Source organism: Erwinia aphidicola (assembly GCF_014773485.1).
GTDB lineage: Bacteria > Pseudomonadota > Gammaproteobacteria > Enterobacterales > Enterobacteriaceae > Erwinia > Erwinia aphidicola.
On sequence record NZ_JACXBP010000006.1, the window covers coordinates 1 to 115,019 of the forward strand.

Genomic DNA, 115,019 nt, shown 5'->3' on the forward strand with positions numbered 1-115,019 from the left:
CGGTGCCGTCAAAGAACAGGCTGATATGCAGGGTTTTGCAGCACGGCGGTTCAACAATGCGGTTGGCGGCAACGCACAGTTCATCGTGGTACTTCTGCTCCTCACTGTCCTGCTTGCGGCAGTTTTCTCCGACCAGCGCAGCCTGCGTCGGCATTCTTTCCAGGCCGGGAAACTCTGGTGGGTACCAGGCCAGATCGGTGATTATTTCGGACATACTTTCGGCTCCTTCATCCTTAAAGGCTCTTTAATCGGGTGACGCGGATTACCATAATCAGCGCAGCTGGTGGTAACCTTCACCTGATCACAGGGCAGAAAATGCACGGTAATCCCACAGGTTTTCTGGCCGGTATAGTCAGGTACCAGCACGTGTCGTGAATGGGTTTGACTAAGTGTTTTTATTTTTTTATACCATTCACGGAGTGCTTCAGTATATTGGCTAGCTTTTAAATCTGCCGTTTTAGCATCGAGATTATTCAGACTGGGACGTTTGGGTTTAGGTATATTGGGTACATCACTGGCATATGCTACACCTGTTGTCCAGTCTACTGTTACCGTCATTCCCGGCTGCCACTGTTTCGGCACGCCGAAGCAGCAACCGCCCCCCCCACCCTGATAGGGCCCAATGACATCGAGACCAGACTGCCCGTTAACACTAAATTGATTGATCGCCCATTTGGTATGGTTGATGGCCTCAATGGTGCCACCACCGCCGCCCTGATATTCCGCCTGGACACTCTGCTGGCCGCATCCTGCCAGTAGCAATATGCCGCACAGCACGCTGGATATTCTTAATCTCATTACGCTCTTCATTTTGTTTAGGCTTCCGGTTTTACTGCCTGAAATCATTCAACCCTGCCCACCTGCGATGGACATGGCTGAATCATCTTTTTTATTTGGCTATTACAGAAAAATAAATGTTCAACATTCCATTTATCTATGCGGAAATTATTTAGTTCGTTAGATATCGAAATTGCGGTTATTGCCGGTGCCGTCAAAAAACAGGCTGATATGCAGCGATTTACAGCACGGCGGCTCCACGCGCTGCCCGGCAGCCATGCACAGCTCCTGGCGGTAATTACGTTCGCTGCTGTTCTGCTGATGGCAGTGCTGCCCGACCAGCAGCGGCTGGCTGGGCAGGCGCCCCTGCGCCGGAAACGGTGGCGGGCTCCACGCCAGGTCGGTGATTATTTCGGACATACTTTCGGCTCCTTCATCCTTAAAGGCTCTTTTATCGGGTAGGCCGGACTGCCGTAGGTGTAGCAGCTGGTCGTCACCTTCACTTCATCGCAGGGCAGAAAATGCACCGTGATTCCGCAGGTATCCTGACCGTTGTAGTCGGGGAGAGGCACGGTTTTGCTGTGCTGTCGTTTTTGAGCATCAATTTTTTTCTTCCAGGCTAGATATTTTTCTTCATCTGCAAAACCGGGAAAACCAGCTCACGAACCTTGCCCCGTTTCCCAGTCAATACGCACCATCATTCCCGGCTTCCACTGAGCTGGGACGCTGTAGCAGCAGCCGCCACCACCGCCCTGATACGGCCCGATGATATCGATGCCCGACTGGCCGTTGGCGCTAAAGTGATTGACCGCCCAGTGGGTGTGGTTGATGGCGTCAATGGTGCCACCGCCGCCGCCCCGAGCCTGAGCGGCGGGCTGCGAGCAGCCGGATAACAGCAAGAGTCCCGCCAGCAGCGGGCTTAACAACGTGAGTTTCATCTGACCTTCCTTTTGTTTTGGCTTCCGGTTTTACTGCCTGAAATCAATTAACCCTGCCCACCTGCGATGAACATGGCTAAATCATTTTTTTACTCTCCCTGTTGAAAATAAGAATGACTGAATACTCCGGCGGTATATTTAATGATGATTTAATCCGACAGGCATCGGGAATAAGGTTATTGCCGGTGCCGTCAAAAAACAGGCTGATATGCACGTTTAAAAGCACGGCGGCAGACTCCACGCCAGATCGGTATCGGTTACTTCGGACATATTTTCGGCTCCTTCATCCTGATGGGCTCTTTTATCGGGTAGGCCGGGCTGCCGTAGGTGTAGCAGCTGGTAGTCACCTTCACTTCATCGCAGGGCAGAAAATGCACCGTGATTCCGCAGGTGTCCTGACCGTTGTAATCGGGGAGCGGCACGGTTTTACTGTGCTGTCGTTTTTGAGCATCAATTTCTTTCCTCCAAGCTTTGTATTTAGCTCTGTCTGCAAATCCGGGGAACCCTTTGGACCCCCCAACTCCCGTTTCCCAGTCAATACGCACCATCATTCCCGGCTTCCACTGAGCCGGGACGCTGTAGCAGCAGCCCCCGCCACCACCCTGATACGGGCCAATAATATCGATGCCCGACTGGCCGTTGACGCTAAAATTATTGACCGCCCAGTGGGTGTGGTTGATGGCGTCAATGGTGCCACCACCGCCGCCACGGGCCTGAGCGACGGGCTGCGAGCAACCGGATAACAGCAGCAGTCCCGCAGCTAAAACGCAGAATGTGATATGTATCAGACCGTTTCTCCGCCGGTATGCCATTTTTTTACCACCCAGGCCTCGCGTGCATCATCCAGAACAATGCCCAGTTCCGTGGCTTCTACCATGCCCTGATAACAGTGTGAGAACAGTGCCTGCTGTGATTCATAAACCCCTGCCGGCGGTGCACAGTGTTCCAGCAAAACCATGACATCACAGACGCACATCAGGCGATCCAGCTGGCGGTCGCTAAGATCCGTTTTCTGGCTTTTCTCACCGCGTAGCGGAGGTTGACCGATTCCATTGATAGCGCATGAGCTGCCATCCATATCCTGCCATGCCCAGAACAGTACGGGTCGCAGTAAAGCGTGCTGCTGCTCAACGGTGAGCACGTGGGAAAAAAGCAGCGGGAAGATGCGCGTATCGTAAAAGCGTAATATCCCGCCCCTGCCTTCCTGAGTAATATCGATGCACTGCGTTAGCCAGCCTGCCAGGGAGGCAAAGGGCCACGCTGAGCACAGCAGCAACAGCGGGGCCTGAGCGGCGGCCTGCTGGCTGATCTCCTGCAGCCACTGCATCTGTTGAGCATCATCAACGGTAACGCGCGCAATTAGCGGCGCTTCATCGACAATAAATCCTTCCGGCAGCCCGTGATATAGCGACTGCCATTCTACTGAAAGTGCATTCAGCGCAGGGATAACGCCAAAGTCCAGCCCGGCCTGATCGACGATGATATCCAGATGATCGTTGCCCGATGCACGACAGGTCGCGGCCACTTCTTCAATCCACCTCGTGGTCATTTTATCTCCCTTGGCACGAAGCCCTGCGCAAGCTCCTGCGCTCTTTTCAGGCACTCTTTACACACCGATGTCGGTAATTCCGGCAGCGGGAAGTCCTCGCTGGCCGGGCCTTGCAGATCGTGCTGGCCTTTCAGGCTAATGAGTCCCGGCCCGTGGATATTCACTTCGCCCTGCGGCGTGATGCGTATGTAAGCCCCGCCGCAGCCCAGCGTGATGCCGTTTTTGGCCGTCAGCTGCAGGTGCCCCTGGGTTGACTGAACGGTAACGTCTTTCAGCGAAGTCAGTGACAGCACATCGCCGTGCGACTCAATCTCCAGCGGACCTTTGCCAGACACCAGGCGCATACCTTCGTTTTGAGCCAGTAGAGAGAGGGTCTGGCTGGCGTTCGCCGAGAGATGCTGCGCACTGGCAATGCTGACCTCGCCGATGCTCTGCAAATGCATGCCGTTGCCGCTGTGCAGCAGCATGGTCTCCGGGGTGACGGCACCCAGACCTTTTGGTGCGCTCATTAACATCATTGGTGCTTTGAGTTTGTCTGCACTGCTAACCAGTTGTTTCAGGCCGCTGGTGTCCGGGCTGTGGTTGTGGTGGGTCTGAGTAATGCTGCCCCATTCAGTTATCTGATTCAGCGCACCTTTCAGCAGGCTGATAGCCGGCGCCATCTCCAGCTGCTGGCCCTGTGCCTTCTGCTGGCCGTCGGCGGTGATAAACAGCCCTTTCTCCGCACGGAGGCTGCCCCAGCTGTCGCTGCGCAGCTCGAACCCTTCGCCGCGCTTCTGCTTCTCGCTGTCCACCAGGTGGCCGAGATTAAGCTGGCTTTTGCCGCCGTACTCGGTGCTGAGCTTGATATGCTCCTGGCCCGCCGTATCGTCGAGGCGCAGCTTATTGTTCTTCGGCGTGCGCAGCACGTTGCGCTTGTAGTTGCGGATGGTGACGTGGTCGCCGTGCGCCGAGTCGTGCAGCACCCCGGCAATGTACGGGCGGTCCGGGTTGCCGTGCTCAAAGGCTATCGCCACCTCAGTACCTGCCAGCAGCGGCAGGTGCAGGCCGTAGGTGTCGCCCGCATAGGGGCGCGCCTGGCGTACCCACAGGCTTTCAAAGCCGGTTTCCCAGCCCGCGCGGTCAAACAGCATGTTGACGCGATAGCGCCCGTCGCGGTCAATATGGCCGTAGGCGTCGTTCACCGTGGTACTGGTGACGCGCGCCGGCAGGGTTCCCGCCATCACCGGGTGCGGCAGCGGCACCGGGCGGAAGCCGTAGCGGCTGTTAAGCGGGATGCCGTCAAAGGCGGTTTCAAAGCTGCGGTCGCGCCGCGCGGTGCTGACGATGGCGGTGACCAGCACGCCGCTCTGGAATACCTCACTGACGTCCTCCCCGCCGCTGACCTTCAGCTCACTGCCGGGGGCCAGCGCCGGGCAGCTGGTCACTGCCGCCACCCGCGTCTGGCCGTTCAGGTAGCGTTCGTGGCGCAGGCGGGCGTAGAACGCGCCGCTCTCCGGGGCCGGGTTATGGCTGTAGCCGTCGCCCGGCGTCAGGTAGTTGTCCGCCCAGCGATAGGACTCACCGTAGGTGGTGTCGTCGCCGCCGGTGACGTCGGCCTGCACGTTCATATCTTCGAGGGCGTTGCGGTAGTTGTAGTCGCGCCCGCTGACGCTTTTCTCCACCACCGCAAAGCGGCTGGCGAGGTCCCACACCGAGTCGCTGGCCGCGTCGTGCATGCCGGAAGGCGGCACGGCGGGCAGCGTCAGCCCCTGTACATGGCCCTGCCTGCCGTCGTAAAACTCCACCACGTCGATGTGCAGGCGGGTGTCGGTGGTGAAGCGAAACCAGATGCCGACCTCGCCCAGCAGGCGGGTAATAAACGCCAGGTCGTCCTCGCCGTACTGCATCACCTGCTCGCGGCGCGGGTACGCGTTGTTGAGGGTGAAAACAAAGTCCTGGCCGCGCATCCCGTGGCGCTCGCGCAGGATTTTTTCCACAATCTGCGGCACCGACATATCCTGATAGATGGCGTTCTGACGGCTGCGCGACAGCAGCGCCAGGCGCGGCTGCAGGGTGACGGCGTAGTGGGTCTGGTCGGCGCTGGTGCTCAGGCGCTCAAAGCCGGTCACCACGCCCTGCACCACGCGCACCGGCTGCTGGATCTTAATGCCCCAGCCCTGGTCAACCGGGGCCTGCAGGGTCAGCGAAGCCGCTTTCATCAGCATCGCCTCGCGGGTGATGGCATGGTCGGCGCTGGTGAACTCAATGCGCCAGCGGAACGGCTCGCTCAGGCGATCCTCCCCCTTAAACGCCAGCACGTCGGGCTGGGACTGACAATCACGCACCGCCAGCAGGTGGTGACTATGGCTGAAAAAAGAGATCGGGTTTTTGCTCATGATTCACTTTCCTCTGTGTTAGCAAATTCCAGCACGATGCCTTCCTCGTCGTGCCAGTCGAACGTCAGCCGCTGCGGCTTCTGTTTTGCCGCCATCTGCAGCAGCAGCTGCTGGCTCAGCACCGGCAGGATCTGCTGGTTCAGCAGGCTGTCGACGTTGCGCGCCCCGGTGTCCGGCAGCAGGCACGCGGCGGTCAGCGCCGCTGACAGGCCGTCGCCCACGGTGGTTTTCAGGCCGTAGTGGCGCGCCAGGCGCTGGCTCACCTGGTTGAGCTTCATGCCAACGATGGTGCGCATCGCTTCTTCGGTCAGCGGGCGGTAAATCACCGTCTGAAAGCGCGCCAGCAGCGCGGGCTGGAAGTGGTCGCGCAGCGTCGGGCGCAGCAACTCCTGCAGGTCCGCTTCCGTGGCTTGCGGCTGCTGCTCCAGCAGCTGCATGATGGCGTCGCTGCCGAGGTTGGAGGTCATCAGGATCACGGTGTTGCGAAAATCGATTTCGCGCCCCTCGCCGTCGCGCATAAAACCGCGGTCAAACACCTGGTAGAACAGGTTCAGCACATCGCGGTGCGCCTTCTCGACCTCGTCGAGCAGCACCACGCTGTACGGGCGCTTGCGCACCGCCTCGGTGAGGATGCCGCCCTGGCCGTAGCCGACGTAGCCCGGCGGCGAGCCCTTCAGCTGCGAGACGGTGTGCGCCTCCTGGTATTCGGAGAGGTTAATAGTTATCAGCGACCTCTCACCGCCGTACAGCACGTCCGCCAGCGCCAGCGCGCTCTCGGTTTTGCCGGTGCCGCTCGGACCGACCAGCAGGAACACCCCCTGCGGCCCGTTCTCAGCGGTCAGACCGGTTTTGGCGGCGCGCAGGCGCCGGGCGATGGCGCTGAGCGCGGCGTCCTGGCCGACCACGCGCCTGCCGATTTCCTCCTCAAGGCTCAGCAGCTCGCTCTGCTGGTCCTTCATCAGTGAGGAGAGCGGCACCCCGGTCCAGTCGGCAATCACGTTGGCAACGGTGCGGGCATCGACGTCGACCTGAATCAGCGCGTCCTGCTGCTGCAGCGCCGCAAGCTGCTGCTGAACGGCGGCAATCTGCGCCTGCGGCTGCTGGTTCTGGCGGCTGCTTATCAGCTGCTGCGCCACTTCCTGCTGCGCGGCAAAATGTGCTTCCTGCTGCGCGCGCTGGCCTTCCAGCCCGCTGCGGATAGTGGCGATGGCGGCAAGGCGCTCGTCGTGCTTATCGCTGCCCGCGGCCATGTCATCGCGCAGGGCCTGCTCCTCCAGAGTCAGCGCGGTAACGCGCGCGTTCAGCAGGGTGATGGCCTCCGGCACGGTGTCGAGGCTCATGCGCACGCGCGCGGCGGCGGTATCCAGCAGGTCGACCGCTTTGTCCGGCAGCTGGCGGCCCGTCAGGTAGCGGCGCGACAGGGTCACCGCCGCTTTTACGGCGTCGTCGCTGATGTGTACGCCGTGGTGCTGCGCGTAGCGCGACTTCAGGCCGCGCAGCATCAGACAGGCAGTCTCATCGTCCGGCTCGTCGACTTTCACCATCTGGAAGCGGCGCTCCAGCGCGGCGTCCTTCTCGAAGTACTGCTTGTACTCGCTCCAGGTGGTGGCGGCGATGGTGCGCAGTTCGCCGCGCGCCAGCGCCGGTTTCAGCAGGTTGGCGGCGTCGGCCCCGCCCGCCTGGTTGCCCGCGCCGATAATGGTGTGCGCCTCGTCGATAAACAGCAGCACCGGGGTCGGCGACTGCTGCACCGCCTCAATCACGTTTTTCAGGCGCTGCTCGAACTCGCCCTTCACGCCCGCCCCGGCCTGCAAAAGACCGAGGTCGAGGGTGCGTAGCGAAACGGTTTTCAGGCTGTCCGGCACGTTACCCTGCGCAATGCGCAGCGCCAGCCCCTCGACCAGCGCGGTTTTGCCGACGCCCGGCTCGCCGACCAGAATCGGATTGTTCTTGCGGCGGCGCGAGAGGATATCGACCATCTGGCGGATTTCGCTGTCGCGGCCAAACACCGGGTCGATGCTTCCCGCCTGCGCTTTGGCGGTGACGTCGAGGGTGAATTTGTCCAGTGCGGCCTGCAGCGCCTCGCTCAGCGCGCTGCCGTCATCCGGGGTGACCTGCGCATCCACCTCGCCCAGGGTTGATGGCGCCTGGCTCAGGCTCTCCTGCTGCTGCACTTCCGGGCGCTCGTCGGACTGCGCGTCCAGCAGCGGGCGCAGGCGCTCCAGCTGGGGGCGCGTCAGGCTCAGCAGTGGCCACAGCCCTTCGCAGCCGACCAGCGACGGCTTGTCGGTCAGTGCCGCCAGCAGGTGATGGCTGCGGATGTGGGCATCGTCATCCTCCAGCGAGGCAATCAGCCAGGCCTGCTTAATCAGCGCCAGCAGGGAGTCGGCGAGCTGCGGGCGGGTGCGCACCGAGCGCGGCACGTTGTCCAGCCAGCACAGCAACGCCTGCCAGATGCCGTCCATGTCCCACTCGTAGCGGCGCGCCAGTACGGTGATGTCGCCCTCACCCTGCTCCAGCAGCTTGAGTAGCCAGTGCTCAATGCGGATTTCACTGTGGGCGCGGGTCTGGCACAGCGAGGCGGCGGCCTCCAGCGCGCGGGCGCAGAACGGGTTTAAGCGACGTAGCAGGACGGCTGACTGGTTTTCCATATCGGGTTCTCTCTTCCGTAGTTAATCAGGTTCGGACACGCTACCGCCCGTCGCTGTTCCTTTCAGTCAGGAACCCGAAGCGCATCAGGTCAAAAGGCAGCAGGTTGTCGGGTTGTTTGCTGAGCCGCCACGCGGGTAGCGGCTCAGCAAACAAAACGGCAGGCGGCGAACCGCCTGCCGTGAGTCATCAAGCGGTGGTGCGTTCATTCCATGAATCGGAATGAATGATGTTGCCGTCTTTGTAGGTCCAGGTGATTTTTTCGTAGCGCAGCTCAATCTCTTCCAGATGGTTGTGCTTCTCTTTGGACGGATCCTTGATGTCGTGCATTTTCGGCGCGACCTTCACCAGCTTGACGTTCTCAAGTTTGGTGTTGAAGTACTCCACTTCCTGACCGGCGTCGTTGATTTTGTACCACTTGAACTCGGCAGATTTCAGGGTCTGACCGGTGGTCACCGCCTTGTAGAGATACGGGCTGGAAGAGTCGATCTCCTTGGTGAACATGAACGGCGTGTGCACGCGGGTACCGGTCAGCTTGCCGGTGTTGTTATCGGTCGGGATGTACAGGTTATGTTCCTGTGCCACCACTTCGATGCTGCCTTCACGATCTTTCACATCCACGGAACCTTTGATGTCCGCACCGCCGTCGTCTTTCAGCCACAGATATACTGGTATTGCCATGTGTTACTTCTCCTTTTAATCCCGTCATAATTCGCGCTGCCTCTTTGTTGGCTGCCTTCGTTCACCCCGGTCACATAGTGAACTATGCTCCCGGGGATTCCCTCAGTTGCCGCCGCGATGCAACAGGAATTATTTAGGGCTTACTGTTGTGTCATCATCCTGTGATGACGTTCGGGTTGCTGCTGCCAGACAGGCATCCGCCTGCGGCACCAGACTGATTTCGACCCGGCGGTTTAACGCACGACCTTCCGGGGTATCGTTAGTCGCCATCGGGCGGCTTGCGCCAAAGCCCTGTACCGCAAAGCAGGTCGGCGAGACGTCGCTGGTTGAAAGCATCCAGTCGCGCAGCGCTTCAGCGCGCTTCAGCGACAGCTGCTGATTGGCCTGCGCATTGCCGGTGCTGTCGGTGTGGCCGGCGACCACTATCAGCCAGCCCGGCCGGGCCTTAATATCTACCAGCGCGTTAACCAGCATCTTTAGCGAGCCCGGTTTGAGCACCGATTTACCGGTGTCAAACAGCGACAGGCTGTCGAGGCGCACGGTTTTTGGCGCTTCCTTCACCACCGGAGGAGGGGGCGGCGGTGGCGGAATATACGAACCTATCGCATCCAGCAGCGGCAGGCGCAGATGCCCCCCCTGATACAGGCCTAAACCAAGCTGCAGAGGTGCGCCGTTGCGGGCATACTCATCCAGCTCGCGGGCATCGCGACGCAGTACATTGACCGCTGCCGCTTTCACGGCGTAATCATTCATGGCGATACGCGCGTAATGAGCAATATCAAAAGAGACCCGCTGAAGCAGCCGATGGTTATTCCAGGCGCTGCAGCACAGTGCGACAATTCCAACCGTCAACGCCAGCCATAGCGCACCACGCCAGGTGCGCTGGCGCGGCGTCAGGCCATGTCCTGCGGGCAGCAGTGGCAGAACAAACTCCGGCAGCATTGACGGCAGCGGAGACTCCGCAACCTCTGGCGCAAACCATCCTGCTACCTGTACCAGCGCCGTGTGCTGCTGCAGCCAGCGCGTCCAGAGAGAAGTGGCTAATGCCCCGTCAAGTGAAGCACTCAGCCCCCAGACCATGCCTGCGGGGGTGGCGGCAGGCATATCCGGGTGACTGTCGGTTAACACGCGAATCACTTCCTGCTGAAACCACTCCGTCAGGCTGTTGATCATCACCTGCTGCTGTAATGCGATGCCGCCGCCCGCGGCCAGCCAGCACTCAGGAGGGGTGGGTTTTGCGCTATCGGACCATACGCTGACGGGTTCACCGGCCAGCCGCACCTGCCAGAGAGACTCGCTGACCAGCGCACTGCCCACCTGAGCATTGAGTACCAGCGGCAGTGAATAGCCGGTTTCACGCCGCAGCTGGCCAATCTGCCAGCGCAGTGCCAGCAGGCGGCTGGCCAGCGTGTCACTGTCCTGATGCTGCTGAGGACAGACGCCGATCATCACCGACAGCTGATGTCCCCACTCCGGGCGCAGCGACAGCAGCTGGCGCGCTACCACGTCCAGCCCCTGATGATCGGCCACCCGCACCCAGCAGCCGTGCGGCACGGTCAGTACCGTCGATCCTTCCGGCCAGGCATGCGCGCTGTCGCCGCAGACCAGCACCACCGGCTGACGGTAAGCGACATCCGGCAGGTCATCCGCACATAGCCCGGCTTCAGGCCCGGCGGGACGGCGGGTAACGGCCATCACAACGGCCAGCAGCACCAGAGCGGCCAGCAGTATGAGCACGGTAGCTAAATGAGGCAGCGGCAGCAGCAGCACGGCGACCAGCAGGACAACCCACAGCGCCAGCGCGCGCTGTAACGCAGGGCTCACTGAACCACTCCCGGCAGCAGCGAAGCCACCAGGCTGCTCAACCAGTGATTCAGCCCCCACCAGACGGCGGCAAGTAACAGCACGGAGAAGCCGATTCGCAACGGCCAGCTGGATAGCCAGCCGCTGAAGCCCAATCCCGCGTTGTTTTCGGCCAGTACGGCCTGCGCCTGCGGCGCGCTAAAGGGTGAAACCTGCGCATTTAACGCGGCGACCAGCTTTTCCCGCTGCGGATCGTTGACTGAGCGATAGCCGCCGAGGAAGCCCAGCAACATCACCCGCTGGAAGCAGGTCACAACGAGCGGTTCCGGCGCTGGCTCGCGCAGCACCTCACGCATGCGCTCGCAGAGCATGTCACCGGCATCAACGGTGCCGAGGAAATGCCCCTGCAGAGGCAGGTGAAGCCACTGGACGTAAGCGTCATCCTGCTCGCCGCGCCCCTTAACCACTTCATCGATCAGCGCGCACTGGGCATAGAGAACATCCTTACTCTGTTGTGCATCGTAGCCCGCGTCTTTTAGCGCCTGCTGAACCTTCTCCACTTCTGCGACGCAGCGCTGCCATAACTGCTGACCTTCTCCATCCTTGATCTTTGCGCCGTGGCGCAGGCTGATCACCTGCAGCCAGCTGTTTTGCAGCAGCGCGTCAATATCACACTCGTTTTTCTGGCTCATGTTCTCAGCACCGCAAACAGTTCAAGTTCAGGTTCACCGAGCATGCCCGGCACGTAAAACATGCAGCTGCCGGATTCCAGCATCTCGCGGGCTGCCGGATGCGACAGGTCGAGGGCAAAATACTGATTTTCCAGCCGCAGCGGGATCGCGGCGGGTACGTGGCGTAGCGACTTCAGCGGTATCCCCTGCTGCGACGAATTCACCAGGCCCGTGACGTAATCCGGGCTGCCGACTTTGCACTGGCGCGGGAATTGCTCCTGCAGCTGTACCACCGGCAGCGGGGAGCGGACCGAAAGGTAGAAATCGGCATCTTCGCGCAGGCGCGGCTCCTGCAGACGAGCCAGCCACTGATGCAGACGCTTGTCGTGCTCAAGTGCTATCGACACCACGCGTGACGGCAGGCTGGCTTCCAGCAGATCGCTGAGCAGATCGAACAGCGCCGGGAATACATGGTTAAGTTCAGCATGCTGATACGCAGGGATCGCGCTGACCTGATGCTCCAGTGAGAAGGTCAGCAGGCTGCCAGCCAGACGGGCAAGCTCCGGATATAACCGCTCCGGCGCACTTTGCGGAAAACGCAGGAACTGGCCCAGTACCGGCTCCGCGCTGTTCAGCGCATTGAGCAGCCAGAACAACGACACATCCGCCACGGCAAAATCGGCCATGCGTTCGTTGCTCTCGCGCCGCATCGCCATCAGGCGGCTGAGGCGCGCGCGCAGCTGCGTCATCAGCTGTTCAAGCTGGGTCAGCAGCCACTGGCTGCTCTGCACGCTCAGCAACGGCGGCAGAAAAGTTTCATCCTGCGTCCAGCTACCCTGACTGTCCTGCCTGAGACGCGCCACCGGGCATACCAAGTAGTCGCCATTGTTCTGATGTGCAAAACGCAGCGTCAGCTCGGGTTTGATCACCGCAATCTGGCGCGTATCGTCGCCAAACTGGTTGCGGATGTCGCGCCAGCGCTGGCGATAGCGCACCGGGCGCTCGGCAATCTCGTCCGGCTGCAGGCAGTTGCCGCCGTTGGCCCTCAGCAGCGGCAGTGCCAGCACCACCACCACGTCCTGCCCTTCAGGCATCATCACCGGCGGCAGATCGTCACCGTTATTGGTGTCGATCAGCGTGCCGTCCTGAAAGCGCACGTGCAGATGACGCGCCTGCAAACGCCCCAGCTTCAGGGCATCCGCTTCGAACTCGGCACGGATCACGCCCCAGGGATGATTCAGCCCCATTTGTGCAATGCATTCCGTTGACCAGGCCGCATACGCGGCCTGCTGCTGGAAGTGCTGTGGCGAGACCATCACGCCCCGACCCCACAGCGGTTGTTCCGTTTTCATCCAGCCTCCGCCTTATGCTTTCGCTTTCGGCATCTGGGAAACCAGAGAGAGGTTGACGTCCATCCCTTCCACCTGGAAGTGCGGGACGGCGAACAGCCTGACGCGGAAGAAGCCCGGGTTGTCCTCGATATCTTCGACAATCACTTTGGCATCGCGCAGCGGGTGCGAAGCCTGCAGCTCGTCGCCCGGATCGGTCATTTCGGTGACCAGGCCGCGCACCCAGGTATTCAGCTCCAGCTCCAGCAGGCGGCGGTCCTTGGTGGTGCCGATATTTTCACGCTGGATAAGCTTCAGGTAGTGCGCAATGCGCGACAGCAGGAAGATGTAAGGCAGGCGCGAGTTGATGCGGCTATTCGCCGTTGCATCGGCGGTGTCGTACAGCGCTGGCTTCTGCGTCGAGTTGGCGGAGAAGAAGCACGAGTAATCGCGGTTTTTATAGTACGACAGCGGGATAAAGCCGAGGTTGGCGAACTCAAATTCGCGGGTCTCCGGGATCATCACCTCAGACGGGATCTTCACCTGGTTACCGGTGCCGAGGTCGTACAGGTGGATCGGCAGATCCTGCACCGCACCGCCGGCCTGCGGGCCGCGGATCTGCACGCACCAGCCGTTGTTGATAAAGCTTTTCACCATGTTGGCAGCGAAGGCAAACGAGGCGTTGGTCCACAGATATTTGTCGTGGTCCGGGCCTTTTACCTCTTCAATGTAGTTGAAGCTGCGCACCGGCACGGTATCCGGGCCGTACGGCAAGCGGCCGAGTACGCGCGGCATCACCAGGCCGATATAGCGCGAGTCGTCGGTTTCGCGGAATGACTTCCACTTGATGTACTCGGCGCGGTCGAAGTAGTTGCCGATATCTTTGATTGCCGCCACCTCTTCCATGTTGTCCTTCAGGAAGAACTGCGGGCCGGCGGAGCCGATAAACGGCATATGCGCCGAGGCCGCCACTTTGGAGATGTTGCGCAGCAGCGCCACGTCCTGCGCCGAGGCGTCGAACTCATAAGAGGAGATCAGCGCGCCAATCGGCTCGCCGCCCGGGGTGTCGTATTCGGCGATGTAGGTGTGCGCGTACAGGCCGCTCTGAATGATTTCCGGCGAGTCTTCGAAGTCCTGGCGCAGATCCTCTTTCGACAGGTCCAGCACTTCGATTTTCACGTTCTGGCGGAAGTCGGTTTTGTCCACCAGCGACTTCAGGCCGCGCCACAGGGATTCTACCTGCTGGAACGCATCGTGGTGCATCACCGCATCGAGCTGGCGGCTGATCTGCTCGTCCAGCTGCGCGATATGGTGGTCCAGCAGGGTTTTATCCAGCTTCTCCACTTTCGAACCGGACTGGTTCAGACACTCGACCAGCACCTTCATCGCCGCGGTCACGCGCTCGTCGACGCTGGCGTCGGACATCGCCTGGCTGTCCTGCCAGATATCCAGGTCGCTGAGGTGCGACACCGGGCTGAGGTTGATTTTTTCAAACAGTGAAGCGTAAACGCCGCCCGTAGCCGGGCGATCCAGCACGGTGCTTGCACCGGCAGAGGAGGTTTCATTTTGCACAGACATCAGCATTCTCTCTATATCGTTCCGTGAAGGGGGGATCAGGCTTTTTCAGGCGCCAGAGCGGACAGTTCGCTACGCAGCTCATCACTGAGTGCCGGGTTTTTCAGGATGGTTTCCAGCTCTTTGCGGAAGGTGACGTTATCCAGGAGGTTGGCTTTTAGGTCGCGCAGCAGGTTGCGCATTGCCAGCATGGCTTTAAGCTGAGGGATCTGGCGGGCGACCTGCTCCGGCGTGAAGTCCTTCATGTTGCTGAAGGTGAGTTTGACGTTCTCTTCGCTGCCGTCACCGGCCAGGGTGTTTTCAACCGAGATGTTTAACGATGGGGAGAACTCCGCCAGCACGCTGTCGAAGTTGTTTTTGTTAACGTTGACTTTCTCACGCTCGGACAGCACGCGCTGCTCCTGACCGTTGCTGAAATCGCCGGTGATCAGCAGCTTCAGCGGCAGCTCCATTTTCTTACTGGCATTACCCGTGTGCAGGTCAAGCTTGATATTTACACGCGCTTTAGGGATTTCATTCTGATAAGAGTTGCTCATATTAGTTCCTTTAAACATGCCGTGGAAAGCGCAGGTAAGCACACTTTCCATGTGTGAACAAAAGCGACTATATAGCACTCATCTGAGAAAGGGCAATATGCTAACCCTGTTTTTGTGATCTGATTTATATAGGAATTTTCTTGTTATTTTAGTTAAGTCACTGATTGAAATCGTGAATGACAATTCGGAGCATTCCTAATGAAAACTCAGAAAAACATGAAAAAAGCTTATACCCCCCTTTTTACCCCACCTCAAAATGATTCGTTTATATTAACTGTTCCAATAAAAAACTGTTAGATACCTCACTAACCCCTCGGCCGTATTTCTACCGCTGGAAATGGATGAAAAATCTGTAGGATACCTGCCGCGTGACGTCAGCAGATCCAGGATTACACTTAGGCCGTCTGATGCTAAAATGGATGTCGGGCTAACAGCCCGGTATACCTTGCTTTAGACCTGTCTTTTATCCTCATTATGCGACCGGCTTCACCTGCTATCCGGCCATGATCCAGAATAGAGAGTTCGCTATGCAGCACATCATTGAAGGTTTTTTAAACTTCCAGAAAGAGGTTTTCCCGCAGCAGAAAGAGTTATTTCGCACTCTTGCCTCCAGCCAGAATCCCAAAGCGTTGTTTATTTCCTGCTCCGATAGCCGTCTGGTACCGGAACTGGTCACTCAGCAGGACCCAGGACAGCTCTTCGTGATCCGTAATGCCGGAAATATCGTTCCGTCATTTGGCCCAGAGCCAGGCGGGGTTTCCGCGACTATTGAGTACGCGGTCGTTGCACTGGGCGTAACGGATATTGTGATCTGTGGCCACTCTAACTGCGGCGCCATGAAGGCTATCGCTTCCTGCCAGTGTCTGGACCCGATGCCTGCGGTCGCGCACTGGTTGCGATACGCTGATGCAGCAAAAGCGGTGGTTGAGAAAAAGAGTTACAGCAGCGAAGAAGAAAAATTGAATGCCATGGTGCAGGAGAACGTGATTGCGCAGCTGAACAATATGAAAACGCACCCTTCCGTGGCGGTGGGCCTGCGTAATAATGCACTGCGCCTGCATGGCTGGGTGTATGACATTGAGAGCGGTGTGATCCGCGCGCTGGATAAAGACAGCAAGAAGTTTGTGTTGTTGTCGGAAAACCCGGGCGTCTGTTTCGAGTAAGCGCGAACAGGGCCGATCGGCCCTGTAGACGTAGGGGCGGACCGCTTTTCTGGTCCGCCCTTTTTTTACGATTGCGCGGGCCGATCGAAAAAGATGATCGGCCCCGACATCAAGGCTAGCGGGTCAGCTTATAATACTCCGCCGTTGACAGCGGCAGTGGTGCTTTGCCGCGAATGGCATCGGAGATTTTCTCGGCAATCATCACCGTCGGCGCATTCAGGTTGCCGGTGGTAATCTGCGGCATAATTGACGCATCCACCACGCGCAGCTGGTTCATACCGTGTACGCGCCCTTCTGCATCCACCACCGCCATCTCGTCGTTACCCATCGCGCAACTTCCGCAAGGGTGGTAGGCCGTTTCCGCATGTTCGCGGATAAAGGCATCAATTTCTTCGTCGCTCTGCACGTTAATACCCGGCTGTAACTCTTCACCGCAGTATTCTGCCAGTGCCGGCTGGCGCATGATTTCCCGCGTCAGGCGAACCGCATTGCGGAACTCCACCCAGTCGCGCTCTTCGGACATATAGTTGAAGAAGATCGACGGTGCGGCATAGGGGTGCTTAGAGGTCAGCTTGATGCGACCACGGCTCATGGAGCGCATTGGGCCGACGTGCGCCTGGAAACCGTGCTGCTTCACCGGGCTGCTGCCGTTGTAATTGATCGCCACCGGCAGGAAGTGATACTGCAGATCCGGCCAGTCAGGCTGGTCATCGCTGCGGATAAATCCGCCCGCTTCAAACTGGTTGCTGGCGCCGGTGCCGGTGCCGTTAAACAGCCACTCTGCGCCGATAGCCGGCTGGTTCCACCACTGCAGCGCCGGATAGAGGCTGACCGGCTTTTTGCAGCTGTACTGCATATAGACTTCCAGGTGGTCCTGCAGGTTGCGACCTACGCCCGGCAGGGCATGCACCACATCAATATCCAGCTCGCGCAGCCACTCTTCCGGGCCAACGCCGGAGCGCTGCAGGATCTGCGGTGAGTTAATTGCCCCGGCGCACAGCAGCACTTCACGCGCCGCTTCGGCCTGTTCCTGTTTACCGTTACGCAACCAGGTGACGCCAGTGGCGGTTTTACCACTAAACAGAATGCGGTCGGTCTGTGCATGGGTAATGATGGTCAGGTTCGGGCGCTGTTTCGCGACATCGAGGTAGCCGCGCGCGGTGCTGGAGCGGCGGCCCTGCGGCGTGACGGTACGATCCATCGGGCCAAAGCCGTCCTGGCGGTAGCCGTTAAGGTCATCGGTCTCAGCATGCCCTGCCTGCTGCGCGGCATCAATAAAGGCGCGGAACAGCGGGTTATTGCCCTTTTTCGGCGTGGTGACGCTGAGGTAGCCTTCACCACCGTGCCAGTCATTTTCACCAATGTCGCGCTTCTCAGCACGGCGGAAATAGGGCAGACAGTTGAGATAGGACCAGTTTTCCAGCCCGGGCTTGCTCGCCCAGTTGTCATAGTCCATCGCATTGCCGCGAATGTAGCACATGCCGTTGATCAGCGATGAGCCGCCCAGGCCTTTGCCGCGGCCACACTCCATGCGGCGGTTGCCCATATGCGGCTCGGGATCGGTCTCGAACGCCCAGTTATAGCGTTTACCCTGCAGCGGGTAAGCCAAAGCGGCTGGCATTTGGGTACGGAAGTCCCAGCGGTGGTCTTTGCCGCCTGCTTCCAGTAACAGTACCGATACGTCAGCATCCTCAGTCAGTCGCGTTGCCAGCACGTTGCCCGCTGAACCTGCACCAATAATGATATAGTCAAATTTCTGCATTAAACCTCCGGTAAGAGTGCCGCGACGCGTACGCCGCGGCGAAAAATCAGAATGCGGATGGATAGTCGCCCATCTCAATCAGAATCGATTTAGTACGCGTGTAGTGGTGCAGCGTTTCCAGGCCGTTCTCACGCCCAACGCCCGACTGCTTGTAACCCCCCACCGGCATCGGCGCAGGTGATTCACCCCAGCTGTTTACCCAGCAGATGCCGGCTTCCAGCTGGTGGATCACGCGGTGTGCCCGGTTCAGTGAGGTGGTGAACACCCCTGCGGCCAGACCGTACTCGGTATTGTTGGCGCGGGCGATAACTTCGTCTTCGCTGTCGAAGGCGAGAATGCTCATCACCGGCCCGAAGATCTCTTCACGCACAATACGCATCTCATCGCTACAGTCGGTAAACACCGTTGGCTGCACGTAGCACCCTTTCGCCAGTGGGCCTTCGCTGATACGCGAGCCGCCCGCCAGCAGGCGTGCACCCTCTTGCTTGCCAATCTCGAGGTAGGAGACCACTTTCTGGCAGTGCTCTTCGCTGACCAGTGGACCGAAGTTCACCGCCGGATCGGTTGGATCGCCGCAGTGAATTCCGGCCATTTTCTCTTTGAGGCGCTGCTCGAACGCTGGCAGCAGTGAACGCTGCACGAAAACGCGGGTGCCGTTAGTGCACACCTGGCCGCTGCTGTAGAAGTTGGCCATCATCGCACCGTCGACGGCACGTTCCAGATCGGCATCTTCAAACACCACCAGCGGTGACTTGCCGCCCAGCTCCATAGTGACGGATTTCAGGTTGGCTAAGGCCGCATCCGCCATCACGCGCTTGCCGGTATTGACTTCCCCGGTGAAAGAGACTTTGGCGATCTGCGGATGCTGGCTCAGACCCTGACCGACGGTTCCCGCGCCCTGCACCACGTTGAACACGCCATCCGGCAGACCGGCTTCGGTGAAGATTTTTGCCAGTTCCAGTGCGCTCAGCGGGGTCACTTCGCTGGGTTTGAATACCATTGCGTTACCGGTGGCGAGCGCCGGGGCGCTTTTCCACATGGCAATTTGAATCGGGTAGTTCCACGCGCCGATACCGGCGCAGACGCCGAGGGGTTCGCGGCGGGTGTAAACCAGTGCAGTGTCACGCAGCGGGATTGACTGGCCTTCAACGGCCACCGCCAGCCCGGCGTAATACTCCAGCACGTCTGCCCCGGTAACGATGTCGACCGCGGCCGTTTCGCTGATTGGCTTGCCGGTATCGGCGGTTTCCAGCTCGGCCAGCGACTGATTGCGCTCGCGCAGGATTTCAACCGCTTTCAGCAGCACGCGGCTGCGTTCCACCGGAGTGTAGCTGCGCCAGATTTTTTGCCCGGCGTGCGCAGAGGCAACGGCAGCATCGATATCCTGCTGGCTGGCGCCTGAAATTTCTGCCAGCACTTCACCGTTGGCAGGATTGATGGTGGTGAATGTTTCGCCCGTTCCGGACACTTCGCGTCCGTTGATGTATAAACCACGGCGTTGCAACTCGGCCATGTCTCCTCCTTTTAAGGGGTGGGTGCGCTGGTTAACCACAGCGCTAAATTTTGATAGCAGAGTGAACGAGCCTGCTCCAGGCCCTGTTCCATCGGCTGAGAAGTCAGCGTCATCCGTAACCATGTACCGTCAATAAGTGCGGCCATGCTGGCTCCGGCGGCACGCGCCTGCTCTTTCGGCAGCACGCGACTGAAATGTGCCGTCAGGTTGGAATAAAGACGGCGGTCGTTAATGCGTTGCAGACGATGCAGATTGGGCTGATGTAAACTGTTAGTCCAGAACACCAGCCAGGTTTTCAGCACCGGTGAGGTGATATCTGCTACGTCAAAATTGCCGTTGATGATAGCCGTAATTTGCGCCTGAGGGTCCGCCTGTGCATCAGCCCGGTGGCGCTCCAGCGCCTTGTACAGGTCTGACATTATCTGGCGCATACAGGCATATAACAGACCGTTTTTGTCACCAAAGTAGTGGCTGACAATGCCGGTTGATACCCCAGCCTCTTTCGCTATTAGCGCCAGGCTGGCATCTGCCAGCCCAACCCGGTCTATCACTGTCAGAGTGGCATTAATTAACTGCGCCTGACGGATCGCCTTCATTCCTATTTTTGGCATCGGCTTCATCGGTTTTGGCTATTGAATGAGAGTAATTGTAGACGTTTTATATTGAACGTTCAATCAATAAAAACCTTTAATGTGGTTGAGGCGTTTTTTTAGATCAAAAATTATCGCTATTTTTGTGACCTACATCACTCAAAGTGGGTTTAGCATGAATTCCGCCTGCTTGATCTTGCTAGCACTATGAATAACCACTGTTTTTAGATCTTCAGTTAGCATAAATACCCATCGATAAACCTTTGTGTAGCAGATGTCGCCATACACGAAGGCGCTAGCGAAATTATCTGCACAATGAACAAATTTCACGCCACCCACCCTCACTTAGGTTGGTTACTTGTTGTAAAACAGCATATTTAACTATTGAATAACAAAAACCACTCAGTTATCGCTATAAAAATGCGCGATGACGGTGATGAAAAAAAACTTGCCTCTGTGGGTTCGATCGGCGAAATTATCCGGCGTTTTTCAACTTCTATAACTATAAGACGAGCGTACGTCCCGCGTTGCGTCGACTTAATTCCTGCCACAAAACAGGTCAAGAATTCAGAGGTACAAGTGTCAACTGCAAACAAACAACCCGAGGCACCAAGCCTCAACGCTTTCAAACAACCTAAAGCGTTTTATCTGATCTTCTCTATCGAATTATGGGAACGTTTCGGCTATTACGGACTACAGGGGATCATGGCGGTCTACCTGGTGAAACAGCTGGGCATGTCCGAAGCACAGTCGATCACCCTGTTCGCTTCCTTCAGTGCGCTGGTCTATGGCCTGGTGGCCGTGGGCGGCTGGCTGGGAGATAAAGTGCTGGGGACCAAGCGCGTTATCGTACTGGGTACGCTGGTACTGGCGCTGGGCTATGCGCTGGTCGCGTGGTCGGGCCATGACGAGGCGATGGTGTACATCGGGATGGCGACTATCGCCGTCGGTAACGGCCTGTTTAAAGCTAACCCCTCTTCACTGCTCTCGACCTGCTACGAAAAAGATGACCCGCGTCTCGATGGCGCGTTCACCATGTACTATATGGCGATCAACATCGGTTCCTTCTTCTCTATGCTGGCCACTCCGTGGCTGGCCGATAAATATGGCTGGAGCACCGCCTTCGCGCTGTCATTTGTCGGGATGCTGATCACCCTGGTGAACTTTATGTTCTTCCGTAAGTGGGTGAAAAACTACGGCTCCAAAGCAGACTTTGCCCCGCTGAACGTCGGTAAACTGCTGGCGACGCTGGTCGGTATTGCCGTAATGATCGCCGTGGCGACCTGGCTGCTGCACAACCAGGAGATTGCCCGCCTGGTGCTGGCGGTGATTGCGGTTGGTATCGTACTGGTGTTCGCTAAAGAGGCCTTTGCTCTGCAGGGTGCCGCGCGCCGTAAGATGATTGTTGCTTTCTTACTGATGGTGCAGGCGATTGTCTTCTTCGTGTTGTATATGCAGATGCCAACCTCGCTGAACTTCTTTGCGATTCGCAACGTTGAGCACAGCATTCTGGGTATCACTTTCCAGCCGGAGCAGTTCCAGGCGCTTAACCCGTTCTGGATTATGATTTTCAGCCCGCTGCTGGCCGCAATCTATAACAAGATGGGTGACCGCCTGCCGATGCCGCACAAGTTTGCGCTTGGCATGGTGCTCTGTTCTGCCGCCTTCCTGGTGCTGCCGCTGGGGGCGTCATTTGCTAGCCAGCTCGGTATCGTGTCGGTTAACTGGCTGATCCTCAGCTATGCCCTGCAGAGCGTGGGCGAGCTGATGATTTCAGGTCTCGGCCTGGCGATGGTGGCACAGCTGGTGCCGCAGCGCCTGATGGGCTTCATCATGGGCTCGTGGTTCCTGACTACCGCTGGCGCAGCGATGGTGGCCGGTAAAGTGGCGAACCTGATGGCGGTACCGGAAAATATTACCGATCCGCTGCTATCGCTGCACGTGTACGGCGATGTGTTCCTGAAGATTGGGATCACTACCGGCGTGATTGCCGTACTGATGATTCTGGTTGCTCCGCTGCTGAATCGTATGACGCAGGATGAACAGCCGGTTCCTGAGAAAGTCAAAGCCTGACGGCTGACGCGGTAATGATCGGGGCGGCAGCAATGTCGCCCTTTTTTATTGCTCGTCGCCCGCTGCAAGCGAAGAATCCGCATACTCCACGCTCAACCCTGCCGCGGGCAGCAGCTGACGCAGGCGCAGGATGCGCTGCGGTGCCAGCGTCCAGAAGCGTTCTACCCGCCCCTCTCCCGGCCGCTGCCACAACACTTCCGCCCGCCCCTGAATATGCAGCGCCGCTCCCTGCTGAAAGTCCATAACCAGTAGCGCCACGCGCGGCTCCAGCAGTATGTTACCCAGCGTATTCATATAGCGATTGCCGCTGTAGTCCGGGATCAGCAGCTTACCTCCGCTGAGGGTTATGAATCCCGGCACTCCTCCACGATGGGAAATATCCGCGCCGCCCACCCCTCCTGCGCGCCTGGCGTGGCTGGCGACAAAAAAGGTGTCGGCAGCGGCGATCAGATAGCGTGCATCGGCATCCAGCGCGGCAAGAGGCTCCACCCCTGGCTGACGCCTGCTGTCAGGGGGTGGCAGCACCCGTCGCTGAATATACTGCGGGCAGTTACCAAAGCTCTCCTGCACGCGAATGCGCATGCTGTGCTGGTCAATACGCTCAACCACCCCGTTGACGCGATTTCGCCGCCGGTTAGACAGGTCGATGCCCAGCCCGCCAAACGGCATGCCGGGCTGGATAGCGGGCAGATACGGCAAGTTATGCAGCGCGCTGCGCGAAATATCCAGATGCTGTTCATCCGGGGTGGCAATAAACCCCTGCGCCCCCTGAATCAGCGCGGCAACCGGATAACCGTCAGCACCCGCAAAGGTGAGGTAAAAGGTCTGCAGCCCCTGATAAAACAGGCGATGTTGCTCCGGCATCGTCGGGTAGATCGCCGCTTTCACCCGCTGATACCCGGCCTTTTCCTGCGCCTGCTGCTCCCCCCGATGGAACATATTCACTCCTCCGCCGGCAGCGGCAGTGCCGGGAGTGCGACAAAGCCCGGCAGCGCCTCAATACGCTGAAGCCAGCGCTGGATTGCGGGATAGTGACGCAGCGAAATGCCCCCTTCTGGCGCACGGGCGACATAGGCATAGCAGGCAAGATCGGCAATGGTTGCACGCTCGGCGACCAGCCATTGCCTGCTGCTCAGGTGCGCTTCCAGCTGGGGTAAGAATTTTGCCGCCACCGCCCGCGCTGAGTCGTAGTTTTCCGCCACGCCAAACTGCTTAATCAGGCGAGCCGACGCCACGCCGTAGCGGATCTCGCCAGCCGCTTTTGCCAGCCACTGATGCACCGCCACCTCCTGCGACAACTCCTGCGGCAGCCAGCCGCTTGCGGGGGCATAGCGTTTTACCAGCCAGATCATAATGGCATTACTGTCGGTAATCACCGTCTCACCCTCCACCAGCACCGGGATCTGGCCCAGCGGGTTAAGCGCGAGGAACTGCGCGCTTTGCCTGTAGCCAGCATCGGCTTCTACCCAGTCCGCAGAGAGGTTCAGCATACTCAGCAGCAGTTTGACGCGATGAACGTGCCCGGATAGCTCGGTGCCATATAAAGTTAAGCCTGTCATTGTCATCTCCTCGGTTTGAATTGATTAAGCTTACTCTTGCTGAAATCGGCGTAAACGGGCAAAAATAACAATTCATAATTACAAAAAGTGGAACAGTGATGGATAAACTGGACGAGCTGGCGGTGTTTGTTGCCGTGGTGCAGCAGGGCAGCCTGGCCGCCGCCGCACGCAAATTACAGCGCTCTGCTCCGGCGATTACGCGCACGCTGGCGGCGCTGGAGAGCCGTTTTGCCCTCAGCCTGATAGAACGCTCCACCCGGCGTCTGTCGCCGACTCCAGCCGGGATAGCCCTGTATGAGCGTGCAACCGTGCTGCTGGAGGATTATCAGCAGGTCTTAGAAAGCACCACCCGCAATCAGCTGAGCGGTAAGCTGCGTTTAACCGCGCCCGTGATGTTTGGCCGTAAGCATATTGCGCCGCTGCTGCTGGATTTTATGGCGATCTATCCCGATATCCAGATTGAGCTGATGCTGAGTGACAGTTACCAGGACCTGATTGAGCAGGGGCTGGATATGGCCGTCAGAATTGGACAGCTGCGCGACTCCTCGCTGGTGGCGACTGAGGTCGGCCACGTGCAGCGCGTGCTGGTCGCCAGCCCGCACTATATTGCGACCCGCGGTGCGCCTGAAATACCCGGACAGCTGGCAGATCACCCGCTTATTGCAGGGACGATCCCTGCTCAGCAAAGAGAGTGGCGTTTTCGCGCCGAGGCCCAGCAGGAACGCGTGCGCATCACCCCCAGGGTGACGGTCAACGACGTGGAAACCCAGCTTGTCGCTTGCCGCGCAGGTAAAGGCATTGCGCGTCTGTTCTCCTACCAGGTTTATGACGACCTGCAAACGGGTGTACTGAGCGAGGTGCTGGCGCAATATCGCCCGCCGGCGGTTCCGGTCCAGCTGGTGGCGCAAAATGTGAAATATATGCCGGCGCGGGTGCGCGCATTCTGGGATCTGGCCCGCACCAGGCTGCCGGAGATTGAGAGCTTGCGCTGGGTTAAATAATCAGCAATTAATTTGCCTGGCCACTCAAGGTTGTGCTGGCTTTTTGACCAGCCAGGGTTAAGCTGAAGGGATCTGCGCCACTGACGATAAGGAGCAAGTGATGAAACTGTACTGCAAATCCGGAGCCTGTTCGCTGTCACCTCACATTGTACTGCGGGAAACCGGGCTGGATTTTACGCTGGTGAATGTCGATCTGAAGGCTAAAACCACCGAGCAGGGGGAAGATTACCTGCTGATCAACCCGAAGGGTCAGGTCCCGGCGCTGGAGCTGAATGACGGGTCGGTACTGACCGAGGGCGTGGCGATTGTGCAGTATCTGGCGGACCTGAAATCCGACCGCCAGCTGCTGGCACCGGCAGGCAGCCTGACCCGTTACCACACGCTGGAGTGGCTCAACTTTATCGCGACCGAGCTACATAAAGGCTTCAGCCCGCTGTTTCGCCCCACCACGCCTGAAGAGGTAAAAACCCTGGCGCGGGAACAGCTGTTGCAGAAGTTCCAGTACGTGAATAATGAGCTGAAGGAGAAGCAGTGGCTGTTGGGGCTGCGTTTCACCGTCGCCGATGCCTATCTGTTTACCGTGACGCGCTGGGCTCATGCCATCAAGCTGGATCTGAGCGGGTTATCTGCACTTAACGAGTGGTTTGAACGGGTTGCGGCGCGGCCTGCGGTGGCGGCGGCCCTGAAAGCGGAAGGCTTGAATTAACAAAACGGGCAGGCGCATTTCTGCCCTGCCCGTTTCTCTTAGAGTTTTACCGCGGCAAAGTGCTGCTGCGGTTCGGCAATCGCCTGCTGCGCCGCAACCAGCTGCAGTTCATACTCGCCCATCTGATGCGTTTTCAGCATCACCTCATACACCGCTGCCGTCACGTGCTCCAGCGCCTGCTGGAGAGACAGGCCGTGCAGCAGATCGACCAGCAGCAGCCCGCTGGTGAGGTCGCCCACGCCAACCGGCTGGCGCACGCCGAAATCGATCAGCGGGCGGGCAATGTGCCAGGCTTCATCGACCGTCACCAGCAGCATTTCAAAGCGATCGCTGCGATAGCCGGCTCGCGCCAGATGCTTAATTAGCACGACTTTTGGCCCACGGGCAATGAGTTCGCGTGCAGCTGCTACCGCTTCTGCCACGTCCGCCACCTGACGGCCGCTGAGCATTTCCAGCTCCAGCAGGTTTGGCGCAATGATGTCGCTGGCTGGCAGTGAGGCATGAGTATGAAACTCCGCCACGCCCGGCGCCACAATACAGCCTTTCTCCGGATGCCCCATCACCGGGTCACAGAAATACCAGGCGTCCGGATTGGCGGCTTTCACCATGCGCACGATCTCAAGGATAGCTTCGCCCTGCTCGGCAGAGCCAAGATAGCCGCTAAGCACGGCATTGCAGGTTTTCAGGCGGTCAATATCGCCAATCCCGCGCGCGATGTCCGTCAGGTGGCTGGCCGGCATCACGGAACCGGTCCAGTGGCCGTACTGAGTATGGTTGGAGAACTGTACGGTATTCAGCGGCCAAACGTTTGCGCCAAGGCGACGCATGGGGAATTCTGCTGCGCTGTTACCCGCATGACCAAAGACCGTATGAGACTGGATGGAGAGAATGTTTTTCATCGCGCTAACCTGACCTTTCTTGCCATTAAAAAAGCCGGCGTTAACCGGCTTAGGGACGGAGCAAAACCCCGACCGATTTTATTATTTCCAGCTGATTAAGCTGTAGTTCTTTTTACCGCGGCGCAGCAGCGTGTACTTATCGAACAGGCGGTCATCAGCGCTAAACGCATACTCGGCGTTAGTCTGCAGCGTGCCGTTAATGCTGACGGATTTGGCATCAATCAGTTTGCGCGCCTGCCCGCGGGAGGGGGCCAGTTCAGAATCAACCAGCGCCTGCTGCAGATCCTGACCGGACTCCAGCTCCACGCCCGGCATACCGTCCTGCGCCAGCTGCGCCAGATCCTGCTCTGTCAGCTCGCTCAGTGCGCCGGAGAACAGGCTTTGGGTGATGCGTTTAGCCGCCACCAGGCCCTCTTCGCCGTGCACCAGTCTGGTGACCTGCTCGGCCAGGACATACTGGGCGCGGGGTGCTTTGCCGCTGTTTTTGTCTTCTTCTTCCAGCGCATTGATCTCGTCAATGCTCATAAAGGTGAAGAACTTCAGGAAGCGATAAACGTCAGCGTCAGCGGTGTTGATCCAGAACTGATAGAACTTATACGGGCTGGTTTTCTTCGCGTCCAGCCACACTGCGCCACCTTCGGTCTTGCCAAATTTGGTGCCGTCTGACTTGGTGATCAGCGGAACGGTCAGGCCAAAGACCTGATTCTGATGCAGGCGGCGCGTCAGATCGATGCCGGAGGTAATGTTGCCCCACTGGTCGGAACCCCCAATCTGCAGCGCCACGCCGTGACGCTCGTTCAGGCAGGCAAAGTCATAGCCCTGCAGCAGGTTGTAAGAGAATTCGGTGAAGGAGATCCCCTGGTCATCGCGGTTCAGGCGCTGCTTAACGGCTTCCTTGTTGATCATCTGATTCACAGAGAAATGCTTGCCGATATCACGCAGGAAGGTCAGCACGTTCATGCCGCCAAACCAGTCATAGTTATTGGCCGCAATGGCGCTGTTGTCACCGCAGTTAAAATCGAGGAACGGTGCTACCTGGTGGCGGATTTTTTCCACCCACTCATTCACGGTATCGCTGGTGTTCAGCTTGCGCTCGGCCGCTTTAAAACTCGGGTCACCGATCAGACCGGTAGCCCCACCGACCAGTGCCACAGGCTTGTGTCCGGCATCCTGAAAACGCTTCAGGCAGAGCAACGGCACCAGATGCCCCAAATGCAAGCTGTCGGCAGTCGGATCGAAACCGCAATAGAGAGCGATTGGCCCCTGTGCCAGTCGTTCTGCTAACGCTTCCTCGTCCGTTACCTGGGCAACAAGGCCCCGCTCTTGCAATTGTTTGATCAGGTTACTGCTGGCCATCTAAGACTCCATGTAAAAAAAGTCTGCACCTGGGCTGGTACACAGCTTTCCGCTGAAACGCGGAGAAAAAATAAGGGGTATAGAATAAAGCGCGGGATCGGGCTGGTCCAGCGCTTAGCGGCATTATTTCGTGTTTACGGTGCCAGGCGGTCAATTTTCCACGCATCGCCTTCGCGCTGGTAGAAAAATCGGTCATGCAGGCGGTGAGCCCCCCCCTGCCAGAACTCCATTGAGTCGATTTTGATGCGGTAGCCACCCCAGAAACTCGGCAAGGGGATCTCGCCCTGCTGAAACTTCTGCTTCAGCTCGAGGAACTTGCCTTCCAGCACGCCACGCGCCGAAATACGGCTCGACTGCTTTGACACCCAGGCACCGAGCTGGCTGTCGCGCGGGCGGCTGTGGAAATACTTCACCACTTCCAGCGTCGACAGGCGTTCCACGCTGCCCAGCACCATCACCTGGCGCTCCAGCATATGCCATGGGAACAGCAGGCTGATGCGCGGATTGGTTTCCAGCTGCTTCGCTTTGCGGCTCCCCAGATTGGTATAAAACACCATACCCTGAGCATCGAAATGCTTGAGCAGCACGATACGTTGATAGGGCTGGCCCTGCTCGTCTACGGTCGCGACGCTCATGGCCGTCGGATCCGGCAGCTGAGCCTCAACCGCCTGGTTAAGCCAGTGTTCAAACAGGCTCAACGGGTCTTCAGGAAGATCCTTGCGGCGCAGGCCACCGCGCGTATATTCACGGCGCAGATGGGCTATTTGTTGCAGGTGATCGCTGTCGGTCATCATTGCGGCTTCTGAGTAGTGAGGGATACGGCATTGTGCGCCGCACCCTGCAATATTTCAATCAGTTAACGGGCTGGAACCTGCTGACAGTCGTTAATAATTATTCGGTCGTTGCGCTCAACAAAGGCACTCTCGCCCTTTGACCAGAAGGTATAATGACCGTCACTGTAGCGGGTGCCGGAAGCCGCAACCTGCTGCTTCAGAACCAGCTGTTCACCGTCCAGAATCAGGCTCACTTCCTCTTTGCTGTTATCCAGCTTCACCGTCAGCGGCAGGGTGCCACAGGTATAATGCAGTGTTTGCACCTGCTCTTGATCCTCTGGCTGGAAATAGCTACAGCCGGACAGGGCAACCAGTAAGCCTGCGAGATACCACTTTTTCATCATTCACTCCTTGTTAGTTCTCCACTCTGCAGTCAGGGTAGAGTGCCGTTTCAGACGATGCAATCAGCGAATTGGACGGTTTGCCGGGAATATTGCCCCGATAACAGAGGCTTCGCGCGCGCCGGTAACGGAGGGCAGATTGCCCGGCAGGCCGCTCAGCGTGCGCCAGGCTAGCCAGGCAAATGCCAGCGCCTCCATATCGTCTCCGCCGATCCCTGCCTCGTCCGTGCTGCTGACTTCGGTTCCCGCCAGCTGCGCCGCAATGCGCGCCATCAGCAGTGGATTACGCCCGCCGCCGCCACACACCAGCAGACGGTCACAACCGCCGCTCAGCAATACCTGCTCGCAAATCGTGGTGGCGGTCAGTTCCACCAGCGTCGCCTGCACATCCTGCGCTGCCAGCCCCGGGAAGGTGGAGAGTTGCTGTTCCAGCCAGCTGAGGTTGAAGTATTCTCGTCCGGTGCTTTTCGGTGCGGCCAGGGCGAAGTACGGGTCGCTCAGCATCTGCTGCAACAGCGGCCAGACTACGCTGCCCGATGCTCCCCATGCGCCATCCTTATCGTATGGCAGCCCCTGCTGACGCCAGACCCAGGCGTCCATCAGCATATTGCCGGGACCGGTGTCAAAACCGCGCAGCGTTTTGCCCGGCAGTAACAGGGAAAGATTGGCGATGCCACCGATATTCAGCACCATTCGCCGCTCGGTGGGATGGCTGAGCACTGCGTGATGAAACGCCGGGACCAGCGGCGCACCCTGCCCGCCAAGGGCCATATCGCGGCGGCGGAAATCGCCCACTACCGTAATCCCCGTCGCGGCAGCAATCTGGTTGTTGTCACCGATCTGCAGAGTGTTTGGCGCATCCCCCAGCGGCTCATGCCACACCGTCTGCCCGTGGCAACCTATGGCGACAATCTCCTCGCTGGCGATCCCCTGCTGTTTCAGCAACGCCTGCACGGCCTCGGCGAACAGTCGTCCCAGGCGGGTATCCAACTGGCCTAATTGTGAAAGCGTTAGCGACTGTCCCTGACATATCGCAAGGATCTGCAAGCGCAGTTCCTGAGGGATAGGATGACTGTAGCTTGCCTGCTGTGCCACCATCTGACCATCAATGGCGGCCAGTACCACATCAATACCATCAAGACTGGTACCGGACATCACGCCAATGTAGCGCCCTGAATTCATGCTTTACCCCTACCCGGGTGTGAGTTTCATGCTCCCAGCCTGGCAAAATTAACGCCGCAATTCTATGATTTAGGCATCTTTAATTGGCGATGAAATTTATCTGGCATTTTATGTTGTGATTGAAGCGACGTTTAATCGCGTTGCATTATGTTTCTGCGGTGCTTTTACAAACTATTAGTGAGTAACGTGCCGGTTGTGCCATATAATAATGCTATTGACCGCTGCTATGGTTGGCAGCACCTGTAACAGATAGGAGTTCTATTATGATGAAGCGTTTAGTCGTGGTGGCGCTTGCCGGGATGACGCTAGCTGGCTGTGTGAATGACAACACCCTTTCCGGTGATGTTTACAGTGCCTCTGAAGCGAAACAGGTGCAGAGAGTGACCTATGGCACGCTGGTTTCTGTGCGTCCGGTACAGATCCAGGGTGGCGATGATAGCAATATTATCGGGGCGATTGGTGGTGCAGTGCTGGGTGGTTTCCTTGGTAACACCGTCGGTGGCGGTACCGGGCGCAGCCTTGCCACGGCAGCCGGTGCCGTGGCGGGTGGTGTAGCAGGCCAGGGCGTGCAGGGCTCTCTGAACAAGAGCCAGGGTGTAGAGCTGGAAATCCGTCAGGATGATGGCAACACCATCATGGTGGTACAGAAACAGGCAGCCAGCCGTTATGCCGTTGGCCAGCGTGTTTCCATGGCGTCAAACGGCAGCCAGGTCACCGTTTCCCCACGCTAATCCGCAATCCGCTCGTATGATAAAAAAACCGGCCTGAGAGCCGGTTTTTTTATTCGTCTTTTCCCTGAAGTTCAAGGATATTTTTTTCCAACCTGGCGATCAGCGTCACCATCTTGTCGATCTCCGCCTGCGAAATGCCCGCGAGGATATCATCGCGAGTGGCGTCAATAACGTGCTCAACCTGAGTGATAATCGGCTCGGCCTGTTGTGTCAGCTTGATGCGTTTCGCCCTGCGGTCACTGGCGCAGGTGCTGCGCGTAATCAAACCTTTCTCTTCAAGCTGGTCCAGCGTGCGTACCAGAGAAGGCTGTTCGATACCAATGGCTTTTGCTAACTGAATCTGCGACTGCTCAGGCGGAAGCTGATGGATATTATGCAACGTAACCCAGTGGGTTTGCGTCAGCTCCAACGGCTTGAGTCGCTGATCGATCAGAGCACGCCAGATGCGTACTAATCTTGCAAGGTCGGTTCCCAAGGGGGTATCCAATTTCAACTCCTTATAATTAGCTTGCTAGCTATCACGCCTCATTCTAGACTATTCTGCGAGTTTACAGGACAAAATACAAATCCATCCTTAGAGATGTCGTATTAAGTTGTCGGTCGCCTGCAACGCACCGGGAAGAAGGATTCAGCGTTTGATAACATCACTTTTGCCCTCAGCAAGTCCCTTCACCGACCTGGTGTTGGGTGCTTCGCTCTATTTTCCACCGCTGTTTAAAGCCGTTTTACTCGGTTTTTTCATCTGGCTGCTGCTTCACCCCCTGCTGCGAGACTGGATGTATTCAGGTGAAATCTGGCACCCCACGCTACTGGATCTCTCGCTGTTCATTCTCTGCGTAGCAGCTTCGCTGTGGCTATTCATCACCGGGTAAGACTATGAAACTGAGTTCACTGAAGTACTTTTCAACCCTGATTTTTTTCACTGCTGCGATCGCGGCGGGCTGGTGGATGTGGAACTACTACATGCAGTCGCCGTGGACGCGTGATGGCAAAGTTCGTGCTGAACTGGTGAGCATCACGCCGCAGGTTTCCGGACGAATTGAGAAGCTGGACGTTGAGGACAACCAGTTTGTTCACAAAGGGGAGCGGCTGTTCACGCTGGATGATGAACCTTTCCGGATTGCCGTGCTCAATGCAGAGGCAAAGCTGGCGCAGGCGCAGTCTGACCTCGTCAAAGCAGAGCATGAAGCCCGCCGCCGCCAGAACCTGCCGCGTAATGTGATTTCCGCAGAAGATCTCGATGCGGCCAACCTGCAGGCAAAATCGATGGATTCAGCCGCGAAAGCTGCGCAGGCGGAGCTGGATCAGGCTAAGTGGAATCTGTCACAAACGGTGGTTTATGCGCCCACCGATGGCTGGATTAATAATCTGGCTACGCGTATCGGCGATTACGCCACCACCGGAACGCCCCTGTTTGTGCTGGTCGATAGCCACTCTTTCTATGTTGTCGGCTATTTTGAAGAGACCAAGCTGCGCCACATCAAACCCGGTGCGCAGGCCAATATTCGTCTCTACAGCGACGACCGTCAACTCGCGGGAACCGTGCAAAGCATTGGCCGGGCTATCTACGATCAAAGTGTAGAAACTGACAGCGGGCTGACGCCGGATATCAAACCGAATGTTCCCTGGGTCAGGCTGGCACAGCGTGTTCCCGTGCGAATAAAGCTTGCGAACGTCCCTCCGGACGCATCGCTGGTTGCCGGAACAACCTGTACCATTTCGATCCAGCACTGAGGCCCTGATGAATTTTAGCTGGCTGGAATGGCAGCAACTTCCGTGGATCAAAGCCACGAGTGGCCAATGGCGCTATGCCCTGCGCAACGCGATTGCCATGTGTCTGGCGCTGAGCATCGCTTACGGATTACAGCTGGATGAACCCTACTGGGCAATGACCTCCGCTGCCGTAGTCAGTTTCCCTACCCTGGGCGGCGTAATCAGTAAAAGCCTGGGCCGTATTGTCGGCAGCATGCTAGGGGCCGCTGCCGCGCTGATTATTGCCGGGCATACCCTGAACGACCCATGGCTTTTTGCTGTGGCCATTGCTGGCTGGCTGGCGCTCTGCACCTGGGTGTCGAATCATTATCAAAATAACGTCGCTTATGCTTTTTCTTTGGCGGGTTATACTGCAGCAATTATCGCGTTTACCAGCGTCAACGTGGTTGAAATCGATGATATCTGGACTATCGCTCAGGCGCGCGTCTGCGAGGTTATCTCCGGGATCCTCTGCGGCGGCCTGATGATGATGATATTGCCCAGCACCTCAGATGGTGATTCGCTGATTCGCTCGCTGAAAGAGATGCACGGCAAGCTGCTGGATCACGCTACCCTGCTGTTGCAGCGTGAAAGCACCGACAATATCCGCCAAGCCCATGAGAACGTTATCGGCCAGATCCTGACGATGAACCTGTTACGTATTCAGGCATTCTGGAGCCATTATCGTTTTCGGCGGCAAAACAATGTACTCAACTATATCCTCCACCAGCAGCTGCGCCTGACCAGCGTCATCTCCAGCCTGCGGCGAATGCTGCTACTGTGGGAAAATCCGCCCGAGGTGCTGTTTAGCGCTATGCATCAGATGCTGGCCGAGTTAGCCCGTGGGGATGCTGACAAATACCGGCTGGCACAAATTCTGCGCTCTGCGGCTCCGCAGGACCGCACGGATTATCGGCATCGTGCTTTCTGGAATCGTTTACGCTATTTCTGCTGGCTGTATCTGAATATCTCGCGCTGGTTACGACAGTTTGAACGCGCAGATAGCCAGGCCTGGCTTTCGCCTCCCCCCTCACCGCCACTGGCGCGCCAGGCCGATGGCGCCGAAGCGGGGTGGAATGCCTTACGCACTTTCTGCGTTATTTTACTGGGATGTAGTTTTTCTATCGCCACTCAGTGGGAGTCGGGACCGTCAGCCCTGACGCTGGCAGCCATTAGCTGCGTGCTTTACTCATCATCCCCTTCCCCTACCAGCAGCGTTTCGCTGTTGTTAAAAACCCTTGGCCTGCTGTCGATATTCAGCTTTGTCATGAAGTTTGGCCTGATGGTGCAGGTTAACGTTCTGTGGCAATTCCTTATTGTGCTATTTCCACTGCTGCTAACTTTACAACTGTTCAAACTTCAGCAAAAAAAACGGGCGGCACTCTGGGGTCAGCTGATCGTCTTTATGGGCTCTTTCCTCGCCGTAACTAATCCACCCACCTATGATTATCAAAGCTTTATCAATGATAACCTGGCCAAAGTCTGCGGCGTGATGCTGGTTTGGATAGCCTTTCATATTCTTCGCCCCAGCTCGGACAAACGCCGCAGTCGGCGCCACATCCGTTCGCTACGCCGGGAGTTCGTTGACCAGTTAGGCAGGCACCCACGGCTCAATCAGGACAGTTTTGAGTCACTGATCTACCACCGCATTGACCAGCTCAATAACAGCCGTGACGATCAGGCCCGTTTGTGGCTGTTGCGCTGGGGAGTGGTACTACTGAACTGTTCGCATATCGCCTGGCAGCTGCGCGAATGGCGCCCTCGAACGCCTGAACTGGCGCAAATCCGCGATGCGGTTCTGAAGGATCTGCAAACCATCATCAGCGAGCGCGGTGTTCATCACGTTTCACTCAATGACACGCTCAACACGCTGCAGCAGCGCATTGATATGTTGAGCCGTGCTCAGGAAGAACAGGAAACGGAACTGGCGGGCATTATCTGGCGCTTACTCTGTTCGTTGTCACAGCTCAGACAGGGCTAAACCCAGTTTTTGCGCAGTCGCTCTGAAAATTAATAACAGGCGGTATTATTTTTACGCAGACAGGTTTAATCTCCTCGCCAGTGAGCATAAAATAGCCGACGGAGAACGACACCGTGTTCAGGGAGGATGAGATGCATACTGGGATGAAAAACAGACACTCGCACGATGATTTAACGGTTATCAGGCTTTCACAGCAAGAAATGCAGCGATCTCAACAGGTGATGGCGTCATCTCTGCATGAGCTGAAACAGGCGCAGCAGGCCTCTGATTTATCACTGCAGGACGTGAAGCAAACGCAACAGGCGATGGCATCATCACTGCACGAGCTGAAACAGGCGCAGCAGGCAACTGATTTATCGCTGCAGGACGTGAAGCAAACGCAACAGGTGATGGCGTCATCACTGCACGAGCTGAAACAGGCGCAGCAGGCGACTGATTTATCGCTGCAGGACGTGAAGCAAACGCAACAGGTGATGGCGTCTTCAATGCACGAGCTGAAACAGGCGCAGCAGGCGACTGATTTTTCGGTGCAGGAGCTGAAAATTTCATTTCAGAAAATGGATGTTTCACAGCAGGAAATGAAGCAGTCGCAGCAGGAAATGAAACTCGATATTCGCGCGCTGCAGCAGGGCCAGTTGGGTCTGGTGAAAGACATTTCGGGGCTGGTTAAACGCCAGGAGCTGGAAGAACTGCGTGCGGAAACCCAGGAAGAGTTTCGCCTGGTGCGTTGTGAAATGCGCAGTATGCGCACCGAACTTAAAGCAGAAATCGGCATCCTAAGAAACGATGCGCGTGCCGATTTCAGGCTGCTGTTCGGAGCGTTAATTACCCTCGCCATTGGCATGACAGGCCTGCTGGCGAAGGCATTTCACTGGATATAAGAGTTTAAGGTACGTCGTATCCCAGTGCAGCTTTACGGATGCGGAACCACTGCTGGCGGTTCAGCGTTATCTGTGTTGAAGCAGCTGAACTGCGCACGCGCTCAATTTTCCCACTGCCGATAATCGGTAATGGTTGCGAAGGAAGTTGCAGTATCCACGCATAAATCAGCTGCTCGATCGTTTCGGCTCCGGTTTCCTGCTGAATGAGCTTGAGCTCATCGCGCAACGGCTGATATTCCGCGCCGGTAAACATTTTACCACCCGCCAGGCATGACCACGCCATGGGTTTAATGCGCAGCTGCTGACACTGGTCGAGAGTACCGTCCAACAGAAGGGGCTGATAAACCGGGGAAATCTCCACCTGATTGGTGACCAGCGTAAACGGTAGTCGCGACTGCAGCAGGGAAAACTGCGTGGGAGTAAAGTTGGAGACGCCAAAGTGCTTAACCTTGCCGCTTTGATGCAACTGCAGGAAGGCACTGGCCACCTCGTCCGCATCCATCAGCGGATCGGGGCGGTGGATCAACAACAAATCGAGATAATCAGTATTAAAGTGACGCAGGGAGTTGTCGGCGCTCTGAATAATATGCGCAGCATCGGTGATGTAGTGGCCAAGCTTGTGGTCTGGGTTCGCCGTAGTGGCAATACCGCATTTGGTCACCAGCTCCAGACGCTCGCGCAGCTGAGGCTGCAAACGTAGCGCTTTACCGAATTCAGCTTCACACAGATAGCCGCCATAGATATCGGCATGATCGACAGTAGTTATGCCGCACTCAAGGTGCTGTTCGATAAAACTGACCAGCTGCTGCGAGGTCATTTCCCACTCCATCAGCCGCCAGTAGCCCATCACCATGCGGGAAAAAACCGGGCCCTGTGGGGCGATCTGCACGCGTTGTAACATCTGTACTCTCCGTTAGCGAAATGACTAAACGCATGATACACCATCACTCCGCACCGGAAGCACGTTGCCGTCAAGCTTACCGTCAAAACAGCGTTGGCTGTTCCGGTTCGTCAGGTGCAGCTGCCGCGCCCACTCTCTGCAGCCGCAGAAAGCGCTGGCGACACAGGCGTAGTACCTCGCGCTTTTGCGCATCACTGAATTTCATCCAGTTAAACCGCTCGTCGCGGCTGCGCAGACAGCCCCGGCAGTATCCGCGATCGTCCGCCTGGCAGATCCCGCGGCAGGGACTGGGTACCGGGAAAAACTCAAGTTGTTCAGCCACCCTAACTCCTGATTGCTCTACCTGATATTTATTGAAGACGGCTCAGTCGATGTCTGCAAGCGTGACGCGGTGGTTTTTACTGAAATAATCGCGCAATGCGCGTATTGCCTGGCGGCTTTTTTCCGGTAAAACCCGTTCGAGCGTCAGCGCCGTTAATTTTAGCGGCGCCGCACGCCACTCCGGTAACAGCAGCATTAGTTGACCACTACGCAGCTCTTCCTGAATTTCCTGCAGCGGCTGAAGCGATAGCCCCATTCCCGCCACGGTAAAAGCGCGCATCACGTGCATACTGTCGCTAACCACCTGCCCTTCGGCAAGACGCAGGGTCAGCTCGCCTTCACGCGGATGATGGAAGTCGATGTGGCGATGAGAGTGGTGTCCGTGGATCCAGCGATGCGCTGACAGTGCCTGCGGCGTCTCCGGTACGCCATAACGGGTAAGGTAAGCCGGTGCCGCACAGATCACCATCGGCCACTCAGCCAGCGGGTGAGCAATGATGTTGGCATCGCTCAACTGGCGGCTAAAACGCAGCGCAATATCAATGCGATGTTCAATCATATCCAGCACGTTATCGGTGGCAATAATACGCAGACGAAGGCCGGGATGCTGCTGCAGTAACGGTGATAGCGCACTGCACAGTGGCTGGCCACCGATCCCCGGCGTAGAACTGATGCGCAGCTCCCCGGTCAAGGTATCACGCATCTCAGCCAGCCTTTGCTCCGCCTCCTGGGCATTTTTAAGCATCGCCTCACAGCCCGGATAGAATGCTGCACCGGCCTCGGATAGCGTCAGCTTACGGGTCGAACGGTGCAGCAACGGCACGCCGACCGCCTGCTCAAGCGCGCGCAAATGCTGACTGACTGCAGAGGGTGACATAGCCAGGCAGCGTGCTGCCGCCGCAAGAGAACCTTCCCTGACCACGGTGGCAAACACCGCCATACGGTTGAGTTTTTCCATGATTAGTAAGTATTACTTCATTATAAAAGCATAAATATGCCACTTATCGCTCTGCTTGTTAAGCTGTAGAGTGCAATACACACTTACAGAGGAGCATTGCTATGAAAATTACCATCATTGGCGCAAGCGGTTTTGTCGGGCCGGACATCGTTAAAGAAGCACTGGCACGCGGCCACCAGGTGGTCGCCGTTTCCCGCTCCGGCAAAAATTTGCCTGTGGATAGCCATCTGACTCAGGCACTGGGTGATATCCACGACAGCGAGTGGTTGAGCGGCGTACTTAACGGTCAGGATGCGGTTATCAGCGCCTATAATCCCGGCTGGGCAGAGAGCGACCTGTTTGAAAAATTCACGCGCGGCAGCAATCAGATTCTGACAGCGGTGAAAAGCAGTGGCGTGCAGCGTTTGCTGGTGGTTGGCGGTGCGGGCAGTCTTGAGGTCGCTCCGGGGGTTGAACTGGTCGATACTGAGGCATTCCCGGCGAATATCAAGCCCGGAGCGCTGGGAGCGCGGGCATTACGTAATCAGCTACAGGCAGAAGAGGGCCAGCTGGAGTGGACCTATCTCTCGCCTGCGGCATTTCTTGAACCCGGGCCGCGCACCGCACAATTCCGGGTTGGCAACACCTCGCTACTGATGAATGGTGATAAGCCCGCTTCAATCAGCGTCGCCGACCTGGCGGTGGCAATCCTTGATGAGATCGAAAAGCCACAGCATATCCGCCAGCAATTTACCGTTGCTTACTAATTTACCCAGCCCGCTGCGGTGGGCTAATCACACGATGGTTAAAAGGTTAAGGTTTACCTAAGGTTTTCTGGCTATGATACGCTAAGATTATTCTGCATTTGGAATGCCATGAAACCCTTGTTTACTAAGTTACGTTGTAACGAAATTACGTTTAATCTTATCGCTGCGCTTTTCTTTACCCTGGTTTTAAACAGTGTCTTTATTGTCCGGGCCTGGGAAACCATCCCTTACCTCCATTTTCCTGACTACCTGTTTGCCGCCTCTATCCCACTGGTGCTGTTCTGCGCGTTCACCCTGATTTTTAGCGTGCTGGCTTTACCGTGGCTGCGTAAACCGCTGCTGGCTGTGCTGATTCTGGCGGGCGCAGCGGCCAACTATTTTATCTACAGTTTCGGTACCGTGATCGATACCAATATGATCCAGAACGTATTTGAAACGGATGTGCAGGAAGCGACCGCACTGTTCAACCTGCGCTATCTGGTGTGGATGCTGCTGCTTGCAGCTTTACCTGTTGCCCTGCTCTGCCTGACAAAAATTGAGAACAATCGTCCGTGGTGGATGGCCATTGCATGGCGCGCCGTGACCTCTCTTGCTGCCGTGGTGCTAATACTGTTGGCCGCGGCGCTCTTCTATAAAGACTACGCCTCAATGATCCGCAATAACAAAGGGCTGGTAAAAATGGTCACCCCGGCGAATGTGGTCAGCGGCATCGGCCACTATGTGGATAATCGCTGGTTTGCTGGCGATCAGACGCTGGTCAAAATTGGCGAAGATGCCAAAAAAGGTCCTGTTATTCTCGGGGCAAAGAAAAAGACCCTGGTTATTTTCGTGCTGGGTGAAACTGCGCGGGCAGAAAACTTCTCACTTGGCGGCTATGCCCGCGAGACGAATCCAAAACTCAAGCGTGATAATGTCATCTATTATCAGCATGCCACCTCGTGCGGCACGGAAACTGCCATCTCTGTACCCTGCATGTTTTCTAATATGCCGCGTGAAAATTATGATGCCAGCCTCGCCCGCCATCAGGAAGGCCTGCTCGATGTGATGGCCCATGCGGGCGTTACCGTAATGTGGCGTGAAAATGATGGCGGCTGCAAAGGCGCCTGCAATCGCGTACCGCATACCGATATGACCAAATGGAACGTCACCGCACTGTGTAAAAGCGATTACTGCCTTGATGATGTTCTGCTGCACCGACTGAATAACTACATTGACAGCGTGAAGGATGACGCAGTAATTGTTCTGCATCAGATGGGCAGCCACGGCCCGGCGTACTATCTGCGTTATCCCGCTGAAATGCGCCAGTTCACGCCAACCTGCGACAGCAATCAGATTCAGGATTGCGACCATCAGGCACTGGTCAACACCTATGACAACTCGATCCTCTATACCGACTCGATGCTGGACAGCACCATTAGCCTGCTAAAGTCATACAGCGATAAATTCAACGTGGCGATGGTCTATCTTTCCGATCATGGTGAATCACTTGGCGAGCGTGGCATGTATCTGCACGGCGCGCCGTATCTCTTTGCGCCCAGTCAGCAAACGCATATTCCCTTGCTGCTGTGGATGTCGCCGGACTATGCCAGTACGTTTGGCATTAATCAGCAGTGTCTGAAACAGCAGGCTGAGCAGGATGATGTCTCGCAGGACAATATTTTTCATACCCTGCTGGGGATGCTTAACATAGAAACTAAAGAGTATCAGCCGAAGCTGGACATGATCCGTTCGTGCCGGCAAGGGGTATAAAGGGTTGAATGCGACCGTTCGGTCTAGTACCCTGCTGCGATGAATAAAACGACCCGCTTTGACACAAGAGAGCATCTGCTCAATACCGGCGAACAGCTCTGCCTGCAGTGCGGCTTCAACGGTATGGGCCTGATCGCGCTGCTGAAACAGGCAGAAGTGCCTAAAGGGTCGTTCTATCACTATTTTCCTTCTAAGGAAGCGTTCGGCGTGGCGATGCTTGAGCGTTACTTCGCCCGCTATCATCAGCGCCTGTCTGACTATCTCAATGATCATCAGATAAGCTATCGTCAGCGCGTACTGGATTACTATCAGCAGTCGCTTTCGTTCTGCCAGGAGAGCAGCTTCGCCGGGTGCCTGTCGGTTAAGCTGTCGGCCGAAGTCTGCGATCTCTCTGAAGCGATGCGCAGCGCGCTGCATGCCGGGTCTGAAGCATTGATGGCCACGCTGGTCAAGGCGCTGATGAAAGCGCAGCAGCAGGGTACGCTGTCAGCCGAAATCAACTGCTCCCAGTGCGCAGTAACGTTATACACTTTGTGGCTGGGAGCCAGCCTGCAAAGTAAAATCTGCCGTGACAATGCGCCGTTGCTCAACGCATGGCAGGAAATGACACGCATTCTACGCGAAGCGTAAAAAAACCACCTTTTCTAGTCGACCGGTCTACCAGGAGTAAGTTATGGAACTGAAAAAACTGTTCACCCCTCTCAAAACCGGCGCAATCACCGTGCCGAACCGCATTTTTATGGCACCGCTGACGCGTCTGCGCAGTATTGAACCCGGTGATATCCCGACTCCGCTGATGGGCGAATATTACCGTCAGCGCGCCAGCGCAGGATTAATTATTACCGAAGCCACACAGATCAGTGCGCAGGCGAAAGGCTATGCCGGTGCGCCAGGCTTACATTCGGCTGAACAGATCGGCATGTGGAAAGCCATCAATGAAGGTATTCATCAGGATGGCGGTCACAGTGCCGTTCAGCTGTGGCACACCGGACGTATCTCGCACACTAGCGTGCAGCCTGAGGGCGCGGCGCCGGTATCGGCTTCCGCCATTAATGCTGAAACGCGCACTTCACTGCGTGATGACGCGGGTAACGCCATGCGCGAAGCCACCTCGACGCCACGCGCCCTGACAACCGAAGAAGTGGCCGGTGTGGTCAATGATTTCCGTCAGGCAGTCAGCAACGCTCGCGAAGCTGATTTTGACCTGGTTGAGCTGCACAGCGCTCACGGTTACCTGATCCATCAGTTCCTGTCCCCTGCCTCAAACCAGCGTGACGACCAGTACGGCGGCAGCATCGAAAATCGCACGCGTTTCGCGCTGGAAGTGGTTGATGCCGCGATCGCCGCCTGGAGCGCAGACCGCATCGCTATCCGTATTTCACCTCTGGGCCCGTTTAATGGACTGGACAATGGTGAAGATCAGGAAGAAGCCGCACTGTATTACATTGCTGAGCTGGCAAAACGCCAACTTGCCTATCTGCATATTTCTGAACCAGACTGGGCGGGCGGGAAGCCATACAGCGAGAGCTTCCGTAAGGCTATCCGTGCCGTTTACCCTGGCGTGATTGTCGGAGCCGGCGGTTACACCGCAGAAAAAGCGGAAACGCTGATTGAACAGGGCCTGATCGACGCCGTTGCTTTTGGCCGCAGCTACATTGCCAACCCGGACTTGGTCGAGCGCCTGAAAAAGAACGCTGAACTGAATGAACCACAGCCGGAAACCTTCTACGGTGGCGGTGCAAAAGGCTATACCGATTACCCGGTTCTGGGCTAAGGGTTCGCAGCGGTTGCTATAACCGCTATACTGGATTTTTTACGTCATCCACCGATGGCGCCGATACATGAGGATGTTATGCGTTTACTTCACACCATGCTGCGCGTTGGCGATCTGCAACGCTCCGTTGATTTTTACACTAAGGTGCTGGGCATGAAGCTGCTGCGCACCAGTGAAAACACCGAATATAAGTACACCCTCGCGTTTGTCGGCTATACCGAAGAGAGTGAAGGTGCCGTTATCGAGCTGACCTATAACTGGGGCGTAGATAAGTATGACCTCGGCAATGCTTATGGTCATATCGCACTGGGCGTAGACGATTGTGCCGCCACCTGCGACCGCATTCGTAATGATGGTGGCAATGTCACCCGTGAAGCCGGCCCGGTAAAAGGCGGCAGTACCATTATTGCTTTTGTTGAAGATCCGGACGGTTATAAAATCGAACTGATCGAAAACAAACATGCTGGTCACGGTCTGGGCAATTAATTGTTTAGGGTGCCTTTTTGGCACCCTCTCCCTTCCTGTTTGCTGCATCCTGCAGTGAAATTTGCCATAATGTGCGCTGCCTTTTTTCCGCCTATGAGATGCCGATGTCTGAATCGAATGAACTGAACACCCTGAGCAGCCGTTTTCGCGGTTTTTATCCAGTGGTGATTGACGTTGAAACCGCCGGTTTTGATGCCAAAACTAACGCTTTACTGGAAATCGCTGCGGTCACGCTTAAGATGGACGACAATGGCTGGCTGGAAAAAGATGAGACGCTGCACTTCCATGTCGAACCCTTTGTCGGCTCAGTTCTGCAACCCGAAGCGCTGGCGTTCAACGGCATCGACCCGAACAACCCTTTGCGCGGCGCAGTGAGCGAGTACGAAGCGCTGCATGCGATTTTCAAACTGGTGCGTAAAGGCGTGAAGGATCAGGGCTGTAACCGGGCGATCATGGTGGCACACAACGCAACTTTCGACCTGAACTTTATGAACGCCGCCGCCGAGCGCGCCAGCCTGAAGCGCAACCCTTTCCATCCGTTTGTCACCTTTGATACGGCGGCATTGAGTGGTCTGGTGCTGGGGCAAACCGTTCTGGCTAAAGCCTGCACCACTGCCGGCATCGCTTTTGATAATACCCAGGCACACTCCGCACTGTATGACACGCTGCAGACCGCGGATCTGTTCTGTGAACTGGTTAATCGCTGGAAACGTCTGGGCGGCTGGCCGTTGCCCGCCAGCGCCGATGATCAACAGCAGGCTTAAACGCGCTGATTGAAAGATAAAAAAAACCGGAGCCATTTGGCTCCGGTTTTTATTTTGGGTGCACTCTCAAGCTTTAACGCTTATTCAGACGCTTCGCTCGGATATTTTGCCGCAGTTTCTTTAATCAGACTCTGCAGTTCGCCGCGCTGGTACATTTCAATGATGATATCGCAGCCGCCGACCAGCTCACCGTCAACCCACAGCTGTGGGAAGGTCGGCCAGTTGGCATACTTCGGCATTTCAGCACGGATGTCCGGGTTCAGCAGAATATCAACATAGGCGAAACGCTCGCCGCAAGCTGAAAGCGCCTGAACAGCCTGCGCGGAGAAGCCGCAGCTTGGCAGTTTCGGGGAGCCTTTCATATACAGCAGGATCGGGTTTTCTGCGATCTGGCGCTGAATTTTTTCAACAGTACTCATAAATGCCTTCCTCAATACGATACTTCGTGTTTAGTTATTGTAGCGATTCTGTCCAGGCGATGAAAATGACATTTTCAGCAACAGCGTCAGCTTGTGCGCTGTCGTGGAACAGGTGATGGTGACAAAATAACATTTTCTTATCATCAATTCTCCCTCTGTCATGCGCGAAAGTGCAGTAACCGCTGACTTAACCACCTGATTGTGCTCAATTTCAAAGCGTTTACTTGATCTGTATTATTGAAACAAAAAAGACCTTACCTTTTGTTAAGAAGTTAGATTAGAATCGGGTCAACCTTCTGCTTTAGCGCAGAAATCACTTTTTCTGGCTGTGTTGCAGTGTTTTGCAGCGCACAAACTGTTAATGAGAACAATGCGTTCACTCATCACACTCATTCTGCTGGCCTTTGCTCAGCTATTTTTTAACCTGGCGCACGCATCGCCACATGCTCCTATTAATGCAAATCAACATAAAGTTGATAGCAGCGCTGCCAGTAAGGATGACCGGCGTAAACGCCGCCCGGTCAAAGCCGCCTCAACCAAAAAAGTCAAAGAACCCCTCAGCAAAAAAAGTAAACAACCAGCCAAAACCACGCGTACAACCGTTGCGCAGAAACTTAAGCTGAAAAAGAAACCTGCTGCTGAGCCGGTAAATAAGATTAACGTCGCAAAAAACAAAACCACGGCTAAAAAGCTGGCTAAGAACGAAGGCAAAAAACGCTACGGTCGCCAGCGCGCAGATAAAAAACTCGAATCGCGCGTAGCAGAGAGTACCAATGCGCCGCTCAAGCTGAGCAAAGCTCACCGCGCGCGCTATCAGAAAGCTCGTGAGACAGCGATGAATAAACTGATGGGTCAGCTAGGGAAACCCTACCAGTGGGGCGGAACCTCGCCAAAAACCGGCTTCGACTGCAGTGGGCTGGTTTGGTATGCCTATAAAGATTTAGTGAAATTCAAGATCCCACGTACCGCGAATGAGATGTATCACCTGCGTGACGCGGCCTCGATCAAACGCGATGAGTTGGAAAAAGGCGATTTGGTATTTTTCCGCATTAATGGTCGCGGCACTGCCGACCATGTGGGCGTCTATCTGGGCGGTGGGAAATTTATCCAGTCACCACGCACCGGCAAAGATATCCAGGTGAGCGCGCTGACGGAAGACTACTGGCAGGAGCACTACATTGGTGCCCGGCGCATGATGACACCGAAAACCATTCGTTAAACGCTAAAGAGAACGGGAGGAGCGACCTCCTCCCGGTGAAACTTAGTGCATTACTGCCGTGATGCTAAACGCAATAATCATCAGCAGTGAACCCACAACCGTCAGCAGTGTCATTTTCATATCGGTATTCATTTCCCCCCCCTTAATAACCCTGTTTAAAGTAAGCCAATAGATTTTCCCACAGTAGCCCGTAAAAATCTCGTTTTCTTTGCGCAGCCTTGCTAGAATTCCTCTTTTCCGTTGCGCAACAAGCACGGAAGTGATTTTACTCAGCACCGCATGTCACTCTACGGACGATTTAACCCCATCCTGACCCTTTGAGACAGCATCCATCATTATTCTGGGCGGCCAGAAATGGCGGTGTTTAGGCAAACGTTTAACCAATTAGTTATCAGAGTGTTACGATAACGCCAGGAGTACGAGTTTAATGGCAACAATTAAGGATGTGGCAAAGCGCGCCGGTGTTTCCACCACCACCGTTTCCCATGTAATCAATAAAACGCGCTTTGTAGCTGAAGAGACGCGTGAAGCGGTATGGACGGCAATCAAAGAATTGCACTATTCTCCCAGCGCCGTTGCACGTAGTCTGAAGGTTAACCACACCAAAACTATTGGCCTGCTGGCAACGTCCAGCGAAGCCCCCTATTTTGCCGAGATTATCGAAGCCATTGAAAACCGTTGCTTTGCTAAAGGTTATACGCTGATCCTCGGCAATGCGCACAACGACATCCAGAAGCAGCAGGCTTATCTGTCGATGATGGCGCAAAAGCGCGTTGATGGCCTGTTGGTGATGTGCTCAGAATACCCCGATGAGCTGATTTCCATGCTGGAAGACAATCGTAATATCCCCATGGTGGTGATGGACTGGGGTGAATCGCGCGGCGACTTCACTGATACCGTACTGGATAACGCTTTCGAAGGTGGCTACCTTGCCGGGCGCTATTTGATTGAACGTGGGCATCGTGATATTGGCGCGATCCCGGGGCAGTTGGAGCGCAACACCGGCGGCGGCCGCCATGCTGGCTTTATCAAGGCTCTTAACGAAGCCGGCATCAGCCTGCGCGATGAGTGGCTGGTGCAGGGTGACTTCGAACCGGAATCCGGCTACCGCGCCATGCAGCAGATTTTGTCACAGAAGCAGCGCCCGACGGCGATCTTCTGCGGTGGCGATATCATGGCAATGGGGGCTATCTGTGCCGCTGATGAGATGGGCCTGCGTGTGCCACAGGATATTTCGGTGATCGGTTATGACAACGTGCGCAACGCGCGCTACTTCACGCCGGCGCTTACCACCGTCCACCAGCCAAAAGAGCGTCTGGGTGAAACTGCCTTTGATATGCTGCTCGACAGAATTACCAGCAAGCGTGAAGAGCCTCAGACCATTGAGGTGCACCCTTCGCTGATTGAGCGCCGTTCAGTGGCCGATGGCCCATTCCGCGATTATCGTCGTTAATCCTCAGGGTGATGTTGCGCAACGTCACCCTGGTACGGTTTCACTTAGCCACTCGGCGTTAAGCGTTTCGGTACTGCCCAGATGTTCCAGCAGCCAGCTTAACGCCGGGGAGACGCTCTGCTCTGACCAACTCAGGCAGCACGGGCTATCGGGAAAAGGGGCGGCAAGCGGCAGCTCGCACAACACCCCCTGCTCCAGCCACGGCTGAGCAAAGTGCCCTGGTACCATACCCACGCATAATCCGGCGCGCAGGCAGTCAAACGCGCTATCCCAGTCCGGCACCACCAGCCGCCGCTGGTTATTCAGCGTCCAGGTGGTGCGCTTTGGCAAGGCTCTGGAGGTATCCTCCAGCACCAGCGATGGCCACTCGCGTATCAACTCTTCATTTAACGGGCTGCTGTGGCCAAGCAGCGGATGCCCGGCCAGCACGACACAGCGCCAGTTCAAACTTCCCATATCGCGAAAAGCAAAACGCCCGCCGACAGGAATAGCCTGCGTCGCGCCAATCGCCACGTCGACGCGCCCGTCCGCCAGCGCATCCCAAACGCCGTTGAAAACCTCTGGCGTAATATGCAGCTCCATATCCGGGAAGTGGCGGTAAAAATCCACCACCAGCTGCCGGGTACGCGCCGGACGGACAATACGATCGACCGCGATATTAATCTGCCCACGCCAGCCGTTAGCCACCTGTTGACAGCGCCGACGCGTGGCGAGCATTTTTTTGATGACAACTCTGCCCTCTTCGCTGAATACGCGCCCGGCTTCGGTCAGCACCACGTCGCGGTGCCGCCGCTCAAACAGGCTAACGGCTAGCCACTCCTCCATCTGACGTACGGTATAGCTGACGGCAGAGGGCACGCGATGCAGTTCTGCCGCAGCAGCGGTAAAACTGCCGGTTCTGGCAACCGCATCAATAACTTCCAGAGAATGTTCAGACCACATAGCTTTGCCTTCAATTTTTTTCAACGCGACTGACGAATATTAGCGTTTCACAAGCCAGTCGGCACTCTATTACACTGCGTCGGTGAAAAATTTGTCTGATAAGAGTTAAAACAATGCGATCCAAAGGCTTTATGATTTACCTGGCACTGCTCAGCATGCTGGGTTTCCTTGCTACCGATATGTACCTGCCCGCATTTGGCGTGATGCAGCAAGACCTGGGCAGTGAAGCGGGTGCCATCAGCGCCAGCTTGAGTATATTTCTCGCCGGTTTCGCCTGCGCACAGCTTATCTGGGGGCCACTCTCCGACCGCATTGGCCGTAAACCCGTGCTGCTGATGGGCCTGAGCCTGTTTGCCATTGGCTGCGCGGCAATGCTGTGGGTGAACTCTGCCCCATGGCTGCTGGCGATGCGCTTTGTTCAGGCCGTTGGCGTCTGTGCTGCGGCGGTAAGCTGGCAGGCACTGGTGGTAGACCGCTACAGTGGAGCGCGTGCCAATCGCGTTTTTGCCACTATCATGCCGCTGGTTGCTCTTTCGCCCGCGCTGGCGCCGCTGCTGGGGGCGTGGCTACTGCAGCACTTTTCCTGGCGATCGATCTTCGTCGCGCTGCTGGTGATTAGCATCGGTTTGATCATCCCCACCCTGCGCCTGCCTGCACGCCCGGTAACCGACCATCGCGCACCTAAAACCGTCACTCCGGGCTTCTTCACTCTGCTGAAGTCACCCATTTACAGCGGCAATGTGGCAATTTATGCCGCCTGTTCAGCGAGTTTTTTTGCGTGGCTGACCGGCTCACCGTTTATTCTGGGAAAATTAGGCCTGTCACCCGCGGATATCGGTCTGAGCTACGTGCCGCAAACTGCCGCCTTCCTGATCGGTGGGTTTAGCTGTCGTTCACTGCTGAATCACTTTGCCGGCCGTCAGCTGTTGCCCTGGCTGCTGGCGTTTTACAGCCTGAGTATTGCCGGGCTTTATCTGGTTGCTCAGCAGGCCGAACCTTCTCTGTTTGCGCTGCTGCTGCCGTTCTGCGGCATGGCGATGGCTAACGGTGCGATTTATCCGATTGTTGTCTCTAATGCCCTGCTGCCCTTCCCGCAGGCAACCGGCAAAGCAGCAGCATTACAGAATATGTTGCAGCTGGGTTTGTGCTTCCTGGCTAGCCTGGCGGTATCGACCTGGATTGAGACGGCACTCCACACCACCGCGTTAGTGATGTTGCTGACTATTTTACTGGCAATTTTCGGCTATATTTTACAACGCTCCGCTGATAAAAAACGCCAGTGGGAAAATGCCTCCCAACAGGGCTAAGTGGTAGCAAATCATTTAGTTAGCACCCTAACAATAATGAATTGAATATTGCCTCACGTGAGCATATACTCCGTGAGGCACCATAAAATAATAAGTTAACAACATTTTAAGCGGGGAACGCCTACGGCGCTTTCCTGGTATTGAGATCCTGACAAGGCTGTCATGATGTTCTTCCGCGTGACATTCGTTACGGCCTCTACAGGTTTCAAATCAATCCTCTTTTTTACGTCGGATATCAGGCCACGGTTTTTGCCGTGCGTTTTCTCACAGATCTGTAGAAATTGACTATTCTATTTCTCAGGTTTCAATCACACAGGGTGATGGAGAAGCTATGAGTTCATCGTGTATAGAAGAAGTGAGCCTGGGGGACAACCAGTGGTATCGAATCGTCCAGGAAATGTTAAGCAAAGCAGACATTCAAATTAACGGTTCCCATCCCTGGGACATCCAGGTCCTCAACCCTGAGTTCTTCAAGCGCGTGATGCAGGAAGGATCGCTGGGGCTGGGCGAAAGCTACATGGATGGCTGGTGGGAATGTGAAAGGCTGGATATCTTTTTCCAGCGCGTTTTGAAGGCTCACCTCGATCAACAACTTCCTCATCATTTTCGCGATACTTTGCGTGTCGCCGCCGCACGTCTGACCAATCTGCAATCGCGTAAGCGGGCATGGATAGTGGGTAAAGAGCATTATGATTTGGGGAACGATCTGTTCACCCGCATGCTGGACCCCTTCATGCAATACTCCTGCGGTTACTGGAAAGAAGCGGAAACGCTGGAACAGGCACAGCAGGCTAAGCTGCAGATGATTTGCGAAAAGCTCCAGCTCGAACCGGGTATGTCGCTGCTGGACATCGGCTGTGGCTGGGGAGGCCTGGCTGAATACGCCGCGCGCAACTTTGGGGTAAAGGTGTTCGGCGTGACGATTTCAGCCGAACAGCAGAAGCTGGCTCAACAGCGCTGTGAGGGGCTGGACGTCACTATTTTGCTGCAGGATTATCGCGATCTGAACCAACAGTTTGACCGCATTGTTTCGGTAGGGATGTTTGAACACGTTGGCCCCAAAAATTACGCCACCTATTTTGAAGTCGTGGATCGTAATTTAAAACCTGACGGTCTGTTCCTGCTGCATACCATCGGTGCAAATCGCACCAACGACAATGTCGATGCCTGGATCAATAAATATATCTTCCCCAACGGGTGCCTGCCGTCGGTGCTGCATATTGCACAAGCCAGCGAGCCTCACTTCGTTATGGAAGACTGGCATAATATCGGGGCGGATTACGATCTTACGCTGATGGCGTGGTATCAGCGATTTCTCGCAGCATGGCCGGAACTGGCGGAAAAATACGGTGAGCGCTTTAAACGGATGTTTACCTACTACCTTAACTGCTGTGCCGGGGCGTTTCGCGCCAGGGATATTCAGCTTTGGCAGGTGGTATTTACTCACGGAGCGGAAGGCGGATTACGCGTAGCGCGCTAAAAGTGTCTAAGGGCGACAATCAGTCGCCCTTTATAATGGCTTTAAATCTCTTCCTGCTGTTCAGCTACTGCCGCAGCCAGCAGCGCGGCCTCGCGCTGCGCCAGAACACGTTCTACGGTTTCAACAATCGCCTGCGTATGGGGGTCGATCTCAATATTGACCTTATGGCCCAGACGCTTATTGCCCAGCGTGGTGCGCGCCAGCGTTTCCGGGATCAAATGCACACAGAATTTGGTGCGCGTGACTTCGCCCACGGTCAGACTAATACCGTCGATGCCAATAAATCCTTTATGCAGAATGTATTTCATCTGGCTGGCATCCTGCGGTTTAAACCAGATTTCACGATTGTTCTCTGAGGTGAGAATTTTACTGATTTCAGCCGTCGTCATGATATGACCCGACATCAGGTGGCCGCCGATTTCATCGCTGAATTTCGCCGCGCGTTCAACGTTCACCGTATCACCCACCTGCAGATCGCCGAGGTTAGTGATGCGCAGGGTTTCTTTGACCAGATCAAAGCTGACACGATCGCCATCAACGTCGGTCACCGTCAGGCAGCAGCCGTTATGGGAAACCGATGCACCCAGCTCCAGCCCTGGCAACAATGCCTCCGGCATTTTAATCACATGGGTACGAAAATTGGGTTTCTCTTCAATTGCCAGCACCTCTGCGGTGCCCTGCACAATACCGGTAAACATAACTGTTGCCTCAATCAATGTGTTTTCTCTGCGCTTAGTTTGCCCTGGCATCGTAGCAAAGCCAAATAAACTCCCGCACAATTGCGTGACACAAAGAGCTATTTTTTATGCATAAGATTGGCTATTTCTACTATCAACATTAAACTGGACCACCTGCTCTACTGACATTGCAAAAATGTGTCGACTTTTTCATCAGCAGTGGCTCCCCTCCCGATAATATATAAGGTGTATGCGTGCAGAAGTACCTCTCAGAGGCGCGTCAGTTATTGGCCCTGGCTATTCCGGTGATCCTTGCGCAAGTTGCGCAAACCGCCATGGGCTTCGTTGATACAGTAATGGCCGGTGCCGTCAGCGCCACGGATATGGCCGCCGTTGCCGTGGGAACCTCAATCTGGTTACCCTCTATTCTCTTTGGTCACGGCCTGTTGCTGTCGCTAACGCCGGTTATCGCACAGCTGAATGGCTCTGGCCGCCGCGATCGTATTGGCCATCAGGTGCGCCAGGGTTACTGGCTGGCCGGGATGGTCTCGGTGCTGATCATGCTGGTGCTGTATAACGCCGGTTATCTGATTGGCGCGATGCACAACGTTGATCCGCTGCTCGCCGAAAAGGCGATTGGTTACCTGCATGCTTTATTGTGGGGCGCCCCTGGCTACCTGTTTTTCCAGGTCGCGCGTAATCAGTGTGAAGGTCTGTCTAAAACCAAGCCGGGTATGGTGATGGGCTTCCTCGGCCTGCTGGTGAACATTCCGGTTAACTACATCTTTATCTATGGTCATTTCGGCATGCCCGCCCTGGGCGGCGTCGGCTGCGGCGTTGCCACGGCTTCCGTTTACTGGGTGATGTTTATTGCCATGAAGGCGTGGGTGAACCGCGCTAAGTCAATGCGCGATATTCGCAAGCCAGTCAGCCATACCGGTCCCGACTGGAAAGTGATACGCCGCCTGGCTGGCCTCGGCCTGCCCGTGGCGCTGGCGCTGTTCTTTGAGGTCACCCTGTTCGCCGTGGTCGCCCTGCTGGTCTCGCCGATGGGGATTGTTAAAGTCGCCGGGCACCAGATCGCGCTGAACTTCAGTTCCCTGATGTTTGTACTGCCGCTGTCGCTGGCGGCAGCCACCACCATCCGTATTGGTTTCAAACTGGGTCAGGGCTCTGTCGAGCAGGCGCGCGTGGCAGCCTGGACCGGCCAGGCGGTGGGTATTGGCATGGCCTGCCTGACCGCGCTGTTTACCGTCACCTTCCGCGAACAGATCGCCCTGCTGTATACCGATAACCCGGAGGTGGTTACGCTGGCTGCGCAGCTGATGTTCCTCGCTGCGGTGTATCAGTTCTCGGACTCTATTCAAGTGATCGGTAGCGGTATTCTGCGCGGGTATAAAGATACGCGCGCTATCTTCTTTATCACGTTTACCGCCTATTGGATCCTCGGCCTGCCGAGTGGTTACATTCTGGCGATGACCGACCTGGTGGTGCCCGCGATGGGTCCTGCCGGATTCTGGACCGGCTTTATTATCGGTCTGACCTCATCGGCGGTGCTGATGATTTGGCGCATCTTGCGTATGCAGAGTCAACCTGCTGAGCGCATTCTGCGACGCGCAGCGCGCTAATTTTTAGGCATATTTCGCGCCTGAATGATTAAAATTGCTGCGCTTCGCACAGATGCGCAGCAATCAGCAGGAAAAAACCTTTTTTCTCCTTGCCAGGCGTGCGCAGTGCCGTTAATATTCGTCCCCGCTGTCACCCAGACAGCACAGTGCGTCTGTAGCTCAGTTGGTTAGAGCACCACCTTGACATGGTGGGGGTCGATGGTTCGAGTCCATTCAGACGCACCACTATCTTTTGTTTAAGCAGGACACTGTCTTTGCAAAAGATTTTCGTCAGCACAATGCAGTGATGGCGTAAAAGATAAATAAAAGCGTTCTTAGCTCAGTTGGTTAGAGCACCACCTTGACATGGTGGGGGTCGGAGGTTCGAGTCCTCTAGAACGCACCAATTTCTCCTCCCCTCTGTAGTACACCCGCTAAACAACTACCAAATTCCTGACCAGTGACCGTTTGCGCAACGAAATTGATGCGTATCATCCTGTCAGCGGATTTAACGCTTTTTAATTGGTTTTCGCACACTTAGCGACTATAATACGGAACGTTGTTTCACTTGAATGGTTTCAGCGTATGGTTGCCCCTCATTTTATAACAAGTACCTGTTGCGCAACGTCCTGCTGCGCCTGCGCCGAAACCGCGTCTCAACTTACCCTGCACGCTTTAATTCTGTCACCTATCCTTACTCAGTATTGCCGTTCGCCTGAAGCGCCAAATTTCTCTTCCGGTGGAGACACCGCCGGGATCCCTCTTTATCATCCATCACAACTTAATAGATAAATCGTCATGAAAAAGACTAAGATCGTTTGTACTATCGGTCCAAAAACCGAATCTGAAGAGATGCTGACTAACCTGCTTGATGCCGGCATGAACGTGATGCGTCTGAACTTTTCCCACGGGAATTATGAAGAGCATGGTCAGCGCATTACCAACCTGCGTAATGTTATGAGCAAAAGCGGTCATCAGGCCGCTATTCTGTTAGACACCAAGGGCCCTGAAATCCGCACCATGAAACTGGAAGGCGGCAATGACGCTTCCCTGAAAGCGGGCCAGACCTTCACCTTCACCACCGACCAGTCTGTTATTGGTAACACCAATACCGTTGCAGTAACCTATCCGGGCTTTGCTGCCGACCTGAAAATCGGTAACACCGTGCTGGTGGACGATGGTCTGATCGGTATGGAAGTGACAGAAGTCACCGAAAGCACCGTCGTGTGTAAAGTGCTGAACAATGGCGACCTGGGCGAAAATAAAGGCGTTAACCTGCCGGGCGTTTCAATTCAGCTGCCAGCGCTGGCTGAAAAAGATAAGCGTGACCTGATCTTCGGCTGCGAGCAGGGTGTCGACTTCGTCGCTGCCTCCTTTATCCGTAAGCGTTCAGACGTAATCGAAATCCGTGAGCACCTGAAAGCCCACGGCGGCGAGCACATTCAGATCATCTCCAAAATCGAAAACCAGGAAGGCCTGAACAACTTCGACGAGATCCTTGATGCTTCTGACGGCATCATGGTGGCCCGCGGTGACCTCGGCGTTGAGATCCCGGTTGAAGAAGTGATCTTCGCGCAGAAGATGATGATCAAAAAATGTAATCGTGCTCGTAAAGTGGTGATCACCGCGACCCAGATGCTCGATTCGATGATCAAAAACCCACGCCCTACCCGCGCTGAAGCGGGCGACGTGGCGAACGCCATTCTCGACGGCACTGACGCCGTAATGCTGTCTGGTGAGAGCGCCAAAGGGAAATACCCGCTGGAGTCCGTCACTATCATGGCGACCATCTGTGAGCGTACTGACCGCGTGATGAAGAGCCGTATCGACTCTCAGCACGACAACCGCAAAATGCGTATCACTGAAGCGGTTTGCCGTGGTGCCGTTGAAACCGCAGAGAAACTCGAGTCACCGCTGATTGTCGTGGCGACAGAGGGCGGCAAGTCAGCGAAATCCATTCGTAAATACTTCCCGAATGCGACTATCCTGGCGCTGACGACTAACCCTCAGACTGCCCGTCAGCTGCTGCTGAGCAAAGGCATTGTCACTTCTGTGGTGAACGAAATTGCTTCAACAGACGATTTCTACCGCCTCGGGAAAGAAGCCGCTATCGCCAGCGGCTATGCGCTGAAAGGCGAAGTGGTGGTCATGGTTTCTGGTGCCCTGGTGCCAAGCGGAACCACTAACACTGCGTCCGTGCACGTTCTGTAATATAAATTTACGACTTGCATTAAAAAAGCGCCCTGAGTGGCGCTTTTTTTACAACTTGCGTAGGCTAATTTCACAAAGTCTCCAATCGAAATTAACGATTTAATCACCGCTAAATCTAAGAGCAGTCCGATTAAAATTGCCTGTTTTCGCGGCGTTTTTTGCCAAAACGCCAAAAGAAGATGCTTCTTTGAGCGAACGATCAAATTTAAGCACGTTCTCATCAAAAAATTATTCTCATTAGAAAATACTTTGTGTAATACTTGTAACGCTACATGGAGATTAACTTAATCTAGAGGGTATTAATAATGAATCGTACTAAACTGGTACTGGGCGCGGTAATCCTGGGTTCAACTCTGCTGGCTGGTTGCTCAAGCAACGCTAAAATCGACCAGCTGTCTACCGACGTTCAGACTCTGAACGCTAAAGTTGACCAGCTGAGCAACGACGTGAACGCAATCCGTTCTGACGTTCAGGCTGCTAAAGATGACGCAGCACGCGCTAACCAGCGTCTGGACAACCAGGCTCACTCTTACCGTAAGTAAGAGTTCTGGTTTAAAAATGGCGCACTTAGTGCGCCATTTTTTTTGCCTGCGTTTCGGGGCCTTCCACGGCTTGCTTCCAGCCCCTGCTGCTAAACGCAATCTCAGCCACGCTAAGCGATTTATTCCCCGACCTGAGACACAGTCGCAGGTGCACTGGAGGACGTAGCAGAAGGCGTCTGCTGCGCTACAGCAGGCACAGTATCCTCCGTTCCGGCTTTCTCCCCTTTGTTGACCAGCACCGGCATACCTGAGCGGCGCGTCATGGCAGTTTTGATCATCGCCCTGTCAGCGTCAGCATTCTGCATGAACTTCTTCGCCGCTGCGGTCAGCGTAATCGGCATGGTTTGCGGATCGTCTTTTTCACTGTGCGACAGCGGTTGATGCACCTCCAGATAGCGTTTGCCGTCCGGTTCCACCGCATATTTCACCGGCTGGTTGATAATCTGCACGCGCGTACCTTTCGGGACGCTATTAAACAGCGCCTCAATATCATCTGGCCGCAGGCGGATGCAGCCGGAGCTGACGCGCATCCCGATGCCAAAATCAGCGTTGGTGCCGTGGATCAGGTAGTGCTGCTGGCCGTAGGCCAGACGCAGCGCATACAGCCCCATTGGATTATCCGGCCCGGCAGGCACGGTCACCGGCAGGCTCTTGCCTTCGGCCGCGTAGCGCTTACGGATGTTTGGCGTGGGTGTCCAGGTCGGATTGGGGATTTTCTGGCTGATGCTGGTGACCATCGCCGGCGTGTTCGCCCCCAGCTGGCCGATACCGATCGGATAGACGATCACGCGGTTTTCATCTTTCGGGTAATAGTAGAGGCGCAGTTCCGCAACGTTCACCACAATGCCTTCACGCTTAGTGTCCGGCAGCAGCATCTGGGTAGGGATGGTCAGTTCGCTGCCCGCTTTGGGTAGCCACGGGTCGGTACCCGGGTTGGCTTCCAGCATGCCGAGCAGCCCGATTTTATATTTCGCCGCCACGGCTTCCAGCGGCTGGCCGTCGTTGGGGACGACGTAAGTGGTGTTCTCACCAATCAGGCGGCTGTCGGCAGGGGGTAAAGGGTATTCAGTTGCGCTGGCGTTGTGCGCCCCGGCAAGGAAGGTGAGCGTAAAAGCTGCAGCAAAGCGAGACAGAGGTTTCATGCGCGTTTCCCGGTTATAGGTAGAGAGAGCACCCCGTTCGTGGGGTGCTTACCGGGTAGTGTAGCAACTCAGCCCTGAGTTAAAATCAGCGCTTTCTGACGTATGGCACGAATCATGGCTTCCAGCCCCTGCGAGCGGGATGGGGTGAGCTGCTGCGTCAGGGAGAGATCGGCGAACCACGGGCGCACGTCGAAGTCGACAATCTCCTGCGGCGTCATCTTCTGATAGAGAGCAAAAACGATAGCAATGAGGCCCTTAACCAGCGCGGCATCGCTGTCGCCCTGCAGGCGCACACAGCCACTTGCATCGGTATCAACCACTATCCACACCTGGCTCTGACAGCCGGGTACGATATTTTCCGGCTGCTGCAGGGAATCAGACGATTCTGGCAGGCGTGCGCCTAATTCAATGATGTAGAGATACTTTTCTTCCTGGTTGGCGCAGCGGTTAAAGTTGCGCACCAGCTTGTCTTTATCTGGCAGAGTTGCCATTGCTTCCTCACTTAAAAACGAAGGGGCGAGGCATGCCTCGCCCCTGCGGGTCGGTGCGGGTTGAAACTTAACCCAGCAAACGGTGAATACGTATTAAACCTGCGACCAGACGGTCGACCTCATCTTCGCTATTATACAGCACAAACGAGGCGCGACACATTGCCGGCACCTGATAGTGGTGCATCAGCGGCATGGCGCAGTGGTGGCCGGTACGAATAGCGATGCCGTACTGATCGAGGAAGCTGCCAACGTCAAAAGCGTGATGCTTGCCGAGGTTAAAGGCAATGACGCCGGAACGCTGACGTGGACCATAGATCACCAGATCCGGCACCGTGGCCAGTTTTTCCAGTGCATAGTGCATCAGCTGCTGCTCGCGCTCGGCAATGACCTCCAGCCCCAGTTCACTCACCCACTTCAGCGCAGCACCCAGACCAATGATAGCGCCGGTGTTCGGTGAGCCAGCTTCGAAGCGCCACGGCGCGGCGGCGTAAGTGGTGCCTTTCGTCAGGCTGACGGTGGCGATCATCGATCCGCCCCCTTCCCACGGTGGCATCTGGTCCAGCAGGGCTTTGCGGCCATACAGAATACCAATACCGGTCGGGCCGTAAATTTTATGCCCGGAGAAGACATAGAAATCACAGTCCAGATCCTGCACGTCGACCTGCTGATGCATAATCGCCTGTGCGCCGTCGATCAGAGTCGCAACACCCGCCGCCCTGGCCTGAGCCACCAGCGTTTTTACCGGGTTTTCAGTGCCCAACACGTTGGAGACGTGAGTCACGGCCAGCATGCGCGTACGGCTGTCCATCAGCGCAGGGAGCTGCGCAACGTCCAGCTCGCCATTGGCGGTCAGCGGGATAAAACGCACTTCCGCGCCGGTACGCTCAGCCACCATCTGCCACGGTACGATGTTGGCGTGATGCTCCATCTCCGTGATGATGATGTTGTCGCCTGGCTGCAGCTGACTGCCGCCCCAGCTGCTGGCTACCAGATTAATCGCTTCGGTGGTGCCTTTAACAAACACAATCTCTTCCGCTGAGGCAGCGTTGAGAAACTGTGCTGCCTGTACGCGCACGTTTTCCATCTCGGTGGTCGCTTCCGCGCTCAGCGTATGGATACCACGATGCACAGCGGCATAGCCGTGCTCGTAGAAACGACTTTCGGCGTCAATGACGACCTGCGGCTTCTGCGCGCTGGCGGCACTGTCGAGATAGGCCAGCGGTTGCCCGTTGACCTCGCGCGTCAGTAACGGGAATGCCGCCCGCACACGGGCCAGGTCAAAACTCATTGCAGGCCTCCAGGAAAACGCTGTGCAATGCGCTGCATCACAGCCTCTTTCAGCGTTTCATCATTGATGGCTTCGGTCAGCTCAGCGGCAAAGGCGTAAATGATCATGCGCTGCGCTGCGGCTTCGTCGATACCGCGCGAGCGCAGATAGAACATCTGCTCTTCGTCGATACGACCGATGGTCGCGCCGTGTCCGCACTTCACGTCATCCGCGTAGATTTCCAGCTGCGGTTTGGTGTCCACTTCCGCCAGACGACCTAACAGCAGGTTGTTGTTGCTCATCTGCCCGTCGGTCTTCAGCGCGTACTTCGCCACTTTGATATGACCGTTGAATACGGCACGCGCACGGTCACGCACGATAGTTTTGTGCAGCTGACGGCTCTGACAATACCCTTTGTTGTGCTCAAGATAGGTACGGCTGTCGCACACTTCTTTATCCAGCGGCAGCATCAGGCTGTTAATCACCAGATCGCTGCCCTCGCCTTCCAGCTTGCTGCTGGTGTTGTGACGGGTCAGACCGGCACCCAACAGGAAGCTGTGGCTCTGCACGCGCACATCACGGCCCAGGGTCAGATCGTTGTGTGAGAAGTGGTAGCTGCTCTGATCTTCAAAGCACAGGTTGTAGTGCGTCAGCGCCGCGTTATTGCCCACGTTGGCGGTAAAACGCGCCCCGGTGAAGTGGGTGCTGGCGTTCAGGCTGAGGTAGTGCTCAATCACCGTCGCTTCAGCCGCTTCATCCAGCTGCAAATGGTGGCGATAGTGCGAAGTGTTCATCTCACCTTGCGCGCTGCCGCTGCTGATATGCAGCAGGTAGAGCGGACGGGCAGCAGCTTTGCCACGCGCCAGATGAATGGTAGTCACCTCTTCAGCCAGGCTCTCGGTCAGATGCAGGAACACTTCAGGCTGGATAGGTGCGTCGAGTTCACGACGCTCAGCAGCCTGAGTCACCTGAATATCAAACAGATCAAACTCGGCATCACTCAGCTCAGGGGCGAAGCGGCCATCAACAAACACCAGGCGCACGGCATCAATTGCCAGCGCCTGAGCGTCGACCACATCCGCAGTCAGCACGGCGGGTTTTGGCAGCACGAAGTGGTGGGCCAGCAGTTGATCCAGCGGCGTGTATTTCCAGTTTTCCTGCTTACGCGTTGGCAGGCCTACGCGCAGCAGCTGCTGCCAGTGCTGTTGTGCCTGCATTGAGCGGTTTTCACCGCGCGTTTCAAACAGGTGATGCCACTGTTGCAGCGCGTTTTCACTCTTCGTCGGTAAGCCAGCCATAGCCTTGCTCCTCCAACTGTTTCACCAGTGAGAAATCCCCTGATTTAACGATCTTGCCCTGATACAGCACGTGGACGAAATCGGGCTTGATGTAGTCAAGAATACGCTGGTAGTGGGTGACGATAATAAATGAGCGCTTGCCGTCGCGCAGGCTGTTGACGCCGTTGGAGACAATTTTCAGAGCATCGATGTCCAGACCGGAGTCGGTTTCATCCAGAATGCACAGATCCGGCTCCAGTGCCGCCATCTGCAGAATGTCATTGCGCTTTTTCTCACCGCCGGAGAAGCCCACATTGACCGAACGGGTCAACAGATCTTCAGGCATTTTCAGCAGGTGGATTTTCTCTTCGATAAAGTCCTGGAAGTCAAAACGGTCCAGCGCTTCCTGCTCGCGGTATTTACGCACCGCGTTTACCGAGGTTTGCAGGAAGAACTGGTTGCTGACGCCTGGAATTTCAACCGGGTACTGGAAGGCCATAAAGATGCCTTCACCGGCGCGCTCTTCCGGGTCAAGCTCCAGCAGGTCTTTGCCTTTGAACTCGACGGAACCGCCGGTCACTTCATAATCTTCACGTCCTGCCAGCGTGGCAGAAAGCGTGCTTTTCCCTGAGCCGTTCGGCCCCATGATGGCGTGCACTTCCCCAGGTTTGATTTCAAGATTCAACCCACGCAGGATAGCTTTGTCTTCAACGCTGACCTGTAAATCTTTGATGCTTAACATAAGGTTTCCTTCGCAGTGCTTTCCAGCACTGTTGATAGTTCTTGTGCGCGCAGGGTTAGCCCACGCTGTGTTCCAGGCTGATCGCCAACAGTTTCTGCGCTTCCACCGCAAACTCCAGCGGCAGCTCCGAGAAGACATCCTTGCAGAAGCCGTTAACAATCATCGAAATCGCATCGTCTTCGCTGATCCCGCGCTGCAGGCAGTAGAACAGCTGGTCTTCGCCGATGCGTGAAGTCGTCGCTTCATGCTCCAGCTGCGCGGTGTTATTGCGCACCTCCACATAAGGGAAGGTATGGGCTCCGCATTCAGCACCAATCAGCATTGAGTCGCACTGGGTGAAGTTACGGGCGTTGGTCGCCGTCGGCATGATCTTCACCAGGCCGCGATAGGTATTCTGGCTGGTTCCAGCCGAGATCCCTTTCGAGATGATGGTCGATTTAGTATTTTTACCGATGTGGATCATCTTGGTGCCGGTATCCGCCTGCTGGCGGCCGCTGGTCAGCGCCACGGAGAAGAACTCACCGATGGAGTTATCACCGCGCAGGATCACGCTCGGGTATTTCCAGGTAATGGCCGAACCGGTTTCCGACTGCGTCCAGGACATTTTGCTGTTTTCGCCTTCACACAGCGCACGCTTGGTCACAAAGTTGAGGATACCGCCTTCAGAATCGCCGCCGGAGAACCAGTTCTGCACGGTGGAATATTTCACTTCAGCATCTTTATGGATAATGACCTCTACCACTGCGGCATGCAGCTGATAGGTGTCGCGCACCGGTGCGGAACAGCCTTCGATATAGCTGACATAGCTACCTTCATCGGCAATCAGAATGGTACGTTCGAACTGGCCGGTTTTCGCCGCGTTGATGCGGAAATAGGTCGACAGTTCCATCGGGCAGCGCACGCCTTTCGGGATATAAACGAAGGTGCCGTCAGAGGCGACCGCCGAGTTCAGCGCGGCAAAGAAGTTGTCATTGGCCGGAACCACTGTGCCGAGGTACTGCTGCACCAGTTCAGGATGATCGTGAATCGCTTCGCCGAACGAGCAGAAGATAATCCCCTCTTTCGCCAGCTTGTCGCGGTAGGTGGTAGAGACAGAAACGGAGTCGAAGATGGCATCAACCGCCACTTCCTGCCCTTCACGCACCGGCACACCGAGCTGCTTAAAGGCGTCTTCCACTTCCTGCGTCAGATAATTGGGCGCATCACCGGGTGAGGCCTGGGTAGCCCCTGGCTCAGAGGCGCAGCTATCATCGCAGTTGCCGCAGGACGGCGCGGAGTAATAGCTGTAATCCTGATAATCCAGCTTTTTGTAGTTGGCTTTCAGCCAGTGTGGCTCTTCCATCTCCAGCCAGGCAGCAAATGCCTTCAGGCGGAATTCCAGCATCCACTCAGGTTCATTACGTTTGGCCGAGATGGCGCGCACCACATCTTCATTGATGCCGTGCTCGAACTCTTCGGTTTGCAGTTGGGTAAAGAAGCCCTCTTTGTACTTCTGCTGGCCGCCTTCCCAAACCTGTACATCATCAGATGCGTCAGTATTACGAGACATAGTATTCACTCAACGCCAAAGCTCTCACCACAGCCGCAGGCGTGTTGAGCTTTAGGGTTATTAAATTTGAAAATCTGGTTCAGGCCTTCGCGCACGAAATCAACTTCCGTGCCGTCGATATAGGGCATCGCCTGCAGGGGCACGATCAACGCCGCGCCGTTATGGCTGAACACCAGATCATCCGCCGCTGACTCTTTCACCATATCCATGGTGTAGCCGAAACCGGCACAGCCCGAGGTCTTCACACCCAGCTTGAGTCCCTTGATTTCAGGGTCACCGGCAGTCAGGTTAATGATTTGTTTGGCTGCGCTGTCTGTTAGCGTCAGTCCTTTCCAGATAAAGTCATCTGGAGAAAAAGTGGCAGGATTTGCTGATTGCATAATTTACCTCGCGATACGATAGCCCTTCGGGCTAGTGCCCCTATGTTAGTGATAACCTGAATCACTTCAACCTCTTGTTTTGCAGGGATAAAGGCCAAAGATGCTTTTTAGAGGCTGTTTTATAAGTTTAGACCCTGAAAAACAGAATGCGATCTGCCTCACGAGCCGAACCCTGCGAAAGATAAGCGATTGAAAATAAGATGTTTATATTTTGTTATCACCTGTTAGTTCTTAATAAGAACTATTTTAACCCTTTTGAACGCCCCGCTTATCGTTATCACCGATTTTTCTGAGAGGCGGCATTAATCGATAAAAATTCGCTCACAGTGATTGAATAATGTCGCAGTTATAATATGATAATGATTATCATTAGCGCGACTGGAACCAGCAATGAATCTGTCGATGAGTGCATGGCTGCAACATAAAATTGATCAGTACAAATTTTCCGTACGTGATATCACCGTCGATTTCTACATGGCGCAGGCTAAATTAAACCGCCCGGAGTGCACCATAGAACAGCTGCGCAAGTTCAACGATACCTGTCTGGACATGGCCGAACTCTGTCAACTTAACGGCGACGATCAAAGTTATCTGCACGCAATGGGCAAACTTCATCAACGGCTGGTTATTGAACTAAGCGACACGACACGCGAACGGCTCTATCGGATGCAGGCCTGGCAGCTGGCGCGTCACTCCCTGAGCCGCTTGTGTCATCAGCTGGCGCTGAACGGCGAATGGGATAAAGCTACCCTGCTGCAAAGCGAATTCGTCAAGCACGCTTCATGGATTATGTGATTCTGTAGACCAGTATACCGTGTGCAGGCGATAGGAAAAACCCCGCAAAAAGCGGGGTTATGGCGTGATTACTGCCGTGGTTAAGCGAGAAGTACAGCATAATCTGTCGCTAACGTCGAAAATCTCGATTTGCCAGACCTGATGGCGGCGACCAATATGCACCGCTCGACAAATTCCGCGCACCTCACCGTCACGTGCGGAGCGCAGGTGGTTAGCGTTGACTTCCAGGCCAACCACCTGCTGCTCACCTTCAGTACACAGATAGCCCGCCATTGAGCCTAGCGTCTCCGCCAGCACCACCGAAGCACCGCCATGCAACAGCCCGAACGGCTGACGGGTTCGACTATCCACCGGCATCAGCGCCTCGATACTCTCTTCATTCAGCGCGGTGAAACGGATGCCGATATGCGCCACCATCGTTCCCTGGCTGCGCTGATTAAGCTGCTCAAGCGTGGCTGCGCGTTTCCAGATAGCCATCAGATAATCTCCAGTAAAGCCTGCAGAGGGTGGCGCACACCGCTACCTTCAATGCGCTTAACCTGGCTGCGGCACGAGTAGCCGGTCGCCAGACAGCGCTGGCGCGGCAGTTTTTGCATCGCCTGCTGCCAGGATAGCTCATAAATCCCCAGCGAGTTCTGCAGATTTTTCGATTCGTGGCCGTAGGTTCCGGCCATACCGCAGCAGCCGACGCTGACATTTTCCAGCCGGGCACCAAAGCGGGCGAAGATGTTTTCCCACTGCTTTACCGATCCCGGCAAGGCGGTCACTTCGGTGCAGTGGCCAAACAGATACCACACTTCACCCTGCGCCGCTTGCACCGTGCTGTTCACTTCAGGCAGCGCGTTATGTAGCCACTCATGCACCAGCTGAACCTGGAACTCGCCGCGCTTATCGCCCAGCACCTGGTGGTACTCATCGCGATAGCACAGCACCAGCGCCGGATCGACACCCACCATTGGCAACTCAAGGCGTGCCACCCGATTCAGGAAGTCTGCGGTTTTCTCTGCGGTGCGCGCAAACTGCTGCAGGAAGCCTTTGATATGCTGCGCTTTACCGTTGGGTGAAAACGGCAGCACCACGGCGCGGTAGCCGAGCTTTTCAATCAGCTGGACAAAATCAGCCACCAGCTGCGCTTCGTAGTAGCTGGTAAAGGGATCCTGTACCACCAGTACCTGCTTGGCGCGCTGCGCCGGGCTCATCTGCTCCAGGCTTTCCAGCGTGGTGCTCAGCGCACGGTGCCCGGCCAGCTGCTGCTTGAGCGTCGGCGAAGAGAGCAGCGGAAGATCGACCATACCGATATGACGCTTGCTCAGCGATTTCACCCACGGCTGACGCAGGAAGAAGTTAAAGGTTTTAGGCGCTTTCGCCATCAGCGGCGCATAGCTTTCTACCGTGGCCACCAGATAGTCACTGGCCGGGCGCAGGTAGCGAGTGTGGTAGAGCTGCAGAAAGCGCGAGCGGAAGCCCGGCACGTCGATTTTAATCGGGCACTGAGTCGAGCAGGCTTTACACGCCAGGCAGCCTGACATCGCCTCTTTCACCTCGTGCGAAAAGTCATACTGCCCGCGTTTTGCCTGCCAGCTATTGCGCGTGCGCTGGATCATCCCGCGCAGGCTGACGCCCTGCTCCGGCAGCTGTTTCTCCAGCAGCAGCGGATCCACACCCTGCTCCGCCAGCAGGCGCAGCCATTCACGCGTCAGCGTCGCGCGCCCCTTCGGCGAGTGCATACGGTTGGCGGTGATCTTCATCGACGGGCACATCGGGCTTTTCACATCGAAGTTAAAGCAGAGTCCGTTGCCATTACACTCCATCGCGCCGCGCCAGTCGCTGCGCACGTTAATCGGGATCTGGCGATCGTAAGTACCCCGCTTCACGGCATCGACCTTCAGCATTGGATCATCCACCCCCAGCGGCGCACAGATTTTACCCGGATTGAGACGATTAGCGGGATCGAACGCCGCTTTAATACGGCGCAGCTCTTCATACAGCTGCGGGCCGAAGAAGGAGGGGCTGTACTCCGCACGGAAGCCTTTCCCATGCTCCCCCCACAGCAGGCCGCCATAGCGAGCCGTCAACGCCACCACTTCGTCGGAGATCTGCTTCATCAGCATCTCCTGCTGCGGGTCACACATATCCAGCGCCGGGCGCACGTGCAGCACCCCGGCATCGACATGGCCAAACATGCCATAGCTGAGATTGTGCCCATCGAGCAGCGCCCGGAACTCCACAATATAGTCCGCCAGGTTGTGCGGCGGCACGCAGGTATCTTCAACAAACGGGATTGGCTTGGCGCGGCCTTTGGCGTTACCCAATAGCCCGACCGCCTTTTTACGCATGCCGTAGATGCGCTCAATGCCGGAGATGTCATCACACAGCTGATAGCCAATCACGCCGCCCTCACGCGTCGCCATCAGCGTATCAAGCCGGGCGCACAGCGCCTCAACCTGGCCATCAATCAGCGGCTTATCATTCCCTGCGAACTCGACCATATTCAGTCCGAGCATCTCTTTATCCGGGACGTCGGTAATCAATTCGCTAACCGAGTGCCAGACGATATCTTCACGCGCCAGATTCAGGACTTTCGAGTCGACGGTTTCTACCGACAGCGCTTTCGCTTCCACCATAAAGGGGGCATTGCGCAGCGCGGAGTCGAAGGAGTCATACTTAATATTGACCAGCCGCCGCACTTTCGGGATCGGGGTAATATCGAGCTTCGCTTCGGTAATAAAGGCCAGCGTCCCTTCCGCACCGCACAGAATGCGCGTCAGATCGATGTTTTGCAGATCGTCGCTCAGCACGTGGCGCAGATCGTAACCCGTCAGGAAGCGATTCAGTTTGGGAAATTTATCGATAATCAGCTGGCGCTGCTGACGGCAGCGATCCAGCACCACGCGGTAAATATTACCCTCGGCACCCGGCTGCTGCGCCAGCACTTCAGCCTCGCTCACCGGCATCGTGCGGGTGTCCAGCACCTCACCGCCCAGCAGCACGGCTTTCAGCCCCAGCACATGGTCTGAGGTTTTACCGTAAACCAGCGAACCTTGCCCGGAGGCATCGGTGTTAATCATACCGCCCAGCGTGGCGCGGTTGCTGGTCGACAGCTCAGGGGAGAAGAAATAGCCAAACGGTTTAAGGTAGGCATTGAGCTGGTCTTTTACCACGCCAGCTTCAACTCTTACCCAACCCTGTTCGACATTGATCTCGAGAATATTCTTCATATGCCGCGACATGTCGACCACGATACCCTGATTTAACGACTGTCCGTTGGTGCCAGTGCCGCCACCGCGCGGGGTAAAGCTCAGGGTACGGTATTTCTCATCAGCTGCCAGGCGGGCAATCAAGGCCACATCGGCGCTGGAGCGGGGAAAGAGGACAGCATCAGGCAGCAGCTGATAGATGCTGTTGTCGGTGGACATAATCAGCCGATCGGCATAGCTGGTGGCCGTATCGCCGGTAAATCCGTGCTGCTTTAACGCATCCAAAAAATTCAGCACCGGTTGAACGAGGCCGGGTGCCTGGGAAATCTGTGGGATCATTATCGGGTGACCAAAAAGTTGTGTGAATCGTTTGCGTTGCTCAAATGGCGCAGTTATCCGTTTTATCACATTTTTTTATCACCTGCCGTTATTTCAAAAAATGAGGCAAAAGAATAACCTGTTGTCTCTGTCACAAAATCATTTAATACATCATGCTTAAGCAGTCAGGCTCAGCGTAACCGCTTTGCTGGCACTGATTTTAGAGAGATATCGCATCATTGTTCTTTTTACTTGAGGTCACTTTTCGTCAATGAAAAACGCGCAAACAGGCTGGGATTTACCGCAGATCATTTTCTCGTTGCTGTTTATCAGCATCATGATCGTCGCGTGCTTTTGGGTCGTACAGCCATTTATTCTCGGCTTTGCCTGGGCCAGCATGGTGGTGATCGCCACCTGGCCCCTGATGATCAAAATTCAGGGCCTGCTGTGGGGCCGCCGCGCGCTGGCCGTGTTAGCCATGACCATTCTGCTTATCCTGGTGTTTATTATTCCCATCGCCATGTTGGTTAACAGCCTGGTAGAGAACGGCGGCCCCCTGCTGGCGTGGCTGACCTCCGGCAAGCTGCAAATGCCCGATTTACACTGGCTGCGTGAGATCCCACTGGTCGGCAGAAAGCTCTATTCCGCCTGGCACAAGCTGGTGGCCGGTGGCGGCAGCGCCATTATCACTCAGGTTCAGCCTTATATTGGCCGCACTACCGGCTTTTTCTTTGCCCAGGCCGGGCATTTTGGTCGCTTTATGCTGCACATCGGTCTGATGCTGCTGTTTAGCGTGCTGCTTTACTGGCGTGGTGAACAGGTCGGTCACGGCATTCGCCACTTCGCTTTCCGCCTGGCGTCACGTCGCGGCGATGCAGCGGTGCTGCTGGCCGGTCAGGCGATCCGCGCCGTCGCGCTCGGTGTGGTGGTGACCGCGCTGGTGCAGGGCGTGCTGGGCGGCATTGGGCTGGCGATCTCCGGAATTCCTTATGCGGCCATTTTGACGGTACTGATGATTCTCTCCTGCCTGGTACAGCTCGGTCCCTTGATTGTGCTGGTCCCGGCGATCGTCTGGCTTTACTGGAGTGGCGATACCACCTGGGGCACCGTGCTGCTGATCTGGAGCTGCGTGGTAGGAACACTGGACAATGTTCTGCGCCCGATGCTGATCCGCATGGGGGCCGATTTGCCGATGATCCTGATACTCTCGGGGGTTATTGGCGGGCTGGTGGCGTTTGGCATGATAGGATTATTCATCGGGCCAGTGGTGCTGGCGGTCTCATACCGCCTGGTATCCGTCTGGGTGCATGAGTCGCCCCCTCCAGAAGAGGATGCGCTGGCCGTGGTGGAAGAGCTGGCCGAAATAGAAGCCGAAACGCACCAGCCAAAACCATAATTTTGTCAATTCTGCGGTCGGTAGTCCCGGCCGCAATCATTAGCCATCAGAATACTTACCCGCCGTGAATTAAGAATTCCATTAACGATATTTATCTCTAAACCCCCTTTTTTAGCCTTTTCAACATGACTTAACCTATATTGCTCATATTTTACCCATCTTTTTCAGCACTGTGGTGGGCAATCCGAGTTAAAAGATTATCACTTTTAAACTAATAAGAGGATTCTTAAAGACTCCAGGAACGCGGTTGCATAGTATGGATAACAAGTTTGAGATCAACCCACTGATTTTTAAACAAAGCATTTCCCCCTGAGTGAAGTACAGAATTGCTGTGTGTAGTCTTTGCCCATCCCCTGTGATGGGCTTTTTTTTTGGCTAAAATTTGCGATAAAAAAAGGCTAACCAGAGAGTGGTCAGCCGGAGGGTGTTCGCACAACTTATGTCGTGGTCGACCATTTTTGGTCGACCAGCGAGTGATTATTGCAGCGGTCTGACCGCAAAAGTGGGTCAGCCGCGACTGATGAAGGCGGTGATTACTTCTTCAACTCGGCCAGGCTCAGCCAGGTCTGCACCACGGTGTCCGGGTTCAGTGACAGGCTGTCGATGCCCTCTTCCATCAGCCACGCCGCGAAGTCTTCGTGGTCTGAAGGCCCCTGACCGCAGATGCCGACGTATTTTCCCTGCTTCTTCGCGGCGCGGATCGCCATCGAGAGCAGCGCTTTCACCGCATCGTTACGCTCGTCAAACAGCTCGGATACTACGCCAGAGTCGCGATCCAGCCCCAGCGCCAGCTGCGTCATATCGTTAGAGCCGATTGAGAAGCCGTCAAAATATTGCAGGAACTCGTCGGCCAGCAGCGCATTCGACGGGATTTCACACATCATGATAATCTTCAGCCCATTCTCCCCGCGCTTCAGACCCTGACGCTCCAGCTCTTCCACCACCGCTTTCGCCTGCGCCACGGTACGGACAAACGGCACCATCACTTCGACATTGGTCAGCCCCATATCATTGCGCACGCGCTTCATCGCCGCGCACTCCAGCGCGAAACAGTCACGGAAGCTGTCGGCCACATAGCGCCCGGCACCGCGGAAGCCAAGCATCGGGTTCTCTTCTTCCGGCTCGTAGCGCTCGCCGCCCACCAAGTTGGCATACTCGTTGGTTTTAAAGTCCGACAGGCGCACAATCACGCGCTTCGGCGCAAAAGCGGCACCCAGCGTGGCAATCCCTTCCGTCAGGCGGGCGATGTAGAACTCTACCGGGTCATCGAACCCTTTCATCAGCGCGCGGATCTGCTGCTGCAGCTCCGGCGTCTGCTGGTCGAACTCCAGCAGTGCTTTCGGGTGCACGCCGATCATCCGGTTGATGATGAACTCCAGGCGCGCTAAACCTACGCCTTCGTTCGGCAGGCAGGCGAAGTCAAATGCCCGGTCAGGGTTACCGACGTTCATCATGATCTTCAGCGGCAGCGATGGCATCTCGTCAACCTGCGAGCTCTTCACTTCAAAGTCCAGCAGATCGTTGTACACGTAGCCGGTATCGCCTTCCGCACAGGAGACGGTCACTTTATTACCATCTTTAAGAATATCAGTGGCGTTACCGCAGCCAACCACCGCCGGGATACCCAGCTCGCGGGCGATAATCGCCGCGTGGCAGGTTCGGCCGCCGCGGTTAGTGACAATCGCTGACGCCTTCTTCATGATCGGCTCCCAGTCCGGGTCGGTCATGTCCGTCACCAGCACATCGCCTTTCTCAATGCGGTTCATTTCGCTGATGTCGTGGATCACTTTGACTTCACCGGCACCAATGCGGTGACCGATAGCACGGCCTTCAACCACTACGTTGCCTTTACCCTGCAGGGTGTAGCGCTCCATCACCGAGCCATTGGAACGCACGGTTTCCGGGCGCGCCTGTACGATAAACAGCTTGCCGGTGTGTCCATCCTTCGCCCACTCAATATCCATCGGGCGCTGGTAGTGCTTCTCAATCTGCACCGCCTGCGCCGCCAGCGCTTCGACTTCGCTATCCGTCAGCGAGAAGCGGTCACGCTCCGCTTCCGGCACGTCCTCGATTCTCACCTGCTCACCGTGCTCCTGCGAGTCGGCGTAAACCATGCGGATCTTTTTCGACCCCATATTACGGCGCACAATCGCCGGGCGGCCGGCGGCCAGCGTGGGTTTGTGCACGTAGAATTCGTCCGGGTTAACCGCGCCCTGCACCACCATCTCACCCAGACCCAGCGCGGAGGTAATAAACACCACCTGGTCAAAGCCGGATTCAGTGTCAATGGTGAACATCACACCAGAGGATGCGAGGTCAGAACGCACCATGCGCTGCACGCCCGCCGAGAGCGCCACGCCGCGATGGTCGTAACCCTGATGCACACGGTAAGAGATGGCACGGTCGTTAAACAGGGAGGCATAAACATGCTTCACCGCCACCAGCACCGCGTCGTAACCCTGTACGTTGAGGAAGGTTTCCTGCTGACCCGCGAACGATGCATCGGGCATATCTTCCGCAGTGGCCGAAGAGCGCACGGCGAATGACGCTTCGGCGTCATCGGCAGAGAGCTGGTTGTACGCTTCGTGAATCGCCTGCTCAAGCTGCGGCGTAAATGGCGTTTCAACTATCCACTGACGGATCTGTTTACCCGCTTTAGCCAGCTCATCAACGTCATCAATATTGGTCTTATCCAGCAGATCGTAGATACGCTGATTGACGCCGCTCTGATCGAGAAACAGGTTGAACGCTTCTGAGGTTGTCGCAAAGCCGTTAGGCACTGACACGCCTAATGACGACAAATTAGTAATCATTTCACCCAGAGAGGCATTTTTGCCTCCCACCCGATCCACATCGTTCATGCCAAGCTGGTTATACCAGAGCACAAGCGGCAATTCGCCTTTATTGGACATTGAAGCAATCCTTGTAAGATTTAATTAGGAATATTAGGGACACAGCATTGCTTCATGAGACTGGCACAGTTAAGCCGGATTGATAAAGTGTTGAATCGTTCAAGCAGCTGAAAAAAATCTTTTTAAGAATACTCCGCGTGAGAAAACAGCGTTGCGCAACGGATAAAATAATAATAAACATTATTTTTCAGTGCGTTATGTATTTTTAATGCATGCAGGGGGAAAAATTCTTTGCGCAACAGAAAACGATTCCTTATTAGAATGATTCTAATGAAAAGGGCGGTAAAAACGCATAATGGATAGAAACGATATTTCATTTTAGGCTGAAAGAGGCGAATGGTCTGATTTTATAAAAATAAAAAGTTCAAATCATCATAAAATGGATTTTTTATTTTATTTCGCGAGCTTTATCACGATTTGCATTATTCAGGCAGATTAATTTAGTCTGCTTAACCCCCCGAACGCGGAGAGAAAATGGACGTGAACGCCGAACGCAGTGTTTTTTATATTTCAGACGGCACGGCAATCACTGCCGAAGTGCTGGGCCACGCGGTACTGTCACAGTTCCCGGTGATCGCTAATAGCGTTACCCTGCCCTTTGTTGAGACCGTGCAGCGTGCTCAGGCAGTGAAAGCCCAAATCAATGCCATTTACCAGCAAAGCGGCGTGCGCCCGCTGGTGTTTATCTCAATTGTCACGCCCGCCATCCGCGAGATTATTTTGCAAAGCGACGGTTTCTGTCAGGACATTGTGCAGTCGCTGGTGGCCCCGCTGCAGCAGGAGTTGGGTGTGGATCCCGCCCCAGTCGCCAACCGCACCCACGGTCTGACCGCCAACAACCTCGGTAAATACGATGCCCGTATCGCCGCCATTGATTACACCCTGGCGCACGATGACGGTATTTCACTGCGCGGGCTGGAAGATGCGCAGGTGATCCTGCTCGGCGTCTCACGCTGCGGGAAAACGCCCACCAGCCTCTATCTGGCGATGCAGTTTGGCGTGCGCGCCGCTAACTATCCGTTTATCGCCGACGATATGGATAACCTTAAGCTGCCCCCGGCGCTGAAGCCTTTTCAAAATAAGCTGTTTGGCCTGACTATCGACCCGGAACGCCTTGCCGCAATACGCCAGGAGCGCGCCGAAAATACCCGCTATGCCTCTATGCGCCAGTGCCGCCTTGAAGTCGGTGAGGTGGAAGCCCTGTTCCGCACCCATCAGATCCGCTACCTCAACAGCACTAACTATTCGGTGGAGGAGATTGCGACTAAGATCCTCGATATCATGGGATTAACGCGGCGCATGTACTGATTTTTGCAGCTCTGACGCACCGGGCAGGGTCTTGATTTCACGATTCCCCTGCTGTTTTACGGTTGAAATCATCACGGTTTGGTTTATGGTGAACGCCATTACTTCCCGGCATTCCTGCCGTTGTGAAGACAAAGATTTAGAGAACTTTGATGAACAGAACAGATGAACTGCGAACCGCGCGCATCGACAGCCTGATTACGCCTGCCGATCTGCAGGATAACCTGCCGATCACCGCGGCGATTGCCGACAACGTGACAGCGTCACGCAAACGCATTGCGCGCATTTTGAATGGTGAAGACCCGCGCCTGCTGGTGGTGATTGGCCCCTGCTCGCTGCACGACCCGCATGCGGCGCTGGAGTATGCCGGGCGCCTCAACGCGCTGCGCGAGAAGCATCACTCGCGCCTTGAGATTGTTATGCGCGCCTATTTTGAGAAACCGCGTACCGTGGTGGGCTGGAAAGGCCTGATCTCCGATCCCGATCTTGACGGTAGCTTCCGAATCAACCACGGCCTGGCGGTGGCGCGTAAGCTGCTGCTGGATATCAATGCGCTCGGCATGCCGACCGCAACGGAATTCCTCGATATGGTGATCGGCCAGTATATTGCCGACCTGATCAGCTGGGGGGCTATCGGCGCGCGCACCACCGAAAGCCAGATCCACCGCGAAATGGCCTCGGCGCTCTCCTGCCCGGTTGGCTTCAAGAACGGCACCGACGGCAATACGCGCATTGCGGTGGACGCCATTCGTGCCGCCCGCGTCAGCCACATGTTCCTCTCGCCGGACAAACGCGGCCAGATGACCATCTATCAGACCAGCGGCAACCCCTCCGGTCACGTCATCATGCGCGGCGGAAAGGTGCCGAACTATCACGCTGCGGATATCGCAGCAGCGGCGGCCAGCCTGCGTGAATTCAACCTGCCCGAACAGCTGGTTATCGACTTCAGCCACGGCAACTGCCTGAAGCAGCACCGCCGCCAGAAGGAGGTCGCCGCCGATGTTGCGCAGCAGATCCGCAGCGGCTCGCGCGCCGTGGCTGGCGTAATGATTGAGAGCTTCCTGCAGGAAGGCACGCAAAAAGTTACGCCGGACACACCGCTGGTGTATGGCCAGTCCATTACCGATCCCTGCCTTGGCTGGGACGACAGCGCTGAAGTTCTGCAGCTGCTGGCAGACGCGGTCGACAGCCGCTTCTGACCGACTGAATAGCCAATAAGGCTGCTCCCACGGGGCAGCCTTTTTCTTTTGTGCCACCGTCTTGAATCAGGCTCATTTTCTGCTTGCGCGCCGCCGCCATTTATTGATAATGATTATCATTCTGATAAACAACGCCCTTGACGTTTACCTGCCTGATGAGGACACAGCACATGACCGCGCACTATCCCCGTTACTACCAGCTAAAACAGCAGCACCCGAAGAAATATGCGCGCGATCTGGCCGCTATGATGGATATCAGTGAAGCGGAGCTGACCAACGCGCGCGTCGGCCACCAGGCGCAGCCGCTGCGCCCGGCGATGGCGGAACTGCTGCACGCGCTGGCAGCCGTAGGGGAAACCAAATGCATTACGCGCAATGACTATGCGGTGCACGAGCAGCTGGGTACTTTCAGCAATATTCAGATCGGTGCCCACGCCGGTATTGTGCTCAACCCGCGTGCGCTCGACCTGCGCGTGTTCGTCAACCAGTGGGCCAGCGTCTTTCACCTGCAGGAGATGACCGGGCATGGCGAACGACAGAGCATCCAGTTCTTCGATCGGCAGGGTGACGCAGTGCTGAAAGTTTACGCCACCGATAACACCGATATGGGCGCCTGGCAGCAGCTGCTGAAGGATTATCACAGCGAACCGACCTCAGCGTTCAGCGTAGAACCGGCTGTGGCTGCGGCCAGCGCCAGTGAATTTGATGCTGAGCTGCTGGAGAGCGAATGGCGCGCGATGACCGACGTCCACCAGTTCTTCCGCCTGCTGAAAAAACACAGTGTCACGCGTCAACAGGCGTTTCGCGCGGTAAGCCACGATTTGGCGCAGCAGGTCAGCAATAGCTCGCTGGCCGCGCTGTTGGAAACGGTGCGTCAGGATGCTAACGAGATCATGATTTTTGTCAGCAACCGGGCCTGCACGCAGATCTTTACCGGCAGAATTGAGAAGCTGATGCCGATGCACAACTGGCTGAACATCTTCAATCCGGCCTTTACCCTGCACCTGCAGGAACAGCTGATTGCCGAAAGCTGGATCACCCGTAAACCTACCGCCGATGGCATCGTCACCAGCCTTGAACTGTTTGCCGCTGACGGCACGCAGATTGCCCAACTCTACGGCCAGCGCAGCGAAGGTCAGCCGGAACAAACGCGCTGGCGGGAACAGCTGGCTACCCTCAGCGCTGAGGACGCCACCGTATGAAATTCCGACTGATTGCCCTGCTGGCCCTGCCGCTGGCCTTTTCTGCCGCCGCCGCGCAGCGTATCGTCAGTATCGGCGGTGATGTTACGCAGATTATCTACGCGCTGGATGCCCAACAGGAGCTGGTGGCTCGCGACAGCACCAGCCTGCATCCGGCGGTCGCCACAAAGCTGCCTGATGTCGGATATATGCGCATGCTGAACGCCGAAGGGATCCTGGCGCTGAAGCCGACGCTGGTGATCGCCAGCGAACTGGCTAAACCGGCGCTGGCATTGCAGCAGGTGGAACAGAACGGCGTCAAAGTGGTGGATGTGACCGGCAAAAATGATATCTCCGCCATCAACGAGAAAATCCAGACCATTGCCGCCGCGCTGCACCGCGAGGAGCAGGGAGCGCTGTTGCAAAAGAGAGTGCGCAGCCAGCTGGCAAAAGTGCCTGCGCAACACCTTCCGGTTAAGGTGCTGTTTATTCTGGCCCATCAGGGCATGGGAGCAATGGCTGCAGGCAGCGGGACGTCGGCTGACGGCGCAATCCGTGCCGCCGGGCTGCAAAACGCCATGGCCAGCATACAGCGCTATCAGCCGCTGTCGCAGGAGGGGGTCGTTGCCAGCGCACCGCAGCTGATCGTCGTAACCGTCGACGGTATCCGTACCCTTGGCGGCGAGGAAAATCTGTGGAAGCTGCCCGGCATCGCGCTGACGCCGGCCGCGAAAAACCGACAGCTGCTGGTCGTCGACGATATGGCCCTGCTCGGCTTTGGCATTGACACTCCGGCGGCGATCCTCAAACTGCGTCAGGCTGCGGAAGCCGTGCAATGATGTCAGTGCGCCACCTGCGCTGGCTCGGCGTATTGCTGCTGTCGCTGATGCTGCTCGGCATCGGCGCCGCTAACATCGGCGCGATGCATCTGTCGCTGCCGATGCTGTGGCATGCGGGCAGCGACAGCAGCCTGTGGCAGATCTGGTTCAGCATCCGTCTGCCGCGCGTGCTGCTGGCGGTTATCGTCGGCGGCGCGCTGGCGCTCTCTGGCTGCGTGATGCAGGGTCTGTTCCGTAATCCGCTGGCCGATCCCGGCCTGCTGGGGATTAGCAGCGGCGCGGCGCTGGCGGTTGCGCTCTCTATTGTGATGTCATTTTCCCTGCCCGGCGTGCTGACGCTCTATCTGCCGCTGCTGGCGGCCTTTATCGGCAGCATGGCAGTGACGCTGATCATTTTTCTGCTCAGCCGCCAGGGCGTCAGCGGGTTAAGTCGCCTGCTGCTGGTGGGGATTGCGATCAATGCGCTGTGCGGCGCGGCGGTCGGGGTGCTCTCATGGATGAGCAATGACCAGCAGCTGCGCCAGCTGTCGCTGTGGGGTATGGGCAGCCTGGGGCAGGCGCAGTGGCCCACGGTGCTGGTTTGTGCCTCGGTAGTGCTGCCGTGCATGGTGCTGGTTCAGCGCCTCGCACGGCGCCTTAATCTGCTGCAGCTGGGTGAAGAAGAGGCGCACTATCTGGGCGTTGACGTGCCGCGCACTCAGCGCTATCTGCTGGTGCTCAGCGCACTGCTGGTGGCGGCCGCCGTGGCGGTCAGCGGGGTGATTGGCTTTATTGGCCTGGTGATGCCGCACCTGATGCGTTACTGCCTGGGCGGCGATCATCGTTGGCTGCTGCCCTCCTCCCTGCTAAGCGGGGCTATCCTGCTGCTGCTGGCAGATACGCTGGCGCGCACGCTGGTGGCCCCGGCGGAAATGCCGGTCGGGCTACTGACCAGCCTGATCGGTGGCCCGTGGTTTCTGTGGCTGATCCTGCGCCGCCGAGGAGGGCTCAATGGCTGAAGCATTGACCGCGGAGGCACTGAGCTATCAGCTCGGGCAGCGCTGGCTGATTGAAGAGGTGTCGCTGACGCTGCATCCGGGCGAGCTGGTCTCCCTTATCGGCCCGAACGGCGCGGGGAAATCGACGCTGCTGCGGCTGCTCACCGGCTTCCTGACGCCGCAGCAGGGTATTTGCACGCTGAAGGGTGAGCCGCTGGCGCACTGGTCTCCGGCACGGCTGTCGCAGCAGCGGGCGGTGATGCGCCAGCAGAGCACTATGGCCTTTCCGCTTAGCGTGGAGGAGGTAGTCGCAATGGGGCGCGCGCCGTGGCCGGGCAAACCGCTGAAAGCAGTGGTGGAGCAGGTGATGGCGCTGACCGGCTGCGACGGCCTGGCGCAGCGCGACTATCTGCAGCTTTCCGGCGGAGAACAGCAGCGGGTACAGCTGGCCCGGGCGCTGGCGCAGCTGTGGCAGCATAACGGCCCGCGCGGCTGGTTGTTCCTCGATGAACCCACCTCCGCGCTGGATCTCTACCATCAGCAGCACCTGCTGCGCCTGCTCTACCAGCTCACGCGCCAGCATCCGCTCAGCGTCTGCTGCGTGCTGCACGATCTCAACCTGGCGTCACTGTGGTCGGATCGCGTGCTGCTGCTGGCGGATGGACATCTGGTCGCGCAGGGCACGCCAACAGAGGTTCTGAAGGAAGAGACGCTGAGGCGCTGGTATCAGGCCGATGTGATGGTGCACCCGCATCTGAGCGAAGGGGTGCCCCAGGTATCGCTGCGCCGTTAGCTTGAGCAGCTCACTTCCAGTTTTTTGCCCCAGTCAGGTGGGCGGCGCGCCAGGTCAGCAAACTCCGGCGCGTCGTCAAACGGCTGTGATAGCGCCCGATGCAGGCGTGCCAGAACGCTGATATCGTCCTGCTCCGCCTGTTCTATCGCCTGCTGCGCCAGATAGTTACGCAGCACCATCGCCGGATTAGCCTGCTTCATCGCCTGCTGGCGCTGCTCATCGCTGCACTCTTCCTGTAACAGACGCTGGCGCCAGACGTTGTACCAGCTGTCGAACGCCTCACGATCGATAAATTCATCGCGCAGCGGGGAGCGTGACTGCTGCTGTTCGCTGCTGCTCAACAGACGGAAAGTGCGCGTATAGTCGCTGCCCTCTTTGGTCATCAGCGACAGCAGCCCGGTAAGAATATTGTTATCCTCTTTGCTGCGCGTCAGCAGCCCAAGCTTCGCACGCATTTTCTCACCCCAGGCGCGCATCAGCTCCGGTTCATAGCCCGCCAGCGCCTGTTTCAGCTGCCCGGCGCTCATCAGACCGGAGAGCGCGTGCGCCAGGCGATTCAGGTTCCACAGCCCTACCATCGGCTGATTCTCAAAGCTGTAGCGCCCCTGGTGGTCCGAATGATTACAGATAAACTCCGGCTGATAGTCATCGAGGAAGCCATACGGCCCATAATCCAGCGTCAGGCCGAGGATCGACATATTGTCGGTATTCATCACCCCGTGGGCAAAGCCCACGCTCTGCCAGCCAGCAATCAGGCGCGCGGTGCGCTGCACCACATCGCTAAACCACAGCAGATATTTATCGGCTTCCTGCTGCAGATGCGGCCAGTGATGGCGGATTGCGTAGTCGGCGAGCTGTGTGACTTTTTCCTGCTGCCCAAGGTAGTAAAAGTGTTCGAAATGGCCAAAGCGCAGGTGGCTTTCCGCCACGCGCAGCAGCATGGCTCCGGGTTCGGTGGTTTCGCGATAGACCGGTTCATCGCTGGTCACCACCGTTAACGCGCGCGAAGTCGGAATACCCAGGTGGTGCATTGCCTCAGAAGCGAGAAACTCGCGCAGAGTGGAGCGCAGCACCGCACGGCCATCGCCCATGCGCGAATAGGGCGTCAGCCCCGCCCCTTTCAGATGCCAGTCGAATTTGCGTCCGTCATCCAGCTGCTGCTCACCCAGCAGCAGCCCACGCCCGTCGCCGAGCTGCCCTGCCCAGACGCCGAACTGATGGCCGCTATAGACCTGTGCCAGCGGCTGCATTCCGGGCATCAGCTTTTCACCGCTCCATAAACCTGGGTTATCTGGGGTAAACAGCGCTGCCTCCAGCCCCAGCTCCTGCGCCAGCTGCGCGCTGTGGTACAGCAGGCGCGGATTTTTTAACGGCGTTGGGTTTAATGCGGTGTAGCAACCGCTCAGCTCGTGAAACCAGGTGTTATTGAAATGCATGACGCCTCCGAAGCGCGGCCAGGAAGATCCCCGACAACGCTGTCAGTGTAAAGCGCGCGGCGGCGGCTAAACACAGAGGATTAGCAGGGTTATTGCAGCACGGGCTGCTGCAGTAAGTATGGCGGGTCCACCAAATGGCTCAACCCCTCTTCATCTACCGGGGGGAACAGCGCGCTCTGGATACCGTCGAAGGCAAAGTGGCGAATGCTTTGCAAGCCGCTGATATCGTCAACGCCCTGCACCACCACGGCGTGACAGTGCGGTTTGATATGGTCGAGAATTGCGCTGATAAAGGGTGGAAAAGAGCCGCGTTTAATATTGTGCTGAATAAATCCCCGGTCCAGCTTAATGCGATAGAAAAGATTGTCAAAAACGGCTTTTGACGTGGCTTTTCCAGCACCATAATTATTCAGACTTAAGTGAAAATGTTGACTCAATCCCTGCAGGCAGAGATTGTTTTTACCCCCAGCGATATCTGGAAAACTTTCACTAATTTCCAGTTCAATACAATCCAGCTGGTTCATTTTTTTAATCAGAAAGTCACTTGCGAGGATGGTTTCTGCCAGTCGCTCATCAATATTTATAGCCACATTTATATTATGGCTACTAAAGAAAGCGTAATGCTTCTCAATAATATTAATCTGATCCTGCAATAGCAGGACGCGTTGATGTTCATTTAACTGTGGTATCAAAATCTCCTGCGGGATGACCACGTTGGCCTGCGCATGAGCAAAGTGTGTCAACATTTCAACAGCAGCCAGCTGCCCGCCGGGCCGGTAAACCGGGCAGAATGCTGTAAAAGTTTTATAATCCGCTTCCAGATGGATTTTCATTTTATTCGCCATTATTAAGCGACACTCACCGCATCCGAGATCAACAAATCAGGCCAGGCCATTGAGCTCTGAGTCAGTTGCCATACAGAAATTCAGCTGTGGTGTGCTTATGCCTCTAATCCAGATCGTTACGCTAACACAAAACTGACATAATTCATCTAGTCAGAATCATTAGCCTGCTGATAGTTAATATCCTCTGCTGTTTTTGTTTACGCAGGCTTTACTAAAATATTGGTTAAGTGTCAGCGCAAGAAAGACTTAAGGTAAATTGATCGGAGGGATATTTTTTAATCGCCCTGGCATTAATTATGGCAGCCTAAATCAAATGCTGCATAAGGCAGCACGATGAAAAAAAGGCCAGCAATAATTAAATACGACGCGCCTGCCAGAACACCTTACGCCAGTAAACGTTATCCAGCGACGAGCGGGTTACCCCCTGACTGGTAGAGGCGTGAATAAACTGGTTATCGGTATCATAGATACCAACATGCAAACCGTTCTCGCCGCTGCCGGTTTTAAAAAACACCAGGTCGCCGGGCAGCAGCTCATCTTTAGAGATACGGGTGCCGATATCGGTCTGGGCAGCGGTGGTGCGGGGTAATTGCAGATTAAAGCGCTCGCGGAAGGTCAGATAAACAAAGCCGGAACAGTCAACGCCACGCGGGCTCATCCCGCCATAGCGGTAAGGCGCACCGCGCCATTTGCCAAGCTGATCGTTGAGCTGTGCAATCACGGTAATGGAGTCGGAAAGACGGCTGTTGGGCACAGGGGCATGACTGCTGCAGCCTGCCAGAATAACAACAATTAGAACTAGCCAGTAGCGCATCACGGATCCCCTTCCCTGCAAACCAGTTTAATGTAGCGGTAAAATACCCTTAATGGCAACTTATGCCCTGTCGTCAGCGCAGCGTGGTCAACATCTGCCGCCCTTCCACTTCAAGCAGGCGAAACGGAACCTGGTACAGGGCGCTGAGATTGGCCGCTGTCAGCACCTCCTGCGCGCGGCCGACCAGCGCGCTCTGCCCCGGGCGCAATAGCCACACCCGGTCGGCAAAATGCAGCGAATGGTTGAGGTCGTGGCTGCTCATCACCACCGCGACACCGCGCGCGCTAGAGGCAGAAATGAGGTCATCGAATGCCGCCTGCTGAGCGATATCCAGTCCGGTCAGCGGCTCATCGAGCAGCAGCAGCTTGCCTTCAGACTGGCTGAGCTGCAGCAGTACGGCGGCCAGCCGCACGCGCTGCCACTCTCCGCCGGAGAGCTGATGCAGCGCGCGCTGAAGTTTGTCGGCCAGCTGGAGCTTCTCTGCCAGCGCCAGTAGCACGCTGCTGCTCTCTTCCAGAGTTTGCTGCGCGTGCATGCGCAGATAGTGCCAGACCGGCATCTGTCCCGGCGGCGGCTGTTGCTGCGCCAGGTAAGCCCGCTGGCGTGCCAGCGCAGCGCCGTGCCAGTCGCTTAGCCGCTGCCCGGCAAAGCGAATCTCGCCCGCCGTGCTGAGCATACCAGCCAGGGCAGCCAGCAGAGAGCTTTTACCGGCACCGTTGGGGCCAACCAGGTGAATCACCTGTCCTGCCGCTACCTGCGCGCTAAATGGGGTCAGGCGCCCGGCAAGCGCAGCGCCTGAAATCTCCAGCAGCATCTATTTTGTCAGAGCCTGGTTAATGGCGGCAGTCAACGTCGGATCGTTCGGCTCCATATCCGGTGAGAAACGCGCAATAACCTGACCATCACGGCCAATCAGGAATTTTTCAAAATTCCACAGAATATCACCGGCCTGCCTGGGCGCGCGGCCTTTGCTCTCCATACGCTCGAGGAAACCACTGCCTTCAGGGCGTTGCGCCACCGGCTGTGCGGCCACCAGCTGATGGTAAAGCGGGTGGCGCTGCGGGCCATTGACCTCGATCTTGCTGAACATCGGGAAGGTGACGCCATAAGTGGTACTGCAGAAGGTTTTGATCTCCTCCTCACTGCCCGGCTCCTGCTCCAGAAACGCATTACAGGGGAAGCCCAGCACGGTCAGTCCACTGGCATGCAGCGTCTTTTGCAGATTCTCCAGCTGCTCGTACTGCGGCGTCAGGCCGCATTTTGAAGCAACGTTCACCACCAGCAGTACATCACCCTGCCACTGGGCCAGCGTGGTTTTCTCACCGTCGAGCGTGATCAGTTCTGTATCAAAGATGCTCATAGCGTTTTTCCTGTTTCAATGAGGAGACAACAGCCGTATGGCTGTTAACGGTTGCTCAATAATAGCCAGATAAATACCGGCGCGCCCAGCGTGGCGGTGACAACGCCAATCGGCAGCTCGGCCGAGGTGAGCGCTACGCGCGCAATAATATCCGCCGCCAGCAGCACGCCAGCTCCGGCCAGCGCACAGCCGGGCAGCAGAATACGATGATCGCTCAGCCCATTGAGCCGCAGAATATGCGGGATCACCAGGCCGACAAAGCCTATCGCGCCCGCCAGCGCCACGCTGACACCGACCAGCCAGCCGATAGCCATTACCAGCAGGTTACGCCACAGCACCAGCGGCAGCCCGAGCTGGCGGGCAGAAACCTCCCCCAGCGCCAGCAGGTTCAATACCCGCGCCCGGCCGCTTAACCACAGCAGCACCGGCATTAATGCCAGCATCAGCCAGCCATAGCGCCAGTCAACGCCGCTAAAGCCACCCATCATCCAGTACATCAGCTGGCGCAGATCGAGATTACTGCTGAAATAGACGGCCCAGGTCATCAGGGCACTACAGATTATCCCCAGCGCCACGCCGGCCAGCAGCAGTCGGCTGGTCGACAGCTGACGTCGTGCCAGGCGCAGCAGGATGAGGGTGACCAGCAATGCACCGCAGATGGCGGCCAGGCTCATCATCCACGGACTGTTGCTGCCGGTGAAAATGCACAGCACCAGCCCGACGCCGGCACCACCGGATACGCCGAGCAGGCCCGGCTCTGCCAGCGGATTAGTAAACAGCGCCTGCATGGCTGCGCCGGCCACCGCCAGTGCGGCACCAACCAGCATGACCGCCAGCGAGCGCGGCAGGCGCAGCTGCCAGACAAACAGCTGACCATCAGGCGTTAACCACTGCGTTGGCGCTATCCAGCGTTCACCCGCACACAGGCTGATAATAAGCAGGATCAGACAGAACAGCAGCAGTCCGCTCAGCCAGACTGTTGCCCGGCGTTGCGCAGCCGATATCTGTTGAGAGAGCAGAGTCATAGCCGACGTTTTATAGGGAAAACAGGGGTTTGATTGTAGAGGTAAATCAGCAAAAAGAAAGAGCCAGCTTGGCTGGCTCTTGATGATTAGTGACGGTCACCCTGCTGTGGCGGCCGCGGCTGATGAGCGCGATCTCCGCCCTGCGGTCTGCCGTTGTGGTGCGGTGGCGCACTGTGGTGTGGCTGCGGACGATGCTGCGGCGGTCGCGGGGGGGCATGGTGATACACCGGCCGCGGCGGCGGTGGCGGCCTGCGCACGGGAGGATGACGCTGCCAGCCGCGACCATTCCAGTAGTCACCGCGCGGACCTCGCTCGCCCCAGTGGCGGTTCTGGTGGTCGTGCCACCAGCGCGGCGCTCGCCAGTCATATCCGTCCCAGTAGTAACCGCGCGTATCGCGGTCCCCTAAATGAATGCTGACGCCCGGCGAGCGGATATCAATGCCAACGGCAGCTTCGGCCATCAGCGGCGCGCCTGCCAGCAGGCACAGTAACAATACGATTTTTTTCATCAGGCTGACCTCCCGTCATGTCATGGCAGTGTTATAGCAATTGCTTATGAAGATCACTATCAGCCCGGGATGATTTACCGTTTACTTTCTAATAACTTACGCAGGCTTAACAGTATGGAGGGATTGTGAAGAGTATAATCAGGGGTTTTGCCCTAATCGACTAAAACAGACAGTAAGGAAAAAGGCCGCTTGCGCGGCCTTTTGAATGGCGGAAATCAGTCTTCTTTCGGCGAGGCGTTCTCTACCCGGCTTTTAAGTTTCTGTCCCGGTCGAAACGTCACAACCCGGCGAGCCGTAATGGGAATATCTTCACCCGTTTTGGGGTTACGTCCCGGACGTTGATTTTTGTCGCGAAGGTCGAAGTTGCCAAATCCTGACAGTTTGACCTGTTCACCGTTCTCCAAAGCACGACGCACTTCTTCAAAAAACAGTTCTACCAGCTCTTTGGCATCCCGCTTGCTAAGCCCGAGCTTCTCAAACAGGTATTCAGACATTTCAGCTTTTGTAAGCGCCATAGGTTCAATCCCTCAAGGATGCTTGGAATCGCTCTTTCAGTGCCTCTACGCATTTTGCAACGGTAGCGGCAATCTCCTCTTCTTCGAGTGTCCGGCTGGTATCTTGCAAAATCAGGCTGATAGCGAGGCTCTTAAAACCATCATTTACGCCCTTACCACGGTACACGTCAAACAAGTTTACGCCAACTACCTGATTTACGCCAACTTTCTTACACTCTGCGATGATATCTGCTGCTGGCACGTTTTCTGCCACCACCACGGCGATATCTCGGCGGTTCGCCGGGAAGCGTGAAATGCTGCTGGCGTCAGGCAGGACGCGGTCTGCAACCTTGTCCCACAGCAGTTCGAACACCACCGTACGGCCGTTAAGATCCAGTTTACGTTCAAGTTCCGGATGCACCACACCGATGAATCCGATGTGTTCGCCGCGTAAAATAATTTGTGCGCTCTGCCCTGGATGCAGTGCCGGATTAGCCGCTGCCACAAACTGAATCTCGTCCAGCTTGCCAGTTAACTCCAGTACAGATTCCAAATCACCTTTCAAATCATAGAAGTCTACTGCGTTACGCGCCAGATCCCAGTGTTCTTCATTGCGATGCCCGCTGATAACACCCGCCAGCATAACATCCTGACGGATGCCGAGGTTTGCCTGAGTATCAGGGACAAAGCGCAGCCCGCTCTCAAACAGACGTACGCGTGACTGCTGACGATTCTGGTTATACGCCACCGCACCCAGCAGACCACTCCACAGCGACAGACGCATTGCAGACATCTCTACCGAGATTGGGCTAGGCAGCACCAGGTTCTCTTCACCCGGGTGCAGCAGCGCCTGAATTTTGGGGTCAACGAAGCTGTAAGTGATGGCTTCCTGATAGCCTTTATCCACCAGCAGCGCCTTAACACGCTTCAGGGAGAGATTAGCTTCGCGGTGTTTGGTCATCACCAGACCCGCCTGTACCGGCACGTCCGGAATGTTGTCGTAGCCATAAACGCGGGCCACTTCTTCCACCAGATCTTCTTCGATAGCGAGATCGAAACGCCAGCCTGGCGCTACCGCCTGCCACTGACCGTTTCCTTCCGTCACTTCGCAACCGAGGCGACGCAGAATATCACTCACTTCCGCATCGGCAATCACGTGGCCAATCAGGCGGTCCAACTTTTCACGACGCAGCGTAATGGTCGCACGCTGTGGCAAGGCTGACTCGGTCGTCACATCGATGACCGGGCCAGCTTCACCACCGCAAATTTCCAGCAGCAGCGCGGTAGCGCGTTCGATAGCTTTATGCTGCAGAGCCGGATCCACGCCACGCTCATAGCGGTGAGACGCATCGGTATGCAGGCCGTGACGGCGTGCGCGGCCGGTAATGGAGAGCGGGCTGAAGAAGGCACACTCGAACAGTACGTTCTGAGTCTCTTCATTTACGCCAGAGTGTTCACCGCCAAAAATCCCGCCCATGGCCAGCGCTTTGCTGTGGTCAGCAATCACCAGCGTGTCGCCTTTCAGGGTGGCTTCATTGCCGTCCAACAGGGTCAGCTTCTCACCCTCTTCCGCCAGGCGCACTACGATGCCACCGTCAATGCGGTCAAGGTCAAAGGCGTGCATCGGCTGGCCGAGCTCAAGTAAAACATAATTGGTGATATCCACCACCGGATCGATAGAGCGGATGCCGCAGCGGCGCAGTTTTTCTTTCATCCACAGCGGGGTAGCGGCTTTGACGTTGATACCTTTCACCACCCGACCGAGGTAGCGCGGGCAGGCTTCTGGCGCATCAACACGAATTGGCAAGGTATCCGCCAGCGTGGCGGCAACCGGGGCGATTTCGGGAGCGTTCAACGGCAGCTTATTGAGCACGGCCACGTCACGCGCCACGCCGATAATGCTCAGGCAGTCGGCACGGTTTGGCGTGACGCTGATCTCAATCGTGTTGTCATCCAGCTGCAGATATTCGCGGATGTCGGTGCCAACGGTGGCATCCAGCGGCAGTTCAATGATGCCGTCGTGATCGTCGGAAATACCCAGCTCGGAGAACGAGCACAGCATACCTTCAGAAGGCTCACCGCGCAGCTTAGCCGCTTTAATTTTGAAATCACCCGGCAGCACTGCGCCTACGGTTGCCACGGCCACTTTCAGCCCCTGGCGGCAGTTAGCTGCGCCACAGACGATATCCAGCAGGCGATCGCCGCCGACGTTAATTTTGGTCACGCGCAGCTTGTCGGCATTCGGGTGCTGACCGCACTCGACCACTTCGCCCACGACTACACCGTGAAAAGCACCGGCAACGGCTTCAACGCCGTCTACTTCCAGGCCTGCCATAGTGATTTGATCGGACAGGGCTGCACTGTCGATGGCCGGGTTGACCCATTCACGTAACCAGAGTTCACTGAATTTCATTGGTTTTACCCGCCCTTATTTAAACTGTTTGAGGAAACGTAAATCATTTTCGAAGAAGGCACGCAGGTCTGTCACGCCATAGCGCAGCATGGTCAGGCGTTCCATCCCCATACCAAAGGCGAAGCCTGAGTAAACTTCCGGGTCAATGCCAACATTGCGCAGTACGTTCGGGTGCACCATGCCACAGCCCAGCACTTCCAGCCACTTGCCGTTCTTACCCATCACATCCACTTCAGCGGACGGTTCGGTGAACGGGAAGTAGGAAGGACGGAAGCGTACCTGAAGGTCAGCTTCAAAGAAGTTGTTCAGGAAGTCGTGCAGCGTGCCCTTCAGATTGGTGAAGCTGATGCCCTTATCGACAATCAATCCTTCCATCTGGTGGAACATTGGGGTGTGAGTCTGATCGTAATCGTTACGATAGACGCGGCCCGGGGCAATAATGCGGATAGGTGGCTGCTGATCTTTCATGGTGCGGATCTGCACGCCAGAAGTCTGGGTACGTAGCAGGCGGGTGGCATCAAACCAGAAGGTATCGTGATCCGCACGCGCCGGGTGGTGCCCGGGAATATTCAGCGCATCGAAGTTGTGATAGTCATCTTCAATTTCCGGACCGGTTGCCACGGAGAAGCCCAGCTCACCGAAGAAGGTCTCGATGCGGTCTATGGTGCGCGTTACCGGATGCAGACCGCCGTTCTCAATGCGGCGGCCCGGCAGCGAGACATCAATCGTCTCCTGCGCCAGGCGGGCATTCATCACGGCGGACTCCAGCGAATTCTTCTGCGCGTTAAGCGCCTCCTGAACCTGCTGCTTTGCTTCGTTAATCACTGCACCCGCCGCCGGACGGTCTTCCGCTGGCAGTTCACGCAGGGTTGTCATCTGGAGCGTTAGATGCCCTTTTTTACCCAGGTATTCGACGCGAACGTTATCTAACGCGGCGACATCCTGAGCATCATTGATAGCGGCTTTCGCGCTCGCCACCAGGTCTGCGAGATGTGACATGCTTTCCTCTTCTTCCAGCCACCGTGGCCGGTCTGTTATTTGTCAGGACGAGTAGCCGCCCAATAGTCGATGTGTTTCGAGCGCTAAAACGAAAAAAGCCTCCACGAGGGAGGCTTTCAGCGCGATTTTTCGTTTCTTTTCTTTGCGCAAAAGCCCCCGATAGTCAGGCGCTAAAGTAAAAAAAGAAACGGAAAATAGCATTCATGGTGGCGTTACCTTGTTGCGGTTAAGACGGCTCTATTGAAATCTTAACAGGCAGAAAAGTCAATCTTTTCAGACAATAAAAAAGAGGGAGACAAGCTCCCTCTTCCAACTGGCTTACGCCAGAGCTGTTTTCGCTTTTTCTACCAGAGCAGCAAATACTGCTTTGTCGAATACGGCGATGTCAGCCAGAATCTTACGGTCGATTTCGATCGAAGCCTTTTTCAGGCCATTGATGAAACGGCTGTAAGACATACCGTTAGTGCGGGCTGCTGCGTTGATACGCGCAATCCACAGCTGACGGAACTGACGCTTACGCTGACGACGGTCACGGTAAGCATACTGACCAGCTTTAATTACAGCCTGGAAGGCAACGCGGTAAACACGTGAACGTGCACCGTAATAGCCTTTAGCTTGTTTTAAGATTTTCTTGTGACGTGCGCGAGCAACTACACCACGTTTTACACGAGCCATTTAGCTCTCCTGTTTAATATTCTGTTAAAAAAAAATTTACTTATGCGTACGGCAGGCAGGCAATAACCAGACCCAGATCGCCTTTAGACACCATGCCTTTCGGACGCAGGTGGCGTTTACGCTTAGTAGATTTTTTAGTCAGAATATGACGCAGGTTAGCGTGTTTACGCTTGAAGCCGCCACCGGCGGTCTTCTTGAAGCGCTTGGCCGCGCCACGTACAGTTTTAATCTTTGGCATTTGAAAAAATATCCACTTCGCATTGTTAATAAAATGAACCAGACAGGCGAATCTCACCGCGCACCGAAGCGCGCGGCAGGATTACTTTAGGGCCTACTGCCTCTTCTTGGGAGCGAGCACCATAATCATCTGACGACCTTCGATCCTTGTAGGGAACGATTCGACCACTGCCAGATCAATATCTTCACACAGATCTTTACGGACGCGGTTAAGCACTTCCATACCGATCTGCTGGTGCGCCATCTCACGACCGCGGAAACGCAGTGTGATCTTGGCTTTATCGCCATCTTCCAGAAAGCGAATCAGGTTGCGTAGTTTTACCTGATAGTCGCCATCATCGGTACCAGGACGGAATTTAATTTCCTTAACCTGGATAACTTTTTGCTTTTTCTTCTGTTCCTTAGAAGATTTGCTTTTTTCATAAAGGAACTTGCCGTAGTCCATAACACGACAAACGGGCGGTTCGGCGTTAGGGCTGATCTCGACAAGATCAACACCTGCTTCTGCAGCTTTTTCTAAAGCTTCATCCAGACTGACAATACCAATCTGTTCGCCATCGACGCCTGTCAGACGAACCTCAGTGGCGCGAATTTCTCTGTTAATGCGATTAGGACGCGCCGGTTGAACTCGTTTTCCGCCTTTAATACTTTATTCCTCCAATTGATGAAGATTGCGACTGCGGATTTCATCCTGCAGCTTCGCGATCACTTCGTTTACGTCCATGCTTCCCAGGTCTTTACCGCGGCGGGTGCGAACGGCCACTTTGCCAGCTTCCACCTCTTTATCACCACAGACCAACATGTAAGGGACACGACGTAAAGTATGCTCGCGGATTTTAAAGCCAATCTTCTCGTTTCTCAAGTCCGCTTTTGCACGAATGCCCGCATTCTGCAATTTTCGGGTCAATTCTGCAACATATTCGGACTGGCCATCGGTGATATTCATCACCACAACTTGTAGTGGAGCAAGCCAGGTCGGGAAGAAACCGGCATATTCTTCGGTTAAAATCCCGATAAAGCGCTCCATGGACCCCAGGATTGCGCGGTGAATCATCACCGGAACCTGACGTTCATTACTTTCACCCACATACGAGGCGCTCAGGCGGCCCGGCAGCGAGAAGTCCAGCTGCACAGTACCACACTGCCATGCACGGTCGAGACAATCATGCAGGGTAAATTCAATTTTAGGACCGTAGAAAGCGCCCTCGCCCGGCTGATATTCGAACGGAATATTGTTCTCTTTCAGCGCGGCTGCCAGGTCCGCTTCTGAGCGGTCCCACAGGTCGTCGGTGCCGATACGCTTCTCTGGACGCGTAGAGAGTTTCACCACGATCTTTTCAAAGCCGAAGGTGCTGTACATGTCGTACACCATCTTAATGCAGCTGTTGACCTCGTCGCGCACCTGCTCTTCAGTACAGAAGATATGGGCATCATCCTGAGTAAAGCCGCGTACGCGCATCAGGCCGTGCAGTGCACCCGACGGCTCATTACGGTGACAGCTACCGAACTCCGCCATGCGCAGGGGTAAATCACGGTATGATTTTAGACCCTGATTGAAAATCTGCACGTGGCCTGGGCAGTTCATCGGCTTAATGCAGTATTCACGGTTTTCTGAAGAGGTGGTAAACATCGCCTCTTTGTAGTTTTCCCAGTGGCCGGTTTTTTCCCACAGCACGCGGTCCATCATGAACGGACCTTTCACTTCCTGGTAGTCATACTCTTTCAGCTTGGTGCGGACAAACACTTCCAGCTCGCGGAAGATAGTCCAGCCGTCGTTGTGCCAGAACACCATGCCAGGCGCCTCTTCCTGCATATGATACAGGTCGAGCTGCTTACCGATTTTACGGTGGTCGCGCTTCGCCGCTTCTTCCAGACGCAGCAAATAGGCAGCCAGCTGCTTTTTGTCGGCCCAGGCGGTGCCGTAAATACGCTGCAACATTTTATTGTTGCTGTCGCCACGCCAGTAAGCGCCAGAAATTTTCTGCAGCTTAAAGTGGTGGCAGAAACGCATATTCGGCACGTGCGGACCACGGCACATGTCGACATACTCTTCGTGATGATACAGGCCAGGACGGTCGTCACGGCTGATATTTTCATCAAGGATGGTCATTTTGTAAGTTTCGTCGCGCGCAGCAAAAGCGTCACGCGCTTCCTGCCAGCTCACTTTCTGCTTAACAACGTCGTAATTGGTCTCTGCCAGCTGGTGCATGCGCTTTTCCAGCAGGTCGATATCTTCCTGGGTCAGCGTGCGGTCAAGGTCAACGTCGTAGTAGAAACCGTTGTCGATAACCGGGCCGATAGCCATTTTGGTATCCGGCCACAGCTGTTTAATCGCGTGCCCCAACAGGTGCGCACAGGAGTGACGAATAATTTCCAGACCGGCTTCGTCTTTAGCGGTGATGATCGCCACGTTGGCATCTTCGGTGATCGGATCAACCGCATCCACCAGTTCGCCATTCACACGGCCGGCAATACAGGCTTTCGCCAGGCCAGGACCGATGTCGAGGGCAATATCCATCACGCTGACGGCGTGGTCAAAAGAGCGCTGGCTTCCATCAGGAAGAGTAATTACAGGCATGAAACATCCTTAATTGCAGTGGTAACCCACACGTAAGATTACATGCAAACATAGTTTGAGAGTTCCGGGCTGGCAGGCTATCTGACCCACATTGTCGGATTGCCGCCGCCCTTGATAGCTGCGCAATACACAGCAAGGCAAGCATAATAACATCTTTAGGATCAGAGAGAAACCGTGCAGGGAGAGGCTGACAGAATAAGGCAGGGATGACGGGCCGCCCGCAGGCAGCCCGGAAAGCAATTACATCGCGTAAGAGAGCGTGATGGTGGTTTTGGTATCGGTATGATCGGGCGCTGACTCCGGTGGATTCTGGTTCCAGGTCACGTTGTAAGCCATCTTCAGGGCGAAGTGTTCGTTGATCGCCACCTGCAGACCGGTTTCGGAGTTGACGGTAGTATCATCGCTACCCAGTACGGAAACACCCTGAACAAACTTGGTGGTGTCCGTCAGCTGCCACTGATAGCTCAGTGCGCCGTAGGCCAGAGCCTGAGTTTCATGACCACCTTCATGGTAGTCGTCGTAACGCACACCCGGACCGGCTTCCACACGCAGCGAGTGCACCGGACCGTTCAGCAGCTGGCGACCATAACCGGCAGCAAGAATAGAACGACCGTCGTAACCGTTGAAGCGGTCACTTAACCAGCTCGCCTGGCCGAACAGGTAGTCAGCGCTGTTGATGTTATAACGCGTACGGCCACCGACCTGATAGGTCTCTGATGAACGCTCATCGTTAGAAGAGGTGTTGCTGGCGTTGCCCCACAGGCTGTAAGCAAAACTTGGGGTATACCACGTCATGTTGGTATTCGCCGTTGCGGAAGAACTGGTGGTGTTACCGGACTGTGCCATGTAACCCGCAGCCGCGTTACCTTCAAAATCTTTCTTCGCTGTAGAAGGGTCATCCATAACCGTGAAGACGTTGTTATCCGCCAGGGCTTGTTGACACAGTGCTCCCCCGGAGAGCAGAAGAACTACAGACAGCTTGTTAAGCGCTTTCATTTAAATGTGACCCGTACGACAGTTTTAAAAAGAGGGAGTCTGAAGCGTTTTGAGGGACGATCAACGCAATTTACGGTAATAATCGTAAGAAATTGTTAATCCGCTCTTTTTCCACAGCATCAGGCCCAAACTCCCCTTCGAATAGGAATATTCCCATTAACGGCGCGCATTATAATGGGTTAGTGATGAAAAAACACCTGGCTGTAAATAAGATTTATCTTTAGCCAGGCGCGATTTTATCGCCCTGCAGCCGGTATATGTAAGTAAATATTAATTCCAGCCTACGCCCTTCCGCTGCGCCGCCAGCGGCTTTACGTCTTCTTAACGCAAAACGCGCAGAAAAGAGATCCGCCCTCGGCTTTGCTACCGCCCGCGCATGAATTCAGCGCGCTGACAGCGGCAGTGAACTACGATTGAGGGGCCATTTATTACATTGAGGTAAACCATGAATAGCCAATCCGTTGAACAGTTTGTTGTCACCTTTCGCTACCAGGAAAAAGGGCTCTCTGACCTGCTGGAGTTGAACAGCGCCCTGCTCAGTGCCGGGTTCAGCACCACGCTCAACGACAGCCAGGGCCAACCACACGAGTTAGGCACCAATAGCTTCGGCATTACCAGCGCGATGGCGCCGGAAGAGATCGCGCAGCAGGCGCGCAGCGCGGGAGAACTGGTGCTCGGTGATACACCGGAGGTGGACGTTCAGCGCTGGGAGGAGTTTCAGCAGCAGCTTAAAAGCTAACTTTCTGTAAATATGATGCAATGCCGTGCGCCAATGGGTATTTTGGTTATTCTTTAAGCGTTATCATCGTCGAATCACAGCGAAAAAGAGGAGTGTCCTATGTGGTCAGCCATCGGTCGTCTGTTGAGTGAGCAACTGGGTCCGGCAGAAATTAACGGACGCAGTGAGTTGCCGGGCGGTGAGGTTCATTCAGCCTGGCTGCTGCAATACGGTGAGCACCAGGTGTTTGTCAAATGTAACCAGCGCGAGATGCTCGATCTCTTCAGCTGGGAAGCGGATCAGCTCCAGCTGCTGGCGCGTACCCACACGGTGCGCGTGCCGGAAGTGTACGGCGTTGGCAGCGACCGCGATACCAGCTTTCTGCTGCTGGAATACATCAAGCCAACGCCGCTAAATGCCGATTCTGCTTTCCAGCTTGGCGTACAGCTGGCCCATCTTCACCAGTGGAGTGAACAGCCGCAGTTTGGGCTGGACTTCGACAATAATATTACCACCTCTCCTCAGCCCAACAGCTGGCTGAAACGCTGGTCGGTGTTCTTTGCTGAACAGCGCATCGGCTGGCAGCTGCAGCTCGCCGCTGAAAAAGGTATTCAGTATGGGGATATCGAGCTGATTGTGCACTGCGCGCAGACGGCCCTCGACGCCCATCACCCGCAGCCGTCGCTACTGCACGGCGATCTGTGGCCGGCGAACTGCGCGGGGAGTGACAGTGGTCCCTGGCTATTTGATCCAGCCTGCTACTGGGGCGATCGTGAGTGTGACTTGGCCATGCTACCGTGGTTCAGTCAGCTGCCGGGGCAGATCTTCGAGGGTTATCAGTCGGTGTGGCCGCTACCTTGCGGCTTCTCACAGCGTCAGCCGATTTATCAGCTCTACTATCTGCTGAACCGCGCCAATGTCTTCGGCGGCAGCTGGCTTGGAGAGGCACAGCGTGCGGTAGGCACCCTGTTAGATGTGGACGATTTGGCTAAACAGCACGCGCGTCCGGCCTGAGATAAGCCCGGGCGGGGCACCTTCCCCCGCCCGCGATCCTCAGTAGATAAACCCGGCCAGCTTCAGCACGAAGTAACCCGCTACGGCGATGATAATCGGCAGGACGTACAGCGGGAATATTTGCAGGAAAATAGTGTGGCGCGGCACCACAATCCTCTCTTCCAGCTGCGCACGCGTGTGCCCTTCAGTACCGCGCGCGTTTTCCAGAATCAGCTGATCCTCAATCCCTTCACGCAGAAAGCGCGACTGGCGCCACATGCGCGCGCCGGAAGCCTGCAAAGCAAGGCCGACAAAAATCAGCACGTAGATAACCCAGAACAGCACGTTGCTGCCGTGATTAAAATCCGGTACCGGTGAGTTATTCCAGAAGCTGGAAAGAAAACCGGTGTTAAAACGGATCATCTCAATCATCACATGGGCGAAATCCTGCATCACCGCATTAATGCCCTCGCGCTTTTCCCGGCTTTTTTCCAGAAAACCCAGCAGGGAAATCAGCGTTGAGATCAGCGCGGGAATAAAGATAACCCAGCCCGCGACCCGCTTGATCACCGCCACTCTGCCAGCCTGTTGATAAGTCATGCCTTCTCCTGTCCATACGATGTCTGCGTGTCAGTCTACATTGAGTCGGCAAAAAGCGCCTGTAAAATGCGGTCAGCGCAGCAGGTTCTCCGCTTAACGCCGCTGCGATGTTAATTTTTTCAGCAACGCCTTCATGCTAAGGTGATGCAAACTGTCAAATGGAGCCGCAGAATGTCTTATCAACGCCCCGTACACGCCGCCATCTTTGATATGGATGGCCTGCTGATTGATTCAGAACCGCTATGGCACCAGGCCGAGCTGGACATCTTCAATACCCTTGATGTTGACCTCAGCCGCCGTAAAGAGCTGCCCGATGCGCTCGGCCTGCGTATCGATCAGGTGGTGCGCATGTGGTACGAAACCCTGCCGTGGAGCGGCCCTTCCCAGGCGGAAGTGACGCAGCGAGTGATTGCCCGGGCGCTGAGCCTGGTCGAGGAGAGCCGTCCGCTGCTGCCGGGCGTTGAGCATGCGTTAAAGCTGTGCCAGGCCGAGGGGCTGAAGATCGGCCTGGCCTCCGCTTCTCCGCTGTTTATGCTGGAGCGCGTGCTGGAGATGTTCAACCTGCGCGACTATTTTGAAGTGCTGGCCTCGGCGGAATCTCTGCCCTACAGCAAACCGCACCCGCAGGTTTACCTTGATGCCGCCGCCCGGCTTGGCGTCGACCCACTGAACTGCGTTACGCTGGAAGACTCCTTTAACGGCATGATCGCCACTAAAGCCGCACGTATGCGCTCTATCGTGGTGCCTGACGCCAGCCACGCCGAAGATGCACGCTGGGCGCTGGCGGAGGTCAAGCTCAGCAGCCTGCAGCAGCTTACCCCCGCTCATCTGCACGGTCGTTAAACCTGACAAGGTGCTGCCTGTGCAGCACCTCTCAATAAAAATAAAACAACGTTTCATTTTTATTGAATTACCGCCCGCCTGCGCCTATGCTCCCTGCTAACCTCGTTAATCAGGAAGCCGCTATGATCCTCAATGCTTTTAACCTCGAAGGGAAAGTCGCGCTGATCACCGGATGCAACACCGGGCTGGGTCAGGGTATGGCCGTCGGTCTGGCGCAGGCCGGATGTGACATCATTGGCGTCAACCGCTCCGCTGCCTGCGAAACGGCAAAGCAGGTGAGCGCGCTCGGGCGCCGCTTTATCAGCATCACCGCCGACCTGTCGGACAGCCACTGCGTGCCAAAGGTGATGGAGCAGGCGCTGGCAGCCTGCCCGCGGCTCGATATCCTGGTCAACAATGCCGGGATTATTCGCCGCGCAGAGGCGCTGAATTTCAGTGAGCAGGACTGGGATGACGTCATGAACGTCAACAGCAAAACGCTGTTCTTTCTTGCGCAGGCGGTGGCGCGCCAGTTCGTTAAGCAGGGGCATGGCGGCAAAATCATTAATATCGCCTCAATGCTCTCTTACCAGGGCGGCATTCGCGTACCTTCGTATACCGCCTCGAAAAGCGCGGTAATGGGGCTGACTCGCCTGATGGCCAACGAATGGGCACAGTACGGGATCAACGTTAATGCCATCGCCCCGGGCTATATGGCGACCAACAACACTGAACAGCTGCGTGATGATGAAGAGCGCAGTCAGCAGATCCTCAAGCGCATTCCGAGCGGTCGCTGGGGCGAGAGCCGCGATATGATGGGGCCGGTGGTGTTTCTCGCCTCCAGCGCGGCGGACTACGTTAATGGCTATACGCTGGCCGTCGACGGGGGCTGGCTGGCGCGCTAACCCAAAGGCGGGTCAGTTTCTGTGCGACCCGCTCAACATTTCACTGATGTGAAAATATTTATCTTTCGTTACAGCGTCACATATTTATTCTACTGTATATATTCCCTATACTGGATGCATTGACAGTTATGCACCAGGTGTTCCCATGACGGCCGAAGGCCACCTCATATTTGCCATTGCCAGCGCCATTTTCGCCAAACGAGCGGAACTGACGCCGGTGCTGGCCAGCGCAGACTGGTGGCATATTATTCCGGCTACCCTGCTCACCTGCCTGCTGCCGGATATTGACCATCCAAAATCTTTTCTCGGTCAGCGCCTGAAGTGGCTGTCGCACCCTATTGCGCGCGCCTTTGGTCATCGCGGATTCACCCACAGCCTGCTGGCGGTGGCGGGCGGTGTCGCGCTGCTGCAGCTAAAGCTGCCCGCTGGCTGGCTGATCCCTGCCGATGCTTTCCAGGGCATGGTGCTGGGTTACCTCAGCCACATTGTGGCCGACATGCTGACGCCCGCCGGGGTCCCTCTGCTATGGCCGTGCCGCTGGCGCTTCCGCCTGCCGCTGCTGAGAAGCCAGAAAGGCAACCAGCTGGAGCGTGCGCTGTGCCTCGCGCTGGTCGGTTATGCCATCTGGTTTCCGCCGGGTATGCCACCCTTTGGTGCGACCGGCTGGACCAGCCAGGTGGTCAATTCGGTACAAAATGGCTTTAGCCGGGTGATAAACCCGCAAAACGGACATTAATCGACCGATAACGCAACAAAAGTTATAAATCATTCCTTTTGGATATAAGCCTGCACCATCACTAGCTGCTACCATTTCGCCCTTGTGCTGGTTACTGCGCGTCAGAAATTAACTGAGGTCAGTTATGGCACTTTTGCCGACTATTTTTGGGAGAAATGGGAAATGAATTTTCCGCTAATTATTAACCTGGTAGCGTTCGTGGCGCTGCTGCTGCTGGTAGCAAAAACCGGCCGCACCGGCTGGAGCCTGTCGAAGAAAGTGCTGTTCGGCCTGGTGGTCGGCGTACTGTTTGGCCTCGCGCTGCACACCATTTACGGCGAAAACAGCCCGGTAATTAAAGAGTCTGTCAGCTGGTTTAACCTGGTCGGCGGCGGTTACGTTCAGCTGCTGCAGATGATTGTAATGCCGCTGGTGTTCGCATCGATTCTCAGCGCCGTAGCCCGTCTGCATAACGCCTCATCGCTGGGCAAAATCAGCGTGCTGACCATTGGCGTGCTGCTGTTCACCACCGCCATTGCCGCCGCCGTTGGCGTATTCGTTACCTGGCTGTTCGGCCTCAACGCCAGTGGACTGGTGCAGGGCGCACAGGAAAGCGCACGCCTTGCGGCCATTCAGAGCAGCTATGTTGGCAAGGTCGCCGATCTCAGCGCGCCGCAGCTGCTGCTCTCCTTCGTCCCGAAAAACCCGTTTGCCGACCTGACCGGTGCTAACCCGACTTCGATCATCAGCGTAGTGATCTTCGCCGCCTTCCTTGGCGTGGCGGCTCTGCAGCTGCTGAAGGATGATGCCGAAAAGGGCCAGCGCGTACTCAAAGCCATCGATACGCTGCAGTCCTGGGTCATGAAGCTGGTGCGCCTGATCATGAAGCTGACGCCGTACGGCGTGCTGGCCCTGATGACCAAAGTGGTGGCAACCTCTAACCTGAGCGACATCATCAAGCTTGGCAGCTTCGTGCTGGCCTCTTACCTCGGCCTGGCGATTATGTTTGCCGTGCATGCCCTGCTGCTGTCGGTCAACGGTGTGAACCCCCTGCGCTTCTTCCGTAAAGTGTGGCCGGTTATCACCTTCGCCTTCACCAGCCGCTCCAGCGCCGCGACTATCCCGCTGAGCGTGGAAGCGCAAACCCGTCGTCTGGGTATTCCAGAGTCGATTGCCAGCTTTGCGGCATCCTTTGGTGCCACCATTGGCCAGAACGGCTGTGCCGGTCTCTATCCGACCATGCTGGCGGTAATGGTGGCGCCAACCGTGGGCATCAACCCGTTTGACCCCATGTGGATTGCTACGCTGATCGGCATCGTGACCCTCAGCTCTGCGGGCGTTGCCGGCGTTGGTGGTGGTGCAACCTTCGCGGCGCTGATTGTGCTGCCTGCCATGGGCCTGCCGGTCACCCTGGTTGCCCTGCTGATCTCCATCGAGCCGCTGATTGATATGGGCCGCACCGCGCTCAACGTCAACGGTTCCATGACCGCCGGTACGCTGACCAGCCAGTGGCTGAAGCAGACCGATAAAGCGGTAATGAACACCGAGTCAGACAGCGAAGCCGAACTGGCACATCGCTAACCCTCCCGCGGGCCGGATCCCCCCGGCCCGCCTCATTTCGTCATACCCCTGCATTTATCGGGCGTATATCCCTCACTGTTCTATAGTTACTGTTGCCCTAAAATGACAGCAACTGGAGTACATGAGTCATGCCGAAAGAACACAAACCGCAGCAGCAGAAGCCCACTACCGCCCCTGACAACGCCAAAGTGGCTGCGCTGGAACCCTTTCGCAAAAATGGAATGGAACAACCACTGACCACCAATCAGGGTACTCGCATCGCCGATGACCAGAACTCACTGCGTGCCGGAACGCGCGGACCGACGTTGCTGGAAGACTTCATCATGCGTGAGAAGATCACCCACTTTGACCACGAGCGCATCCCGGAGCGTATTGTCCATGCGCGCGGCTCTGCGGCGCACGGCTACTTTCAGACCTATCGCGACATGAGCGAGGTTACCAAAGCGGACTTTCTGCGCTCTCCGGAAAGCGTCACGCCAGTATTTGTGCGCTTCTCCACGGTGCAGGGCGGCGCGGGTTCCGCCGATACCGTGCGTGACATCCGCGGCTGGGCCACCAAGTTCTATACGGAGGAAGGCGTTTTCGACCTGGTGGGCAACAATACCCCGGTGTTCTTTATCCAGGATGCCCATAAGTTCCCTGATTTTGTCCACGCGGTAAAACCAGAGCCGAACAATGAGATGCCGCAGGGGCAAAGCGCCCACGACACCTTCTGGGATTATGTTTCCCTGCAGCCAGAAACCCTGCACAACGTCATCTGGGCGATGTCCGATCGCGGCATTCCGCGCAGCTACCGCACCATGGAAGGTTTTGGCATTCACACCTTCCGCTTTATCAACGCCGAAGGGAAAGGGACGTTTGTGCGCTTCCACTGGAAGCCAGTGGCGGGTAAAGCCTCGCTGCTGTGGGACGAGTCACAAAAGCTGACCGGCCGCGACCCCGACTTCCACCGCCGCGACCTGTGGGAAGCGATCGAAGCGGGAGACTTCCCGGAATATGAGCTTGGCGTGCAGCTTATTCCCGAGGCTGACGAATTCAACTTCGATTTTGACCTACTGGATGCCACCAAGCTTATCCCTGAAGAGCTGGTGCCGGTGCAGCTGATTGGCAAAATGGTGCTCAACCGCAACCCGGATAACTTCTTTGCCGAAACCGAGCAGGTGGCCTTCCACCCGGGTCATATCGTACCGGGAATGGATTTCAGCAACGACCCGCTGCTGCAGGGGCGCCTGTTCTCCTACACCGATACCCAGATCAGCCGTCTTGGCGGCCCTAACTTCCATGAAATTCCGATTAACCGCCCGGTCTGCCCGTACCACAACTTCCAGCGCCAGGGCATGCACCGTATGGAGATCGATACTAACCCGGCCAACTACGAACCCAACTCGATCAACGACAACTGGCCGCGTGAAACGCCACCCGCGCCACAGCGCGGCGGTTTTGAGAGCTATCAGGAGCGTATTGAAGGCCATAAAGTGCGCGAGCGCAGCCCCTCTTTTGAGGAGCACTACTCGCAGCCGCGCCTGTTCTGGCAGAGTCAGACGCCGGTGGAACAGCAGCATATCGTCGATGCTTTCTCCTTCGAGCTAAGCAAAGTCGGCCGCGCCTACATTCGCGAGCGCGTGGTGGACCAGCTGGTGCATATCGATATTTCGCTGGCGAACAGCGTGGCGGAGAACCTTGGCCTGACCCTTTCCGAACAGCAGTTGCAGACGGCCCCCCCTAAGGACGTCAATGGCCTGAAAAAAGATGCCAGCCTCAGCCTGTATGCGGTGCCAAGCGGCACCATTAAAGGCCGCAAGGTGGCGCTGCTGCTCAGCAATGGTTTCAACGCGGCCGATACGCTGGCTGCGCTGCAGGAGCTGAAAAATCACGGGGTGCATGCCAAATTGCTGGCGGCGCACATGGGCGAGGTTCACGCGGATGACGGTTCGACGCTGACCGTGGATGCTACCTTCAGCGGCCTGCCTTCGCTGACGTTTGACGCGGTGCTGGTGCCCGATGGCAACATCGATGCCCTGCTGCTGCGCGGCGATGCCTGTTATTTCCTGCTGGAAGCCTACAAACACCTGAAAGTGATTGGGCTGAGCGGCAACGCACGGCGCTTTAAGGCACAGTTCGGGCTGGCTGACGATGATGAAGAAGAGGGCATCATCTGCGACAGCAAAACTGAGGGGGTGTTGATGAGCGAATTCCTGGCCGCGCTGGGTGCTCACCGTATCTGGTCACGCAGCCAGAAAGCGCTCAGCGTCCCGGCGTAAGCGCCCTGCTCATCACAATCTGAGGGCAATCGTGGCGGTCAGGTAAAGGAAACGTTAAGCGCTGTAAGCAGCGGCAAATGGCGAGGGGTTGGCGCTTGTATTTATCCCGGGTAAGGAAGATGCTGAACCCGGTATGAACCAGGAGAATGCTTATGAAAAAGGTGATAACCACACTTTTCGCCTTATCGCTGCTTACCCCGGCGCTGGCATCGGCCCATCCCGGCGGCTGGGGTCCCGGCCCCGGTCCGGGCTGGCATCATGGCGACGGCGGCTGGCACGGCGGCCACGGACCCGGGCGCTTATCGTTTCTTCCCGGTGCTGCCGCTGCGGTGCTGATTGGCGGCCTGACTTACTATGTGCTTAACGGCAACTACTACCAGCGCCAGAACGATAACACCTATGTGGTGGTTGACCGCCCGGTGGAACATTACCGCGACAGTTACGACGACATGCGCGCGCTGGATTACAACGGTGAGCGATTTTACGTGCAGGACGGCCATTACTACCGCCGCAGCATCAACGGTGAATATCTGGAAGTTCCACGGCCGCCGGGTCTGTAACTTGCTAAAAATGACAAAAAAAAACGGTCACCGCGGTGACCGTTTTTTTTACGTAACCAACAGTTACTTGGTGGTAGCCTGCGGGTCGGTATCGTAATCTTTGCAGCTCTGGAAGCCGTAGTTCATCACACGGCCGGTGTCGCTATAGCTGACAAAGTAAGTCTGCTGTTTACCGTCACGTTCGCCCAGCACATACGTCTGGCAGGTGCCGCGAGCGTGGACCATGGTAATTTCGGTAGAAGGTGGGCCGGCGATGTCACGCACCTGCTGGCGGGTCATCCCTTTTTTCACGTCCTGCACTACTGGTTTGGTGACATAACTTTCAGCCCGGTCGTAGGCAGTACAGCCAGACAACACGGCCAGGGCAACAGCAGCACCAATCAATCCCGTCAACTTACGCATTTATTCTTCCTCATTTATTATCCATGTAAGCTTAAGCCTGGAATATAAATGCAGATTTATCAACTTTATGGCGTCAAATTATTATCGATCTCTCTGCTCCACGCCTATAATGCAGCCATTGAGAATGAACATTCGCATTCCTGTTATTGCTGTAGCTTACAGATTGTTATGGGTCACTCACCCCCAAGCGGAGAGCCGATGAGCACACAAGCAGAAGCACGCGATGCGCGCCACCGTCTGCGCCAGGACGAGATTATCACTGCTGCCCGCCGCTGTTTTCGCCAGCATGGTTTTCATGGCGCCAGCATGGCGCAGCTGGCGCTGGAAGCGCAGCTCAGCGTGGGGCAAATCTATCGCTACTTCACCAATAAAGACGCGATTATTGAAGAGATCATCCGCCGCATAATCGACTACCGCCTGCAGGAGATGATATCCACCAGCGGCAACATCTACCTGCCCGAGCTGCTGGCGTGGCGCAGGGTACGCAATGAAGAGGATGAAGCCCTGATGATCGAGGTTGCCGCCGAAGCCACGCGAAACCCCGGAGTGGCAAAGATGATGGCCGATGCCGACCAGCGTATGTTCACCCAGGCCTGTCGCAAAGTGGCGGATGAACATCCTGAGTTCAGCCCTGAGCGGGTTCGCGCCTCGGTCGAGATCCTCGCCGTCATGGTGGAAGGCACCTCTTACCGCCGCATCACGCCGCAGAAAGCGTCAGCAGAACGTCTCTATACCCTTTATCAGCAAATTAACGACCTTCTTTTCAGATCAGAGGAATCATGACACCTGCTCATCCCAAACGTCTTGGCTATGCCATCACGCTCGGCCTGCTGGCGGCTCTTGGCCCGCTTTGCATCGATCTCTACCTGCCCGCGCTGCCGGAACTGGCTAAAGACCTGCACACGCCGACCGCAACGGCACAGCTGAGCCTGACCGCCGGGCTGCTCGGCCTTGGCTTAGGCCAGCTGTTTTTCGGCCCGCTAAGCGATAAATATGGCCGTATTCGCCCGCTGCTGCTGTCGCTGGTGCTGCTGCTGGTGGCCTCCATCGGCTGTGCGCTGGCGCAGGATATCCATCAGCTGCTGCTGGCGCGGCTATTTGAGGGGCTGTCCGGGGCTGGCGGTGCGGTGCTGTCGCGCGCCATTGCCCGCGATATGTACAGCGGCCACGAGCTGACCAAATTCTTTGCGCTACTGATGCTGGTCAACGGCCTGGCGCCGATTGCTGCGCCAGTGCTGGGCGGCGCGCTGATGGCGTTCCTCGACTGGCGCGGGCTGTTTATGGTGCTGGCGGCGATTGCCGTGCTGCTGTTTGTGCTGGCACGCCTCAAGCTGCACGAGACCCTGCCCGCTGAGCGGCGCAGCCAGGGCAGTCTGTTCTCTTCCTGGGCGGCTCTCGGCCAGGTGGTCACTCATCGCCCGTTTATGGGCTTCTGCCTGACGCAGGGCTTTATGATGTCGGGCATGTTCGCCTATATCGGCGCATCGCCGTTCGTCCTGCAGCAGATCTACCAGCTTTCCCCTCAGGCATTCAGCTTCTGCTTCGCCGCCAATGGGGTCGGCCTGATTATTGCATCACAGGTTAGTGCACGCCTCAGCCCGCTGTGGGGTGAGTATCGCGTGCTGAAAGGCGGGCTGGTGCTGGCGTTTATCTCTTCCGGCAGCCTGCTGGTGGCGGGGCTAAGCAGCGCGAGCCTGCCGCTGGTACTGGTGGCGCTGTTCTTTAGCGTGGCCAGCAACGGCGTGATCTCCGTCACCGCGGCCTCGCTGGCGATGCAGAGCCAGGGGCACCGTGCAGGCAGCGCTTCGGCCGTGATTGGCGTCACCATGTTTACCCTGGGCGGCATTAGCGTCCCGGTTACCGGTATCGGTGGCACCTCGGTACTGACCATGAGCGCCACCATCTTTGGCTGTTATATGCTGGCGATTCTGATGTTCAATCTGCTGGCACAGAAAGCGAAAACAGCCTGACCCAATCAGACCCGGTGCAGAGAGTAACGTATTGATTGTTGTGGTTTCGCGCCGGGCACGTTAGCTTAAACAGATAAATTGCACACGGTCGCCGCCAGTCGGCGCTGAAAATGAGGAGAGGTAAATGGCTCTGCAACAGGACATTATCGCGGCGCTGGGCGTCAAGCCCACTATTGATGCTCAGGCAGAAATTCGCACCAGCGTTGAATTTCTTAAATCCTATCTGAAAACGTATCCGTTCCTGAAGTCGTTGGTGCTGGGCATCAGCGGCGGTCAGGACTCTACCCTGACGGGTAAACTGTGCCAGATCGCCATTAACGAACTGCGCGCTGAAACTGGCGACAGCAGCTACCAGTTTATCGCGGTGCGCCTGCCGCACGGCGTACAGGCCGATGAGCAGGACTGCCAGGACGCCATTGCGTTTATTCAGCCGGATCGCGTGCTGACGGTGAACATCAAGGCTGCGGTGCAGGCCAGCGAGCAGGCGCTGCGCGATGCCGGAATTACGCTTTCCGATTTTATTCGCGGCAACGATAAAGCGCGCGAGCGCATGAAAACCCAGTACAACATTGCCGGTATGACTTCCGGGGTGGTGGTCGGCACCGACCACGCGGCGGAAGCCGTCACCGGGTTCTTTACCAAATACGGCGATGGCGGCACCGATATCAACCCGATCTTCCGCCTGCATAAAGGTCAGGGTAAGCAGCTGCTGAAAGCGCTGGGCTGCCCGGAGCACCTCTATCTGAAGCACCCCACCGCCGACCTTGAAGACGATCGTCCGGGCCTGCAGGATGAAGTGGCGCTGGGCGTGACCTATGAGATGATCGACCGCTATCTGGAAGGGCAAACCATCGACCCGGCGGCAGCGAAAACCATTGAGAACTGGTATCTGAAAACCGAACACAAACGCCGCCCGCCGATTACGGTGTTTGACGATTTCTGGAAACGTTAACCCCTTCGGCCCTTTTCACCGGTTATTCCTTACGCGAAAACTCCTGCTATACTGTGCGCATACACAGTATGCCGGAGTTTTTAGTGGTCAGAAGAATAGCCAGTCATCGCCTTGAGTTTGAACCCGCCGCGATCTACCAATATCCGGAACAGCTGCGTCCGTGGCTCGAGTCCCTGCCCTCCCTGCCCGGCGTCTATATTTTTCATGGTGAAAGCGAAACCCTGCCGCTGTATATCGGTAAAAGCGTCAATATCCGCAGCCGGGTGCTGTCGCATCTGCGCACGCCGGATGAAGCACGCATGCTGCGCCAGGCCACGCGCATCAGTTTTATCCCTACCGCCGGTGAGCTGGGCGCGCTGCTGCTGGAAGCCCAGATGATCAAACTGCAGCAGCCGCTGTTCAATAAACGCCTGCGCAAAAACCGCCAGCTGTGCGCGCTGCAGATCCGCGCCGGGCGCCCGCAGGTGGTGTATGCCAAAGAGGTCGACTTCTCGCACACCCCGGATCTGTTCGGCCTGTATGCCAGCCGCCGCGCCGCGCTGGACACCCTGCAAAAAATTGCCGACGAGCAGCGGCTCTGCTACGGCCTGCTGGGGCTGGAAACGCTGACTAAAGGTCGCGCCTGCTTCCGCTACAGCCTGAAACGCTGCGCCGGAGCCTGCTGTGGGGAAGAGTCACTGGAGGCGCACCAGCAGCGCCTGCTGGCGGCGCTGGACGCCGTGCGCCTGCAGTGCTGGCCATGGCCGGGTGCCGTCGCCGTGGTGGAAAAAGGCGTCAGCCAGCAGCAGATACATGTGATCAATAACTGGCTCTACCTCGGTTCAGTCAGCGATCTGGCGGATGCCGCCGCCCTGTGCACCACCCCGCCCGGTTTTGACAGCGACGGTTATAAGATCCTCTGCAAGCCGCTGCTGAAAGGCAGCCTGCCGATCATCCCTCTGCCCGGCGCCTGAACAAAACAAAACCGCCGACGGTGACCACGGCCATTCAGGCGGTGTGGGCAACGTCGGCGGTCTCAGATTTGTGCAGCCTGCTCGGGTCGAAGGGGGAAGGCATCCCTCCCCACTTCGAAACTAGCGGATTTAATCTTCTGCAGGCGCCATTTTACCTTCATGCTGCGGCTTTTCAGTCAGACGTTTCTCAAAGTTCTGATTAAACTGTTTTTTCTGTTCAGGGGTCAGCACGTTATACAGCTTGTTTTGCGTCTCCAGCATCGACATTGCCCGCGCTTTGCCGTTGGCAGACATCTGTTCAGCCTGCGCTTCTGCCTTCGCCTTGTCGAAGCTGTCGGAGGCAATAATGTTATGTACCGCACGGCGCTCTTCCAGCGACGGGCGCTTCATCTCTTTATGGGACTCTTTCATGATGGTGCGCATCTGTTGTTTCTGCGCGTCCGTCAGATTCAGTCCTTTAAACATCTCGTGCATTCCACCGTGACGCGGTGGCTTATGCATCATCGGCTTGTCGGCGCCCGCCGGCGGTGGCGTCAGAGTATCAGCGGCTGCATGAACGATATTTGCAGCACCCAGAGCCAGTGAAGCGGCAACAAAAACAGAGGTTAATTTACGCATAATATAGTCCTTACTTTTCAGTTCAATGACGACGCGATTGTCGTGATGTCGGAAGCAAGTTTACGGCGCTGAACGTCAAGTAGTCAGAGCGTCAGTAAAGCCCTGAAAGCATAAAAGACAATTTGACGCCAATCATGAAGAGAATGCGAAGATTATGGTGAGGAATTGCAAAAGAATATGAATTTGCACAGGTTTATGCAGAAATTATGGAGGAGTGTAATCTGTGCGGCAGGATAGCGGAAGGAAAAGTTAACGCATTAACGGCCTGGCTACTGCATGACTGAGCCGCCACGGGGCGGCTCATTTTCAGGTTACGGCGTGGAGCCGAGCGCCTCATTATGCGCATTATCTTCGACCAGCATCAGCCCGGCACGCAGGCCGACCGCGACGTTGGGATTAGGGAACAGCACGTACTCCCGCGCCTGCTGGACAAAATAACGCTTCTCGCCATCTTCTGCCAGCAGCGTGCCCTGCGGGAAAACGGTGAAGTTCAGCGTGTCGTCGTTCATATGCAGCACAAAGCTATCCGACAAACGGGTGATCTGCTGAGAGACCCGATAGCGGCGCGGCGCCTCAGCGACGGCAGGCGGTTCCCCCCCGCAAATCAGCGCGATCAGCGCCTGCCGGGCCGCGCTGAACTGGCTGAGATCGTTCTGCCCAAACGGCAGTGCTTTACCCAGTTCCAGCGTACAGCTGGCAGCCTGAAAATGCTGGCTGCTATAGTGGGTAAATGTGCCACCCGGTGCGCGGTGGAACACCAGCGCCTCCAGCCCGGCAACGCCCAGCCACGCCATAAAATCTTCCGGCCACGGCGTGTCGCGCAGCGGCAGCACGCCAAAGCGCGTATGCCATGAGCCGCGGATCGCGGTGTGCATATCAATATGCCAGCGCACCTCTTCGTACTCGCCGGCCTGCCAGAAGTTCTCCATCGCCTGCTCCAGCCGCCAGGCGCGGCGCGCTTCCGGACAGTCTTCATACTGCTGCCAGCGGCCGCCAAACATGCGGTTCATATCGCCGTGCAGATAGCGCTTATTACGCCTCAGCGCTGCCGGGTTGCCATAAATCACCAGCAGCCGCGTCTGCAGCGGCCGCTCGCCGCGCAGCAGAGAGTCCAGCAGCGGCTCAACAATTTCTACCGGGGCCGTCTCGTTGCCGTGGATCCCGGCAGAGACCACCAGCGCCATGGTCGCCGGTTGGGTCGGGGTCAGTTCAACGATCCCCTCATCGATCCAGCGCCAGATGAGATGCTCATTACGCCCCTCAGGCGCGGAGGGGGTTTGCCCGTTTAGCGTGGTGGTGAGGAAGTCCTGCATTGATACTCCTTAGAATCAATCGCCGTTCAGCCATGACAGGCCGGAGCTGATCTCCGGCCCTGCGATCATCGCGTTACTGCTGAAAACGGTAAACATTGCCTAAGTTTAGCAGCTTCGTCAGCTCATCGAGAGCTTCACGTCCTTCACGCAGCAATTGCGGGTCGGCCAGGTCAGCCTGCGACAGCCGGTCGCGGTAGTGGCGCTCTACCCAGCCGTTGAGCGTGGCGAACAGCTGGTCGTTCATCATCACCGCCGGATTGACCGCCGCCTGCTGCTGCTCATTCAGCACTACGCGCAGGCGCAGACAGGCCGGGCCGCCGCCGTTGCACATACTTTCGCGCAGGTCGAATACTTTCAGTTCGTCAATCAAGCCGCCGCGGGTGACCAGCTCGCTGAGATACGCCCAGACGCCCGCATGGCGGCGCGCCTCTTCCGGCAGAACCAGCAGCATTTTGCCGTCTGGCTTGCTCAGCAGCTGGCTGTTGAACAGATAGGTTGACACCGCATCGGCCACGCTCACCCGGCTATCCGGAACTTCGATGGCGCTGAAGCCCGGCACTTTCGCCCCCAGCTCCGCCAGCAGCTGCGGCTGATGAACAAAGGCCTGCTGATGGCAAAACAGCGCCTGCTGGTTGCTGACGGCAATCACGTCATTGTGGAACACCCCCTGGTCGATCACCGCCGGATTCTGCTGAGCGAATACCGTGCGGGCCGGATCAAGCTGATGCAGCCGCGCCACGGCTTCACTGGCCTCCAGCGTCTGCCGTGCCGGGTAACGCACGGGAGCCACCTCGCCACGGCGTTCTGCGCGCCCATAGACAAACAGCTGCACGCCCGGCTCGCCGTAGCCGTTGCCAAAGCGGTTGTGGTTGGCCGCGCCCTCATCACCAAACATCGCCACCTGCGGCAGCGCGTCGTGCACGCTGAAGTGGTCACGGTCGCGGAAAATAGCGCGCAGCAGCGCCGCCGTGGTGGGGGCTTCTATCGCGCGGTGAAACTTATTGTTCAGATTGGCCACGGTGAGATGCACGCGACCGTCGGCGCTGTCCGCCGAAGGGGATACGGTCGCGGCATTGGCGACCCACATTGCCGACGCCGAACTGGCGGCAGAAAGCAGCTGCGGTGCCTGTTTTGCCGCCTGCGCCAGCACCTGGTCATCGCTGCCGCTAAAGCCAATCTGGCGCAGCGCTTCAATATTCGGGCGCTGGTGCGGCGGGATCACGCCCTGGGCAAAGCCCATATCCGCCAGCGCTTTCATCTTCATCAAGCCCTGCAACGCCGCCAGCTTCGGGTTGGACTGCTGGTGCTGGTTGCGGGTTGAGGCTTCATTACCAAACGACAGCCCGGCATAGTGGTGGGTCAGCCCCGGCAGGCCGTCGAAGTTAACTTCACGTGCGCTCATCGGGCACCTCCTGCATCGCTAAAATCGAGGCCCGGTGACAGACTGGCAGGCAGCGACAGATCGCTGGACTCCAGCGAGGCCATCGGCCAGGCGCAGTAGTCTGCAGCATACCAGGCGCTGGCGCGGTGGTTACCGGAAGCACCGATGCCGCCGAATGGCGCGGTACTGGCTGCCCCGGTCAGCGGTTTATTCCAGTTCACGATCCCGGCACGCGCTTCAATCAGCAGGCGCTCAAACTTCTCACGCTGTGGGGAGATCAGCCCGCAGGCCAGGCCGTAGCGGGTGTTATTGGCAATGCGTATCGCCCGGTCGAAATCGTCGTAGCGGATCACCGTCAGCAGCGGCCCGAACACCTCTTCATCCGGCAGGTTGGCAACATCGGTCACGTCAATAATGCCCGGCGTCAGGATCGCGCTGTCGCGCTGCGGCCACTGCATCGCCAGCAGCACTTTGCCGCCGCTATCGATGCGTGCCTGCCATTCGCTGTAGATCTTCTCAGCGGCCTGCAGCGAGATCACGCTGCCCATAAAGGGCTGCGGCTCGGCATTCCAGCTTCCGCTGCGAATTTTTGCCGCCACTTCAACCAGGCGTTGCAGGAAGGCATCCCCCGCCGCGCCGCGCTTCACCAGCAGACGGCGCGCACAGGTGCAGCGCTGCCCGGCGCTGATAAACGCCGACTGAATGGCGATATGCACCGCGCCGTCGATATCATCAGGATCTTCGACGATCAGCGGATTGTTGCCGCCCATCTCCAGCGCCAGCATTTTAGCAGGCTGCCCCGCCAGCTGACGGTGCAGCTGATAGCCGGTTGCCGCACTGCCGGTAAACAGCACGCCGTCCATCTGCGGCTCCTGCGACAGCGCCTGGCCGGTTTCGCGCCCGCCCTGTACCATATTCAGCACGCCACCCGGCAGCCCGGCACTCAGCCACAGCCGCACGGTGATCTCCGCCGTCAGCGGTGTCAGCTCGCTCGGTTTGAACACCACGCAGTTGCCCGCCAGCAGCGCTGGCACGATATGCCCATTCGGCAGATGTCCGGGAAAGTTGTACGGGCCGAATACCGCCATCACGCCGTGCGGACGGTGGCGCAGCGAGCTGTCAGCACCACTCTGCTCGCCGGTGCGCTGATGATAGGCGCGCACGGAGATCGCCACTTTATTGATCATCGCCTGCACTTCGGTCTGGGTTTCCCAGCGCGGCTTGCCGGTTTCGCGCGAGATCGCCTCACTCAGCTCCACTTTGCTTTTTTCCAGCAGAACGGCAAATTTCTCAGCAATTGCCTGACGCTCGGAGAACGGGCGTCGCGCCCAGGCTGGAAAGGCAGCCCGGGCCGCGGCACAGGCGTCAGTCACCTGCCCGGCGCTGGCGGCTTTACCCTGCCACAGCAGCTCGCCGTGTACCGGATCGGTTTTTGTGATGTTGTCGCCGCCGCCGATCAGCCACTGGCCGTTAATACAGTGCGTCATGCTTTTTTCTCCTCACGAAAAAGTGTCACCACCCGCAGCTTATCGCCCGGCTGGCACAGCAAAATCTCTGCCTGTTCTGGCGTAATACTGATGCTCTCTGCCTCTGCATTGGCAGGCAGCAGGATCGCGCGGAACTGCTGATAGTTTTCATTCGACACCAGGCACAGCGGCAGGTTTTCGTCCTGCTGCGGGTCGATGCGCGCCGTCATAGGGTGGCTTTTACGAATCGCCCGTACGCGATCAATGTCGCACTCCAGCGTCGGGCCGCCGTCGAAAATGTCAATGTAGTTCTGGAACTGGAAACCCTCGGCTTCCAGCACGGCGCGCGCCGGAGCCGTTTGCGGATGAACCTTGCCGATCACTTCGCGCGCGTCTGGCGTCAGGTAGTCGATATACAGCGGATGCTTCGGCATCAGTTCGGCGATAAACGCCTTCTGCCCGGTGCCGCACAGATAGTCGGCATCGGCGAAGGACATGGAGAAGAAGCGGCTGCCCACGCTGTCCCAGAACGGCGAACGTCCCTCGTCATCGATCCAGCCGCGCATCTCCGCGACCACCTTCTGCATAAAGTGCTGGCGAAAACCGGCCATAAACAGAAAGCGCGATTTAGATAACAGGTAACCGTTTTTGCCATTGCGGTAGTCCGGATCAAGGAATAGCGTACAGAGCTCGCTGCTGCCGGTATGGTCGTTGCTGAGCGACAGCGTCGGCAGCATGTTATACACGTTCAGCTCTTTCGAGGCGTGCACCTGGGTGCCGACGCGAAAGTTGTACCACGGGTCCTGCAGACCGACCGCCACTTCAATCGCGCAGATCCCGACGGCCTTCTGACTCTCACTGTCGGCCAGCACAAACACGTATCCCTGTTCTGCACGCGGCAGTTCACCCTGCCAGGTCAAAATCGAACGTTCGATACGCGCCGACAGCGTGTCGCTGTCGGCAGGCAGTGAGGTCAGTCCCCCGCCGGTTTTGCCGGCGAGGTGCATCAGCTGTGCCAGATCGTCTCGTTCAACGGGACGAATAAACATCATAGGCCGGCTCCTTCAGTGAGCGTACGGCAGGCACGTTCAAAGCGGGCCAGCCCTTCGGTCACTTCCTCGCGGGTGATAATCAGCGACGGCGCGAAGCGCACCACGTTGGCCCCGGCAATCAGCACCATCAGCCCTTCGCTGGCCGCTGCCTGATTGATCTGTTTGGCTTTACCCTGGAAATCCTGATTCAGCACGCAGCCGATCAGCAGGCCGAGGCCGCGAATTTCGCTAAACAGCTGCAAACGCTGGTTGATCTGGTTGAGACCGTCGACAAACCACTGATGACGCTCCATCACGCCCGCCATCACTTCCGGGCGATTGATCAGCTCCATCACTTTTCCACCCACCGCCCCTGCCAGCGGATTGCCGCCGTAGGTAGTGCCGTGGCTGCCAACGTTGAGGTGCGCCGCCAGCGTTTCGGTGGTCAGCATCGCACCAATCGGGAAGCCGCCGCCCAGCGCTTTCGCGGTGGTCAGCACGTCCGGCGTTACCCCGTAGTGCATGTAGGCATACAGCGAACCAGTGCGGCCCACCCCGCTCTGCACTTCGTCAAAAATCAGCAGCGCGCCGTGCTGGTCGCACAGCTCACGCAGGCCACGCAGGAATGCCGGCTGCGCCGGAACCACACCTCCTTCGCCCTGGATCGGTTCAACGATCACCGCACAGGTGCAGTCGTTAATCAGCGCGGCAGCGGAGGCGAGGTCGTTATACACCGCGTGCTGAATACCACCGGGCAGCGGCGCAAAATCTTTCGAGTAGGCGGGCTGCCCACCGGCAGAAACGGTGAACAGCGTGCGTCCGTGAAACGCGTTGTTAAACGCCACGATGCCATTTTTATCTTCAGCACCATTATCATGGGCCACTTTACGCGCCAGCTTCAGCGCTGCTTCGTTGGCTTCCGCACCGGAGTTACAGAAAAACGCCCGGTCGGCAAAGGTGGCATCCACCAGCTGCTTCGCCAGGCGCAGGATAGGCTCATTGGTATAACCGTTGCCGGTGTGCCACAGCAGTGCGGCCTGCTGCTGCAGCGCCAGCTGCAGGTCCGGGTGGGCATGGCCCAGGGCATTAACCGCAATGCCACCGGCAAAGTCGATATACGACTTGCCCTCCTGATCCCATAAGGTCGACCCTTCAGCCCTGACCGGCACAAAGCTGGCAGGTGCGTAGGTAGGAACAATCCATTGATCAAAGTTTTGACGGGTGACTGACGGTTGCATAGCGGCCTCGTATTTCATTATCCCCTGCTTGCGTGCAGGGTGAATTAAAAGTTTAAAAAATGTTAATGAGATGATTCATTGCAGCTCTACTGTAGATTGCACGCTGCGTGCCAGCTAGCGGTAAAAATGCATAAACCATTTTGAACAACCATATATCAATCACTTACGTCAAGTCGCTATTCACACTTAATGCATAAAAAGTGAATAAGATTCCGATCCGCCCGGCTTAACCGCACAATAAAAAGCAGAATTATGCATTGCTAAAATAAAATATCGATTATGTGATCAAAGCCAGAATTAGGTTTTAAAAGAGGCAGTTAGCGCACCAAAATGAACCAGTTGCACCAAAAGAGGGAGAGTTAAGAAAGGTTAAAACTTATCAAGGGTGGCAGGCTGCCACCCTGAGAAAGGGTCATTTGCCAGCTCAGGCCGTCATACGTTCGTTCCATGAGTCTTTGAATACAATGTGTCCGTTGCAATGCTTCCGGGTAATCATTTCGTAGCGCAGCATGATGGTTTCTAAATGCGTGCCCGTTGCGGCGCCAGGATAGAGATCCGGCGTGATTGAAACGATTTTGACGTTAACCATTACGTCAGGCGATAGTGTTTATCCGGCACCGGGGTATCGGGCAGTTCGGTTTCCAGACTCATCTCGCGCAGGTTGATCTCAATATTGATACACATGGCATCCAGCGGCAGATGGTTTTTGGCAAGGCCAAACGGCATCTCCAGCTCCTCTGCCAGCGTGTCCAGCGACAGGAAGGTGTAAGAGATAAACACCGACACCAGCGGCGTCATGTAATGCAGGTCCGGCACCAGCGCGAACGGCAGCAGCGTACAGAACAGGTAGACCGTGCGGTGCAGCAGCAGGCCGTAGGCAAAGGGCACCGGCATGCTCGCCAGCCGCTCGCAGCCGCCCAGCACCTGCGACAGCTGGTTAATATTGCTGTCCATATGCTGGTAGAGAATATCGGAAATATTGCCACGACGTCGCTGTTCCGCCAGCCAGTTCGACAGCTGCAGCTCAATAAAGTTAGTCGGCGCGCGGCGCGTTAAGATTTCATCGGCTTCATCACCGAGATAGCGGCGCAGGTCCGCATGGGCATCGGTGCGGCGCAGCTGGTGCTTCAGGCTGTAGCAAAATGCCAGCAGCAGCGCCATCACGCGCGGCGCTTCTGCGGGGGAAATGGCCTGCGCCAGCCGCTGCAGCGTGCGGCAGGCAATCAGTAAGTTGCCCCAGAACATGCGCGCCTCGATAAAGCGACCAAAGCAGACGCTGTTGCGAAAGCCAAGAAACACCGCAATCGACACCCCGAGCAGGCTGAACGGGGCCAGCGTCAGCTTAATCCCCAGGGTTTCATACCAGTCGAGACAGTAAATCGCGATGATCGACATCAGCAGATTCAGCGACAGGCGGAACCAGATGCCAGGTAATACCGAACCGTGCCAGGCGAACAGGCGGACAAACCAGTGACTATTTGTTGGGCGGATGATCATGATGTGAGGATGAGTGGGATTTTTCGCGATTGTGCGGAAAAATCTCGCGCCTGAGAAGTGATATTTTGTGAGTTTAGTCACATATATTTGCTGGCCGCATATTGACAAAAATCACCCTCTCAGCGGCCAGAACATTCCCCTGTTTTCAGGGTGCCATCAGGTTGAAATCGCCGTTATCCGGAGCCTGTAGCGTCACGGGAGGTGCCAGCTTGAGGGTGATCCAGTTCGAGGTAACGCGCTGTTGCCTGCTGTCCTCCAGCGTCACCGACAGATGATATTCATTGCTGGCCCCTTCGCTGCTATCCCACGCGGGAATAATGATGCTCCAGCCCTGGGTGCTGGCATTGCTGGCCGGTGGCGTCAGGCTCAGGGCCTGGGTATCCCCCTGCCAGCTGACCGCTTTAATCGCATTGCTGTTGCGCACCTGCAGCTTGAGCGGCAGGGTTTCGCCCGGCTGCACCTGCCACGGCGGCGTGGCAAGGAACACCGACAGGGTTTTACGCTGGCGGAAGGCCATCACCGGGGAGTTGTTGCGATCCACGCTGTCATAGCGGCTGCCGCTCAGCGACTGCGCCGCCGCGACGTTATCTGCCGACAGCTGTTTACTCAGCGCCACGCCGATGCGGTAGTTCATCTTCAGGGCGAACTGATCCTGCGACTCGCCGCCGTCGCCCTCTTTATGCAGCGCGCTGAGGGTGAACAGCGGTACCGGGGTGTAATTGACGCCGAACGAGACCGCCGCAGGGTTGGTCATCTGGGTGCCGCTGTTAAACAGGTCAACGTTCTGGCCAAGGTACTGCTCATAGCTGAGCGAGACGCCAAGCTGGCGGTAAAAAGGCAGGTAGCCGCGGGTGGTAATATCGTAGCCGCGCGCCATACGCATCTGGCTGGTACTGCTGCGATTGCGCCAGCCGGAGAGCGGCTGGTAGTAGTTGGCAGAGAAGCGTAAATACTCGCCCCAGGCCTCGGCCCCCAGCGAACCGCGCTGCTGGCTGGAGTCGATAAGATCGTCGACAAAGGCGTTATAGCCAAGTCGCCAGCTGCCGGCGATCCAGCGCTGACCGAGACCGGCATTGCCCACCGTGCCATATTCCGTCTGCTCAACGCCCAGCTGGCTAAAGGTGAGATACTGGTAGTTATCCTGCCACGGCGTCAGCAGCTGCGCCGAGGTGCCGTTAAAGCTCCCTTCCGCATCAACGTTAAGCGATACCGTGGCGCGCCCGTAGGGGGACAACAGCTGTTCGCCCTCGCTGGCGACGCGCTCGCTGGCCGCATCGCGGAAGCGGTTGAACGCCCAAATCCCCGCCTGTTCGCGCAGCGACTTATCGCTGTCGCTGTTCATACTGGCTTCGCCAATCGTTTTCGCTGCCGTGGCGATTTTTTTCGCCAGCTCGCCACTGCTGTCGGTACTGCCCAACTCAGGCAATTGCTGCTGGAGCTGGCTAAAGCGGGCGGGATCGTCAAACGGGGCATCGGCAACGCGGTCAGAAGCGTCAAAGGCATACGCCGGGCAAAGCGGCAAACCGCTGACCGCAAGGGTGATGAACAGCGCTGAAAGGGGGAATGGGTGTTTAAATCTGGTCATAACCTCGAAGCAGTGTAGTTTTATAAAAAGTGAGATCTGATTCACAAATCAATAAAACTAACCTTAACACATATTCGCGGGAAGGTCGGATTATCGGGCACGCCCGGAGCTTAAACCGTCGCGCCCACGGTAAAAAACGTCAAGGGTCCACCTCAGGACATAATCAGGCCACCGTCAACGTTAATGGTCTGCCCGGTAATGTAACGCGCATCGTCAGAAGCGAGGAATGCCACCAGCCCCGCGACGTCCTGTGGCTGCCCGGCGCGCTTCAGCGGAATGCCTTCCACCCATTCAGCCATCAGCTCACCCTTGCCGTATTTTTTACTGTCGCTGCTGAGGATCTCACCCCACACGCGATCGTTGTAGTCCCACATTTCACTCTCAATAATTCCCGGACAGAAAGCATTAACCGTGACGTTGTAACGTGCCAGCTCCTGCGAGAGGCTCTGGGTGATACCAATCACCCCCATTTTGCTGGCGGCGTAGTGCGGCGTATAGATAAAGCCCTGGCGGCCCTGTCCTGAGGAGGTGTTAATCAGGCTGCCCGACTGCT

General features: G+C 56.6%; 107 protein-coding genes, 2 tRNA genes, 1 other RNA gene, 5 pseudogenes and 1 other annotated feature (1 of these 116 running past the window's edge). Of the genes and pseudogenes, 45 read left to right on the forward strand and 70 right to left on the reverse strand.

Annotated elements, in window-relative coordinates; translation table 11 throughout:
- The 14 genes and pseudogenes from ID864_RS14885 to tssB form a co-directional block, all read right to left on the reverse strand.
- The coding region (locus tag ID864_RS14885; protein ID WP_191150013.1) for a hypothetical protein at nt 1-214 on the reverse strand (214 nt) is incomplete at its 3' end.
- Entirely contained in the window at nt 202-810 is a 609-nt protein-coding gene (locus ID864_RS14890) for a DUF3304 domain-containing protein (RefSeq protein ID WP_191150014.1), read from the reverse strand. The genes ID864_RS14890 and ID864_RS14885, both read right to left, overlap by 13 nt.
- 153 nt (nt 811-963) lie before the next feature.
- Nucleotides 964-1,197, reverse strand: a pseudogene (locus ID864_RS14895) (DUF2235 domain-containing protein); the annotation flags it as partial.
- Nucleotides 1,185-1,715, reverse strand: a pseudogene (locus ID864_RS14900) (DUF3304 domain-containing protein). The pseudogenes ID864_RS14895 and ID864_RS14900, both read right to left, overlap by 13 nt.
- 257 nt (nt 1,716-1,972) lie before the next feature.
- Nucleotides 1,973-2,527 (reverse strand): DUF3304 domain-containing protein, encoded by a 555-nt coding sequence (locus ID864_RS14905; RefSeq protein WP_191150015.1) that lies wholly within the window; start codon nt 2,525-2,527, stop codon nt 1,973-1,975.
- A complete protein-coding gene (locus ID864_RS14910) occupies nt 2,500-3,264 on the reverse strand; it encodes a DUF4123 domain-containing protein (RefSeq protein ID WP_187499317.1) in 765 nt (254 codons plus the stop codon). Before ID864_RS14910 ends, ID864_RS14905 begins: the two co-directional genes overlap by 28 nt.
- Entirely contained in the window at nt 3,261-5,642 is a 2,382-nt protein-coding gene (locus ID864_RS14915) for a type VI secretion system Vgr family protein (protein ID WP_191150016.1), read from the reverse strand. Before ID864_RS14915 ends, ID864_RS14910 begins: the two co-directional genes overlap by 4 nt.
- Nucleotides 5,639-8,293, reverse strand: a complete 2,655-nt coding sequence (gene tssH / locus ID864_RS14920; protein ID WP_191150017.1) for a type VI secretion system ATPase TssH — start codon at nt 8,291-8,293, stop codon at nt 5,639-5,641. Before tssH ends, ID864_RS14915 begins: the two co-directional genes overlap by 4 nt.
- 187 nt (nt 8,294-8,480) lie before the next feature.
- Nucleotides 8,481-8,972 carry an Hcp family type VI secretion system effector gene (locus ID864_RS14925; RefSeq protein WP_099754210.1) on the reverse strand — a complete coding sequence of 164 codons (492 nt, stop codon included), beginning with the start codon at nt 8,970-8,972 and terminating at the stop codon, nt 8,481-8,483.
- 129 nt (nt 8,973-9,101) lie between these two features.
- On the reverse strand, nt 9,102-10,796 hold the full coding sequence (locus ID864_RS14930) for an OmpA family protein (RefSeq protein ID WP_191150018.1): 1,695 nt from the start codon (nt 10,794-10,796) through the stop codon (nt 9,102-9,104).
- Entirely contained in the window at nt 10,793-11,467 is a 675-nt protein-coding gene (tssL, locus tag ID864_RS14935; RefSeq protein WP_187499055.1) for a type VI secretion system protein TssL, short form, read from the reverse strand. Before tssL ends, ID864_RS14930 begins: the two co-directional genes overlap by 4 nt.
- On the reverse strand, nt 11,464-12,798 hold the full coding sequence (gene tssK, locus ID864_RS14940; protein WP_099754207.1) for a type VI secretion system baseplate subunit TssK: 1,335 nt from the start codon (nt 12,796-12,798) through the stop codon (nt 11,464-11,466). The genes tssL and tssK overlap by 4 nt, the downstream gene beginning before the upstream one ends.
- A gap of 12 nt (nt 12,799-12,810) precedes the next feature.
- Nucleotides 12,811-14,358: a type VI secretion system contractile sheath large subunit gene (tssC, locus tag ID864_RS14945; RefSeq protein ID WP_048916129.1), complete on the reverse strand. Its 1,548-nt coding sequence runs from the start codon at nt 14,356-14,358 to the stop codon at nt 12,811-12,813.
- A 29-nt stretch (nt 14,359-14,387) separates the two neighbouring features.
- Nucleotides 14,388-14,885: a type VI secretion system contractile sheath small subunit gene (tssB, locus tag ID864_RS14950; RefSeq protein ID WP_048916130.1), complete on the reverse strand. Its 498-nt coding sequence runs from the start codon at nt 14,883-14,885 to the stop codon at nt 14,388-14,390.
- A 527-nt stretch (nt 14,886-15,412) separates the two neighbouring features.
- Here tssB and ID864_RS14955 point away from each other — a divergent pair.
- Nucleotides 15,413-16,048 (forward strand): carbonic anhydrase, encoded by a 636-nt coding sequence (locus ID864_RS14955; RefSeq protein ID WP_048916131.1) that lies wholly within the window; start codon nt 15,413-15,415, stop codon nt 16,046-16,048.
- 115 nt (nt 16,049-16,163) lie between these two features.
- On the opposite strand, the gene betA is transcribed toward ID864_RS14955, so the two are convergent.
- From betA to betI, 3 genes are read right to left on the reverse strand one after another with little or no spacing between them, the layout of a single operon-like run.
- Nucleotides 16,164-17,810 carry a choline dehydrogenase gene (gene betA, locus ID864_RS14960; protein ID WP_048916132.1) on the reverse strand — a complete coding sequence of 549 codons (1,647 nt, stop codon included), beginning with the start codon at nt 17,808-17,810 and terminating at the stop codon, nt 16,164-16,166.
- A gap of 46 nt (nt 17,811-17,856) precedes the next feature.
- Complete coding sequence (betB, locus tag ID864_RS14965) at nt 17,857-19,323, reverse strand: betaine-aldehyde dehydrogenase (RefSeq protein WP_224750521.1); 1,467 nt, start codon at nt 19,321-19,323, stop codon at nt 17,857-17,859.
- 11 nt (nt 19,324-19,334) lie between these two features.
- Nucleotides 19,335-19,934 carry a transcriptional regulator BetI gene (gene betI, locus ID864_RS14970; protein WP_048916133.1) on the reverse strand — a complete coding sequence of 200 codons (600 nt, stop codon included), beginning with the start codon at nt 19,932-19,934 and terminating at the stop codon, nt 19,335-19,337.
- Between the two features lie 558 nt (nt 19,935-20,492).
- Here betI and dtpA point away from each other — a divergent pair.
- Nucleotides 20,493-21,986 carry a dipeptide/tripeptide permease DtpA gene (gene dtpA / locus ID864_RS14975; protein WP_191150019.1) on the forward strand — a complete coding sequence of 498 codons (1,494 nt, stop codon included), beginning with the start codon at nt 20,493-20,495 and terminating at the stop codon, nt 21,984-21,986.
- A 45-nt stretch (nt 21,987-22,031) separates the two neighbouring features.
- Here dtpA and ID864_RS14980 read toward each other — a convergent pair whose 3' ends face one another.
- Both ID864_RS14980 and ID864_RS14985 read right to left on the reverse strand, forming a co-directional pair.
- Nucleotides 22,032-22,925: a PNPOx family protein gene (locus tag ID864_RS14980; protein WP_048916135.1), complete on the reverse strand. Its 894-nt coding sequence runs from the start codon at nt 22,923-22,925 to the stop codon at nt 22,032-22,034.
- 2 nt (nt 22,926-22,927) lie between these two features.
- Nucleotides 22,928-23,545: a glutathione S-transferase gene (locus tag ID864_RS14985; protein WP_191150020.1), complete on the reverse strand. Its 618-nt coding sequence runs from the start codon at nt 23,543-23,545 to the stop codon at nt 22,928-22,930.
- A 98-nt stretch (nt 23,546-23,643) separates the two neighbouring features.
- On the opposite strand from ID864_RS14985, the gene ID864_RS14990 reads away from it, so the two are divergent.
- Together ID864_RS14990 and gstA are read left to right on the forward strand one after the other, a co-directional pair.
- The gene (locus ID864_RS14990) at nt 23,644-24,546 is read left to right on the forward strand and encodes a LysR family transcriptional regulator (protein ID WP_191150021.1); all 903 of its coding nucleotides are present in this window, start codon (nt 23,644-23,646) and stop codon (nt 24,544-24,546) included.
- A 100-nt stretch (nt 24,547-24,646) separates the two neighbouring features.
- Nucleotides 24,647-25,252: a glutathione transferase GstA gene (gene gstA, locus ID864_RS14995; RefSeq protein ID WP_048916138.1), complete on the forward strand. Its 606-nt coding sequence runs from the start codon at nt 24,647-24,649 to the stop codon at nt 25,250-25,252.
- A gap of 38 nt (nt 25,253-25,290) precedes the next feature.
- On the opposite strand, the gene pdxY is transcribed toward gstA, so the two are convergent.
- The 5 genes from pdxY to anmK form a co-directional block, all read right to left on the reverse strand.
- Nucleotides 25,291-26,151 carry a pyridoxal kinase PdxY gene (gene pdxY, locus ID864_RS15000; protein ID WP_133623527.1) on the reverse strand — a complete coding sequence of 287 codons (861 nt, stop codon included), beginning with the start codon at nt 26,149-26,151 and terminating at the stop codon, nt 25,291-25,293.
- 81 nt (nt 26,152-26,232) lie between these two features.
- Entirely contained in the window at nt 26,233-27,507 is a 1,275-nt protein-coding gene (tyrS, locus tag ID864_RS15005; RefSeq protein WP_048916140.1) for a tyrosine--tRNA ligase, read from the reverse strand.
- A gap of 134 nt (nt 27,508-27,641) precedes the next feature.
- Nucleotides 27,642-28,298 (reverse strand): pyridoxamine 5'-phosphate oxidase, encoded by a 657-nt coding sequence (pdxH, locus tag ID864_RS15010; protein ID WP_048916153.1) that lies wholly within the window; start codon nt 28,296-28,298, stop codon nt 27,642-27,644.
- Between the two features lie 65 nt (nt 28,299-28,363).
- Nucleotides 28,364-28,684, reverse strand: coding sequence for an MliC family protein (locus tag ID864_RS15015; RefSeq protein ID WP_187497763.1), 321 nt, complete (start codon nt 28,682-28,684; stop codon nt 28,364-28,366).
- Nucleotides 28,685-28,744: 60 nt separating this feature from the next.
- Entirely contained in the window at nt 28,745-29,863 is a 1,119-nt protein-coding gene (gene anmK, locus ID864_RS15020; protein WP_191150022.1) for an anhydro-N-acetylmuramic acid kinase, read from the reverse strand.
- Between the two features lie 263 nt (nt 29,864-30,126).
- On the opposite strand from anmK, the gene slyB reads away from it, so the two are divergent.
- Entirely contained in the window at nt 30,127-30,594 is a 468-nt protein-coding gene (slyB, locus tag ID864_RS15025; RefSeq protein WP_048916143.1) for an outer membrane lipoprotein SlyB, read from the forward strand.
- 49 nt (nt 30,595-30,643) lie between these two features.
- On the opposite strand, the gene slyA is transcribed toward slyB, so the two are convergent.
- Nucleotides 30,644-31,087 carry a transcriptional regulator SlyA gene (gene slyA / locus ID864_RS15030; protein ID WP_166643177.1) on the reverse strand — a complete coding sequence of 148 codons (444 nt, stop codon included), beginning with the start codon at nt 31,085-31,087 and terminating at the stop codon, nt 30,644-30,646.
- Between the two features lie 142 nt (nt 31,088-31,229).
- Here slyA and ID864_RS15035 point away from each other — a divergent pair, with 142 nt between their 5' ends.
- From ID864_RS15035 to ID864_RS23745, 4 genes are all read left to right on the forward strand, one after another.
- Nucleotides 31,230-31,466, forward strand: coding sequence for a DUF1656 domain-containing protein (locus tag ID864_RS15035; RefSeq protein ID WP_191150023.1), 237 nt, complete (start codon nt 31,230-31,232; stop codon nt 31,464-31,466).
- Nucleotides 31,467-31,470: 4 nt separating this feature from the next.
- Entirely contained in the window at nt 31,471-32,328 is an 858-nt protein-coding gene (locus ID864_RS15040; RefSeq protein WP_133623525.1) for an efflux RND transporter periplasmic adaptor subunit, read from the forward strand.
- A 7-nt stretch (nt 32,329-32,335) separates the two neighbouring features.
- A complete protein-coding gene (locus ID864_RS15045; RefSeq protein ID WP_191150024.1) occupies nt 32,336-34,327 on the forward strand; it encodes an FUSC family protein in 1,992 nt (663 codons plus the stop codon).
- A gap of 200 nt (nt 34,328-34,527) precedes the next feature.
- On the forward strand, nt 34,528-35,208 hold the full coding sequence (locus tag ID864_RS23745) for a hypothetical protein (RefSeq protein WP_224750522.1): 681 nt from the start codon (nt 34,528-34,530) through the stop codon (nt 35,206-35,208).
- A 4-nt stretch (nt 35,209-35,212) separates the two neighbouring features.
- Here the strand turns inward: ID864_RS23745 and ID864_RS15055 are convergent, their stop codons facing one another.
- From ID864_RS15055 to ID864_RS15065, 3 genes are all read right to left on the reverse strand, one after another.
- Nucleotides 35,213-36,109, reverse strand: coding sequence for an aldo/keto reductase (locus ID864_RS15055; protein WP_048916149.1), 897 nt, complete (start codon nt 36,107-36,109; stop codon nt 35,213-35,215).
- A gap of 82 nt (nt 36,110-36,191) precedes the next feature.
- The gene (locus ID864_RS15060) at nt 36,192-36,431 is read right to left on the reverse strand and encodes a DUF1289 domain-containing protein (RefSeq protein WP_048916150.1); all 240 of its coding nucleotides are present in this window, start codon (nt 36,429-36,431) and stop codon (nt 36,192-36,194) included.
- Between the two features lie 42 nt (nt 36,432-36,473).
- Nucleotides 36,474-37,388 carry a LysR substrate-binding domain-containing protein gene (locus tag ID864_RS15065; protein WP_048916151.1) on the reverse strand — a complete coding sequence of 305 codons (915 nt, stop codon included), beginning with the start codon at nt 37,386-37,388 and terminating at the stop codon, nt 36,474-36,476.
- A gap of 101 nt (nt 37,389-37,489) precedes the next feature.
- On the opposite strand from ID864_RS15065, the gene ID864_RS15070 reads away from it, so the two are divergent.
- The 6 genes from ID864_RS15070 to rnt all read left to right on the forward strand — a co-directional run bounded on the left by ID864_RS15070 (nt 37,490) and on the right by rnt (nt 42,907).
- Nucleotides 37,490-38,134 carry an NAD(P)-dependent oxidoreductase gene (locus tag ID864_RS15070; protein WP_191150025.1) on the forward strand — a complete coding sequence of 215 codons (645 nt, stop codon included), beginning with the start codon at nt 37,490-37,492 and terminating at the stop codon, nt 38,132-38,134.
- Nucleotides 38,135-38,242: 108 nt separating this feature from the next.
- Nucleotides 38,243-39,883: a phosphoethanolamine transferase EptA gene (eptA, locus tag ID864_RS15075; RefSeq protein ID WP_191150026.1), complete on the forward strand. Its 1,641-nt coding sequence runs from the start codon at nt 38,243-38,245 to the stop codon at nt 39,881-39,883.
- Between the two features lie 39 nt (nt 39,884-39,922).
- Entirely contained in the window at nt 39,923-40,513 is a 591-nt protein-coding gene (locus ID864_RS15080) for a TetR/AcrR family transcriptional regulator (protein ID WP_048916156.1), read from the forward strand.
- Between the two features lie 43 nt (nt 40,514-40,556).
- A complete protein-coding gene (nemA, locus tag ID864_RS15085) occupies nt 40,557-41,657 on the forward strand; it encodes an alkene reductase (RefSeq protein ID WP_048916157.1) in 1,101 nt (366 codons plus the stop codon).
- Nucleotides 41,658-41,735: 78 nt separating this feature from the next.
- Nucleotides 41,736-42,143 carry a lactoylglutathione lyase gene (gene gloA / locus ID864_RS15090; protein ID WP_048916160.1) on the forward strand — a complete coding sequence of 136 codons (408 nt, stop codon included), beginning with the start codon at nt 41,736-41,738 and terminating at the stop codon, nt 42,141-42,143.
- Nucleotides 42,144-42,247: 104 nt separating this feature from the next.
- Nucleotides 42,248-42,907 (forward strand): ribonuclease T, encoded by a 660-nt coding sequence (rnt, locus tag ID864_RS15095; protein ID WP_048916158.1) that lies wholly within the window; start codon nt 42,248-42,250, stop codon nt 42,905-42,907.
- 80 nt (nt 42,908-42,987) lie between these two features.
- Here the strand turns inward: rnt and ID864_RS15100 are convergent, their stop codons facing one another.
- Nucleotides 42,988-43,326 (reverse strand): Grx4 family monothiol glutaredoxin, encoded by a 339-nt coding sequence (locus ID864_RS15100; protein WP_048916159.1) that lies wholly within the window; start codon nt 43,324-43,326, stop codon nt 42,988-42,990.
- Between the two features lie 370 nt (nt 43,327-43,696).
- On the opposite strand from ID864_RS15100, the gene ID864_RS15105 reads away from it, so the two are divergent.
- Complete coding sequence (locus tag ID864_RS15105) at nt 43,697-44,545, forward strand: C40 family peptidase (RefSeq protein WP_048916161.1); 849 nt, start codon at nt 43,697-43,699, stop codon at nt 44,543-44,545.
- Between the two features lie 42 nt (nt 44,546-44,587).
- Here the strand turns inward: ID864_RS15105 and cydH are convergent, their stop codons facing one another.
- Nucleotides 44,588-44,677 (reverse strand): cytochrome bd-I oxidase subunit CydH, encoded by a 90-nt coding sequence (cydH, locus tag ID864_RS15110; RefSeq protein ID WP_099754901.1) that lies wholly within the window; start codon nt 44,675-44,677, stop codon nt 44,588-44,590.
- Between the two features lie 295 nt (nt 44,678-44,972).
- Here cydH and purR point away from each other — a divergent pair, with 295 nt between their 5' ends.
- Complete coding sequence (gene purR, locus ID864_RS15115; protein ID WP_048916162.1) at nt 44,973-45,998, forward strand: HTH-type transcriptional repressor PurR; 1,026 nt, start codon at nt 44,973-44,975, stop codon at nt 45,996-45,998.
- A gap of 24 nt (nt 45,999-46,022) precedes the next feature.
- Here purR and punR read toward each other — a convergent pair whose 3' ends face one another.
- Complete coding sequence (gene punR / locus ID864_RS15120; RefSeq protein WP_048916163.1) at nt 46,023-46,940, reverse strand: DNA-binding transcriptional activator PunR; 918 nt, start codon at nt 46,938-46,940, stop codon at nt 46,023-46,025.
- A 113-nt stretch (nt 46,941-47,053) separates the two neighbouring features.
- Here punR and punC point away from each other — a divergent pair, with 113 nt between their 5' ends.
- Nucleotides 47,054-48,247, forward strand: a complete 1,194-nt coding sequence (gene punC, locus ID864_RS15125) for a purine nucleoside transporter PunC (protein WP_048916164.1) — start codon at nt 47,054-47,056, stop codon at nt 48,245-48,247.
- A 331-nt stretch (nt 48,248-48,578) separates the two neighbouring features.
- Nucleotides 48,579-49,727, forward strand: coding sequence for a cyclopropane fatty acyl phospholipid synthase (cfa, locus tag ID864_RS15130; RefSeq protein ID WP_099754898.1), 1,149 nt, complete (start codon nt 48,579-48,581; stop codon nt 49,725-49,727).
- 41 nt (nt 49,728-49,768) lie between these two features.
- Here cfa and ID864_RS15135 read toward each other — a convergent pair whose 3' ends face one another.
- Entirely contained in the window at nt 49,769-50,425 is a 657-nt protein-coding gene (locus ID864_RS15135; protein ID WP_048916166.1) for a riboflavin synthase, read from the reverse strand.
- 233 nt (nt 50,426-50,658) lie between these two features.
- Here ID864_RS15135 and mdtK point away from each other — a divergent pair, with 233 nt between their 5' ends.
- From mdtK to ID864_RS15160, 5 genes are all read left to right on the forward strand, one after another.
- A complete protein-coding gene (gene mdtK, locus ID864_RS15140) occupies nt 50,659-52,032 on the forward strand; it encodes an MdtK family multidrug efflux MATE transporter (protein ID WP_048916167.1) in 1,374 nt (457 codons plus the stop codon).
- Between the two features lie 148 nt (nt 52,033-52,180).
- A tRNA-Val gene (locus ID864_RS15145) sits at nt 52,181-52,257 on the forward strand.
- A gap of 83 nt (nt 52,258-52,340) precedes the next feature.
- A tRNA-Val gene (locus ID864_RS15150) sits at nt 52,341-52,417 on the forward strand.
- Between the two features lie 392 nt (nt 52,418-52,809).
- On the forward strand, nt 52,810-54,222 hold the full coding sequence (pykF, locus tag ID864_RS15155; protein ID WP_048916168.1) for a pyruvate kinase PykF: 1,413 nt from the start codon (nt 52,810-52,812) through the stop codon (nt 54,220-54,222).
- A 305-nt stretch (nt 54,223-54,527) separates the two neighbouring features.
- On the forward strand, nt 54,528-54,764 hold the full coding sequence (locus ID864_RS15160) for a major outer membrane lipoprotein (RefSeq protein ID WP_016169824.1): 237 nt from the start codon (nt 54,528-54,530) through the stop codon (nt 54,762-54,764).
- 119 nt (nt 54,765-54,883) lie between these two features.
- Here ID864_RS15160 and ID864_RS15165 read toward each other — a convergent pair whose 3' ends face one another.
- From ID864_RS15165 to sufA, 7 genes are all read right to left on the reverse strand, one after another.
- Nucleotides 54,884-55,906 (reverse strand): L,D-transpeptidase family protein, encoded by a 1,023-nt coding sequence (locus ID864_RS15165; RefSeq protein WP_048916169.1) that lies wholly within the window; start codon nt 55,904-55,906, stop codon nt 54,884-54,886.
- Nucleotides 55,907-55,974: 68 nt separating this feature from the next.
- Nucleotides 55,975-56,397, reverse strand: a complete 423-nt coding sequence (gene sufE / locus ID864_RS15170) for a cysteine desulfuration protein SufE (RefSeq protein ID WP_048916170.1) — start codon at nt 56,395-56,397, stop codon at nt 55,975-55,977.
- A gap of 67 nt (nt 56,398-56,464) precedes the next feature.
- The gene (sufS, locus tag ID864_RS15175; protein ID WP_191150027.1) at nt 56,465-57,685 is read right to left on the reverse strand and encodes a cysteine desulfurase SufS; all 1,221 of its coding nucleotides are present in this window, start codon (nt 57,683-57,685) and stop codon (nt 56,465-56,467) included.
- Nucleotides 57,682-58,962: a Fe-S cluster assembly protein SufD gene (sufD, locus tag ID864_RS15180; protein WP_048916172.1), complete on the reverse strand. Its 1,281-nt coding sequence runs from the start codon at nt 58,960-58,962 to the stop codon at nt 57,682-57,684. The genes sufS and sufD overlap by 4 nt, the downstream gene beginning before the upstream one ends.
- Entirely contained in the window at nt 58,937-59,683 is a 747-nt protein-coding gene (sufC, locus tag ID864_RS15185; RefSeq protein ID WP_048916173.1) for a Fe-S cluster assembly ATPase SufC, read from the reverse strand. Before sufC ends, sufD begins: the two co-directional genes overlap by 26 nt.
- 55 nt (nt 59,684-59,738) lie before the next feature.
- A complete protein-coding gene (gene sufB, locus ID864_RS15190; RefSeq protein WP_048916174.1) occupies nt 59,739-61,232 on the reverse strand; it encodes a Fe-S cluster assembly protein SufB in 1,494 nt (497 codons plus the stop codon).
- A 5-nt stretch (nt 61,233-61,237) separates the two neighbouring features.
- Nucleotides 61,238-61,612 carry a Fe-S cluster assembly scaffold SufA gene (gene sufA, locus ID864_RS15195; RefSeq protein ID WP_048916175.1) on the reverse strand — a complete coding sequence of 125 codons (375 nt, stop codon included), beginning with the start codon at nt 61,610-61,612 and terminating at the stop codon, nt 61,238-61,240.
- Between the two features lie 390 nt (nt 61,613-62,002).
- Between sufA and ID864_RS15200 the strand changes: the two genes are divergently transcribed.
- A complete protein-coding gene (locus ID864_RS15200) occupies nt 62,003-62,407 on the forward strand; it encodes a hypothetical protein (protein ID WP_048916176.1) in 405 nt (134 codons plus the stop codon).
- 57 nt (nt 62,408-62,464) lie between these two features.
- On the opposite strand, the gene ID864_RS15205 is transcribed toward ID864_RS15200, so the two are convergent.
- Together ID864_RS15205 and ydiJ are read right to left on the reverse strand one after the other, a co-directional pair.
- Nucleotides 62,465-62,884 (reverse strand): hotdog fold thioesterase, encoded by a 420-nt coding sequence (locus ID864_RS15205; protein ID WP_048916177.1) that lies wholly within the window; start codon nt 62,882-62,884, stop codon nt 62,465-62,467.
- Nucleotides 62,884-65,943, reverse strand: a complete 3,060-nt coding sequence (gene ydiJ, locus ID864_RS15210; protein WP_191150028.1) for a D-2-hydroxyglutarate dehydrogenase YdiJ — start codon at nt 65,941-65,943, stop codon at nt 62,884-62,886. The genes ID864_RS15205 and ydiJ overlap by 1 nt, the downstream gene beginning before the upstream one ends.
- A gap of 250 nt (nt 65,944-66,193) precedes the next feature.
- Between ydiJ and ydiK the strand changes: the two genes are divergently transcribed.
- Nucleotides 66,194-67,318, forward strand: coding sequence for an AI-2E family transporter YdiK (ydiK, locus tag ID864_RS15215; protein ID WP_048916179.1), 1,125 nt, complete (start codon nt 66,194-66,196; stop codon nt 67,316-67,318).
- A 264-nt stretch (nt 67,319-67,582) separates the two neighbouring features.
- An RNA gene (gene rprA, locus ID864_RS15220) (antisense sRNA RprA) lies at nt 67,583-67,692 on the forward strand.
- Nucleotides 67,693-67,851: 159 nt separating this feature from the next.
- Here the strand turns inward: rprA and ppsA are convergent.
- Nucleotides 67,852-70,230: a phosphoenolpyruvate synthase gene (ppsA, locus tag ID864_RS15225; RefSeq protein WP_048916180.1), complete on the reverse strand. Its 2,379-nt coding sequence runs from the start codon at nt 70,228-70,230 to the stop codon at nt 67,852-67,854.
- A gap of 474 nt (nt 70,231-70,704) precedes the next feature.
- On the opposite strand from ppsA, the gene ppsR reads away from it, so the two are divergent.
- From ppsR to ID864_RS15255, 6 genes are all read left to right on the forward strand, one after another.
- Nucleotides 70,705-71,538 (forward strand): posphoenolpyruvate synthetase regulatory kinase/phosphorylase PpsR, encoded by an 834-nt coding sequence (gene ppsR, locus ID864_RS15230; protein WP_048916181.1) that lies wholly within the window; start codon nt 70,705-70,707, stop codon nt 71,536-71,538.
- A gap of 149 nt (nt 71,539-71,687) precedes the next feature.
- On the forward strand, nt 71,688-72,734 hold the full coding sequence (locus ID864_RS15235) for a 3-deoxy-7-phosphoheptulonate synthase (protein ID WP_191150029.1): 1,047 nt from the start codon (nt 71,688-71,690) through the stop codon (nt 72,732-72,734).
- 170 nt (nt 72,735-72,904) lie between these two features.
- Nucleotides 72,905-73,936, forward strand: a complete 1,032-nt coding sequence (locus tag ID864_RS15240) for a hemin-degrading factor (protein WP_191150030.1) — start codon at nt 72,905-72,907, stop codon at nt 73,934-73,936.
- Nucleotides 73,933-74,754 (forward strand): heme/hemin ABC transporter substrate-binding protein, encoded by an 822-nt coding sequence (locus ID864_RS15245; protein WP_099754876.1) that lies wholly within the window; start codon nt 73,933-73,935, stop codon nt 74,752-74,754. Before ID864_RS15240 ends, ID864_RS15245 begins: the two co-directional genes overlap by 4 nt.
- Nucleotides 74,751-75,752: a FecCD family ABC transporter permease gene (locus ID864_RS15250; RefSeq protein ID WP_133623505.1), complete on the forward strand. Its 1,002-nt coding sequence runs from the start codon at nt 74,751-74,753 to the stop codon at nt 75,750-75,752. The genes ID864_RS15245 and ID864_RS15250 overlap by 4 nt, the downstream gene beginning before the upstream one ends.
- Nucleotides 75,745-76,524 carry a heme ABC transporter ATP-binding protein gene (locus ID864_RS15255; RefSeq protein WP_048916186.1) on the forward strand — a complete coding sequence of 260 codons (780 nt, stop codon included), beginning with the start codon at nt 75,745-75,747 and terminating at the stop codon, nt 76,522-76,524. Before ID864_RS15250 ends, ID864_RS15255 begins: the two co-directional genes overlap by 8 nt.
- Here ID864_RS15255 and ID864_RS15260 read toward each other — a convergent pair.
- The 16 genes and pseudogenes from ID864_RS15260 to ID864_RS15335 all read right to left on the reverse strand — a co-directional run bounded on the left by ID864_RS15260 (nt 76,521) and on the right by ID864_RS15335 (nt 90,905).
- Nucleotides 76,521-77,960 carry a protein adenylyltransferase SelO gene (locus tag ID864_RS15260; protein ID WP_048916187.1) on the reverse strand — a complete coding sequence of 480 codons (1,440 nt, stop codon included), beginning with the start codon at nt 77,958-77,960 and terminating at the stop codon, nt 76,521-76,523. The two genes, ID864_RS15255 and ID864_RS15260, sit on opposite strands and share 4 nt — an antisense overlap.
- 89 nt (nt 77,961-78,049) lie before the next feature.
- Complete coding sequence (locus tag ID864_RS15265; RefSeq protein WP_062818279.1) at nt 78,050-78,793, reverse strand: EAL domain-containing protein; 744 nt, start codon at nt 78,791-78,793, stop codon at nt 78,050-78,052.
- Between the two features lie 367 nt (nt 78,794-79,160).
- Nucleotides 79,161-79,619 (reverse strand): NlpC/P60 family protein, encoded by a 459-nt coding sequence (locus ID864_RS15270; RefSeq protein WP_048916189.1) that lies wholly within the window; start codon nt 79,617-79,619, stop codon nt 79,161-79,163.
- 73 nt (nt 79,620-79,692) lie between these two features.
- Nucleotides 79,693-80,433 carry a vitamin B12 ABC transporter ATP-binding protein BtuD gene (btuD, locus tag ID864_RS15275; RefSeq protein WP_191150031.1) on the reverse strand — a complete coding sequence of 247 codons (741 nt, stop codon included), beginning with the start codon at nt 80,431-80,433 and terminating at the stop codon, nt 79,693-79,695.
- Complete coding sequence (locus tag ID864_RS15280; RefSeq protein WP_191150032.1) at nt 80,434-80,979, reverse strand: glutathione peroxidase; 546 nt, start codon at nt 80,977-80,979, stop codon at nt 80,434-80,436. It lies immediately after the preceding gene.
- A 44-nt stretch (nt 80,980-81,023) separates the two neighbouring features.
- A complete protein-coding gene (btuC, locus tag ID864_RS15285; protein ID WP_099754879.1) occupies nt 81,024-82,004 on the reverse strand; it encodes a vitamin B12 ABC transporter permease BtuC in 981 nt (326 codons plus the stop codon).
- Between the two features lie 86 nt (nt 82,005-82,090).
- Nucleotides 82,091-82,513 (reverse strand): DUF2502 domain-containing protein, encoded by a 423-nt coding sequence (locus ID864_RS15290; protein ID WP_191150033.1) that lies wholly within the window; start codon nt 82,511-82,513, stop codon nt 82,091-82,093.
- 215 nt (nt 82,514-82,728) lie between these two features.
- Nucleotides 82,729-83,028 carry an integration host factor subunit alpha gene (gene ihfA / locus ID864_RS15295; RefSeq protein WP_017802142.1) on the reverse strand — a complete coding sequence of 100 codons (300 nt, stop codon included), beginning with the start codon at nt 83,026-83,028 and terminating at the stop codon, nt 82,729-82,731.
- A gap of 4 nt (nt 83,029-83,032) precedes the next feature.
- Nucleotides 83,033-85,420 carry a phenylalanine--tRNA ligase subunit beta gene (gene pheT, locus ID864_RS15300; RefSeq protein WP_191150034.1) on the reverse strand — a complete coding sequence of 796 codons (2,388 nt, stop codon included), beginning with the start codon at nt 85,418-85,420 and terminating at the stop codon, nt 83,033-83,035.
- Between the two features lie 15 nt (nt 85,421-85,435).
- Nucleotides 85,436-86,419 carry a phenylalanine--tRNA ligase subunit alpha gene (pheS, locus tag ID864_RS15305; RefSeq protein ID WP_048916196.1) on the reverse strand — a complete coding sequence of 328 codons (984 nt, stop codon included), beginning with the start codon at nt 86,417-86,419 and terminating at the stop codon, nt 85,436-85,438.
- Between the two features lie 88 nt (nt 86,420-86,507).
- Nucleotides 86,508-86,633, reverse strand: a sequence feature (Phe leader region).
- Nucleotides 86,583-86,624, reverse strand: a pseudogene (gene pheM, locus ID864_RS15310) (pheST operon leader peptide PheM). (Overlaps the previous feature by 42 nt.)
- A gap of 104 nt (nt 86,634-86,737) precedes the next feature.
- Nucleotides 86,738-87,094, reverse strand: a complete 357-nt coding sequence (rplT, locus tag ID864_RS15315; RefSeq protein WP_048916197.1) for a 50S ribosomal protein L20 — start codon at nt 87,092-87,094, stop codon at nt 86,738-86,740.
- Between the two features lie 40 nt (nt 87,095-87,134).
- On the reverse strand, nt 87,135-87,332 hold the full coding sequence (rpmI, locus tag ID864_RS15320; protein WP_005968897.1) for a 50S ribosomal protein L35: 198 nt from the start codon (nt 87,330-87,332) through the stop codon (nt 87,135-87,137).
- Nucleotides 87,333-87,425: 93 nt separating this feature from the next.
- Nucleotides 87,426-87,977, reverse strand: coding sequence for a translation initiation factor IF-3 (gene infC / locus ID864_RS15325; RefSeq protein ID WP_099754375.1), 552 nt, complete (start codon nt 87,975-87,977; stop codon nt 87,426-87,428).
- Nucleotides 87,978-87,980: 3 nt separating this feature from the next.
- Nucleotides 87,981-89,909 carry a threonine--tRNA ligase gene (thrS, locus tag ID864_RS15330; protein ID WP_048916199.1) on the reverse strand — a complete coding sequence of 643 codons (1,929 nt, stop codon included), beginning with the start codon at nt 89,907-89,909 and terminating at the stop codon, nt 87,981-87,983.
- 240 nt (nt 89,910-90,149) lie between these two features.
- The gene (locus tag ID864_RS15335) at nt 90,150-90,905 is read right to left on the reverse strand and encodes a DUF481 domain-containing protein (protein WP_048916211.1); all 756 of its coding nucleotides are present in this window, start codon (nt 90,903-90,905) and stop codon (nt 90,150-90,152) included.
- A 445-nt stretch (nt 90,906-91,350) separates the two neighbouring features.
- On the opposite strand from ID864_RS15335, the gene ghoS reads away from it, so the two are divergent.
- Nucleotides 91,351-91,644, forward strand: coding sequence for a type V toxin-antitoxin system endoribonuclease antitoxin GhoS (gene ghoS, locus ID864_RS15340; protein ID WP_191150035.1), 294 nt, complete (start codon nt 91,351-91,353; stop codon nt 91,642-91,644).
- Nucleotides 91,645-91,743: 99 nt separating this feature from the next.
- Complete coding sequence (locus ID864_RS15345; protein ID WP_048916213.1) at nt 91,744-92,637, forward strand: fructosamine kinase family protein; 894 nt, start codon at nt 91,744-91,746, stop codon at nt 92,635-92,637.
- Between the two features lie 39 nt (nt 92,638-92,676).
- Here the strand turns inward: ID864_RS15345 and ID864_RS15350 are convergent, their stop codons facing one another.
- Entirely contained in the window at nt 92,677-93,216 is a 540-nt protein-coding gene (locus ID864_RS15350; RefSeq protein ID WP_048916214.1) for a YniB family protein, read from the reverse strand.
- Between the two features lie 171 nt (nt 93,217-93,387).
- On the opposite strand from ID864_RS15350, the gene hxpB reads away from it, so the two are divergent.
- The 6 genes and pseudogenes from hxpB to ID864_RS15380 all read left to right on the forward strand — a co-directional run bounded on the left by hxpB (nt 93,388) and on the right by ID864_RS15380 (nt 100,060).
- Nucleotides 93,388-94,059 carry a hexitol phosphatase HxpB gene (hxpB, locus tag ID864_RS15355; RefSeq protein ID WP_048916215.1) on the forward strand — a complete coding sequence of 224 codons (672 nt, stop codon included), beginning with the start codon at nt 93,388-93,390 and terminating at the stop codon, nt 94,057-94,059.
- Between the two features lie 122 nt (nt 94,060-94,181).
- Entirely contained in the window at nt 94,182-94,943 is a 762-nt protein-coding gene (gene kduD / locus ID864_RS15360; protein ID WP_099754373.1) for a 2-dehydro-3-deoxy-D-gluconate 5-dehydrogenase KduD, read from the forward strand.
- Between the two features lie 145 nt (nt 94,944-95,088).
- Entirely contained in the window at nt 95,089-95,679 is a 591-nt protein-coding gene (locus ID864_RS15365) for a metal-dependent hydrolase (protein WP_048916218.1), read from the forward strand.
- A 162-nt stretch (nt 95,680-95,841) separates the two neighbouring features.
- Complete coding sequence (locus ID864_RS15370; RefSeq protein WP_099754372.1) at nt 95,842-97,239, forward strand: L-cystine transporter; 1,398 nt, start codon at nt 95,842-95,844, stop codon at nt 97,237-97,239.
- Nucleotides 97,240-97,409: 170 nt separating this feature from the next.
- Nucleotides 97,410-99,500 (forward strand): annotated as a pseudogene (gene katE / locus ID864_RS15375) (catalase HPII); the annotation flags it as partial.
- Nucleotides 99,501-99,652: 152 nt separating this feature from the next.
- Entirely contained in the window at nt 99,653-100,060 is a 408-nt protein-coding gene (locus tag ID864_RS15380) for a DUF6515 family protein (protein WP_048916221.1), read from the forward strand.
- Nucleotides 100,061-100,123: 63 nt separating this feature from the next.
- Here the strand turns inward: ID864_RS15380 and osmE are convergent, their stop codons facing one another.
- Complete coding sequence (gene osmE, locus ID864_RS15385; RefSeq protein ID WP_048916222.1) at nt 100,124-100,462, reverse strand: osmotically-inducible lipoprotein OsmE; 339 nt, start codon at nt 100,460-100,462, stop codon at nt 100,124-100,126.
- A 198-nt stretch (nt 100,463-100,660) separates the two neighbouring features.
- Here osmE and ID864_RS15390 point away from each other — a divergent pair, with 198 nt between their 5' ends.
- From ID864_RS15390 to cho, 4 genes are all read left to right on the forward strand, one after another.
- On the forward strand, nt 100,661-101,245 hold the full coding sequence (locus ID864_RS15390; RefSeq protein ID WP_191150036.1) for a TetR/AcrR family transcriptional regulator: 585 nt from the start codon (nt 100,661-100,663) through the stop codon (nt 101,243-101,245).
- Nucleotides 101,242-102,432, forward strand: a complete 1,191-nt coding sequence (locus ID864_RS15395; protein ID WP_191150037.1) for a multidrug effflux MFS transporter — start codon at nt 101,242-101,244, stop codon at nt 102,430-102,432. Before ID864_RS15390 ends, ID864_RS15395 begins: the two co-directional genes overlap by 4 nt.
- A 124-nt stretch (nt 102,433-102,556) precedes the next feature.
- Nucleotides 102,557-103,384, forward strand: a complete 828-nt coding sequence (gene nadE / locus ID864_RS15400; protein ID WP_048916225.1) for an ammonia-dependent NAD(+) synthetase — start codon at nt 102,557-102,559, stop codon at nt 103,382-103,384.
- Nucleotides 103,385-103,467: 83 nt separating this feature from the next.
- A complete protein-coding gene (gene cho / locus ID864_RS15405) occupies nt 103,468-104,337 on the forward strand; it encodes an excinuclease Cho (RefSeq protein WP_048916226.1) in 870 nt (289 codons plus the stop codon).
- A 129-nt stretch (nt 104,338-104,466) separates the two neighbouring features.
- On the opposite strand, the gene spy is transcribed toward cho, so the two are convergent.
- From spy to ID864_RS15450, 10 genes and pseudogenes are all read right to left on the reverse strand, one after another.
- Nucleotides 104,467-104,955: an ATP-independent periplasmic protein-refolding chaperone Spy gene (gene spy / locus ID864_RS15410; protein WP_048916227.1), complete on the reverse strand. Its 489-nt coding sequence runs from the start codon at nt 104,953-104,955 to the stop codon at nt 104,467-104,469.
- A 311-nt stretch (nt 104,956-105,266) separates the two neighbouring features.
- Entirely contained in the window at nt 105,267-106,268 is a 1,002-nt protein-coding gene (gene astE / locus ID864_RS15415; RefSeq protein ID WP_048916228.1) for a succinylglutamate desuccinylase, read from the reverse strand.
- 73 nt (nt 106,269-106,341) lie between these two features.
- Complete coding sequence (gene astB, locus ID864_RS15420; protein WP_191150038.1) at nt 106,342-107,670, reverse strand: N-succinylarginine dihydrolase; 1,329 nt, start codon at nt 107,668-107,670, stop codon at nt 106,342-106,344.
- Nucleotides 107,667-109,136 carry a succinylglutamate-semialdehyde dehydrogenase gene (gene astD, locus ID864_RS15425; protein WP_191150039.1) on the reverse strand — a complete coding sequence of 490 codons (1,470 nt, stop codon included), beginning with the start codon at nt 109,134-109,136 and terminating at the stop codon, nt 107,667-107,669. The genes astB and astD overlap by 4 nt, the downstream gene beginning before the upstream one ends.
- On the reverse strand, nt 109,133-110,167 hold the full coding sequence (gene astA, locus ID864_RS15430) for an arginine N-succinyltransferase (RefSeq protein ID WP_191150040.1): 1,035 nt from the start codon (nt 110,165-110,167) through the stop codon (nt 109,133-109,135). Before astA ends, astD begins: the two co-directional genes overlap by 4 nt.
- Entirely contained in the window at nt 110,164-111,384 is a 1,221-nt protein-coding gene (locus ID864_RS15435) for an aspartate aminotransferase family protein (RefSeq protein ID WP_191150157.1), read from the reverse strand. The genes astA and ID864_RS15435 overlap by 4 nt, the downstream gene beginning before the upstream one ends.
- A gap of 424 nt (nt 111,385-111,808) precedes the next feature.
- Nucleotides 111,809-111,967, reverse strand: a pseudogene (locus ID864_RS23885) (type VI secretion system tube protein Hcp); the annotation flags it as partial.
- A 5-nt stretch (nt 111,968-111,972) separates the two neighbouring features.
- On the reverse strand, nt 111,973-112,881 hold the full coding sequence (locus ID864_RS15440; RefSeq protein ID WP_133623474.1) for a bestrophin family protein: 909 nt from the start codon (nt 112,879-112,881) through the stop codon (nt 111,973-111,975).
- A 145-nt stretch (nt 112,882-113,026) separates the two neighbouring features.
- Complete coding sequence (locus ID864_RS15445; RefSeq protein WP_187498631.1) at nt 113,027-114,466, reverse strand: YchO/YchP family invasin; 1,440 nt, start codon at nt 114,464-114,466, stop codon at nt 113,027-113,029.
- 152 nt (nt 114,467-114,618) lie between these two features.
- On the reverse strand, nt 114,619-115,019 hold the 3' portion of the coding sequence (locus tag ID864_RS15450; RefSeq protein WP_048916234.1) for an SDR family oxidoreductase. The gene runs 397 nt beyond the window's last position; 401 of the gene's 798 nt are visible here — the last part of the coding sequence; its start codon lies beyond the right edge, outside the window; the stop codon is at nt 114,619-114,621.

Coding starts and splice junctions, on each gene's coding strand:
- btuD (WP_191150031.1), bottom strand. CDS start 80,433: ATGCTGCTGGAGATTTCAGGCGCTGCGCTTGCCGGGCGCCTGACCCCA.
- astE (WP_048916228.1), bottom strand. CDS start 106,268: ATGCAGGACTTCCTCACCACCACGCTAAACGGGCAAACCCCCTCCGCG.
- ID864_RS15080 (WP_048916156.1), top strand. CDS start 39,923: ATGAATAAAACGACCCGCTTTGACACAAGAGAGCATCTGCTCAATACC.
- ID864_RS15265 (WP_062818279.1), bottom strand. CDS start 78,793: ATGAAAATCCATCTGGAAGCGGATTATAAAACTTTTACAGCATTCTGC.
- ID864_RS15255 (WP_048916186.1), top strand. CDS start 75,745: ATGGCTGAAGCATTGACCGCGGAGGCACTGAGCTATCAGCTCGGGCAG.
- ID864_RS15240 (WP_191150030.1), top strand. CDS start 72,905: ATGACCGCGCACTATCCCCGTTACTACCAGCTAAAACAGCAGCACCCG.
- tssK (WP_099754207.1), bottom strand. CDS start 12,798: ATGAAAACGGAACAACCGCTGTGGGGTCGGGGCGTGATGGTCTCGCCA.
- betB (WP_224750521.1), bottom strand. CDS start 19,323: ATGGCCGAGTTGCAACGCCGTGGTTTATACATCAACGGACGCGAAGTG.
- ydiK (WP_048916179.1), top strand. CDS start 66,194: ATGAAAAACGCGCAAACAGGCTGGGATTTACCGCAGATCATTTTCTCG.
- thrS (WP_048916199.1), bottom strand. CDS start 89,909: ATGCCTGTAATTACTCTTCCTGATGGAAGCCAGCGCTCTTTTGACCAC.
- pykF (WP_048916168.1), top strand. CDS start 52,810: ATGAAAAAGACTAAGATCGTTTGTACTATCGGTCCAAAAACCGAATCT.
- hxpB (WP_048916215.1), top strand. CDS start 93,388: ATGTCTTATCAACGCCCCGTACACGCCGCCATCTTTGATATGGATGGC.
- ID864_RS15200 (WP_048916176.1), top strand. CDS start 62,003: ATGAATCTGTCGATGAGTGCATGGCTGCAACATAAAATTGATCAGTAC.
- ID864_RS15395 (WP_191150037.1), top strand. CDS start 101,242: ATGACACCTGCTCATCCCAAACGTCTTGGCTATGCCATCACGCTCGGC.
- ID864_RS15250 (WP_133623505.1), top strand. CDS start 74,751: ATGATGTCAGTGCGCCACCTGCGCTGGCTCGGCGTATTGCTGCTGTCG.
- ID864_RS15015 (WP_187497763.1), bottom strand. CDS start 28,684: ATGATGAAAAAGTGGTATCTCGCAGGCTTACTGGTTGCCCTGTCCGGC.
- nemA (WP_048916157.1), top strand. CDS start 40,557: ATGGAACTGAAAAAACTGTTCACCCCTCTCAAAACCGGCGCAATCACC.
- ID864_RS15280 (WP_191150032.1), bottom strand. CDS start 80,979: ATGAGCATCTTTGATACAGAACTGATCACGCTCGACGGTGAGAAAACC.
- rpmI (WP_005968897.1), bottom strand. CDS start 87,332: ATGCCAAAGATTAAAACTGTACGTGGCGCGGCCAAGCGCTTCAAGAAG.
- betA (WP_048916132.1), bottom strand. CDS start 17,810: ATGCAGAAATTTGACTATATCATTATTGGTGCAGGTTCAGCGGGCAAC.
- anmK (WP_191150022.1), bottom strand. CDS start 29,863: ATGAATTCAGGGCGCTACATTGGCGTGATGTCCGGTACCAGTCTTGAT.
- sufB (WP_048916174.1), bottom strand. CDS start 61,232: ATGTCTCGTAATACTGACGCATCTGATGATGTACAGGTTTGGGAAGGC.
- ID864_RS15160 (WP_016169824.1), top strand. CDS start 54,528: ATGAATCGTACTAAACTGGTACTGGGCGCGGTAATCCTGGGTTCAACT.
- ID864_RS14910 (WP_187499317.1), bottom strand. CDS start 3,264: ATGACCACGAGGTGGATTGAAGAAGTGGCCGCGACCTGTCGTGCATCG.
- cfa (WP_099754898.1), top strand. CDS start 48,579: ATGAGTTCATCGTGTATAGAAGAAGTGAGCCTGGGGGACAACCAGTGG.
- gloA (WP_048916160.1), top strand. CDS start 41,736: ATGCGTTTACTTCACACCATGCTGCGCGTTGGCGATCTGCAACGCTCC.
- ppsA (WP_048916180.1), bottom strand. CDS start 70,230: ATGTCCAATAAAGGCGAATTGCCGCTTGTGCTCTGGTATAACCAGCTT.
- ID864_RS15365 (WP_048916218.1), top strand. CDS start 95,089: ATGACGGCCGAAGGCCACCTCATATTTGCCATTGCCAGCGCCATTTTC.
- ppsR (WP_048916181.1), top strand. CDS start 70,705: ATGGACGTGAACGCCGAACGCAGTGTTTTTTATATTTCAGACGGCACG.
- tssC (WP_048916129.1), bottom strand. CDS start 14,358: ATGCTGATGTCTGTGCAAAATGAAACCTCCTCTGCCGGTGCAAGCACC.
- astB (WP_191150038.1), bottom strand. CDS start 107,670: ATGAGCGCACGTGAAGTTAACTTCGACGGCCTGCCGGGGCTGACCCAC.
- ID864_RS15260 (WP_048916187.1), bottom strand. CDS start 77,960: ATGCATTTCAATAACACCTGGTTTCACGAGCTGAGCGGTTGCTACACC.
- pdxY (WP_133623527.1), bottom strand. CDS start 26,151: ATGAAAAACATTCTCTCCATCCAGTCTCATACGGTCTTTGGTCATGCG.
- purR (WP_048916162.1), top strand. CDS start 44,973: ATGGCAACAATTAAGGATGTGGCAAAGCGCGCCGGTGTTTCCACCACC.
- tyrS (WP_048916140.1), bottom strand. CDS start 27,507: ATGGCCAGCAGTAACCTGATCAAACAATTGCAAGAGCGGGGCCTTGTT.
- ID864_RS15350 (WP_048916214.1), bottom strand. CDS start 93,216: ATGACTTATCAACAGGCTGGCAGAGTGGCGGTGATCAAGCGGGTCGCG.
- sufE (WP_048916170.1), bottom strand. CDS start 56,397: ATGGCAACTCTGCCAGATAAAGACAAGCTGGTGCGCAACTTTAACCGC.
- ID864_RS15445 (WP_187498631.1), bottom strand. CDS start 114,466: ATGACCAGATTTAAACACCCATTCCCCCTTTCAGCGCTGTTCATCACC.
- ID864_RS15165 (WP_048916169.1), bottom strand. CDS start 55,906: ATGAAACCTCTGTCTCGCTTTGCTGCAGCTTTTACGCTCACCTTCCTT.
- ID864_RS14955 (WP_048916131.1), top strand. CDS start 15,413: ATGCAGCACATCATTGAAGGTTTTTTAAACTTCCAGAAAGAGGTTTTC.
- cydH (WP_099754901.1), bottom strand. CDS start 44,677: ATGAATACCGATATGAAAATGACACTGCTGACGGTTGTGGGTTCACTG.
- ID864_RS15205 (WP_048916177.1), bottom strand. CDS start 62,884: ATGGCTATCTGGAAACGCGCAGCCACGCTTGAGCAGCTTAATCAGCGC.
- ID864_RS23745 (WP_224750522.1), top strand. CDS start 34,528: ATGCAGCGATCTCAACAGGTGATGGCGTCATCTCTGCATGAGCTGAAA.
- sufA (WP_048916175.1), bottom strand. CDS start 61,612: ATGCAATCAGCAAATCCTGCCACTTTTTCTCCAGATGACTTTATCTGG.
- rplT (WP_048916197.1), bottom strand. CDS start 87,094: ATGGCTCGTGTAAAACGTGGTGTAGTTGCTCGCGCACGTCACAAGAAA.
- ID864_RS15335 (WP_048916211.1), bottom strand. CDS start 90,905: ATGAAAGCGCTTAACAAGCTGTCTGTAGTTCTTCTGCTCTCCGGGGGA.
- ID864_RS14980 (WP_048916135.1), bottom strand. CDS start 22,925: ATGTTCCATCGGGGGGAGCAGCAGGCGCAGGAAAAGGCCGGGTATCAG.
- ID864_RS15370 (WP_099754372.1), top strand. CDS start 95,842: ATGAATTTTCCGCTAATTATTAACCTGGTAGCGTTCGTGGCGCTGCTG.
- nadE (WP_048916225.1), top strand. CDS start 102,557: ATGGCTCTGCAACAGGACATTATCGCGGCGCTGGGCGTCAAGCCCACT.
- ID864_RS15070 (WP_191150025.1), top strand. CDS start 37,490: ATGAAAATTACCATCATTGGCGCAAGCGGTTTTGTCGGGCCGGACATC.
- sufD (WP_048916172.1), bottom strand. CDS start 58,962: ATGGCTGGCTTACCGACGAAGAGTGAAAACGCGCTGCAACAGTGGCAT.
- betI (WP_048916133.1), bottom strand. CDS start 19,934: ATGCCAAAAATAGGAATGAAGGCGATCCGTCAGGCGCAGTTAATTAAT.
- gstA (WP_048916138.1), top strand. CDS start 24,647: ATGAAACTGTACTGCAAATCCGGAGCCTGTTCGCTGTCACCTCACATT.
- spy (WP_048916227.1), bottom strand. CDS start 104,955: ATGCGTAAATTAACCTCTGTTTTTGTTGCCGCTTCACTGGCTCTGGGT.
- ydiJ (WP_191150028.1), bottom strand. CDS start 65,943: ATGATCCCACAGATTTCCCAGGCACCCGGCCTCGTTCAACCGGTGCTG.
- slyB (WP_048916143.1), top strand. CDS start 30,127: ATGATGAAGCGTTTAGTCGTGGTGGCGCTTGCCGGGATGACGCTAGCT.
- ID864_RS14985 (WP_191150020.1), bottom strand. CDS start 23,545: ATGACAGGCTTAACTTTATATGGCACCGAGCTATCCGGGCACGTTCAT.
- kduD (WP_099754373.1), top strand. CDS start 94,182: ATGATCCTCAATGCTTTTAACCTCGAAGGGAAAGTCGCGCTGATCACC.
- ID864_RS15100 (WP_048916159.1), bottom strand. CDS start 43,326: ATGAGTACTGTTGAAAAAATTCAGCGCCAGATCGCAGAAAACCCGATC.
- ihfA (WP_017802142.1), bottom strand. CDS start 83,028: ATGGCGCTTACAAAAGCTGAAATGTCTGAATACCTGTTTGAGAAGCTC.
- ID864_RS14990 (WP_191150021.1), top strand. CDS start 23,644: ATGGATAAACTGGACGAGCTGGCGGTGTTTGTTGCCGTGGTGCAGCAG.
- ID864_RS14915 (WP_191150016.1), bottom strand. CDS start 5,642: ATGAGCAAAAACCCGATCTCTTTTTTCAGCCATAGTCACCACCTGCTG.
- ghoS (WP_191150035.1), top strand. CDS start 91,351: ATGAATAGCCAATCCGTTGAACAGTTTGTTGTCACCTTTCGCTACCAG.
- tssB (WP_048916130.1), bottom strand. CDS start 14,885: ATGAGCAACTCTTATCAGAATGAAATCCCTAAAGCGCGTGTAAATATC.
- punC (WP_048916164.1), top strand. CDS start 47,054: ATGCGATCCAAAGGCTTTATGATTTACCTGGCACTGCTCAGCATGCTG.
- ID864_RS15245 (WP_099754876.1), top strand. CDS start 73,933: ATGAAATTCCGACTGATTGCCCTGCTGGCCCTGCCGCTGGCCTTTTCT.
- pheT (WP_191150034.1), bottom strand. CDS start 85,420: ATGAAATTCAGTGAACTCTGGTTACGTGAATGGGTCAACCCGGCCATC.
- sufC (WP_048916173.1), bottom strand. CDS start 59,683: ATGTTAAGCATCAAAGATTTACAGGTCAGCGTTGAAGACAAAGCTATC.
- ID864_RS15435 (WP_191150157.1), bottom strand. CDS start 111,384: ATGCAACCGTCAGTCACCCGTCAAAACTTTGATCAATGGATTGTTCCT.
- ID864_RS14905 (WP_191150015.1), bottom strand. CDS start 2,527: ATGGCATACCGGCGGAGAAACGGTCTGATACATATCACATTCTGCGTT.
- ID864_RS14925 (WP_099754210.1), bottom strand. CDS start 8,972: ATGGCAATACCAGTATATCTGTGGCTGAAAGACGACGGCGGTGCGGAC.
- rnt (WP_048916158.1), top strand. CDS start 42,248: ATGTCTGAATCGAATGAACTGAACACCCTGAGCAGCCGTTTTCGCGGT.
- ID864_RS15270 (WP_048916189.1), bottom strand. CDS start 79,619: ATGCGCTACTGGCTAGTTCTAATTGTTGTTATTCTGGCAGGCTGCAGC.
- ID864_RS15290 (WP_191150033.1), bottom strand. CDS start 82,513: ATGAAAAAAATCGTATTGTTACTGTGCCTGCTGGCAGGCGCGCCGCTG.
- ID864_RS15440 (WP_133623474.1), bottom strand. CDS start 112,881: ATGATCATCCGCCCAACAAATAGTCACTGGTTTGTCCGCCTGTTCGCC.
- ID864_RS15135 (WP_048916166.1), bottom strand. CDS start 50,425: ATGTTTACCGGTATTGTGCAGGGCACCGCAGAGGTGCTGGCAATTGAA.
- punR (WP_048916163.1), bottom strand. CDS start 46,940: ATGTGGTCTGAACATTCTCTGGAAGTTATTGATGCGGTTGCCAGAACC.
- ID864_RS15105 (WP_048916161.1), top strand. CDS start 43,697: ATGCGTTCACTCATCACACTCATTCTGCTGGCCTTTGCTCAGCTATTT.
- sufS (WP_191150027.1), bottom strand. CDS start 57,685: ATGAGTTTTGACCTGGCCCGTGTGCGGGCGGCATTCCCGTTACTGACG.
- ID864_RS14890 (WP_191150014.1), bottom strand. CDS start 810: ATGAAGAGCGTAATGAGATTAAGAATATCCAGCGTGCTGTGCGGCATA.
- ID864_RS15380 (WP_048916221.1), top strand. CDS start 99,653: ATGAAAAAGGTGATAACCACACTTTTCGCCTTATCGCTGCTTACCCCG.
- ID864_RS15040 (WP_133623525.1), top strand. CDS start 31,471: ATGAAACTGAGTTCACTGAAGTACTTTTCAACCCTGATTTTTTTCACT.
- pdxH (WP_048916153.1), bottom strand. CDS start 28,298: ATGACCGACAGCGATCACCTGCAACAAATAGCCCATCTGCGCCGTGAA.
- ID864_RS15045 (WP_191150024.1), top strand. CDS start 32,336: ATGAATTTTAGCTGGCTGGAATGGCAGCAACTTCCGTGGATCAAAGCC.
- tssH (WP_191150017.1), bottom strand. CDS start 8,293: ATGGAAAACCAGTCAGCCGTCCTGCTACGTCGCTTAAACCCGTTCTGC.
- btuC (WP_099754879.1), bottom strand. CDS start 82,004: ATGACTCTGCTCTCTCAACAGATATCGGCTGCGCAACGCCGGGCAACA.
- pheS (WP_048916196.1), bottom strand. CDS start 86,419: ATGTCACATCTCGCAGACCTGGTGGCGAGCGCGAAAGCCGCTATCAAT.
- astD (WP_191150039.1), bottom strand. CDS start 109,136: ATGACGCACTGTATTAACGGCCAGTGGCTGATCGGCGGCGGCGACAAC.
- tssL (WP_187499055.1), bottom strand. CDS start 11,467: ATGAGCCAGAAAAACGAGTGTGATATTGACGCGCTGCTGCAAAACAGC.
- ID864_RS15390 (WP_191150036.1), top strand. CDS start 100,661: ATGAGCACACAAGCAGAAGCACGCGATGCGCGCCACCGTCTGCGCCAG.
- eptA (WP_191150026.1), top strand. CDS start 38,243: ATGAAACCCTTGTTTACTAAGTTACGTTGTAACGAAATTACGTTTAAT.
- osmE (WP_048916222.1), bottom strand. CDS start 100,462: ATGCGTAAGTTGACGGGATTGATTGGTGCTGCTGTTGCCCTGGCCGTG.
- astA (WP_191150040.1), bottom strand. CDS start 110,167: ATGATGTTTATTCGTCCCGTTGAACGAGACGATCTGGCACAGCTGATG.
- ID864_RS15065 (WP_048916151.1), bottom strand. CDS start 37,388: ATGGAAAAACTCAACCGTATGGCGGTGTTTGCCACCGTGGTCAGGGAA.
- ID864_RS15055 (WP_048916149.1), bottom strand. CDS start 36,109: ATGTTACAACGCGTGCAGATCGCCCCACAGGGCCCGGTTTTTTCCCGC.
- ID864_RS15235 (WP_191150029.1), top strand. CDS start 71,688: ATGAACAGAACAGATGAACTGCGAACCGCGCGCATCGACAGCCTGATT.
- ID864_RS15345 (WP_048916213.1), top strand. CDS start 91,744: ATGTGGTCAGCCATCGGTCGTCTGTTGAGTGAGCAACTGGGTCCGGCA.